The sequence below is a fragment of the Nostoc flagelliforme FACHB-838 genome (assembly GCF_014698065.1).
GTDB lineage: Bacteria > Cyanobacteriota > Cyanobacteriia > Cyanobacteriales > Nostocaceae > Nostoc > Nostoc flagelliforme_B.
In genome coordinates this window covers 1-110011 of sequence record NZ_JACJSI010000017.1, presented here as the reverse complement: position 1 = coordinate 110011, position 110011 = coordinate 1, and the positions used below count along the sequence as shown (strand labels likewise).

General features: G+C 41.2%; 91 protein-coding genes, 1 tRNA gene and 3 pseudogenes. 41 read left to right on the top strand and 54 right to left on the bottom strand.

The window, feature by feature from the left end; translation table 11 throughout:
* Positions 1–223: 223 nt before the first annotated feature.
* From H6G97_RS11770 to H6G97_RS11655, 24 genes and pseudogenes are all read right to left on the bottom strand, one after another.
* Positions 224–1526 (bottom strand): annotated as a pseudogene (locus H6G97_RS11770) (ATP-binding protein).
* A 405-nt stretch (positions 1527–1931) separates the two neighbouring features.
* Positions 1932–3053, bottom strand: coding sequence for a glycosyltransferase family 4 protein (locus H6G97_RS11765; RefSeq protein WP_190940787.1), 1122 nt, complete (start codon positions 3051–3053; stop codon positions 1932–1934).
* Between the two features lie 35 nt (positions 3054–3088).
* Positions 3089–4555, bottom strand: a complete 1467-nt coding sequence (locus tag H6G97_RS11760) for an O-antigen ligase domain-containing protein (RefSeq protein WP_190940786.1) — start codon at positions 4553–4555, stop codon at positions 3089–3091.
* A gap of 164 nt (positions 4556–4719) precedes the next feature.
* Positions 4720–5649 carry a glycosyltransferase family 2 protein gene (locus tag H6G97_RS11755; RefSeq protein ID WP_190940785.1) on the bottom strand — a complete coding sequence of 310 codons (930 nt, stop codon included), beginning with the start codon at positions 5647–5649 and terminating at the stop codon, positions 4720–4722.
* Positions 5567–6790 carry a glycosyltransferase family 4 protein gene (locus tag H6G97_RS11750; RefSeq protein ID WP_190940784.1) on the bottom strand — a complete coding sequence of 408 codons (1224 nt, stop codon included), beginning with the start codon at positions 6788–6790 and terminating at the stop codon, positions 5567–5569. The genes H6G97_RS11755 and H6G97_RS11750 overlap by 83 nt, the downstream gene beginning before the upstream one ends.
* A gap of 294 nt (positions 6791–7084) precedes the next feature.
* Positions 7085–8077 (bottom strand): glycosyltransferase family 2 protein, encoded by a 993-nt coding sequence (locus H6G97_RS11745; RefSeq protein ID WP_190940783.1) that lies wholly within the window; start codon positions 8075–8077, stop codon positions 7085–7087.
* 83 nt (positions 8078–8160) lie between these two features.
* Positions 8161–9348 (bottom strand): glycosyltransferase family 4 protein, encoded by a 1188-nt coding sequence (locus H6G97_RS11740; RefSeq protein WP_190940782.1) that lies wholly within the window; start codon positions 9346–9348, stop codon positions 8161–8163.
* Between the two features lie 68 nt (positions 9349–9416).
* Positions 9417–10256, bottom strand: a complete 840-nt coding sequence (locus tag H6G97_RS11735) for a hypothetical protein (RefSeq protein ID WP_190940781.1) — start codon at positions 10254–10256, stop codon at positions 9417–9419.
* 61 nt (positions 10257–10317) lie between these two features.
* A complete protein-coding gene (hepA, locus tag H6G97_RS11730) occupies positions 10318–12159 on the bottom strand; it encodes a heterocyst formation ABC transporter subunit HepA (protein WP_190940793.1) in 1842 nt (613 codons plus the stop codon).
* Between the two features lie 252 nt (positions 12160–12411).
* Positions 12412–13140, bottom strand: coding sequence for a heterocyst development glycosyltransferase HepC (gene hepC, locus H6G97_RS11725; protein WP_190940780.1), 729 nt, complete (start codon positions 13138–13140; stop codon positions 12412–12414).
* A gap of 725 nt (positions 13141–13865) precedes the next feature.
* The gene (locus H6G97_RS11720; protein WP_190940779.1) at positions 13866–16091 is read right to left on the bottom strand and encodes a polysaccharide biosynthesis tyrosine autokinase; all 2226 of its coding nucleotides are present in this window, start codon (positions 16089–16091) and stop codon (positions 13866–13868) included.
* Positions 16092–16198: 107 nt separating this feature from the next.
* On the bottom strand, positions 16199–17299 hold the full coding sequence (locus H6G97_RS11715; protein WP_190940778.1) for a glycosyltransferase: 1101 nt from the start codon (positions 17297–17299) through the stop codon (positions 16199–16201).
* Positions 17300–17645: 346 nt separating this feature from the next.
* Positions 17646–18959 carry an NAD(P)H-dependent oxidoreductase gene (locus H6G97_RS11710; protein WP_190940777.1) on the bottom strand — a complete coding sequence of 438 codons (1314 nt, stop codon included), beginning with the start codon at positions 18957–18959 and terminating at the stop codon, positions 17646–17648.
* Between the two features lie 110 nt (positions 18960–19069).
* A complete protein-coding gene (locus H6G97_RS11705) occupies positions 19070–19840 on the bottom strand; it encodes a glycosyltransferase (protein ID WP_338421665.1) in 771 nt (256 codons plus the stop codon).
* Between the two features lie 128 nt (positions 19841–19968).
* Entirely contained in the window at positions 19969–20472 is a 504-nt protein-coding gene (locus H6G97_RS11700) for a hypothetical protein (protein WP_190940775.1), read from the bottom strand.
* Positions 20473–20528: 56 nt separating this feature from the next.
* On the bottom strand, positions 20529–21077 hold the full coding sequence (gene rfbC, locus H6G97_RS11695; RefSeq protein WP_190940774.1) for a dTDP-4-dehydrorhamnose 3,5-epimerase: 549 nt from the start codon (positions 21075–21077) through the stop codon (positions 20529–20531).
* Between the two features lie 252 nt (positions 21078–21329).
* Entirely contained in the window at positions 21330–22181 is an 852-nt protein-coding gene (locus H6G97_RS11690) for a phytanoyl-CoA dioxygenase family protein (RefSeq protein WP_190940773.1), read from the bottom strand.
* 43 nt (positions 22182–22224) lie between these two features.
* The gene (locus tag H6G97_RS11685) at positions 22225–23232 is read right to left on the bottom strand and encodes a glycosyltransferase family 2 protein (protein ID WP_190940772.1); all 1008 of its coding nucleotides are present in this window, start codon (positions 23230–23232) and stop codon (positions 22225–22227) included.
* A gap of 373 nt (positions 23233–23605) precedes the next feature.
* Positions 23606–24634, bottom strand: coding sequence for an NAD-dependent epimerase/dehydratase family protein (locus H6G97_RS11680; protein ID WP_190940771.1), 1029 nt, complete (start codon positions 24632–24634; stop codon positions 23606–23608).
* A gap of 373 nt (positions 24635–25007) precedes the next feature.
* Positions 25008–26222 carry an L-2-hydroxyglutarate oxidase gene (gene lhgO / locus H6G97_RS11675; protein ID WP_190940770.1) on the bottom strand — a complete coding sequence of 405 codons (1215 nt, stop codon included), beginning with the start codon at positions 26220–26222 and terminating at the stop codon, positions 25008–25010.
* 101 nt (positions 26223–26323) lie between these two features.
* Complete coding sequence (rfbF, locus tag H6G97_RS11670; RefSeq protein WP_190940792.1) at positions 26324–27097, bottom strand: glucose-1-phosphate cytidylyltransferase; 774 nt, start codon at positions 27095–27097, stop codon at positions 26324–26326.
* Positions 27098–27422: 325 nt separating this feature from the next.
* A complete protein-coding gene (locus H6G97_RS11665; RefSeq protein ID WP_190940769.1) occupies positions 27423–29591 on the bottom strand; it encodes a tetratricopeptide repeat protein in 2169 nt (722 codons plus the stop codon).
* Between the two features lie 57 nt (positions 29592–29648).
* A complete protein-coding gene (locus H6G97_RS11660) occupies positions 29649–30431 on the bottom strand; it encodes a PP2C family serine/threonine-protein phosphatase (protein WP_190940768.1) in 783 nt (260 codons plus the stop codon).
* A 49-nt stretch (positions 30432–30480) separates the two neighbouring features.
* Positions 30481–31155: a vWA domain-containing protein gene (locus H6G97_RS11655; RefSeq protein WP_190940767.1), complete on the bottom strand. Its 675-nt coding sequence runs from the start codon at positions 31153–31155 to the stop codon at positions 30481–30483.
* A 751-nt stretch (positions 31156–31906) separates the two neighbouring features.
* On the opposite strand from H6G97_RS11655, the gene H6G97_RS11650 reads away from it, so the two are divergent.
* The gene (locus H6G97_RS11650; RefSeq protein WP_190940766.1) at positions 31907–33313 is read left to right on the top strand and encodes a response regulator; all 1407 of its coding nucleotides are present in this window, start codon (positions 31907–31909) and stop codon (positions 33311–33313) included.
* Positions 33314–33714: 401 nt separating this feature from the next.
* On the opposite strand, the gene H6G97_RS11645 is transcribed toward H6G97_RS11650, so the two are convergent.
* Both H6G97_RS11645 and H6G97_RS11640 read right to left on the bottom strand, forming a co-directional pair.
* Positions 33715–35079: a hypothetical protein gene (locus H6G97_RS11645; RefSeq protein ID WP_190940765.1), complete on the bottom strand. Its 1365-nt coding sequence runs from the start codon at positions 35077–35079 to the stop codon at positions 33715–33717.
* Positions 35080–35869: 790 nt separating this feature from the next.
* A complete protein-coding gene (locus H6G97_RS11640; RefSeq protein ID WP_190940764.1) occupies positions 35870–36835 on the bottom strand; it encodes a glycosyltransferase family 8 protein in 966 nt (321 codons plus the stop codon).
* 164 nt (positions 36836–36999) lie between these two features.
* Between H6G97_RS11640 and pheT the strand changes: the two genes are divergently transcribed.
* From pheT to H6G97_RS11620, 4 genes are all read left to right on the top strand, one after another.
* Positions 37000–39450: a phenylalanine--tRNA ligase subunit beta gene (pheT, locus tag H6G97_RS11635; protein ID WP_190940763.1), complete on the top strand. Its 2451-nt coding sequence runs from the start codon at positions 37000–37002 to the stop codon at positions 39448–39450.
* A 100-nt stretch (positions 39451–39550) separates the two neighbouring features.
* Entirely contained in the window at positions 39551–39820 is a 270-nt protein-coding gene (locus H6G97_RS11630; protein WP_190940762.1) for a YciI family protein, read from the top strand.
* A 27-nt stretch (positions 39821–39847) separates the two neighbouring features.
* Positions 39848–40243 carry a hypothetical protein gene (locus H6G97_RS11625; RefSeq protein ID WP_190940761.1) on the top strand — a complete coding sequence of 132 codons (396 nt, stop codon included), beginning with the start codon at positions 39848–39850 and terminating at the stop codon, positions 40241–40243.
* Between the two features lie 26 nt (positions 40244–40269).
* Positions 40270–41064, top strand: coding sequence for a Tab2/Atab2 family RNA-binding protein (locus H6G97_RS11620; protein WP_190940760.1), 795 nt, complete (start codon positions 40270–40272; stop codon positions 41062–41064).
* Between the two features lie 88 nt (positions 41065–41152).
* On the opposite strand, the gene H6G97_RS11615 is transcribed toward H6G97_RS11620, so the two are convergent.
* Together H6G97_RS11615 and H6G97_RS11610 are read right to left on the bottom strand one after the other, a co-directional pair.
* A complete protein-coding gene (locus tag H6G97_RS11615; RefSeq protein WP_242054899.1) occupies positions 41153–41485 on the bottom strand; it encodes a DNA cytosine methyltransferase in 333 nt (110 codons plus the stop codon).
* 83 nt (positions 41486–41568) lie between these two features.
* Positions 41569–41853, bottom strand: coding sequence for a DUF2470 domain-containing protein (locus tag H6G97_RS11610; RefSeq protein WP_190940759.1), 285 nt, complete (start codon positions 41851–41853; stop codon positions 41569–41571).
* A gap of 269 nt (positions 41854–42122) precedes the next feature.
* On the opposite strand from H6G97_RS11610, the gene H6G97_RS11605 reads away from it, so the two are divergent.
* Complete coding sequence (locus H6G97_RS11605; protein ID WP_190940758.1) at positions 42123–42878, top strand: metallophosphoesterase family protein; 756 nt, start codon at positions 42123–42125, stop codon at positions 42876–42878.
* A 56-nt stretch (positions 42879–42934) separates the two neighbouring features.
* Here H6G97_RS11605 and H6G97_RS11600 read toward each other — a convergent pair whose 3' ends face one another.
* Positions 42935–43798: a M48 family metallopeptidase gene (locus H6G97_RS11600; protein ID WP_190940757.1), complete on the bottom strand. Its 864-nt coding sequence runs from the start codon at positions 43796–43798 to the stop codon at positions 42935–42937.
* 392 nt (positions 43799–44190) lie between these two features.
* Here H6G97_RS11600 and H6G97_RS11595 point away from each other — a divergent pair, with 392 nt between their 5' ends.
* On the top strand, positions 44191–44727 hold the full coding sequence (locus H6G97_RS11595) for a DUF4330 domain-containing protein (protein WP_190940756.1): 537 nt from the start codon (positions 44191–44193) through the stop codon (positions 44725–44727).
* A gap of 171 nt (positions 44728–44898) precedes the next feature.
* On the opposite strand, the gene H6G97_RS11590 is transcribed toward H6G97_RS11595, so the two are convergent.
* A complete protein-coding gene (locus H6G97_RS11590) occupies positions 44899–45795 on the bottom strand; it encodes an alpha/beta fold hydrolase (protein WP_190940755.1) in 897 nt (298 codons plus the stop codon).
* Between the two features lie 410 nt (positions 45796–46205).
* Between H6G97_RS11590 and H6G97_RS11585 the strand changes: the two genes are divergently transcribed.
* Positions 46206–46790, top strand: a complete 585-nt coding sequence (locus H6G97_RS11585) for a hypothetical protein (RefSeq protein ID WP_190940754.1) — start codon at positions 46206–46208, stop codon at positions 46788–46790.
* Between the two features lie 182 nt (positions 46791–46972).
* Complete coding sequence (locus tag H6G97_RS11580) at positions 46973–47770, top strand: armadillo-type fold-containing protein (protein WP_190940753.1); 798 nt, start codon at positions 46973–46975, stop codon at positions 47768–47770.
* Positions 47771–47826: 56 nt separating this feature from the next.
* On the opposite strand, the gene ftsE is transcribed toward H6G97_RS11580, so the two are convergent.
* Both ftsE and H6G97_RS11570 read right to left on the bottom strand, forming a co-directional pair.
* Positions 47827–48573 carry a cell division ATP-binding protein FtsE gene (gene ftsE, locus H6G97_RS11575; protein WP_190940752.1) on the bottom strand — a complete coding sequence of 249 codons (747 nt, stop codon included), beginning with the start codon at positions 48571–48573 and terminating at the stop codon, positions 47827–47829.
* 254 nt (positions 48574–48827) lie between these two features.
* Positions 48828–49583, bottom strand: coding sequence for a WecB/TagA/CpsF family glycosyltransferase (locus tag H6G97_RS11570; RefSeq protein WP_190940751.1), 756 nt, complete (start codon positions 49581–49583; stop codon positions 48828–48830).
* Positions 49584–50007: 424 nt separating this feature from the next.
* Between H6G97_RS11570 and H6G97_RS11565 the strand changes: the two genes are divergently transcribed.
* The 3 genes from H6G97_RS11565 to H6G97_RS11555 all read left to right on the top strand — a co-directional run bounded on the left by H6G97_RS11565 (position 50008) and on the right by H6G97_RS11555 (position 52993).
* Entirely contained in the window at positions 50008–50727 is a 720-nt protein-coding gene (locus H6G97_RS11565; RefSeq protein WP_190940750.1) for a response regulator transcription factor, read from the top strand.
* Between the two features lie 163 nt (positions 50728–50890).
* Positions 50891–52564, top strand: coding sequence for a SpoIIE family protein phosphatase (locus tag H6G97_RS11560; protein ID WP_190940749.1), 1674 nt, complete (start codon positions 50891–50893; stop codon positions 52562–52564).
* Positions 52565–52567: 3 nt separating this feature from the next.
* Positions 52568–52993 carry an ATP-binding protein gene (locus tag H6G97_RS11555; protein ID WP_190940748.1) on the top strand — a complete coding sequence of 142 codons (426 nt, stop codon included), beginning with the start codon at positions 52568–52570 and terminating at the stop codon, positions 52991–52993.
* A 242-nt stretch (positions 52994–53235) separates the two neighbouring features.
* Here the strand turns inward: H6G97_RS11555 and H6G97_RS11550 are convergent, their stop codons facing one another.
* A complete protein-coding gene (locus tag H6G97_RS11550) occupies positions 53236–53667 on the bottom strand; it encodes a ketosteroid isomerase family protein (protein ID WP_190940747.1) in 432 nt (143 codons plus the stop codon).
* A 538-nt stretch (positions 53668–54205) separates the two neighbouring features.
* Here H6G97_RS11550 and queG point away from each other — a divergent pair.
* Both queG and H6G97_RS52390 read left to right on the top strand, forming a co-directional pair.
* Positions 54206–55179: pseudogene (gene queG, locus H6G97_RS52395) on the top strand (tRNA epoxyqueuosine(34) reductase QueG).
* Complete coding sequence (locus H6G97_RS52390; protein WP_242054901.1) at positions 55154–55789, top strand: HAD-IA family hydrolase; 636 nt, start codon at positions 55154–55156, stop codon at positions 55787–55789. Before queG ends, H6G97_RS52390 begins: the two are co-directional and overlap by 26 nt.
* 222 nt (positions 55790–56011) lie before the next feature.
* On the opposite strand, the gene H6G97_RS11540 is transcribed toward H6G97_RS52390, so the two are convergent.
* Complete coding sequence (locus H6G97_RS11540) at positions 56012–56386, bottom strand: hypothetical protein (protein WP_190940745.1); 375 nt, start codon at positions 56384–56386, stop codon at positions 56012–56014.
* A gap of 222 nt (positions 56387–56608) precedes the next feature.
* On the opposite strand from H6G97_RS11540, the gene H6G97_RS11535 reads away from it, so the two are divergent.
* Positions 56609–57139, top strand: a complete 531-nt coding sequence (locus tag H6G97_RS11535; protein ID WP_190940744.1) for an orange carotenoid protein N-terminal domain-containing protein — start codon at positions 56609–56611, stop codon at positions 57137–57139.
* Between the two features lie 84 nt (positions 57140–57223).
* Here H6G97_RS11535 and H6G97_RS11530 read toward each other — a convergent pair whose 3' ends face one another.
* From H6G97_RS11530 to H6G97_RS11520, 3 genes are all read right to left on the bottom strand, one after another.
* Positions 57224–57988, bottom strand: coding sequence for an ABC transporter ATP-binding protein (locus tag H6G97_RS11530; protein WP_199349350.1), 765 nt, complete (start codon positions 57986–57988; stop codon positions 57224–57226).
* Between the two features lie 116 nt (positions 57989–58104).
* Positions 58105–58611 (bottom strand): pentapeptide repeat-containing protein, encoded by a 507-nt coding sequence (locus H6G97_RS11525; protein WP_190940790.1) that lies wholly within the window; start codon positions 58609–58611, stop codon positions 58105–58107.
* Between the two features lie 70 nt (positions 58612–58681).
* Entirely contained in the window at positions 58682–60202 is a 1521-nt protein-coding gene (locus tag H6G97_RS11520; protein WP_190940743.1) for an LCP family glycopolymer transferase, read from the bottom strand.
* 115 nt (positions 60203–60317) lie between these two features.
* On the opposite strand from H6G97_RS11520, the gene H6G97_RS11515 reads away from it, so the two are divergent.
* From H6G97_RS11515 to H6G97_RS11500, 4 genes are all read left to right on the top strand, one after another.
* Positions 60318–61382 (top strand): mannose-1-phosphate guanylyltransferase, encoded by a 1065-nt coding sequence (locus tag H6G97_RS11515; protein ID WP_190940742.1) that lies wholly within the window; start codon positions 60318–60320, stop codon positions 61380–61382.
* Positions 61383–61580: 198 nt separating this feature from the next.
* Positions 61581–63227 (top strand): ABC1 kinase family protein, encoded by a 1647-nt coding sequence (locus H6G97_RS11510; protein ID WP_190940741.1) that lies wholly within the window; start codon positions 61581–61583, stop codon positions 63225–63227.
* Between the two features lie 307 nt (positions 63228–63534).
* Positions 63535–64518: an ABC transporter ATP-binding protein gene (locus H6G97_RS11505; protein ID WP_190940740.1), complete on the top strand. Its 984-nt coding sequence runs from the start codon at positions 63535–63537 to the stop codon at positions 64516–64518.
* Between the two features lie 70 nt (positions 64519–64588).
* Entirely contained in the window at positions 64589–65377 is a 789-nt protein-coding gene (locus H6G97_RS11500; RefSeq protein WP_190940739.1) for an ABC transporter permease, read from the top strand.
* Positions 65378–65712: 335 nt separating this feature from the next.
* Here the strand turns inward: H6G97_RS11500 and H6G97_RS11495 are convergent, their stop codons facing one another.
* From H6G97_RS11495 to H6G97_RS11485, 3 genes are all read right to left on the bottom strand, one after another.
* The gene (locus H6G97_RS11495) at positions 65713–66432 is read right to left on the bottom strand and encodes a Type 1 glutamine amidotransferase-like domain-containing protein (RefSeq protein ID WP_190940738.1); all 720 of its coding nucleotides are present in this window, start codon (positions 66430–66432) and stop codon (positions 65713–65715) included.
* A 37-nt stretch (positions 66433–66469) separates the two neighbouring features.
* Complete coding sequence (locus H6G97_RS11490; protein ID WP_422394179.1) at positions 66470–67153, bottom strand: lipoate--protein ligase family protein; 684 nt, start codon at positions 67151–67153, stop codon at positions 66470–66472.
* Positions 67154–67294: 141 nt separating this feature from the next.
* Positions 67295–67774: a YbjN domain-containing protein gene (locus H6G97_RS11485; protein ID WP_190940736.1), complete on the bottom strand. Its 480-nt coding sequence runs from the start codon at positions 67772–67774 to the stop codon at positions 67295–67297.
* Between the two features lie 103 nt (positions 67775–67877).
* On the opposite strand from H6G97_RS11485, the gene H6G97_RS11480 reads away from it, so the two are divergent.
* The gene (locus tag H6G97_RS11480; RefSeq protein ID WP_190940735.1) at positions 67878–68021 is read left to right on the top strand and encodes a hypothetical protein; all 144 of its coding nucleotides are present in this window, start codon (positions 67878–67880) and stop codon (positions 68019–68021) included.
* On the opposite strand, the gene H6G97_RS11475 is transcribed toward H6G97_RS11480, so the two are convergent.
* The 8 genes from H6G97_RS11475 to shc all read right to left on the bottom strand — a co-directional run bounded on the left by H6G97_RS11475 (position 67990) and on the right by shc (position 80070).
* Complete coding sequence (locus H6G97_RS11475; RefSeq protein WP_190940734.1) at positions 67990–68847, bottom strand: nitrate ABC transporter ATP-binding protein; 858 nt, start codon at positions 68845–68847, stop codon at positions 67990–67992. The genes H6G97_RS11480 and H6G97_RS11475 overlap by 32 nt on opposite strands.
* Positions 68848–69000: 153 nt before the next feature.
* Positions 69001–69219, bottom strand: coding sequence for a hypothetical protein (locus H6G97_RS11470; protein ID WP_147262611.1), 219 nt, complete (start codon positions 69217–69219; stop codon positions 69001–69003).
* A gap of 84 nt (positions 69220–69303) precedes the next feature.
* The gene (locus H6G97_RS11465; protein WP_190940789.1) at positions 69304–71310 is read right to left on the bottom strand and encodes a nitrate ABC transporter ATP-binding protein; all 2007 of its coding nucleotides are present in this window, start codon (positions 71308–71310) and stop codon (positions 69304–69306) included.
* A gap of 186 nt (positions 71311–71496) precedes the next feature.
* Complete coding sequence (ntrB, locus tag H6G97_RS11460) at positions 71497–72336, bottom strand: nitrate ABC transporter permease (protein ID WP_190940733.1); 840 nt, start codon at positions 72334–72336, stop codon at positions 71497–71499.
* Positions 72337–72400: 64 nt separating this feature from the next.
* Entirely contained in the window at positions 72401–73783 is a 1383-nt protein-coding gene (locus H6G97_RS11455; RefSeq protein ID WP_190940732.1) for a CmpA/NrtA family ABC transporter substrate-binding protein, read from the bottom strand.
* Positions 73784–74382: 599 nt separating this feature from the next.
* Positions 74383–75624, bottom strand: coding sequence for a bifunctional ornithine acetyltransferase/N-acetylglutamate synthase (gene argJ, locus H6G97_RS11450; RefSeq protein WP_190940731.1), 1242 nt, complete (start codon positions 75622–75624; stop codon positions 74383–74385).
* A 684-nt stretch (positions 75625–76308) separates the two neighbouring features.
* A complete protein-coding gene (gene gatB / locus H6G97_RS11445; RefSeq protein WP_190940730.1) occupies positions 76309–77784 on the bottom strand; it encodes an Asp-tRNA(Asn)/Glu-tRNA(Gln) amidotransferase subunit GatB in 1476 nt (491 codons plus the stop codon).
* 369 nt (positions 77785–78153) lie between these two features.
* The gene (gene shc / locus H6G97_RS11440) at positions 78154–80070 is read right to left on the bottom strand and encodes a squalene--hopene cyclase (protein ID WP_190940729.1); all 1917 of its coding nucleotides are present in this window, start codon (positions 80068–80070) and stop codon (positions 78154–78156) included.
* Positions 80071–80193: 123 nt separating this feature from the next.
* Here shc and H6G97_RS11435 point away from each other — a divergent pair, with 123 nt between their 5' ends.
* From H6G97_RS11435 to H6G97_RS11425, 3 genes are all read left to right on the top strand, one after another.
* A complete protein-coding gene (locus H6G97_RS11435; protein WP_190940728.1) occupies positions 80194–81453 on the top strand; it encodes a glycosyltransferase in 1260 nt (419 codons plus the stop codon).
* Positions 81454–81532: 79 nt separating this feature from the next.
* Positions 81533–81769 (top strand): hypothetical protein, encoded by a 237-nt coding sequence (locus tag H6G97_RS11430; RefSeq protein WP_190940727.1) that lies wholly within the window; start codon positions 81533–81535, stop codon positions 81767–81769.
* Positions 81766–82545, top strand: coding sequence for a nucleotidyl transferase AbiEii/AbiGii toxin family protein (locus tag H6G97_RS11425; RefSeq protein WP_190940726.1), 780 nt, complete (start codon positions 81766–81768; stop codon positions 82543–82545). The genes H6G97_RS11430 and H6G97_RS11425 overlap by 4 nt, the downstream gene beginning before the upstream one ends.
* A 35-nt stretch (positions 82546–82580) precedes the next feature.
* Here the strand turns inward: H6G97_RS11425 and H6G97_RS11420 are convergent, their stop codons facing one another.
* Complete coding sequence (locus H6G97_RS11420; RefSeq protein WP_190940725.1) at positions 82581–82931, bottom strand: ArsR/SmtB family transcription factor; 351 nt, start codon at positions 82929–82931, stop codon at positions 82581–82583.
* A gap of 81 nt (positions 82932–83012) precedes the next feature.
* Here H6G97_RS11420 and trxA point away from each other — a divergent pair, with 81 nt between their 5' ends.
* The 7 genes and pseudogenes from trxA to H6G97_RS11385 all read left to right on the top strand — a co-directional run.
* A complete protein-coding gene (gene trxA, locus H6G97_RS11415; RefSeq protein WP_012412473.1) occupies positions 83013–83336 on the top strand; it encodes a thioredoxin in 324 nt (107 codons plus the stop codon).
* 187 nt (positions 83337–83523) lie between these two features.
* Entirely contained in the window at positions 83524–83877 is a 354-nt protein-coding gene (locus tag H6G97_RS11410) for an SDR family NAD(P)-dependent oxidoreductase (protein ID WP_277883288.1), read from the top strand.
* A 220-nt stretch (positions 83878–84097) separates the two neighbouring features.
* Positions 84098–85210 (top strand): alkene reductase, encoded by a 1113-nt coding sequence (locus H6G97_RS11405; protein WP_190940724.1) that lies wholly within the window; start codon positions 84098–84100, stop codon positions 85208–85210.
* A 205-nt stretch (positions 85211–85415) separates the two neighbouring features.
* Positions 85416–86081 (top strand): nitroreductase family protein, encoded by a 666-nt coding sequence (locus tag H6G97_RS11400; protein WP_190940723.1) that lies wholly within the window; start codon positions 85416–85418, stop codon positions 86079–86081.
* A 287-nt stretch (positions 86082–86368) separates the two neighbouring features.
* A complete protein-coding gene (locus tag H6G97_RS11395; RefSeq protein WP_190940722.1) occupies positions 86369–87058 on the top strand; it encodes an SDR family NAD(P)-dependent oxidoreductase in 690 nt (229 codons plus the stop codon).
* 34 nt (positions 87059–87092) lie between these two features.
* Entirely contained in the window at positions 87093–87869 is a 777-nt protein-coding gene (locus H6G97_RS11390; protein WP_190940721.1) for a class I SAM-dependent methyltransferase, read from the top strand.
* 132 nt (positions 87870–88001) lie between these two features.
* Positions 88002–88691, top strand: a pseudogene (locus tag H6G97_RS11385) (glutathione binding-like protein); the annotation flags it as partial.
* A 295-nt stretch (positions 88692–88986) separates the two neighbouring features.
* Here the strand turns inward: H6G97_RS11385 and H6G97_RS11380 are convergent.
* Both H6G97_RS11380 and H6G97_RS11375 read right to left on the bottom strand, forming a co-directional pair.
* Positions 88987–90852 (bottom strand): protein kinase domain-containing protein, encoded by a 1866-nt coding sequence (locus H6G97_RS11380; RefSeq protein WP_190940720.1) that lies wholly within the window; start codon positions 90850–90852, stop codon positions 88987–88989.
* 271 nt (positions 90853–91123) lie between these two features.
* Positions 91124–91960: an alpha/beta fold hydrolase gene (locus H6G97_RS11375; protein WP_190940719.1), complete on the bottom strand. Its 837-nt coding sequence runs from the start codon at positions 91958–91960 to the stop codon at positions 91124–91126.
* A gap of 289 nt (positions 91961–92249) precedes the next feature.
* On the opposite strand from H6G97_RS11375, the gene H6G97_RS11370 reads away from it, so the two are divergent.
* The 3 genes from H6G97_RS11370 to H6G97_RS11360 all read left to right on the top strand — a co-directional run bounded on the left by H6G97_RS11370 (position 92250) and on the right by H6G97_RS11360 (position 98649).
* Entirely contained in the window at positions 92250–93782 is a 1533-nt protein-coding gene (locus tag H6G97_RS11370; protein WP_190940788.1) for a SagB/ThcOx family dehydrogenase, read from the top strand.
* Positions 93783–94592: 810 nt separating this feature from the next.
* Positions 94593–97118, top strand: coding sequence for a GAF domain-containing protein (locus tag H6G97_RS11365; protein WP_190940718.1), 2526 nt, complete (start codon positions 94593–94595; stop codon positions 97116–97118).
* 10 nt (positions 97119–97128) lie between these two features.
* Positions 97129–98649 (top strand): hybrid sensor histidine kinase/response regulator, encoded by a 1521-nt coding sequence (locus tag H6G97_RS11360; RefSeq protein ID WP_190940717.1) that lies wholly within the window; start codon positions 97129–97131, stop codon positions 98647–98649.
* Positions 98650–99174: 525 nt separating this feature from the next.
* Here H6G97_RS11360 and trhO read toward each other — a convergent pair.
* Positions 99175–100089: an oxygen-dependent tRNA uridine(34) hydroxylase TrhO gene (gene trhO, locus H6G97_RS11355; RefSeq protein ID WP_190940716.1), complete on the bottom strand. Its 915-nt coding sequence runs from the start codon at positions 100087–100089 to the stop codon at positions 99175–99177.
* A 71-nt stretch (positions 100090–100160) separates the two neighbouring features.
* Between trhO and H6G97_RS11350 the strand changes: the two genes are divergently transcribed.
* The 4 genes from H6G97_RS11350 to H6G97_RS11335 all read left to right on the top strand — a co-directional run bounded on the left by H6G97_RS11350 (position 100161) and on the right by H6G97_RS11335 (position 103803).
* Positions 100161–100233, top strand: a tRNA-Ala gene (locus H6G97_RS11350).
* A 386-nt stretch (positions 100234–100619) separates the two neighbouring features.
* A complete protein-coding gene (locus H6G97_RS11345; protein ID WP_190940715.1) occupies positions 100620–101066 on the top strand; it encodes a DUF2127 domain-containing protein in 447 nt (148 codons plus the stop codon).
* A gap of 134 nt (positions 101067–101200) precedes the next feature.
* On the top strand, positions 101201–102625 hold the full coding sequence (locus tag H6G97_RS11340; RefSeq protein WP_190940714.1) for a lysophospholipid acyltransferase family protein: 1425 nt from the start codon (positions 101201–101203) through the stop codon (positions 102623–102625).
* 164 nt (positions 102626–102789) lie between these two features.
* On the top strand, positions 102790–103803 hold the full coding sequence (locus H6G97_RS11335; RefSeq protein ID WP_190940713.1) for a 2-hydroxyacid dehydrogenase: 1014 nt from the start codon (positions 102790–102792) through the stop codon (positions 103801–103803).
* A 33-nt stretch (positions 103804–103836) separates the two neighbouring features.
* On the opposite strand, the gene H6G97_RS11330 is transcribed toward H6G97_RS11335, so the two are convergent.
* The gene (locus tag H6G97_RS11330) at positions 103837–104601 is read right to left on the bottom strand and encodes a DeoR/GlpR family DNA-binding transcription regulator (RefSeq protein ID WP_190940712.1); all 765 of its coding nucleotides are present in this window, start codon (positions 104599–104601) and stop codon (positions 103837–103839) included.
* A 249-nt stretch (positions 104602–104850) separates the two neighbouring features.
* Here H6G97_RS11330 and H6G97_RS11325 point away from each other — a divergent pair, with 249 nt between their 5' ends.
* The 4 genes from H6G97_RS11325 (at position 104851) to H6G97_RS11310 (ending at position 109622) form a co-directional block, all read left to right on the top strand.
* Positions 104851–106764, top strand: coding sequence for a transketolase C-terminal domain-containing protein (locus tag H6G97_RS11325; protein ID WP_190940711.1), 1914 nt, complete (start codon positions 104851–104853; stop codon positions 106762–106764).
* A gap of 213 nt (positions 106765–106977) precedes the next feature.
* Positions 106978–107415 (top strand): hypothetical protein, encoded by a 438-nt coding sequence (locus H6G97_RS11320; protein ID WP_190940710.1) that lies wholly within the window; start codon positions 106978–106980, stop codon positions 107413–107415.
* Between the two features lie 143 nt (positions 107416–107558).
* A complete protein-coding gene (locus H6G97_RS11315) occupies positions 107559–107948 on the top strand; it encodes a hypothetical protein (RefSeq protein WP_190940709.1) in 390 nt (129 codons plus the stop codon).
* Positions 107949–108329: 381 nt separating this feature from the next.
* Positions 108330–109622, top strand: coding sequence for a DNA methyltransferase (locus tag H6G97_RS11310; protein WP_190940708.1), 1293 nt, complete (start codon positions 108330–108332; stop codon positions 109620–109622).
* 171 nt (positions 109623–109793) lie between these two features.
* On the opposite strand, the gene H6G97_RS51800 is transcribed toward H6G97_RS11310, so the two are convergent.
* A partial coding sequence (locus tag H6G97_RS51800; protein ID WP_206759122.1) for a hypothetical protein occupies positions 109794–110011 on the bottom strand: 218 nt, incomplete at its 5' end.

The window sequence follows — 110011 nt, the reverse complement described above, 5'->3', positions numbered from 1 at the left end:
ATTTTTGTGAAGTATTCCTGAAATTTATTGGTAATCTCAAAGCTATCTATGAAGGGTGTAAAAGATGCTTTGGTTTTACTTTTCTTATTCTTAAATCCTGCTGGCATTACTCGAACCTTGGGGCTAGATGGATTAAATCTTACCCTAGCCTGGATAGTGGCACTTTGTTTCTAACTTGACTGCTGATCAGGTAAGTCCGCTTGTCAATAGGGTTTGAGACGCGCTAACCCTGACTATCCCGATATTCAAACACAAACCGACTGCGGATCAGTTTTTGATATCCCTGGTCATCACTCACCTTTTTCTTTTGTTTGACATGACGTAACAATTGCCACTCATCCTCAGAAATCGGCAACATGATTTCATTCCGCCGAGAACGAATCACTTGCTCTAAGGTTTCACGGGTTAGGGGAAGACTCATTTCTTCCATAATCCAAGTATTCAGCAGCCTCAGCACATCCCGCACATGACCACCGCTCATTTTACACAAACGCTCTAGGCTAGCAGCACTATCAAAAATTTCGGTAACTTTATTTAAACGCTCCTCTGGTGTCATGTCAGGAAAAGCTCTTGCTAGTACCATCTGCTGCATGAGTGACATTCCCTCTGTATGAACACTGCCATCAGCCCATTGTATAGGAACCATTGGTAACACTTTGGGGTCTTCTGGGAAACGCTGAGTCAGCATTCCGTAATCGTTGGAAAACTTCAAAGACAAGGGCATGGTGTAGATGAGATAACAATTCAGCTTCGTCAAAAACTCACCCTGGTCGACAAATAAATATTCTTGCTGCGGACGCCCCCAAGGTTTGACACGATTATCTATGCGGTCAAGATTATCGACAATTACCACTAGACCATTTTTACCCTGCTGTTTGAGTTTAGCGATCGCAGGTTCCAATAATTCTTGATTAATCGCTTCCAACAGCTTAGTTTTTTGCGGTGCTAAATACTGATTGAGTTTTTCTCGCAGGGTTGGGTCATTTTTCATCTTCGCGGTGATTTCACCAATGCCCATAGACAAAGAAAGCTTTTCTTTATCTGCGGATAAACCGACATCTCCAACCACCGGAACCTTTACTTTTGCCCCCGTCACCTCGGAGTTTAAGACCTTCCAAGCACCTTGCAGCAACTCATTAAACTTGTTGGGTTGACTCTAGAGTAATTTTATCCAGACTTTGACTTACACGACGAGCGATCGCTAGCAGCACATCAGCAATATCGACATCAGTGATTTCCAAATCGTCGCTGGACTCAAAATAGACGACATGAAAGCCTAATTTTTCCAGTTCTGCTTGTAACCTTAATAGTTCTGTCGATTTCCCACAACCAATATGCCCAGTAAATAAAGTGCAAGTGGGTTCATTCGGCTTAAAAAAAGTAATCTTCTGCTTCAGCTTGCCAAGAATATCCCCGCCTCGGACTGAGGAAAAATCTATGTAATACTTGCCATCAGAGCTACTGTTGACAAACAGAGTTCTGCTGGGATCGCTAGCCTGATAAAATTCCCGTAAATCTATGGACATAACCTGGTAGTGCAACTATCTCGTATTGTATTAACATATCCTTGTGCCAAAGGATAAAGTTATTTACATCTTTGCATCTAGATATTTCGGAAAATTTTTGCTTTTGCTCAAAGGATGGCAAATGGTTCATTACCTCACTTAGTGGCATTCGATATATTTTCAGCGTTATAGCGAAAATGCAAGGACACACACATAAGTAGATTGCAACTTGGTGAGGTACAGATAATCGTAGGGGCACAATATGTTGTGCCCCTACCCATGTACTTTATTTACCTGAAATACGCTGTAAGTAGAGACGTTGCAATACAACGTCTCTACATTAATCCTAATTATTTGTGAAGTTACACAAAATCAACTTTGGTGAGACAACTAGTTCTAAACAACCTCACAGATAATCGCTATAACTTAAGAAACACTTGGTATTGCAGAACGAATTGCATTAATCAAGTTTTGAGCATAGTTCTGCGTTGAAAAATCGAGGGCACGTTGCCTAGCAGCCATTCCTGCATTCTGAGCAAATTCTTGCTCGTCAAGATAGCGGAGAATTGCGATCGCTAATTTATCTGCATCGCCGTAAGGTGTTAATAATCCATTCATGCCATCGGTAATAATCTCTGTTGGGCCGCCTGCATCGCCAGCAATCACAGGTTTACCCAGGGCCATCGCCTCAATAATCACAATCCCAAAGGGTTCTTTATCTGATGCATGAACAAATACATCCATTGCCTGCACCCACTCTGGGATATTACGCTGTAGTCCAGCCATAATTACCTGCTCTTTCAAGCCTAAAGTGGCAATTTCTGTTTTTAAGAAGTCTTCGTATTCTGGTTCTAAATCGTGTTTACCGCCAACTACCAGACAATGGGCATCGGGATACTTCTGTAAAATTTTGGGCATTGCTTGTACCAGTACGTGCATACCTTTCCATCGTTGCAATCGTCCAACAATTCCAATCAACGGCCCATGTAAAGGTAAGCCCAGTTTCCGCCGTGCTTCTTCACAAGAAGGTAAAGCGTTAGGCTCGAATCGATCTAGTGCAACACCAGGATAAACTAAAGGTGTTGGTCTATGAGGCCAAATTTCTGCCTGTGCTTGCTTACCATCTTGCGAGAGGGTGATAATTGCCTGTGCTGGAATTAAAGTAGCGAGTCGCACCAACCAAGTTTTGTCACTAGGTACTTCTAGTTGATACCACACAGCAGGCAAGCCCGCCAGCATCGCCGCCAAACCTCCAGAGATATGTGTGATCCACATCCAATTGACAATTATATCTGCACGTTCGCGGCGAGCGATCGCAGCTATCTGAAAAACAGCGCCAATAAAACGGTGGATTTGGCGTAAGCGTCCGCTTTCCACAACTCGCGCATCAATACCAAGAGACTTTACTTCTTCGACCATCGGGCCGTGCTTTAAAAATATCACCAGCCACTCAACACCAGCATTACGTCCTTGCTGTAGCAAATCCCAAAGCATCATTTCACCACCGCCTCGTTGCTCGGCTAATGGCATTACAATAATTACTTTCATAATTTATATCAGTCCTATTTAAGTTGTAAGATTAATCAGATTCTCGACTTCTTAGAGAAGTTGTGGGTGTTGGAGGGTATTTGAGGATTGGTATAGTACTTATGCCCTGCCATAGCCATAGCTAAAAATCCCCAAAGAATCATGCCTGCTACGCTCAACATACCGCTACCGATAATTAATTGTGCAGCGGAACTAATGCCGATGGCACGGGCAGCACTGATAAAGCTATCGAAACGACCTTCACCATAGCCGCTAACGCTGATAATTAACAAGATTAATCCACCCATATAAAAGATGGCTCCAAACCAACCAAGGGTGAAAAACATATCTAAAATGCCACTATCAATTACCACGACTTCAATCTGACCAGTTTTTTCGTTGACTTTCCAAATATTTCCTAAGCCATTACCTAGACCATTAGAAAGAGCTAAACCCAGGTTTCTGTCATAACTTCCCGATCTATCTTTAAAGCTATTATCATCTTCAAGATTAGAAAAAGTTTCTAAACGGGCTGCGACAACGCCAGAAATTGGTTCGATAGTTGTTAATGGCACAACACAAATTGCCATAACCACAATTATGGTAATTAAGCGCATTTGAATTCTGGCTTTGACTGAACCTATAATCAAAATTATTCCAAATAACCAGCCCCCCCAATTAGTACGTGCTTGTGTCAACAAAAAGGACAAATAACCAACAGCTGAAGCAGGAAGAATTAAACTTGCTGAACTAGTAAATAACAATAGCAATCCAGCCTGCATGACAGAACCAAAGGGGCCGACTGAGTGCAATGTACTCCAGACGCGCATCTCGAAAGGTGCAGGGTTTCCCGAACTTGTGAATAATTTTGATTCTATAAGCCAGTATCTATCCCACTCAGGAGCTACCACAAATTGATATACGCCATAAGTTCCTAAAATTAACACACACCAGAGGAATGTTCGCTGAATATTCTGGCGATAACTGGGGTAATCTCGCCAGTTACTAAATAAGTGAAAAGCGAAGATAATCGGACTGAGCCAATCTAGTAAACCGCGTGCTACAGGGATCGGTTGGTTGTAAATCAGACCGACTAGAAAGCCATAGAACACTCCGATAAAAGCCAAAACAAACGGCAAACCCCCTTGGCGAGAGGCGCGGGGAAAGTGTCGTAAGAAGGTTGCTATGGTTATAAACACCACTAAGTAGGGTGCTATAAGCATTTGACGGGTAGCGTCCCAGCCGACTCGATAGTCAACTAAGCGAGTAGCTAAAGGTGTGAGAAACCAGATCCACCAGGTAAAGCTAATGTAGAGAATGGGATGCCGCAAGTATAAAAATATGGCTACTATTAAAGCTGTCACCGGGTAAATTAGGCGCAAGGCGGCAGTAGCACCAGCAAAATAGCAAACTACAGTTAGTAATATAAAGCCTGCGATCGCCATCCAACCCTGTAGCGATCGCTCTTCGGGAGAATAGTTTTCTTGTAAAAAACTATTGAAAAGTATCTGTCTAGAATTCATTCAATTTTCGATTTTGGATTTATCAATCTAACTAGTACTGCAAGGCGGAAGTCAAAAGTCAAAAAGCTGAGAAGACAGGCTTTGGAACTATTTGAAATAGTTGCTTTATTTACGCCATGTTGTACTAGAGATAACAAGAAATTGAATTCATTTTTAATTACGAATTACGAATTACGAATTACGAATTGTTTATATCCTTGCCAACGCCCACGCCACGATGCCAGCAACTTTTTCCCTGCCAACTGCCCTTGACTAGGTAAAAATCTCAGCCATTGTACTAAACCCAAACTATCGGATGTACCCACGAATACTGCCCAAAACAAAAATACAATCCGGCGAATAAATGGCAAATGTTCTAATAAAGCTAAGGTTTCATTATGGACTAAATTAATAAAGGCAATTTCATTAAAGTTATTTCGCTGATCTTCGTCAAAACGTTGTGCTGGATAATGATCTACAGCAACGTTAGGATCATAAATTATCTTCCAACCAGCCCGCTTTAATGCCAGAGTGAATGCCATTTCAAAATGTACCTGCGCTCCAGTACCACGCATCCGCTCATCAAAGCGCATTTGTCCGATTGCTTGGGTACGAAAACTCATGTTCACGCCCTTGAGAATATCAACTTCGCGGGGTTCTCCCACTCCCAGGTGATGGTTGCCAATCACTCGCCCAAACCACTGTAACCGCCCGACTAATGGACGAGACTCGTCTTCTAATTTGCTGCCGTGGTGTACCCAATCACGCCCACCAAGACCGCCAATGCAACTATCACAGATGAAGTGAGCGGCAATGCGCTCTAACCAATCCGAGTGAGGTGCGGCATCATCATCAGTAATAGAAACAATATCGCCTTCCACTACTGCAAGTCCGGCGTTGAGTGCTGCTACTACCCCAGGTTCTGCCACTTTCACGGTATGCAATGGCAAATTGTGCGTTGTGTATTGCGCCAAAAATTGCCAAGTTTCTGTATCCGTATCGCGGACAACCACTATCACCTGATCAACGGGTTTAGTTTGTTTTTGTAGCGCCAAAAGGCAGCGTGAGAGGTCTTGTGGACGGCGATAAGTTGGTATGAGAACGGTGTTCCGCATTCTTGCTTAACTCCTCGAATAAATCCACATAAGTTTTTGCCATAGTAGTCCAGCTATATTGTTCTGCCACAGAGCGAGCTGCTTTACCCATCTGTTGCATCAGGGCGGAATCGCTCACCAAAGACATCAACGCCACAGCTAAAGCATCGACATCATCTGAGTCAGGTAAGACGATGCCACATTCTGGTGTCACCAACTCTGCACCTCCGGTAGCTGTGGCAGTAATTACTGGCAATCCTGAAGAAAGTGCTTCTAACAATACGAGGGTGCAAGCTTCGTATCGGGAAGGAAAAACAAATAAATCTACTGATCGCATAATTTCCGAGATATCAAGTCGATATCCGATAAAATGCACACGTTCAGTTAACCCCAAAGAAGCCGCTAGTTGCGGGAAGGGACTACCTTCTACACGACCGACCACCGCCAGATGCAAATCGGGAACTTTTGCCAAGGCGTGTAAGACTGTATCTAAATTCTTTCTGCGTGTGCGGATGTCTCCAGCGAAGAGTGCTAGGGTGACGTTCTGCGGTAAACCTAATTTTTGGCGATGACTAGGTTGGGCTACGCCTACGCTTTCACGAGGGGCAAACTCTTCTAAGTCTACGCCATTGACAATTACCCGAATCCGAGAACGCGGTACACCAATGCTGACTAATTCCTGGGCTACTTTTTCCGATACAGCCACAACAACCTTAGCTCTTTGGAAAGCCTGTTTTTCCCAACGCGCATTAAAAGCCGTAAATAGCCACTGGTAAAAACCATACAAATCACGGCGGTTGCGGGAAATATGAACAGGCGATCGCAACCATGAACTGTGGACAAAATGTACAGCATTCACATCAGCCGCAGCCATGTTAATTGCTCCATTGACTTTAACTAAATCAATGCTAGAGCGATTTTTACGCAACCAATCTGCACTTTTTTGAGCAAACATTAAATTACGTATAAATTCTGTAGGATAGTTTTTAACTGGAATTGAAATCCAATTAACTTGACTATTTTTTTCCAGTTCTGGTGCAATTTCACTCGCCAACAATGTCAGTTCATGTCCATGACGAATTGCTTCTTGGACAGCTTCATAGTTTACCCGTCCCTGACCATCACCTTTTTTAATTTTATGAGTGACAATACAAAGTTTCATATCCTATTTTTCTTAATTAGATAAATTTATACAAAGGCACTAAATAAGAATCAAAAATCATCTTATTTCTATCGAGTAATACCAATTCACGAAAATCCTGATACATATAGATTTATCGTAGAGGCATGGCAAAGACAAGCCCTTACCAGCGTGTTTGTATCATTATTAAAGTTAAATGGTATAAGGCAGGAGGGATTGGGCAGTTTAAGATAGAGGAAAACTGCCCGATGTCTCTACAAGGCGCTGCGCGTAGCTTGCTTCTCCAAAGGAGTATGCGGACTAGCTGTTGCTCTATTATTTAGATGTTTTGATTAACTTACTTGCTAAAAAACGCGGAGTAAAACTAAGACCAAGTGCTGCCACAGTTCGGGGATTAAATTTTTGTTTATTTAACGCCTGCCAAAAATAGGGACGTGCTGCTGCTATTTGTTCACTTCGTAGTAAACCAATTCCCAAAGTGGTATTAGCTTCTAACCATTTCTGTTGAAAATAATGTTTAAACTCTTTTAGACGAGTATCTTCCATAAAGACTTGATAACAAAACATTTCGCTTTTCGCTTTGCGAATTTTTGCCTGTAAATCTCTACCACCACTGAGCATAGTATCAGTTTGTTCATGGGCACGATATTGCGTCAGTCTTTCGGGATGGTAGTAAGCACCATGACCAGATATACAGCAAAGGTAGGTTAAATATAAATCCCACATCCCGCCAACTTGTGAAGGAATACTATCCCAATCTACAAAATTGTTGCGAATCACACAAGCTGCCGCAGCTGGTATGCTTTTATCTATTAACCCAATTTTATAAAAAGGTTGATAAATTCCTTTTGCTAATTTATTCCGCTTGTAGGCGCGTGTATTTTGTTCAGTTCCAATATTATTAATTCTACCCTGAGCATCTATAATATATTGGTCACAAAAAGCGATAATTAAATCAGGATTTGCTTCTAGTGGTGGTATTAACTTTGCTAAAAAGTCTTCATTCCAAATATCATCGTCATGGAGACTAGCACAATACTTACCTCGCGCTATCTTGAAGCCATGCTGCTGATTAGCTAACATACCCACATTCTGCTGATGCCGCCAAAATCTGATGCGTGAATCGCCAAAAGATGCGACAAGGGCTTGAATATTTTCTGAACTACAATTATCAGAAACAATAATTTCAATATTCTGATAAGTTTGTTTAATAGCGCTAGCGATCGCTAGCTTGAGATACTCTGGTCTATTATAAGTAGGGATAATAACGCTGACTAAAGGTTGTTGGGATTCTTGAAGTAAAGACATATTTTTCTCTCTTAATTTTTTCTCATTAAAAGATGCACCATTTGATATTTTGGTCAAAGTTACTTTATGTAACTTGAAGAATGCTATATATATAGCTTTTTAGCTCTAGAAGGAGATTCAGCTATTGCTTTTGCATAAATTGCTCGGAGATTATTTACATGAGCAGACATTGTAAATTCCTTTATCAATAAAGCATGACCTTGTTCGCCCATGTATCGGCTTTTTTGATAATCTCCATATAATTCATTAATAGCATTAGCCAGCTTTTGGATATCATTACCTGGAACAAGAATACCCGTTTCTCCATCTTTTAAATGTTCGGGAATTCCTCCGACAGTGCTACCAATTACAGGTCGATAGTGAGCATAAGCTTCTAGAGTTACAAGACCTGCGGGTTCAGGCCAAACGCTGGGGAAAATGACAGCAAAACACTGTTGATAAAGTTTATTTATTTTTTCAGGATCGCACCAACCATGCCAAGTGATTCGGTTAATCAATCCAAGGGTGTTTGCTAACTTTTCTAAGCGGGGCCGTTCCCAGCCTTCGCCTGCGATATCAAGCTGAATATGCGGGTCTGTATGTATTAAGGTTTTGAGCAACCATTCTAAACCTTTATCAGAAACAATTCGTCCAGCGAACAAAATTCTATGATTTTGGTGGATTTGTAAACTTAGAGGTGCAGTTTCTGTTTCTGGTACAGAAATTCCACAGTGTAGTGTTACAGTTTGCTCAGAAGGTACACCATTTTGAATCAATTGTTGCCGTACATATTCGCTATTAGCAACAAAAGTAATTTTTATCTTTTTTAATACATCTAATAATTGATGAGTGTTTTGAAGTTCTCTAAGAGTTCTTAATGGTTTACGGCTACCGCATTTATCTACTAACTTACCCCAAGTACATCCTAAGTAAGAAAAGTTGCGATCGCAGATTGTCCGCGACCCTGCTAAATATTTTGTGCCACTAGGACAATACAATGAGTGATTATGAACGCTGAAGATGGCAGGACATTCGCCTGTAAGTTCTAATAGCAAATCTGGGCTGTGGATGTGTAGCAGTTGAAACTGGCTTTGGTCAACATTCTTAAGCGATTTTATCACGCGATCGCTAACATCAGGCGGTCGATGTTCAAACAGAGAAGCTAAATAAGTTTCCACACCTCCGCTCCCGCCTACCTCAAAATTTGAGCATTGATAAATCAGGTCTTCTTCAAAAGTATCCCTATGCAATAGTTCATTATTTCGCTTGGCATCATTGATTAAGTTAAGCATTAACCACCATTTTTTTACGTTATTACTAATTACATTCCTCATCTAAATAGAGGCTTGATTTTACCAACTTATATGCCAACGTTAAACCAGAATTTATGTCTCACATCATTCACATAATGCCTGAGAGCAATGTTTTTACTTTCAGATTTATCTGCATATATGAACTGATCTTCTACATTGAGAACATATTTTTTTGTGCATAAAGGCTCACCATGATTGTAGTGCATTGTCAAATGAACAATTGTTTGTTCAGTAAAATAAGTAGGAGCTTCTTGAAGATTTGCTAAACGTTCAATAGCAAAACTCCAGTCAAATTCATGCCTAAATAATATAAATCCGCCATTTACTGGATTTAATTTTTCCGAATCATCATAAATAATTCGCTCATCTAGTGACATAGAACAATCAGGTAGATAAAGAGAATATTTTTCGTCCGACTTACTCAAATTAATTAAGTCAATTCCGCCAGGGAAAAATAAAATATCGGAATCAGTGTAAATCGTAGTCCCGTTAATAGGAATTGACATTAATGCCAATAATTTTTTGCCCAGTGGATGCAGTTGGGCATAATCAAAAGCACATTGAGGTAAATCTGTTCTCAGGAAGTTTTGTAAAGGTATTACTTGAACGCAGCGATTGATCCGGCGGAGTAAATTACAACTAGAATCAGTGTAGCTGCCATCAGAAACTACGGTGAATGTATCTGGAATACCCACATGACGAATAAAAGAGCGAATACTTGCCACTTGTTCTGGCAAATCGCGTTCACATGAGAAAGCATAGACACTTATGGGAACTTGCCGAGTTTGTTTAATCGGGATGTTTACAATCTGAGAAACGGCTGCTTTATATAGAGAGCGATTAAACTTACCCTGAATTTTAGCAGCGTGATAGCCTAGATTTACCATTTACTTTTCCTTGTTAAAACTATAAGCGATTGACCAAGATAATGAATTCATAATTTACAAATTACGAATTGTTATATTGCATATTGTGATACTCCCAAAGCTTACCTTTGAGTTCTAGAAGCTCTTGATATTTACCTTGTTCTACTATCCGTCCATGTTCTAAAACTACAACTTTATCTGCTTTAGCAATAGTAGAAAGACGGTGAGCGATCGCAATTACTGTTTTTCCCACAGATAGTCTTTCTAATGAATCTTGAATTAATCGCTCAGATACAGAATCTAAGGCGCTAGTTGCTTCATCTAAAATCAAAATTTCTGGGTTCCTTAGCAAAGCACGCGCAATAGCAATTCGCTGTCTTTGTCCTCCAGATAACCTAACACCTCTATCTCCCAATTGGGTGTTAAAACCTTCAGGCATTTCCAAAATAAATTCCAGTGCATTCGCTAGTTTAGCTGCTTCTTGAATTTCCTCATTAGTGGCTTCTGGAGTACCATAAGCAATATTTTGCCAAACATCAGTATTGAAGATGAAAGTATCTTGACTGACGACAGCTATTTTACGCCGTAGGGAGTTAATTTCAAACTGTCGCACATCTATTTCATCAATGTAAAGATATCCATCTGTAGCATTATAAAATCGGGGAATTAAATCAGCAAGGGTTGTTTTACCAGCACCAGATGCTCCGACTAATGCTGTCATTTTTCCTTTTTCAATGGTTAAGGTAATATTATGCAGCACTAAGTTTTGATTGTCGTAGCCAAAATCTACAGATACTAAGTTTATTGATCTTTTTAAAGAATTAAACTTGATTGTGCCATTTTGAAAATAATCTTTTTCGTCACTTTTTAAAAGTTTTTTGACGTTATCTGCTGAACCATGTAAAGTACTAAGGAATGCTCTTGTGCCATTAATGTCTTGAACAAATGGAATAAAACGAAATAGTACAAAGAAAAATGTTAGTAAAGAAGCAACTTGTAGCGTTCCATTAGTAACTAGGCTAGTGAATGCCAAAATAATCATCCCAACCAATACCGTAGTAGCTACTCCTTCAGCAATTGGCTTGACAATTGTCCAAGTGAACACAACTTTTGTTGTAGTGCTTACTATTTTGTCGCTAGCTTTGTAGAAACGCTGGCGCTCAAATTCTTGAGTACCACAGGTGTGAACAGTGCGAATACCATTAATAAATTCTACGGCTGTTGATGTAAAATTAGCATTCGCAGTTGTCATGCCAAAACTCGATTCTCTGACTCTGGCATTTAGATTGGATAATCCTACACCTAAAAGGGTAAATAACAATGCTGAAATTAGTGTCAGTTGCCATGATATCAAAAACATTGATATTAAGTAGACAAGGGTTGTTAACCCTCTAGTCATTAAAAAGGCTCCGCTACTAAAACCTTGCCTAATTCTTTCAATCTCTGTAGTGATTGTGTTAATCAGTTCACCAGAACGAGTTGTAGAAAAATAACTTAGCGATAAAGATTGTAACTGTTCAAAAATTTGCTTACGTAAGCGATCGCCAAGATTTAGTTGAGATAGCTCAGTATAGACTTGAGAAAAATAATTGAAGGTAGCGCGTAACCAGGTACTCAATAAAATCAGTAAAGATACGCGGTAAAGACGATTAATTGCTGATGTTTTAGCTCCCAAAATCCAAATATCAAACCATTCTATTCCTGTTTGAACAGGTTGAGCGCTGGGGCTAGTCAAGCTTTGCAAGAATGAAAGTAAAAAACCAATACTCACACCCTCAAATGTTGCCGCCAAAATTGAAAATACCACAGCTAAAATTGCAATTTTGCGGAAGTGTTTGAATTCTCGCAATATCAAATAGTTCTCCTGCCACAAGCTAGTAGCTTTGAGCAGATTACTGAGTGGTTGAGGAAGCTGGAAATGCATGGATTTTATCATAATAGTTTGGCAAGGTAGATAAGCTGCTATAGAGCAATACGGTTTAGCTAAGGCTTAACTTTTATTTTTTAGCGAATTGCATACTTCTACGAAGAAGCAAATTACGCGTAGTGTCTCGTTAGAGAAGAATGCAAAGGAAGAAAGACTTAACTGAACTATATTGCTCTATGGATGCTACGTGAGCAATTTTGTTTTCGCTCAAGTGTGGTAGATGAAATCAACAATTACCACACAGATAAATTACAGTGTTTGGCTATCTAGATGTAACAGGTGAGACTGTGCCTCTACTTCCCATGAAGTTGTAATTTCTGGTCGTTGATTTAGCTGTATTGCATCTTCCAAAGTCCAACAATAAGATCCGGTCAAACTAATGTCACCTTGCAATACATTAAATAACTGGGGCAAATTATCAAGACCGTATTTATGCATCCAACGCCCTAATGGTGTAATGTTGTGCTTTGTCGTTGTGCAAAACTTAATTGCCCGAAAAAGTTTACCCCGTTCTCCAACACGCCAATCACGACAAAAGAGTGATCCTGGTGAGTAAACCCTCATTAATATAATCAATCCCAACATCACTGGACTTACTAACAGCAGCAATAGGAAAGCAGCAATCCAATCAATTAGTCGTTGCAAGTGTCTCCAGGGTTGGTTAGCCAGTTTATTGCCAGCGGGTATGCTGATGAATATTGGTTTTTGAGCTTCTTCACACGCATCTGCCCAAAACCTCAACAAAGGCTCACCCAATTTCGGATCTATGCTCACCAAAGTTACAGGAGAATGTTGTAAGCATTCTACTAGCGATCGCTTACTATCTAATGAAGGTAGATATGGTTGTTTAACTCGTCCAAGTGGCTTCACCAAAAGCTTACCCCGCCGCCACTGGAGTGTGCAGTACCCACGATTATCTTGGTGTTCCTGGGTTACATCATATAAACTTTGTAGAGTTGGAATTATTGAACTTGTCATAAGTCTTTGGGATTATACAGGAGTGAATTGTTGAGGAGTTATCAAAGGCTATCAATGCCAAAGACCCAAATCCAAATCTTGTTGTAACTCCAAAAAGGTGGAGAGATTCGTAATTCGTAATTCGTAATTATCTTTGATATCATGTATGCTTAATCCCTGATTATTTAAGCTGTCTGTGTTAGCTTAAATAATAAGTATTTAAACGAACATAATATTAAATGCAGTCTAAACCCCAGCCGGAAATAAAGCTAACTGTGGAGTTAGGGGTTTTAAACCATATACTTAATAATTGCGAACAACTTTACTATTAATATTCATGGGTAAATTATGATTTTCCGGGAACTACTGACAGTAGAGAAATGTAGAGGAAAATTACTCATGAACCTATATATACGTTGAATTACGCTGAGGTGTTCATTGTGTCGATAGATTTAATAAACCAGTCTACTCTTGTCTTGTAACCTTTTTGAAAGTGCTTTAATCTCTAGAATATAAGACTATGTAGAAATAGCGATCGCTCAAATAAATTCTTTATTTACTCTTTAAAGAGCCAGTAATTTCTCTGATAACCCATAAAGATAGCATAAATATACTGAATTTTTCCTGATGGCAACAAAATTAAATTTTGATTACAAACGCAAAATTCCCGACTTCTCTAAGAAGTCGGGGATTTACGCCCATTTAAAATGTCTAAAACCTTTACGAATTACGCAAAGCGTTACTAGCTACTTTTCTACAGCTTGACGTAGAGCTAACTGCTCTTGTTTGATATAAGGTACGTAATTACTGCTATTTGATACCCCATTAGCAACAACCCCAATCAGATTTAACTTACTTAACATAGCTGTCGCTTGAGTAAGTTGACTTCGCGTCACAATACCAATGCTTGCCACCATAACCACACTACGACAATATGATGCAGTAAGCATGGCATCCACCAAGCCGAGAACTGGGGGAGCATCTATGAGTACCAAATCATAGCTTTGCTCAAATGCTGCCATCAATTCCATCATCCGAGGGGAACTCAACAGATTAGCTGGGTCAGCAGGCTTGGGGCCAGCGGTCAAAATATCGATGTAGGCTGAACCTGAATATTGAAGGCTAATTTGGTTGGGTAAAGTTGCATCACTCGCCAATAGAGTTGAAAGCCCTTGCTCATTGGGAAGATTAAGTTGTTCGTGCAAGCTGGGATCGCGTAAGTTGGCATCAATCAGCAGTACCCTTTTGTGTAAACGGGCAGCACTCATTGCCAAACCCAACGCCAAAGCTGATTTACCCTCATCGGCTAAAGCCGAGGTAATCATCAAAGATTTTAAGTTAGTAACAGTATTTAAAAGTTCAATGTTTTTGTAAATCAGATCCAGCGATTCCCAACGCGGTGGAGATTGCAATACCTGAATTGTCCAGGGGGCGAGAACTTCTGGCTTACCAAAAGGCAACTTAATCATTGATTCTTTGGGTTTGGCTGGCGGTAACTTGGGGGTTGTTCCCAACAATGGCATGGCCATTTGCTTCTCTAATTCCGCAGTGGTGTGAACTGCATCATCAGTCGATTCCCGAATAAAGGCAGCAATGCCTCCTAACATTAATCCAACTACAGCACCTAACAGTAAGTTCTGCTGGAGATTGGGGCCTAATTGTGTGCCTTTTTGAGGATCTTCCACAACTTCCCAATTAAATCCACCCTTGGAAAGTTCTTGTCGTAATTGCTGTTCTGCTCTTAAAAGCTGCTCTAATCTTTCACGGCTAAATTGTAACTGCGGTAGCATCCGATTGTAATAAGCCAACAGAGGCGGGAAGCGTTTGATTTCAAAACGCAGTTCGTTTTCTTTCTGGGCCAAAGTTTGATCGCGAGCAGTCAAAGCAACTATATTGGTCTGTGTTTCCACTAACTGACCAGCTAGGCTGAGATCAATTTGGCCAAGTTGTCCTCGTTCGAGGAGAGCATCTCCCGAAGTGATTGCACCAGCAGATTTTTCGCCTAAAGTTCTTCCTACCTCTTGTTGCAATAACTCCTTCTGGCTTTGAAGCTGTTCTTTGAACTTTTGCACGCTTGGAGTTTCATCTGTAAAGCGTAAGCGTTCTTGTGCTAGCGCCAGTTCGCTTTTTTGGATTTCGTTCAGTAAGCCTTGATAGCGAGTAGACTGACTCAGACGAGAAGCCACTAGAGCATTTTGGGGAGAACGGTTAAGTTGTTCTTCCAAAGATTTTTGGCGTGCTAAAGCTTCCCCATACTGGGCACGAGTTGTCTGCCGTTCTTGGGCAATATTGTTCAAAGCTGTCTCAATCGCTTTAGCTTGTGACTCTGGATCAATTAAGTTCTGATTTCTGCGAAACCTTTGTAAATTTGTCTCAGCCGCGTTTACTTCTTCGCTGGCTTTACTTAACTGTTCTCTAATAATTTGCAGACCTTTTTGTAAACGCGACTTCTGTTGTTGTTTATTATATTCCACATAAACTTGTCGAATCGCGCCGAGAACTTTTTGAGTCTTTTCTGGATCTCCAGCAGTGTATTCAACTTGAAATATTTTAGTAGCGATATTATCTTCTTTACTTCTTAATTGAGTTAAGACCAAAGAAGTTTTAATTTCAGTTGAACTTATATCTGGATAATCAGACTGAAGTTTATCAACTGCTTTTTGAATAAGTCCTGAACTTTGCATCAAGTTAAGCTGGGTGGCTGTATCTATGACCACATTAGAGTCAGTAAATTGGTTATCTAAACCAGCACCTTCAGTCTTACCTTGATAGTTAGGCTCTACTAGCAGTTGCATGGAACTTTTATAAGTAGGTTTTGTCTTTAAAGTTACAATGCTAGCAATAGCAATAGAACTAATTAACACTGCTAAGAACCAAGGAAATCTCCGCACAAATACGGCAAACATTTGTCCGTAACTTGGTTCACTTTCAGAAACGGGAGTTATATGAGGATTTAGACTACTTTGAACCACTTTTATTATCCTTGTCTTCAAGACTTACGCTAAGAGATTCTCCGAAGAATACCTATTTTTTTACAAGCCATTAATAGGTATTCTTATAGTGGAAAGAGATTCAGGAATTAAATGAATAATTGATGCACACCACAAGCTTGGTTAATAATTTGCTCAACTTTACTAAAGAAGGCATTCTCTGAAAAGTTTGCTACTGCGTGATTACGGATGCGATCGTAATCCCAAGAAATGCCGTTGGCTTCTAGTAATGCAATTTGTAGAGATTCGGGTGTTTGTCTTTTGAAAAAGACTCCTGTTTGACCTGGGATTTGAGTATCTAATACTCCACCTGCTCCATAAGCGATGACTGGTGTGCCACTAGCATTAGCCTCTACTGGAACTAACCCATAGTCTTCTAAAGCTGCGACAATAATAGACTTGGCTTTAGAAAACAAGTCTTTGCGGGTTTTATCACTTACGTGTCCCAAGAACTCAATATTTTTTAATGCTTTGGATTTTAACCGTACTTGTTCTGGCCCATCACCAGATATTAATAACCGCCACCCTAACCAATTAAAAGCTTCGACTATTATATCAAGTCGCTTATAACTGATCATCCGGGCGGAGGCCAGATAATATTCATCTTTTGTATCTGAGAAAACAAATTTACTAGTATCAATTGGATAGTTCACCATCATTGCCTTTTTGCCATAAATACTTTCAATACGGCGGGCAACAACACTAGAGTTAGCAATGTAAAGATCAGGTTCCTGTGCATATTTCAGGTCTACCTTTCTCATTACTTGAAATACTTGTTCAATTATAGGAGCAAAATATCTATAGTCTCCGTACTCTCTTAAATAAGTTGCTGTATCCCATAAGAAACGGGTGACATTATGGCAAAAACAAATGTGGTAAGCATTGGGATTTTTTCGCACAGCTTTGGCGAAGCTGGTGCTACTGCTAATAATTAAATCGTAGTCTTGTAAATCCAAGGCACGAAAGGCGGGAAAATATAAAGGAGCCATTGAGCGAAAATATTTTGCTGCCCCTGGAATCTTTTGCAAGAAAGTTGTATTAACTATGCGATCGCCTAGATCAATAGTTTTTTGGGGATCGTACAAAGATGTGAAAATATCTGCTTCGGGATAGTGTTTACAAAGCAGTTCAAACACACGCTCTGCCCCACCTCGCTGGGTTAAATAATCATGGACTAGAGCAATTTTCATGAATTTGACCTAAAGTTTTGATCGGGTTTGTTTCAACGCTCCCCAGCAAGTTACTATCAACAACTTTAGTGTCCCGCAATATAACTTTCTATCCTCTTAACGAAATTATTGTTACAAATACGTTGGTAGGGGCTTCGGAGATTCCCCCAACCCACGCCACTTGCTTCACTTGGGGAGACCCAAGACCGCAGTGGCTCCCCTTAAAAAGGCTTGCTTTTTGTAATTTTCACCCCCTTAAAAAGGGGGTCGCCGCAGGCGGGGGGATCTTATCCGAAACGTATTAGGGGCGTACAGCTGTACACCCCTACAGCCAATTCATTTGTGGCAAATGTTTTTGGAACCGATATTATCCAACTGCTACTAAGATTTTTTCTGGAGCGAAATAAGTGTTTTGCTCGGCTCGTAGTTGGTCGCAAAGTCTGCCTTCGGGTAATTCTATATCCTCATAAGTGAGGACTTGATCCTTAGAAATATCTCGTTTGAGGCGGCACCCTTCAGCTAGACCGATTGGTAGAAGATTTTGCTGTTGGACGATATCGGAATTTTCACATTGTCCGTAGGTCATATAGTAGCCGATGCCATCTAAGGTTTCTCCCGCTTTTAGGTCGATTTTAGCAGTGGTGACAACATCTACTAACGGGCCTGCTAGGGGAGACATAACGGCATCACCGAATAGGACAGCACGCGCTACGGACAAAGGAACTTCAAAATGACAGAGGTGATAAGGAGTATAGAAGCTGTAAAGTGGGCCTTCGCCTAATTTATATAAGTTGAGATAGTGTTGTTGCTTGGGGTCGTCGTGAGTGGCAAATACATATACGCCTGGGCCTGGTTTTGCTCCAACTACATAATCGACAATGCCGCCTAGTTCTTTGAGTTGTTCAACATCATATAACTGGGTCATTTCATCGACATGACCGCTGAAGTCATATCCCAACATTCCCCGTTTGGCGACTTTCATGCCTGTGGCATTGGCAATGATCGCTTGCTCAAAGGAAATTTTGGTTCCGTCGGCGAAGCTAGCCACCATGTGGGGCTTTTGACCCCAACGTTTAGCAAATCCTTCCTGGGTGGTGGGATTGCGATAGGGGTCTTGGAGTCCTTTAATGTTACCGCACAATAAGGGAGTTAAACCAATGCTTTTTACAAAGCGGTAAAGGTTCATTTGTACCCCTGGCTGATCGCCATCACAAGCGCTGAGAATCACACCTGCTTTGTCGGCATACACTTTCAGGATGGGGCCAATGGTGCCGTCGAGTTCGGCATTCATCATGATCACATGCTTGCAATGAGCGATCGCTTCCATGACGATCTGAGCGCCAAATTCCACTGCACCTGTGACTTCGATTAATGCATCAATGCCCTCGGCCCGACACAGTAACTTAGCGTCTTCTGTGACTGCATACTTACCGTTAGCGATCGCATCTTCTAATTCGCTGACAGTTGCAACAACTTGAATATCTTCAATCCCTGCTTCAGAATAAGCTTGTTTGGCTGCATCAATCTTGCGATTAGAGATAGCAACTAACTCCATTCCTGGCACTGAATTGACAATTTGGTTGGCAATTCCTCGACCCATAAAACCAGCACCGATCATTCCCACTTTGATAGGATTTCCTGCTGCTGCACGGGCTTGTAAGGCGCGATCGATAATAATCATGAACTAAACTCCTTTTTGGAACTGTTGGTTGTGATACAAATTGTCTATAAACTTGCACTTAATGATTTGTTACAAATACATATTAAGTACATTTCCATAGTTAATTGGTGTTAGCGTAGGCGTAGCCCGCCGGAGGCATCGCTACTAACCAGTTGTTTGCTAGATGTCTGTTTTTTCTGGCTGTGGTTTTCGATAATTTGCTCTATAGTATTTCGGTAAACTTTAGCAAAGTTCTCTTTAGTATGATTTGCTCTTACATATTCCCACGCCTTCTGAGACATACTTTTCAGGTCTTCTACAGGCAAATTAGAAATTCTTCTAACTGCTGCTTGAATTTCTGCGATCAAAGAATTCTTTAATAGCACACCGTAATCCTCATGCACATCAACACTGGCTTCGTAATTGACTATGGGGATTAACCCTGTATGCATACAAGTTATAACGCTACCGGCTCCACCTTCTGCTGCTGAAACAAACACAGTACCAATACAATTATTGGTAACTTCCATAAACTCAGGACTGATAACATCAATCCAACCATAAGTATGGATATTTGGTGTTTCATAAAGCTCCTGACGAAAAGCTTTTTCAAACTCTGGTTCCTTACTAATTGGGCCACAAACTGTTAAATGAAAATCTGGCATTTGTGCAAAGGCTTCTAAAACTAAATCAAGCCCTTTATGAACAAACCCATGACTAGCAAACCATAAGAAATTTTTTCTGACGGCTTCAAAATCCTTTTGTTCTGGCCAAGGATAGACAGTAGGATTAGAAAGCGGCACACGATAAATTGGTTGGTTTGCGTATTTGAAAGTATTGATGGTAAATTCATTACCTAAAACTATGCCATAATCTGCATATTCAATTCCCAAATTCGGCACTTCATATCGCAATACGGTTCAGTTAAGAATAATTGTAGGTTGGGTTGAACTTTAGTGTTACCTAACAAAGGCTTGAAAACGTTGGATTTCCTTCCTCAACCCAACCTACATAATGTAGTTTTTTGGGCTTAACTGAACCGTATTGCTTCATATCGCTGTGGACAAAGAGTAATACCCCGCCGTTGTTGTAGTTCTAAATGTCTATTGCATTCAGCGGCATTACGAAACACCATATTAGCAATGTCAACGTGGAAAATTTTCACACAATCTTTATTGAGTTTTGGTGCTAGTTCTTGCATCCGATGACGGACATCAACGAAAAATGCGTAATCTTTTTCTGGAACAAATTCATCATTGTAGAACTGGATGGCATCAACGTTATAACCAAGATCCAAAAATGTTTGCACCATTTGCCAAACTTCCCAGTAGGAAGTATGGTCATGGGGTATGGACTGACCAGCTTTTAACAGGAATGGTTCAATCCGGTAAGAAAAAAGTACATTCCCCCTAGAAGGCTGCTTCGGCTTGAGTGAAACAACCTTTAAGCTTTTGATGTAATTAATGCGATTTACTACTTTTGTTAACAACGAATTGATAGAAGTAGTCAGATGGGATAGAGTATTATTTGGCATTTGATACCTCTTATAATTGTGAAGTTAAACAGAGAGTAGTTACAGGCTTGAAATAGCTATTTTCCTCCAACAGTCATCATTCTCAATAAAGGCCACTTTAAATCTTTATCGGAAATTTCAGTTACATCTAGAGGCCAATTGATGTCAAAGAATGGGTCATCATAGCGTAGACCTCTTTCATACCCTGGCGTGTAAAATTCACCCACTTGATATACAACCTCGGTTTCATCTGTGAGTGCTTGATAGCCATGAGCAAACATTTCTGGAACATACAAAGCACGGCGGTTTTCTGGAGTGAGTTCTACACCAATATATGATAGAAAAGAGGGAGATTCAGGACGCATATCAATAATTACGTCATAGATTGCGCCTTTAGTACAGCGAATTAATTTTGTTTCTGCGGCTGGCAGAATTTGATAGTGCATTCCCCGAATAGTGCCTTTTTTGTAGTTAAAAGACAGGTTACATTGAGCAACTGTTGGTTTTAAGCCGTGTGTTTCAAATTCTTGAGCGCAGAAAGACCGAGCGAAAAAACCACGGTGGTCTGGTTTTTCTTCTAAATCAATAATGAATGCGTCTTTAAGTGCGGTTTCAGTGAAAATCATTATGATTCCTTTGGAATGAATGTTTAGTAAAGAAAATACTTTAGTGTTTGCGCCACATAAGAAACTAATCACAGAGGCGCAGAGGGCGCAAAGATATGAGACTTTGAGAGATATTGTGCAATCCTAAACCTATAAATTTTGGCGTTGCTGAATTGACGCATGAACTCTTCTTTCTCTTCCTCTGTGTTCTCTGCGCCTCTGCGGTTAATTAAATTAGATACTCTTCTGACGAAAAGAGAGTAATCTACGCTTTTAAGTGGAAACTTGAACTGCATCAGATGCAGAACGTAACTCTGCTCTGGGATAAGTATCATCCCAGTACTGGGTACAGAGGTCTGGTCTTTCGGGGGGGTTGGCGGTGTAACACAAGAATAGTGCTGATCGGTCTTCTGTGCGGACTGTGCCGTGATGCAAAGTATTTTTCGTATCTACAAGAATGACAGTGCCTGCTGGGCCTGGGCAGGATTTCCAAGCTGATTTGGGGATGACTGGTTTTACTTGTTCATCATCGATACCCATATAGCCTGATTTATAAAGTTTGTAGTAAAGTTGAAAGTATTTCCAACTAAATAAGGGAGTTAAAGAGCGAGGAATGTATTCAAAAGGCCCAGTTTTTTCTTCTACATCATTCAAGTAAATAAAGATTTTGATAATCCGACGGTCTTCTGCATCGCTATGCCATAGCAGTGTCCCAAACTGATGTTTACTATTGAAATCTTTACGTAAATGTACGCCATGAAAAGCAATAGGAAGACCAATATAATTTTCGACAATATTGAGAAGTCTTTTCTCTATTCCCCAGGCATAGAATTCTGGCAAACCTGTAACTGTGGAAATTTGTGGCAACCTTTCGTCTAGATGATCATTGTTGGGATTTTCCGTCTGAGACAATTGATGGTAAGCAGCTTTGAGCAGTTCTGAGCTAGAGTTTAACTCTAAATCTGCCAGCGTTGTGACGTAAACACCATCTTTTTTGAGAGCATTTAGGATCTTGCGATCGCGTCCTTCCAATGCTGGCAGATTTTTGCTATGCTTCCAACGGGCTACGTAATATTCAAAGTCAGAAGATAGTGTAAATATTTTGCGTTTGATTGCACTCAACATGACGTATTTTCTTCTTTTTGATGTATGTTTATCAGAAATTTAGTTATGGCTTATAGCCTTGCACTCCTTGAGTAGATATTTCAGATGATTTTGTTAACCCAAACTCTTTAGAAACCATCGCATCAAAAGCACACAAGCTGACTAAAGCCAAAAATGGAACTACTATTCTGATAGCGGACATCGGCCATCTTCTTAAAGCACCCAAGAAAACTTTCAAGCTGACTTCCTTACCGTTCTGCAAAAGCATCCGCCTGCAAAAGTGCTTAGAATATCCATTCTGTTCCAATTTCAAAATCACTTCGGGTATGTGTTTGTATTGCATTAACAGCGCAGATTTTGGTTCTTTCTGCCAATAACTCACACCAACAACACATTCTAAATAAGTCTCTTTAGTAACAATTACACGACCATTAGCAGCACAATACCCGGCTAAATATGCTAAAGATATCCAGTTATTCTCAGCATCTTGCCAATTTTGGAGAGCGCGTTTCACTAAATCAGCGCGGTAGATTGTAGCAGTCAGAAAAATAACTGCACCAACACTTTTTGAGAAACAATGTTCAAATATAGCTTTACCATCACCATCACCATTTTCAGTATCTATATCAAACCAGCGATTACCAACAATTGTGGGTGGGTGAACTGGTTCACCGGTAATTTGGTTTCGACCAGAAAAGTTAAGGAATAATAGTGATAAATCCTCATGTTGCTTGAGTTTACTAATTACATAAGCAATAGCTATATCTTGAATCGGGTCATCATCACCGATTGTCCAAACATATTTTGTTGTTGTAGAATTTAGGCAATACATAATATTTTTGACAACGCCTAAATTTTGAGGGTTTTTATTGGACTTAAATGTAATATTGCTAAGTATTAATTGCCATTTTTGAATCACCTCCTGAGTTTTGTCTGTTGAACAATTATCAGAAACTAAAATTTCACAATCATGTTCAAAACCTTTAATTGCTTGAGCTAGCCATGCTAACTGTTTATCAAGTAACCCAGCACGATTAAATGTAGGAATGGCAATAGTCAGCAATTTATTCATATTAAGCTCAATTCTGTAGTTAAGAATAATTGGTAGTAGTAGTAGCTTCTTAGTTAATAAGTTGCTTTTTAGTCTATTTTTTTTGATGCGCTCGCATGATTATCAAGTAGATACGCCTTTTAGTTATTTTTCAACAATTATTAATTATTCAAATAATTAAATAATTAATAGCTTGTGCTTTGTTTCTTTAACTTTTTCTCCAAATGTAATGTAAATTTCTATACGATGCAGCCCGGCAGCAAATTTGTTTTTTTCAAAAACATTGATGCTATTAGTGTGTAATTTTAGCTTTTAATTGGTTCGTACTTTGCACTAGAACTACGAATATTTCCTCTAATTAAATTATTTCTTTACACACTAATAGCCAATCTAGCTACTTTTTGTTCCAGAAGAAATCTTTGTCAATTTGCTCGGTACGAATCAGATACTCTAGCTGTTTTAAACGGGTAAATCCTCTAAACAAGAATGTATCTTCAGCCATGTGTATTTGACTGAATAAATCAAATAACTGTTGGGCACCAAGTTGGGCATTCCAATCACACTTAAATCCGGGTAAGATTGTGTTGATTTTCTCGAAGGATACCCGATAGCTGCGGTTATCTGCGCCGTTGTCACCAAAGGACAATTTACAATCTGGGAAAACATCAGCAATAATTTCTGCAATTTCTCTAACGCGATAATTGTTTGCTGTATCTCCAACATTAAAAATTTGGTTATGTACAATGTCCCGTGGTGCTTCCAAGGTGCAGACTATTGCTTTGCAAATATCCAATGCGTGGACTAATGGCCGCCAAGGTGTACCATCACTAATCATTTTGATTTCTTTGCTAGTCCATGCCAACCCTGCTAAGTTGTTTAAAACAATATCAAAGCGCATTCTAGGGGAAGCACCAAAGGCTGTAGCATTCCGCATAAAGGTGGGAGAAAAGTCATCGTCAGCGAGTGGTCTGACATCTCTCTCTACAAGAGTTTTGCATTCTGCGTAGGCTGTTTGAGGGTTAATCGCAGATTCTTCTGTGACATCACCTGCGGTAGCAACACCATAGACACTGCACGAAGACATATATACGAAGCGACGCACACCCATAGTCTTAGCTAGATTAGCCAGACGAACTGAACCTACATGATTAATTTCATATGTAATATTAGGTGCTAATTGTCCAGCTGGGTCGTTGGAGAGTTCCGCCATGTGAACTATGGCTTCAATACCTTCCAAATCATCAGGGGTAATGTTGCGGATATCTTTGTTGAGGGTTTTGGGTGTCACTCCACTAGGGTTGTACAGCCAACCAACTTTATAGAAGCCGGTATCTAGACCAATAACTTCATGTCTCCGTTCGATTAACAGAGGCGGTAATAATGAACCAAGATAGCCTTCTGTTCCAGTTACTAATATTTTCATTGTGGTTAATTCCTTTGTATTGATGAGTTAAATTTTTCGTTTAGTAAGGACGCACAGATGTGTGCCCTATAGCGTGTCGCATCTAAAAGGGAAGTGCTATATTTTTCGCGTCTATGCAATAACTCGACCTCTCTCGGTGAGAAAGGCTTTGAATCTTACTCCTCAACGCTAATAGGCAAGGGGGTTAGGTCAGTCGGCTAACAGTCATTACATAGTTTGCCGACTAACTCATTGGGTAGCAGCGCTCTATAGCGATTCTTGAATTGATGCACTACACTTTTTACCCGTCCCTTGTATTTCCAGGCTGGTAAAGATGTCCACTATACAAGATTCATCCTTTTATTCAGCAGCCCGGAAGTAATAACTATGTTATCTATGCATTTACTGCACTATCTAGATGCGAGAGTTGGGGAATTTGAGTAACTAGTGCTTTGCCGATTTCTAGAGAAGATGTGGCAGCCGGTGAAGGAGCATTGCAAACATGAATGGAGTTTTGACCAGAAACAATCAAAAAGTCGTCTACAAGCTTGCCATCGTTCATTAAGGCTTGAGCGCGGACTCCTGCATGAGTGGGAACTAAATCTTCTGCTTGGACTTCGGGAATTAGTTTTTGCAAACTTCTGGTGAAGGCTGCTTTGCTAAAAGAACGAATGATTTCTTGGATGCCTTCATCAGCGTGTTTGGCTGCTAACTTCCAAAAACCAGGATAGGTGATGACTTCCAGAAAATCGCGTAAGTCAAAGTCGGTTTTTTTGTAACCTTCGCGTTTGAGCGACAGAACCGCGTTTGGCCCTGCATGGACGCTACCATCAATCATCCGGGTAAAGTGGACACCCAGGAATGGGAAATCTGGATTGGGTACTGGGTAAATTAATGTCTTGACCAGATAGCGTTTTTCTGGGGTGAGTTCGTAATATTCTCCCCGGAATGGGACAATTTTGGCTTGGGGTTCAACTTGACCTAGTTTGGCGGTGCGATCGCTATGCAATCCAGTACAATTAATTACAAAGCGGGTTTCAAAGTTACCCTTGTTTGTTTGCAGTACCTGATTTTTACCACTTGGAGAGATTTTCAGAACTTTTGTATTTAGGTGTAAATCCCCACCCTGCTGTTGAATTAGGTGGGCATATTTCAAACAAACTTGCTTGTAATTAACAATACCAGTAGAGAATACCCGAATTCCACCTACACACCTTACATGAGGTTCAATTTCTTTGACTTCTTCCGGGCTGATTCTCTGGACTTCTATGCCATTGTCTAAGCCGCGTTGGTAAAGATTTTCTAAGCGTGGTAGTTCTTGTGCTTCAGTTGCCACAATTACCTTACCACAAACTTCATGTTCAATATCATGCTCTTGACAGAACTCTACCATCGAGCGAGAACCATCACGACAAAATTTCGCTTTAAAACTTCCTGGCTTGTAGTAAATACCAGAATGAATTACCCCGCTATTATTGCCCGTTTGGTGAAATGCCCATTGGCCTTCTTTTTCTAGTACTAAAATACGGGCATTGGGATAGCGTTTTCCTAAAGCCAACGCTGTCGATAGTCCAACTATTCCCCCACCTATAATCGCAAAATCATACATTAGTATTATTGTACTTGAAATTACAGTAAATCTATAAAGTTATGGGGCATGGGGCATTGGTTATTCCCCTTATCCCCTACTGCTCCATCCCAACTTTCTTTCTACCAAACTTTCCAAGGAGCCTGATTGTTCTTCCATAGCCCCTCCAGATAGTTTTTATCACGTAAAGTATCCATTGGCTGCCAAAAACCATCATGTTTGAAAGCAGATAGCTGTTCCATATCAGCGAGCTTTTCTAATGGCTCTTGCTCCCATACGGTAGAGTCATCAGCGATTAAGTTGATTACTTCTGGTTCTAACACAAAATAACCGCCATTAATCCAAGCTCCATCACCTTCAGGTTTTTCCCGAAAGCTGGTGATTTTAGTTTGCTCATATCCTAAAGAAATAGCACCAAAACGTCCGGCTGGTTGAACAGCTGTGAGTGTTCCTAAGCTATTTTGTTGTTTATGAAACTTAACTAGCTCGGTGATATTAATATTACTTACACCATCACCATAAGTAAAGCAAAAAGTTTCATTACCAAGATGTTCGCTGATTCGTTTTAAACGTCCGCCTGTCATGGTATTATCACCCGTATTTACTAAGGTGACACGCCAGGGTTCAGCATACCCAGAATGCACATTCATCTGGTTAAATCTCATGTCAAAGGTGACATCTGACATGTGTAAAAAGTAGTTAGCAAAATACTCTTTAATTATGTAACCTTTGTAACCACAACAAATAATGAAGTCATTAATGCCGTGGGCTGAGTAAGTTTTCATAATGTGCCAGAGAATTGGCTTACCACCAATTTCAACCATCGGCTTAGGTCTGATACTAGTTTCTTCACTGAGGCGTGTACCAAGACCTCCAGCCAAAATCACCGCTTTCATGCAATTACCTCGGAGATTTGTAGGGATATGATTATTTGACTTTTTCGACATGAAGAGGATGCACTTGGAGGGAGAAAATTTATTTCTGATTTCTCTTTCTCCGTCAATAATCTAACTGTATTTTTCGGCATAATTATAAAGGAAAGATAAATTAAAATCTTTTCTATATAAAAGCTCTATGAATATCTATAAACATGAAAATAAATCACTTAATTAAATACAAATATCACCAATAAAATAACTAGGGTTAGCTGGAGCTAACCCTAGTCAGGCTTGATTTTCCAATCAAAACCAATAATATTTCAGTAACAAAAATTACTTGTTTCTAGTTAGTTTTTTCGGCATTACTTGAGCCTTGGAATAAAGGGTCACATTTGTTTTCTATGACTACACACATATTACTGAGTGCTTGCTGATAATTATCCATATCACCTTGCTCAAGAAATATTTTGGCCGATGCCTGTATATCTTCGATAGCTTTCGTCTGATTTTTGTTAGATTCACTACCGCCATATTGTGCCAGTTCATAGCGAACCATACCTCGTTTGAGATACACTTTTGCTAATCTGGGGCTTATGGTTAATGCTTGGTTAAAGTCAGCGATCGCTTGATTATATTCTTGCTCATAATTGCTGCTATATTGAGCAATTTGATAATAGACTACACCCCGCTGAAAGTAAGCTTCTGCTTTGGATATATTAAGTTTTATTGTGTGAGTAAAATCTGCGATCGCTTTTTTGTAATCTTGTTGAGATTCACCGCTATATTTAGCCATTTGGGTGCGAACAATCCCTCGTCTGAGATAAGCTTCAACTTCATTATCATCCAGAGCGATAGCCCGATTATAGTCTGCGATCGCTAGGTTATACTCTGTATCAGGATCGTTACTATATTCGGCTAGCATATAGCGAGCATTACCGCGATTTACAAGAGCTTTAATTTGATTGGGCTTGATTTTGAGAGCTTGACTATAATCTATAACTGCTCCTTCGTAGTCTTTTAGGTTATAGCGGGCATTGCCACGATTTACAATTGCTCTGGCGTGTGTAGGTTCTTGTTCAATTGCTTCACTAAAGCTAACAACTGCTTTGTCATAGTCTCGCTCTTGATAAGCAATGTAACCTTGCTGATAAGAATCAGCGAAGCTGAGTTTGTTATTTGTCTGGGGAGATTTCAATGCTTGTTGGGTGTAAGCATTTTGGGAAACCAACGGCTGAGTGAATTTAATCATTATGTCCGCATATCCCAACAAACCAAAACCCAGCAAACAACAAATAATCGGGTACAATCTTGACTTTTTGGCAGGTTTATAAGATGAACCACTGGGAGTAATTACTGGCTGCCAATAATTACTTAGCTGCGGTGATGTGGCTCGCTGTGGAAAACGTGGTGTCTGAGTATACTGTTTTTTTCGTTTGATTCGCGGTTGTAGATGTTCTTTAGCTTCTATGGCTCGATGTGATGGAAAGGGGTCGCGTCCGCCTAATCGCACGGTACGTTCACACCACGGACAGCTACGCATGTGGTTGTTGTAGCGATGCTGGGGATTTGTCGTGCAGGTAATCAGGGAATCTTCGGCTTCAGCTATTGCTGAGAGCCAAGTTTGGGCACTGGGGCGCAGCAGTGGGTTGGTGTGACCATCTTCAAAACAACGAATAAATAGTTCCTGTAAGCTGGGATGGAGAATTTCCCAAGGAGGCGCAATAGGTGTGGGTAAGTATGGTACATACCGCTTTTCGCTGTAAGTGAAATGACCCGATGCAATGCGTGCTTCGTAGGGTGGTGGCTCAATAGCACCTTGAAATATCCCCGAAAATGGATGGGTGCCTTCCATCAAGAGTTGAAATACTAGCACCGCTAACCCAAATAAATCGTGAGAGATTTCGCGATCGTGTTGGGCAAAAGTTTTATTCTGTAGTTCTGGTGGAGTAAACTCTGGTTTACCTACTGGGCAACGATAAACAACATTGCTGTTGGGGTCAAGTACTTGGAAAGAGTCTGTGTCTATCAAAGTCACCAGGGCGGTGTCACTGACTAGAATATTTGACTCGTTCACATCACCAATACAATATCCACTAGCGTGCAAAGCTGCAAAAGCTGCCGCTAGGTTACGAGCCGTGCGGAGCAGGTACTGATAGTTGAATAGGGGGCAGTGTTGACGACGGGTTCGGGGGTTATAAAAGTCGATGATTGGCCGCATCCCCTGAATGCGTGGCATTAAAAAGCCGAGGATGCTATTTTTGCCATCTGCTGCCCGTAATAAATCCTCTGGCCAAGCGATAGAAATATGCCCCAAACTAGCCGTAGGGTTTTCTGGTGGGTTGGCAAGCATCGCCTGGAGTTTATCAGCATGGGCAGTGGTTGGCTTGTGGTAAATCTTTGCCACCAAGTTGTTATCAGATGGCACTGCATAAACACAAGCTTCACCACCACGCCCCAAACTAACATTGAGGCTGAGAATTTCTTTTCTAGGGGAACAACGTAGTACCTGCATAATAAAATTACCGCTAACGGGAGTTATTGTAAGATGTGAAACCTGTAAATTTATTGCTCACGAGTCGTTGAATGCGGCTATAATGAGTGTCAAATCATCATCAGTGCGTTGCGTAATTCGCTCTGAGCGTAAAAATTTTACTAACTGCTCCTTGGCTACTGTCTTATCCTCGGTATTGGCTACAAATTCAAACAGCGGAAAAAAGAATGGTTTGTGTGGTTCGCCAACAACCATATTCAAAGCCAGCATTTGTAATCCGTCGGTGATGATGCCAACATTCTCTATGTCTGTACGCCATAATCTTATCTGCGCTGTATCTAAGGCAGTAGGCGAAGTTAAAAAAGTGGTTTCGTTGATGTATTCGCCGCTGTCGGGTATAGTAAGTGCCAGCAGATTGCCCATACGATCTTTTGCTACTGCCAAACCATCACCTATTTGCATCACAGCCACAACTTCTGGTGTGGCGACCATCACAATTAAGGTAGTTGCTAAATCTTGAGGCTGTTTGTCACAAGTAGCCGCCTCATCCTCCACAGCTTTTTTGGCGGCTAGTATGGCATCATTTAAGAGCGATCGCACATAATCATCATCATTCAAACTTTTTTGGGTTAGCCCAATGGTTGAAATGTTTTCTATTGCTGTCTCCACAGCAACCATCGCTCCCACTTTCCCAAGGCTAGCAGAACCCGCACCATCTGCTGCCGCTGCCACTAAAACATTATCTGACAATATTTGCCAGTGATGAGCATCCTGACATAATTGATTGTTTTTTAAGTGACCTGTACCACATACAGACGCAGCCACAATCCGCCATTGAGCAATCTGTTTTGATATGTTCATAGATTTTTTTTTAGCAGCCAGGTGTTTAACATCAAGCTGCGATTTTTAATTAAACAGTTCCCCAACCAATCGGCGGTAGTGCTACCTGTTCATCCACCTGGGAATGAGAAACAGCTGACATACTAGTTGATAACCAGACAAACATCTCGATAAAATTTAGTCCTTTGAGCTTTAAGGGAGTACGCACGGCTATTTGATTTAAACGCGTCATATTCGCATTTTCTACACCAACTGTAAAAAATGCTACACGTTTACTTGCTTCATCTCCCTGTAGGCGTTGGGCTGCTTGATCTACCACATGCTCTAACTCGCCTTGGGGTTCTCCATCGGTAATCATAAATACCCAAGGACGATAGTAAGCAATCCCATTGGCACGATACTGAGATTTCCGCTCTTGAATTATGTCCAAAGCTTTATGAATCCCTGCACCCATTGTAGTCAAGCCCTGTGCTGTCAAAATAGGCGGATTGAATTGATCGGCAGTCACAAAGTCTTGTACTACATTGATATTACTATCAAAAGTCACGATCGCCACTTCCACCCGTCTTGCGGCTAAAGAATTTTTGACTAATTCATCCTTTAAGCTTAGTAAACCTTGATTTAACGCCTCAATCGGATCTCCTTGCATCGACCCAGATGTGTCTAGTAAAAGTACACAAGGACAACGTGGTTCTGGGTTCTCAGCAAATTCTACTACTTCATCAAGTCTTAATGTATCGTGCATAACTTTTTGTGTTATGTTAAAGTCCAAAGCTTTATTTCCCTTGCTCAGAGTATATAATTTCAGTCGTTTAGGCGACTATAGAATATAGTATCTAGTGGTAGATGCTCTAATCTTTATTAAACAAATGATTTTCATGAAGTTCTCTACATATTTAAGAAGAACTTGAGTACAGCTTAGTTTAGCAAAAAAGAGTTTATCAAGACCCAGCATTACCTGTTGTAATGTATCTACCAAAAATTTATATCCATTAAACCTACAGTACAATAAATACGTAAACTTTCCTAGATAACTTTTTAAAGATTTTATGTAGAAGAATCGTTTCTTTATAGAACAGCAATTAACCATAATTAAGCTCATCAACTTTAGAAGTATACCAGTGTAACTGCGCGAATTCGGGATCAAATTTACTTCTTTAAGTGAGTGGGCATAAATAAACGTCATTATTAAGGTTTTCAGTAAAGAGTTGTCGGTAGCTGAGTAGAGCTTAGAAGTAAGCAGCACCTACTGTGAGTTCAGGCACAATCATTGTTTCTTTATTCCATACCCACCTACTTGTTTTTTGAGATAGATTAAGTAGAACACACTAAATGTAACAATTAAGTTACAAAAACAATATTTTTTAAAATATCTACATATTTTAAAAGAAATAACTTGTGCGTAGAAAAATATTACAAAAAAGAAAATACTTCATAGCTAATATTTTCAATCTACAAATGTTCGGTTGTTGATTCCGCAAAAAAACTTGAAGAATATGAATCACTCAGGTACATTCACCAAACTACGTCCTCTAAGTTTGCTAAGACAGTTATCCAATTGCTCCGATAGTACTTGTTTACAAGCATTGAGTAACTCAGCTTCTTGGACGATTTACTTAGAACAGGGCAAAATAACTTACGCTACCCATTCAGTGGAACCCTTTGATCGACTAGAACGACATTTACGCCGCCTCAGCCATCAAATTCCCCTCCTTAGCAGTGAGGTTCGTGTTCAAGTCAGGCTAATGTTTGAACCTGATTTACACAGTCAGTTAATCGAAGATGACAGTAATTCGATAAATTGCCCTCTTGAGTATCAGGCAATATCATGGCTTGTTAGTCAACAACATCTACATTCTACACAAGCAGCAGTGCTAGTTCAAGAATTAGTTAAAGAGGTGATTGAATCATTTTTACTCATCAAAGAAGGTACTTATGAATTAGAAGAAACACTTGATAGAATGCCAAAAATTTGCAGGCTAGATGTAGAAAAAATTTTAGAACATTGCCAACTAAGATTACAGAATTGGCAAACTTTTATTCCCCAGATTTCTTCTCCATATCAACGTCCCTATCTGTTAATTAAAAACAAACTTGAGAACCAAGATTTACCAGATATTCAACCAGATTTGGCTAATTGGATGAAGGGTTTTAGCCTGTGTCATCTGGCTGTAATTTTGAATCAAGATGAAATCCAACTGGCTCGCAATTTATACCCTTACATCCTTCAGGGTGCAATTATCTTGCATGAACCCGATCCACCTTATGATAAGTTACCAAGGATTTTTGAAGAGCCATATCTACGACGGGCTACGCCTACGCTTTTCTCGAAATTAATTCCCAAATTAGTTAACACTAAAGAAAAATTAAGTACCAACGTTAACTCTTACCCAGATATTTCTAAAGAGAATATAGCTCCTGTTCAGCAATTACCACAGATTTCTACTCCTTCTAAAGAAAAGTTTCAGGAACCAACAATATCAAATAACATAAATCCTGCTTCCCAAAGAGTAACGGCGGCTACTGTAACGGCACAAAAAGTCCACAAAATCGTTTCTGTAGATGATAGCCCGACAATTCTCAAAGAAATTAGCCATTTCTTAGAAAACGAAAATTTTTTTGTAGTAACTATCAACGATCCACTAAAAGCCGTTTTGTCAATTATAAGGCACAAACCAGACTTAATTTTGCTGGATTTAAATATGCTAGGAATTGATGGTTATGAGTTGTGTCGAATTATACGAAATAATTCTATGTTTCAACAGACTCCCATCATCTTTGTGACTGGTAGTAAAGGAATTGTAGACAAAGTAAAAGCGAAAATGGTTGCGGCATCTGGTTATTTGACTAAACCTTTTACTCGCGCCGAATTACTGAAAATAGTCTTTATGCATTTGACTTAAATTAGCCACAAAACCTAAAAATTTTGAGCTAGTGAGGAAATGAATACTAATCTAAAAGTTGACGAAAACTTAATTAAGGAGAGCTACTCAAACTTAATGGTCATCCAATTAGGATTAAAGACACGGCATTGCCGTGTCCCTACGAGTATCTACGTTCATCTGTGGCTAATTATTTTTTGCACTACATTTCAAAAAGTATACTTATTGGTTAATTACAGATTGAAAGTTTTGAAGCGCTAGAAGGTTTATTCTTGCGCTGCTCAATGAGAGCAATGTCAACTGCAAAGCTTAACCAAGAAGTATTGTATTCAAAATGTAATCAACTCAAGTTGGCAAAAAAGCCAATGCCACAATAGACAGGCTTACCAATGCAAAAACTGGCTTTTGTATGCTACAAAATTTTAGGCTATGGTAGAGAAATCATAATTTGGGTTGTTGTAGCCTGGATTTGACATGGCGGATGTTATCAGGTCAGAACTGCTGAGTAAACTCTTGACATCAGTTCCTATATCTTGGTTGGGTGTAGTGCTACCTAGCGACATCAGTTCGCCACCAACAGAGAAATTCCAGCCTTCATTACCAACGAGTGTTTTGTTATCACCACTGGCTTCAATCCGGTTTCCAAGGAGATTGCTGTTATTTACACTGGCAGTGTTGCCACTACCAAGGATGTCGTTGCTACTACCAGGTAGTGTATTGGCATTACCAAGGATGTCGTTGTTATTGCCTAAGTTCCAGTTACCGTTACCGTTGGTTGTATTCTCGTTACCAAAGCCCCAGTTGCCATTACCTTCGGTTTTGCCGCCATCACCGTAGTTCCAGTTACCGTTACCGTTGGTTGTGTTGCTACCACCAAAATTCCAGTTACCATTACCGTCGGTTGTGTTGTTACTACCATATAGCCAGTTACCGCTACCTTGGCCACTGTTACCGGTAGCATTTGCACCATCTAAGTTTTGAATATCAGATATCCAGTTGTCGCTCTTATAAGGTACAGGTAGACCATTGCCAGTTTCAGGTAGGTTGCTACCACTTTCCTCAGAGGGGGGAGTGTTGCCAAATGGTAAGTTACCAGGGAGGTTGCTGCTAGTGCCAGATGTGTTACCACCAGATGGGCCACCACCAGCAAAGGGGTTGCCGCTACCACCAGAAGCGTTACCGCTAGATGCGCCACCAGCAGAGGGGTTGCCGCCGCTACCAGCAGATGCGTTACCACCAGATGCGCCACCAGCAGAGAGGCTGCCACCGCTACCAGCAGATGCGTTACCGCCAGATGCGCCATCAGCAGAGGGGTTGCCGCCGCTACCAGCAGATGCGTTACCACCAGATGCGCCAGCAGCAGCAAAGGGGTTGCTACCACCACCTAATGCGCTGGTATCACCGCCAAGGACTCCGACCAGTTGATTGAACGGATTATTAGTATCAGTTAAAGCCCGCTCGTCGAGTGGTCGCTCGTAATTGTAGGCGTACTTTCCATCTTCGCTGATTGTGGATGAGTTACCACCACCAATGAAGGAAGCGAAGCCACCGCTACCACTAGCAGCGCCACCGGAGGCACCGCCACCGAAGCCACCGCCACCGAAGCCACCGCCACTAAAGCCACCGCCACCGGAGCCACTGTTACCGGAGCCACCGCTACCATCTAAACTGCTGCCATCGGTGGACTGCCATTTGCCATCACTGAAAGAAAAATTTCCGTTACCAGATAAATTGTTGCTAGTATCTTGTGATCCAGCAGTTTGATTGCTATTGTCAGAAGTTGCCATTAGAATTAAGTTCCTATTACTTAAACTGAAATCCCTCTATCAAAAGAAAGATCGACGACGTGAATGAAAGCATTATTTGACTTTCATCTTCAACAAACAACGCTAATAAAAACCGCAAGTACCACACTCAGTAAAAGTATATAAAATCAGGTTTGTATTTTAAATGAACAAAATTTAGATTAGATTGTCTATTCTTTCGATATTGTTCAGATAGATTTTAGATAAATTGCCCGATAATTACTATGGGCAATGCTTTAGAGGCAGTTTTAGCAGTAATTTTTCGGCTCAAATAGGGCGAATTTCTCTCTTTTAAGTACTACAATCCAATGCAATTACACTACAAAAAAGAGTGAAGTCTGATTTCTGTCGTCTATTGAGTAAGAAAATATTACTTGTGAGGTTTTATCTAGTTTTAAAGATTCAAGTTCTGCGATCGCTGATGCTGTTAACTTATTTATTTCTAGGATTTAAAAACTTGTGGCGAATAAGAAAACTAGTGTATTTAGTACGGCATGGCGTAAATAAGCAGATTATTGAAAAGCCATAAAGAGTTTATTCCATAAAACTTTTTATTTTTGACTTCCGCCTTGCGGTACTAGTTGGCTCAAACATATCTCTCAATTGACAGAAGCCAAGACACAAGGAAAAGTATAACCGTAGGGACACAGCAGTGCCGTGTCCCTACACTTTGTGACGTAATGTTGTACTGCATCTGAATTGTAAGCGCTATAGGCTTGCAACTCTTGAGTTTACTTACTTTTTTCGGTTGAAAGAGAGATTTAGTTTTTTATTATGCTTTTAACAGTGACTTAATTCGCTGCTTTGCCATATAATAAATGTTACTAAAAAACGCAATCTGTTTTTGCCTTTCTTTTTTTACAGCTTGTTCAGCAGACCAATTAGACCAAATTGAATTATCAAGGTATTGAAAAAATAAATCTTTGTAAGGATGGTTACAACTATTGTGCCAAGGCTTATCCCTAGTTGAAAAATGAATAATATCAGGATTATTAATTAGCTGATTGAATACATCTTCTGTAAACGGACTATCTTGCCAAGATGAATATTGAAACAAATATGGCATTTGATTCCATTTGGGTTCAAGTTGGCCCCATTTTCCTGCAAGAATAGCATTCAACCCATCTTGATCGTGCCAGCGCACATACTGTTTATTTATCCTCACATACTCAATTACTTTTTCAAAAATATTATCTTCCCGCCATTTTTTGAGATTCATTACTAAAACCCCGGAATTAAAGTATTTAGATTCTGAGGAAATGCCAAGATTTTGATAATTAATGAGTCCTCTTGGCGAAGATACATAAGGCGCTCCCATATCCTGTGTTGCCAAGAGATAACATTCTCCAATATCAATATTCCATAATTGCTCTATATTTCCTTGAACAATCACATCGCTATCAATGTAAATTGCCTTATTAAATTGCTTTGGTAACAGTTGAGGAATTAAAAGCCGATAGTAAGCAGCAATTGTAATAGTGGATGAAGTTTGTACGTTTTTGAAGTGCTGCTTTTTAGGCTTGAGCCAATTGATACTGACTTCCTCAGATTTTAAGTTTTTGATAATTCTATGTTTGTTGAGTTTACTAATTCCACCATCAATAATATATAGAAGCAACTTGTGCTCACTTTGGAAATTAGCAATAACTGAGCGGGTAGCCGATGCTATAGGCATAGAGTAGTTATCATCAGCAGCACAAACAAGAACAATTGATTTTTCGTTTGATAGGATTGTCATTATTGCATTTTTATATATTGTTTAGCATCAAAGATTGTTCTGTCAGTCTAACGTAGTAGGATTGTTCAAGTGAAAGGGTACGCCTTGCGGGATGAGTAGCCATCGATCGCTAGTAGTCACCCTAAAATAAAAACAAAAGACGATTCCTAAAACAAGCACACTCCATGCGTATTTCTCTAAATTGGCTGCGCGAACTAGTAGAGATAAAACTTAGTCCAGAAGAATTAGCCGAAACCCTGACAATGGCAGGGTTTGAGGTTGAAGATATTGAAGATCGCCGCACTTGGGCAAATGGCGTGGTTGTAGGGAAAGTGCTTGAGCGTCAACCTCATCCCAACGCCGATAAATTGAGTGTTTGCCAAGTGGATGTCGGTGCAGGTGAGACTTTAAATATTGTCTGTGGCGCTGCCAATGTGAAGGCAGATATCTATGTGCCAGTAGCAACTACAGGTACTTACTTACCCAACATCGATTTAAAAATTAAGCCTGCAAAATTGCGTGGTGTCCCATCTCAGGGCATGATTTGTTCTTTAAAAGAACTTGGTTTGCCCACCGATGTAGACGGAATTCATATTTTTACTCAGGAAAACTTACCCTTGGGTAGTGATGTGCGGCCGTTGTTGGGTCTAGATGATGTGATTCTAGACTTAACTGCAACTGCCAATCGCGCTGACGCTCTGAGTATGGTAGGCGTAGCAAGGGAAGTAGCAGCTTTAACTGGTGGAAAATTGAGTATTTCTGAACCTGCTGAAGTCTCCATTTCCAAAAGTACCGGAAATTTAACTTTAAAAATTGCCGATACCCAAGCTTGTCCTGCATACATTGGTACGGTAATTGAACAAGTTAAAATTGCCCCATCTCCCGAATGGTTGCAACAGCGTTTAAGGGCTGCTGGTGTACGTCCCATCAGTAATGTTGTGGATATTACTAACTACGTTTTGTTGGAATGGGGACAACCATTGCACGCCTTTGATTGCGATCGCCTAAAATCTGTTGCAAGTAGCGAAAATTTAACCATCGGCGTTCGTTTCGCCAATAATGGAGAATCCCTCAAAACCCTGGATGGACAAACTCGCACTCTATCAACCCAAAATTTGTTAATTACCGCTAACGAAAGATCCGTTGCACTGGCGGGAGTCATGGGTGGAGAAGAAACGGAAGTCTATGAAGGGACTCAAAGTCTAGTTTTAGAAGCAGCTTTATTTGATTCCGTGGCAATTCGCCGTTCTTCCCGCAGTGTTGGCTTAAGAAGTGAAGCTTCTGGCAGATATGAACGGGGAGTTAACCGAGCTGAATTGGAAATAGCTAATCGCCGCGCCTTATCCTTAATTAGCGAATTGGCTAGTGGAATTATAGTCCAGCAAGAAATTGCCGACACCCGCCCCGATCCTTCTACCTGGAGTCGTTCTATCGCCCTGCGTTTAGACCGCGTTAATCAAATACTAGGGCCGATAGATTTAGGAGAGGACACTGGTGAACTCCAAGAAAAAGATGTTGAGCGCATCCTGACTGCATTGGGATGTCAGTTAACTCCTTCAGGAGGAGATAGCACCCATCGACCCAGATGGTCAGTTTCTGTCCCACCCTATCGTTACCGCGACTTAGAGCGAGAAATTGATTTAATTGAAGAAATAGCTCGTCTCTATGGGTACAACAAATTCTGCGATACTTTACCAGAAAAAGCGGAAGCTGGTTATTTAACTTTAGACGAGGAACTGATTCGCAAGTTACGAGCTTTTTTGCGGGCTGAAGGATTGACAGAATTAATCCACTATTCTTTAGTCAAACCAGGAGAAGAAAGACAGATAGTACTGTCAAACCCATTATTTGCCGAATATTCAGCGCTGCGAAACGATTTGATATCTGGGTTGATTGATGCCTTTCAATACAATTTAGAGCAGGGTAATGGTGCCCTTAATGGCTTTGAAATCGGGCAAATTTTCTGGCGAGAAGAAGATGGTTTGCAAGAAACAGAAGCCCTGGCTGGGATTATGGGAGGCGATCGCACCGTTGGCAAATGGTCAAAAAGTGGCCGCGAAGAACCCATCACCTGGTTTGAAGCCAAAGGCATTTTAGAAAGTGTATTTCGGCAACTTGCCTTGCAGGTAGAATTTCAACCCGATCGCCGCGACGATCGCTTACATCCAGGACGTACCGCTTCCTTGTGGATTCGGGGTAACAGACTAGGTATTTTTGGGCAACTCCATCCCCAATTGCGACGAGAAAAAGGTTTACCAGATTCCGTTTATGTTTTCCAGTTGGATCTAGATGTGCTTTTAGGATCTCTGGGAGAAGATGAAGTTCTCGTTCCTACATTCCAGCCTTATTCTACCTATCCAGCTAGCGATCGCGACATCGCCTTTTTCGCACCCGTGAAAATCTCAGTTTCCGAAATTGAAAAGGTAATTACCAAAGCGGGTAAAGATTTGCTCGAATCTGTGGAATTATTTGATGAATATCGGGGTGAAAATGTCCCCGAAGGACAACGGAGTTTAGCATTCCGCTTAATTTATCGGGCTAGCGATCGCACTCTAACTGAGGCTGAAGTTGAACCAGTACACAATAAAGTCCGCGAAGCCTTGGTGGAAAAATTCGGCGTGAACTTGAGAAGTTAGGAGTAAAGAAGGGGAAAGGTTACAGGGTACAGCAAAGAAAAACTATCCCCTGTACCCTGTACCCTGTAAACTAAGATTTTAAATTTTTAATTGATTAACCATGCCTAAATATATTCTTTCGGGAACTTACTGCGAAGACGTTCTTGAAAAACGTGTCCCCCACCGTCAAGCTCATTTAGACGGATTAGCAAAACAGAAAGAATCCGGTGTGCTAATTACTATAGGCCCCACCAAAGATGTCACAAAAGTTTTTGGGATTTACGAAGCTGAAGACGAAGCTACTGTGCGCCAGCTGATTGAAAATGACCCCTACTGGAAAAATGGCATCTGGACTGAATATTCTGTCAAAGAATGGATTCAGGCTTTCTAAATTGGTGTTGGGTATGGGGAGATGAGCATGAACGTTGAGCCTTTGAACTCGGAAGTTGAGCCTCTGAGCATGAACGTTGAGCCTTTGAACTCGGAAGGTGAGCTTCTGAACATGAACGTTGAGCCTTTGAACTCGGAAGTTGAGCTTCTGAACATGAACGTTGAGCTTTTGAACTCGGAAGTTGAGCCTCTGAGCATGAATGTTAAGCCTTTGAACTCGGAAGTTGAACCTTTGAGCTTGAATGTTAACCCTTTGAACTCGGAAGTTGAACCTCTGAGCTTGAAACTTTCAGTTTTAACTTTCCCCCATCTCCCACGCTACGGGAAGCTAAAGCTACATCACCTCCAGTTTTTTTCTTCTCTACGAGACGCTGCACGTAGCTTGCTTCCCTGTAAGAGTACAATTTTGAATTTTGAATTTTGAATTGATTTCTCCCCACTCCCCACACTATGAAAATTTGGCAGGTTGATTTTTATCGTCGTCCCTCACAAGATGCATCTGGACAAGTTTTATGGGATTTGTTGATTTGTGATGCAACTCGTAGCTTTAAGTATGAAGCTACCTGTCTCCAGTCAGCAGCAAATTCTAATTGGGTTGCTACTCAACTTGAGCTAGCTGCTGGTGAAAAATTGCCAGATGTAATCCAGGTATTTCGTCCGCAGTCACTAAGTTTAATTGAAGCGGCTGGACGTAATTTAAGTATAAATGTCGAGCCTACCCGCCATACTTTGGCGTTAAAGCAGTGGTTACAAGAAAAGCAATATCCCTCAACACTGGATAAACCACCCCCAGCACCATTGCCAGAAAACCTCTGGGGAGAACAATGGCGTTTTGCAAGTTTAGCTGCTAGTGATGTAGAAACGACATTTAGCGATCGCCCCATTCCCATTTTGCACATCCCAGAACATCTCAAACCGATCAATTTAGGTTTAGCATCAACAGTCCCTGTTCCTGGTGTAGTAATTTATGGTGGACGGCAATCGATGCGCCTAGCACGGTGGTTGCAACAAGCCCGTTCTGTGGCATTAAACTACATTTCTGGCGCACCGGATGGCTTAATATTAGAAGCTGGTTTAGTGGATAGATGGATTGTTGCCACTTTTGAAGATCCAGAAGTTACAACAGCAGGCCAAACATTTGAACAAGGCAAAAAGCATTGCCGAGGATTGCATTTTTTGTTAGTTCAACCCGATGATTCTGGGATGACTTATAGCGGCTTTTGGTTGTTGCAGGCAGAAAATTGATATTAATCTGTCAAAAATATTTTTCCGTTTAATTTCTACGGCTAAAGAAATAGACTAAAGCGATGTCTGACTGCAAGGCACTATATGTCTAGGCTTTACTGTAATTTGAGTATATTTGTTGAGTAAAATAGAAGGCTTTCATGATCGCTTCCTGAGCCACAGCTTTGACTAAATTAATACTCACTAGTAAAAATTCATGTTCTGGTAGTTTATCAATTAATCGAATATCACCTAAAGCTGTATGACCAAAGTTTTTTTCATAAACTAATTGACCATCTGTATTAATTTCGCTGCTTAAAACGCATTCACTTTCTATATTTAAAGAATGAGCCGTCTGTTCAAAGGCTAATCTAATTCCCCCTATTCCTGAAAATAAATCAACAAACCGAATTTCCTCCGTAGAGATTACAGCAATATTCAAATGCGTGGAATAAAAATTATTGTAGGGGCACAATATATTGTGCCCCTACGTGTATGGTCTATTCAATTTAAAATCTCTGTAAGTTACTTAGCCTTTATCCGCGCCTGCTTCACCATCGCAATCAAAGTTTGATGAGCATCTTCCGCATCTGCTAAAACATGATCAAACTGAATGCGAACTGGTACAACTTCCCCATTCACTTGCGCTGTTAAATTCATACCCTGTGCATCAATTGACAGCATTTCGGCTGCGCTCGCATCTGTTACACCGCCAAAAGCTTTAACGTAAAGAGTTACAGCATCAGCATGATCATCATTCATGTGTTTGCAGATGCGCGAACTAATTTCAGTAGAAAAATCTTTAGACATTGTGAAGTTGAAAGTGATTGATATGGCAAGAGCCTAAATTCTTAGCTAGATATTTTAAATTAGCAAAAAAAGCTGGTCTTATGCCATCGTTATTATAAGTGATATGTGAAAAACAACTGCTCTTGTATATATTTGATAAGTTAAGTTTATTACTTATACAACAATTAAATTAAGATAAACATTATCCAGTATTTTTACCTTCTATTGCGGAACGCAGACAGCTTAAACTGTAGCAGAAGTATTAGCCAAACTATTGCAGCTAAGAGACAATGAGCGAAACTAGCCCCAGACGAATTGTAATTGGGGATGTGCATGGACACTACGAAGGTTTAATGACATTGTTGGAGGCGATCGCCCCCACGTCAGAGGATCAAGTTTATTTTCTGGGAGACTTAATCGATCGCGGGCCTCATAGTGCACAAGTAGTTAATTTTGTCAAGCGAAATAACTACCCGTGTTTGCTGGGAAATCATGAGCAGATGTTATTAAACATTCTGACCAATGAAAGGACTTCTTCTTCGACGATGCAAGCATGGCTGTATGGTGGAGGGCAAGCTACAGTGGCTAGTTACCAAGAGGCTCCAATTCCTGATGACCATCTGGATTGGTTAAAAAATTTGCCTACATACCTTGACTTGGGGGATATTTGGTTAACTCATGCTGGTGTTGACCCTTCCAGATTGGTGGCAGAACAAACTGCTGACCAACTGTGCTGGATACGAGAGGAATTTCACAGCATTGAAAAACCCTACTTTCCAGATAAGCAAATTATCATCGGTCATACTATTACCTTTACCCTGCCGGGTGTTTCTCCTGGAAAACTAGCACGGGGACAGGGATGGCTAGACATAGATACTGGTGCTTATCATCCCCGGAGTGGATGGTTGACTGGACTCGATGTCACAAATAACTTGGTTTATCAAGTTAATATCTTTAAAAACTATATCCGTACCCTGCCTTTAGAAGAGGTTGTAATTACCATTGATCCAGCCAAAATCAAGCTTGATCGTCGCAATAGGAATTGAGCAATATTTGAGATGAGAGGGACTAGGAGACCAGGAGAGAACTATAGTCAATATCCTCAAGACTTGGCTAATGGTCGAATATTAGCTCTATAACTAGCATTATCTAAACCATATTTTCCATTACTAGGTTGAGATTTAATTGCGCGTCTGAGGGCATCAATGCGATCGCTAGTTCCAGGGTGCGTACTCAAAAATGTTGGAGTAGAACCACCTTTTTTCAGCAGCTTTTGCATAAAAGAAACCATTCCAGACTGGGCATAACCAGCGCGTGTCAAAGTTCTTAACCCTCTTTGATCGGCATCAAACTCATCTTGACGACTGCGAGGACGATTCAAGGCAAGTTCTACACCAATGCCCACAGCCGTATTGCGATCTAAACCTGTTGCTGTTGCTAAACCACTAGCGATCGCTCTTTGCCGCATCTGTTTAACCAAGTGTTTACCGCCAATGTGACCAATTTCATGAGCGATGACACTTGCTAGTTCCGCTTCATTGTCGGCAGTTTTCAGCAAACCCGTGTGGACATATACATAACCTCCTAAAGTAGCAAAAGCATTAATAGCATCATCTTCAACTACTTGGAAGGTAAAGGGAAGATTGGGGCGATCGCTATTAGCTGCTAAACGCCGACCGATTTGTTCTACATAGCTATTAACCTCAGAATTCCGGTAAAGTCGGATTTTACTTCCCAGTATTTCCTGATTAATCTGCTTGCCAATATCAGTTTCCTGGCGATCGGATATATTAGAAAGCTGAAGTACCTGGACTCCCTGCAATATAAGAGGCAAGAAGTCTAAAGTTCTTCCAGGCAAGGGTGTACTCAGGCAAAGACTCAGCGCGACTACAACCGAAATTAGAGGATAAAACCAGCGACGCCGCCACATACGGTAATTTGTAACAAAACCTTTCCAGTTGAACATAATACGCTTTGAAGATTATTTTGGGAGAACATAAAATAATGGGATAAACTATGAGACGGATTTAGAGTATTCTAAGTTGCATTCTTAACTCCAGCCCAAAGGAGTGTTATACACATAATCCTGACGCCAATCTACCGAACTGTGGGGGGCTAGTGGTTCCCTCTAAAGATAGGCTTAAACACTAAATTTTACTTTCTAGGTGCGTCAGTCTTAACAGGTGAAAGTTTGAGGGTTAGCGGCCGTACCTTAGAACTTACTAACTCGTGATACACTGTCGCATAACCACAACTCCCGGATGCTTTGAGTTATTACCAAATAAGGGAAATTGCCGTTCCCATTGAAAACCTTCTTCCTACAATCAATTACTTCGCTATTACCTCGGAAAATTTTTTATGGCTGTTTTAGATTCAAAAGGTCGTTTGTTCGGCAAAATCAACCTTCTAGATTTAGGTGCTGCGCTAGTAACTCTGCTAGTTATATTTGTCATCTTGTCTACCTTCTTATCTAGCTTGGGTCTAGCCCAAATCGGTGATAAAATAGTACCCATAGAAGTAGACTTAGTAGTTCGTGGTTTGAATGTACGCGATCCTGAGCAATTATTTAACAACGGCTTAAAAAAAGGCGGGGAAACTAAGGTGATTATCCGCAATCAACCATACGGGGGGCCGATTGAAATTAAATCTGTCCAACTGCTACCTAGAACAGTCAATGTTTTCCAACCAGACGGCACTGTTAAAGAATTACCAGATCCAAAAACCAATAATTTTAGTACAGATTTGCTTATAACTTTAGATGGCAAAGCCAAAAGCACTGAAAGCGGGCCAGTTCTAGGTAGCAGTAAAGTAAAAATTGGGATGCCATTTGAGTTAGAAGGCTTTAACTATAACTTCAATGCAACTGTCATTGATATCAGATTGAAAGATAAATAGTATTCTGACTTTTGTTGATAATTTTTTCTATCACAATCCTATTTGATTCGTGAGAATTGCCAACCGTAGATCACCGACAACTTCGTAAAAGTTGTCGGTTATCTTATTTTTCACGAATTATTCAGGATTGCTATATAGTCCCCCAGAACCACAGTGGCAGTTTTGCTCATATTAATTAAGCAAAGGCAAAAATTTGCGAATTAATCCAATTGTCACTGCTGGCAATTCCAACTGTGGTGTTAACCCGACATCTTCCAACTGTTGAAAAAATTGGATTGCTTGGGGATTGATTTCGGCAAGGCGGCGACCAATTGAGGGCCCTGTAAATTCTGACTTTTGTCCCCAAATAATGGCAGTGGGAGTGGTCAACTCTTGAATGTAAAGGGATAAATCAAAGCATAAATCTCCACGTACAAAGGACAGTGCTGCATATTCAGCATTTGGTTGTTGGGCGGATTGTAGATAAGCATCTACAATTTCCTCGTACACTCGATTGGATTTAGCAAATTGCCGTTGTTCTAAGAAGCCGCGAATACCACCGCTAGTAGCAACTCCAGTGCTGTAAAGTAAACGATCAACGATGGGAACGCTAACTAACTGGGCAAAAAAACTACGTGAGTAGTCTTCGCCAAAGTCGGAAAGTCCGGCGGGGGTGGTAAGAATTAAAGACTTGAATAAATCAGGGTGATCTGCTGCTACCCGAATTGTAAATGCTGCGGTTAAAGAAGAAGCGATCGCAGTTACTGGCCCGGTACAAGTTTGCTCGAAAAACTCCCGAATACTGGTTAAATAATCCTCAATATTATAACTCCGTGCTGGATGCTCAGACCTACCCCAACCGATCAAATCTGGCGCAATCACCCGATATTCAGCGGCAAAAGCCGGATAAACTTTCGACCACTCATAAGCAGAAGACCCGCCACCAAAGCCATGTAGAAACACCAAAGTTTCCCGATCATCTTTAGTTGTCAAATCATCCTGCCAAGGTGTCCCAGTGGCAGTATAGTATACTATCCTACCTAGTGAACTATTTATGGAGCGTTGTTCAAATCCTAGTGGTTGAAGCATAAGTATTTTTTATTACTTTTGTGTTTACGTGTTTAGTTCCAACTTCCTACTCATTGTTATTATCAGCGAACCAATCATTATCAGACTTCTCACTACCGTCAGATTAAGTAGATGTAAAATGCTTGGATTACTTGTAAAGATTTGGTGATTTTTTTTCATCATAAAAAGTAACTTAAGGTTGAAATTACTATTTTATAAGGGTTTATCATAGTAGCGAGTAGCACTCTAGGATGAATACAGCATAAATTTTTATGGTAATCTATCAGAAAAATCATCAATAATTTTAAGGGTCAAAAATAGTTAAAATACCCATTTTAATAAGCTATTAATTCTACTTGTAGTATGTAGAAAAACAGTGTTTTTCGTATAAATAAAATTTTATTATTTAAGTAATGATAAGGCGGGATGTCATGGTAAAGCAGGCCACTCTTCAATCAAATAAACTATCAACGATTGAAGACGCTAAATTTGCGTTTGACAAGCTTAATATACAACATGAAATTACAGCTTCAGCTTGGCGGGGTCAGGTAGAGCCAGCTATTGAAGCTGCCAGAGTGACTGCACCTACTTGTATTTGTTTAGACTTAGAAGACTTAAAGTGTTTTGAACCAGTAGAGCGCCAGTATGAACGCTGGGGAGTAATTTTTCACAATTCTCTAGCAATACAGCCATCAAATCCAGCATTTCCAGCCTATTCAGGGCTAACAGTTTTGATGGGAGCGCCCAAAAGCGGATTTTTAGAAGCTACTTTCTTGCATCCGGTTAATTCGGTTAGCGCCTTTGTCACTAGTTCGCAACGGCTAGTGCTTTCGGCTTATGATCGCGATCGGCAACTGCTTGCTCAAACTGCACTACCAGGCTCTAATCTTGCCAACTCAGATTCGGCAATTTCTCCCAATACCTTATTATCTATAAATGTGAATGACATCTACAGCGTTACCTTCTGTGCTTTTGATGGTCAATTCACCCTTGATAACTTTCGTTTTTGTTTTTAATTAGGACTTACGTACAAGATGCCCTTGCTCTGAGCGATTGAAAATGGTATCTTAATTTGCGCCTGTAATAGTCTACTATCCGTCCATAAAAGCGGGCATATTGTGGTTTGAGCCTTCATTCTTTCTTTATCCATAGTAAAACTTATACAATAGGTAATTTCGTAAGTAAGTAGGTAAACACTGTGGCACAGGCTTCGTCTTCTTGGCAGCAATTGATCAACCAAATCCCCAGCTGGAACTGGTCGCTTCCAAAAATCAAGACAAAGGGAGCCATAAAGCAGCAAACATTTAAGCGCTTCTCTGGGCCTGGGGGCTTTCTTGGGTTCCTGACAATCGTCGTTGCCATGTTGTTGTGGAACTGGAAACTGCTATTGGCTCTCTTAATTGGCATTGGAGTAATGGTATTGGTTTACTCAATGCAGGAGTGGGACTGGCAATTGCGTTGGTCTAAAATACATAAGTCTTTAAATAGTTCAAATCGTCGATTAGCCTTAGCAGTCGTCAGTGGTGGTCTTGCTACTGTCAGCACTTACATGGCAGCGGCAATTTGGGTTGACTCTCGCAGTCACTGGATTGCTGCTGGTGCTATTGTGCAAGGCGTGGGAACACTGTTAACTTTAATTTTATTGGTGTGGCAAATTGTCAACTTCTATGAAAATCGAGAAGAAGACCATCTGGATCGGTTGTTGGTGAATTTAACAGAAAAAGATCCATTGAAGCGGTTGATTGCCCTACGTCAACTAACTAAATTGATCAGCCGTCAGCGAGTTGATTCTTCAGTGCAGCAAGATGTTGTGGAATGCTTGCAACTCCTACTCAGTCGAGAAAAAGAAGTTGTGGTTCGAGAGGCAGCTTTTAAGAGTTTACAAGCCTGCGATGACCTCCAGTCGGTCAAAGACCATCGCCCACAAGTTTTATCACCCAAAACAGCTGCAACTTTCACACCCGTATCAGCAAAAGTCAAACACCACGTTTATTAGTCCTTTGTCCTTTGTCCTTTGCAAATGACCAATGACCAATAACTAATGACAATTAACTATTTTCGAGACAACCGTCCATTGCAAACTTGCACTACCGGATGATTACACCGCCGCACCAATTGTTCATCGTGGGTGGTAACAATTACTGTAGCCCCAAAGGAATTTAACTTTCGAAGAATCTGGATCACTTGCCAAGAATTATCTGGATCGAGATTTCCAGTCGGCTCATCTGCCAACAGCAAGGGTGGCGTACCAACGATCGCACGGGCAATACTCACGCGCTGTTGCTCTCCCCCAGAGAGTTGATCTGGAAAGCAGTCAGCTTTATTCAGCAAACCTACCAACTTCAAGGTTGGTTCTAAACGTCGTTGAATTTCTTTACGGGTATACCCTTGAGCTTGCAAGACAAAAGTGACATTTTCTGCCACTGTTCGTTGAGTAATTAATTTGTAGTCTTGAAACACAATACCAATTTGTCGCCGCAATAATGACAAGCGATCGCCCCGTAAACCCGCTACATTACATTCATCAACAATTACTTCTCCCTGTGTCGGCGACTCCTGGCCATACAGCAGTTTCAAGAGCGTTGATTTACCAGAACCACTTGGCCCCGTGATAAACAAAAATTCTCCCTTTTTTACCTCAAGGTTCGCATTCAACAAAGCGTGAGTGCCGTTAGTGTAAGTCTTGGTTACAGATTGCAATTTCACCTTTGCAGTAGTATTGCCACCATGCTGTTGAGTTTCACAGTTCTCTTTATGAAGGGATTTGTCTTTCTTAACTTGAGTTGTTAATACTGGCATTGTTAAATTTTCCTCATACCCACAACCAAACTGTTTGGTAGCTCAGATGTGACATTCCTCTCAAAAATAAGGATTCCCAGGTTTCGCCTGGGAATTTAAATTCAACAAAGAAAATTTAAAACTTTTTGAAGATTTTAATACTAGCTAAGTAATAACACTCAGAATTCAGCATTGGACACAGGGACACTCTTACATGGAGATAGTATTTGATCCTTTCTTTGCGTCACCATGTTTCCTATCCCCATGCCCTACTCTTAACTAATTGCACCCCTTGCTGTTAAACGATAAACAAAAGCTTTCACCGCAAAGGCTGGCAAAGCCAACATCCGCCGCCAGCGCCAAGGTTCTTGATAAAGGCGATACAACCATTCCAAATTATTATTTCCTAACCAGGCAGGAGCGCGAGTTTTAGTTCCCGACCAAATATCAAAACTGCCACCAACGCCAATCCAAATTGCTTGAGGACACAAATGGCGGTTTTCGGCAATCCATAACTCTTGACGTGGCACTCCCAAACCGACAAAAATCACTTGTGGCTGCAATTGAACAAGAGTTTGTCGCAATTGTGCTTCTTCTTCTGGAGAATGGTAGCCTGAGTGAGTGCCTACTATATTCAAATCTGGAATTTGCTGCTGCCAAAAATCCGCCGTTTTTGCGGCGACTCCAGGCGCTCCTCCATAAAAAAATATCTTTGCTCCTATCTTCTGCTGCCCAAGTTCTTGCAAAAGTTTTTCTGCTAATTCAATCCCCGGAAAACGCTGCACTTTTTGCCATAACAGCCACCGTAAATACAAAACCACCCCGGCTCCATCTGGAATTACGAGTTCAGCATTTTTAATGACCTGAGCTAATAATTGATTTTGCTCTGCCTGCATAGTCATTTCTGCATTAAGCGTTACTACATGAGTTCCTCTGCCTGCGTGCAGGCATTCTAGCAACCAGCCTGGATAGTTAGCCATCACATGAACTGGTATTCCCAACACTGAAAATGCTTGATTGCCGTTAGACATAGCCTATTCTTGAGTAATCCTCACACCAGATTTTGCATGAATGTTAAGTTTATCAAATTTTTTATATTAGAACTTCTACAGGAGAGATAGCCCATTGCCCTGCAACAATAGAAAGCATAATTAAACTAATTAGAGATATGAGTGAAAAAGAATGTAGAGATATAGCAGTGCTACGTCCTACAAGGATTTCAAGTAACACATAATTAATTTCACCAGATGTCTATTAGTTTTGGGCGCTTGTACTTGGGCTGAACCAGCCCAACTTATATTGTTAAAGTGTAATATTCACTCGGTATAAAACGCTCAACTCGCAACTCTGGTTCCGGGAACAAAAGCCTCCACTATACTACTTGCAGTTAGTGTAGGAGTATGTAACGAAACTCGACTTTATGGTTATAGGTAGTGTCACGGGCTGAAGTTGGCTATGAGTAAAATTCGTATCGCTTTAATTGAAGATCATGACCTAACTCGTGTAGGTATTCGGACAGCACTACAGCAAAAGGATGAAATTGAAGTTGTAGGTGAAGCTGCCAATGCTGTTGAGGGACTAAAAATGTTAAAAATGGTACGACCAGATATTGCCATTGTAGATATTGGTTTACCAGATAAAGATGGCATTGAGTTAACGCGGGAGGTAAAATCTACTACTAATGGACAGCAGCTACTTACAAAAGTGTTAATTCTGACGCTGCGGGATAACAAAGAAGCGGTATTGGCAGCTTTTGCCGCTGGTGCAGACTCTTACTGTATGAAAGATATCAAATTTGATAATTTGCTGGAAGCAGTGCGAGTAACTTACAATGGCAACGCCTGGATCGATCCGGCGATCGCTCGAATTGTATTACAACAAGCACAACAAAATCCCCAAAAGTTGGAATCGGCTTTTGCCGATAACAAGACTATTTCCCCTAACCCTGATTTTATTGAGAATCTGGAAGGAATCCAGCCTTACACACTGACAGAAAGGGAGTTAGAAGTGTTACAGTTGATTGTCGAAGGTTGTAGTAATGCAGTAATTGCGGAAAGGCTTTACATCACTGTTGGGACTGTTAAAACTCACGTTCGCAATATTTTGAATAAGCTATGTGCCGATGACCGTACCCAAGCAGCAGTCCGTGCCTTGCGTTCTGGGTTAGTTGGATAAAGTTAATTTGGGTGTGGATCATTGAGGATGATCAAGGGAAACTTACAACTTTGAGAAAGTTATTTTTTCAAAGTGAATAGCAACTCTAATTTTCTGTTATCTATCAGGTGGGATAAACATCATGCTATCTCGCCATTCAAATATGTGAAAACAAAAGTCAAATATGGCTGAGATCGGGGCGGACAAACTTAAGCTCATGGTGGTAGATGATGAGCCAGATAACTTAGACTTACTCTACCGCACTTTTAGGCGAGATTTTCAAGTATATAAAGCCAATCATGCATTGGGTGCTATGGAAATCTTGGATCAATTTGGCGAAATGGCAGTAATTATTTCTGACCAAAGAATGCCAGAAATGAATGGGACTGAATTTTTTAGTCGCACCGTAGAACGCTTTCCAGACACGATTAGGATTTTGTTAACTGGTTTTACTGATGTCGAAGATTTGGTAGATGCGATTAACTCTGGTCAGGTATTCAAGTATATTACCAAACCTTGGAATCCAGAACGGCTGAGAGGCTTAGTTGAGCAAGCTACTGATACATATCGCTTAGTTAAGAAGCGCACCCAAGAGTTGCGTCGGGCCCTACGGCGAGAATCTTTGTTTAATGCGGTAACAACAGCAATTCGAGAATCTTTAGACTACGATAGTATGCTACAAAAAATTGTCGCAACTATTGGAGAAACATTTGAAGCTACCAGTTGTTTACTCAGACCAGTAGAGAGCGATCGCCTCATACAAGACCAGTTTGTTTACCACGATCCTAAATCTACTGTATTAGATTGCTTCTTCGATCCCAGTGTTTTAATTGAAAAAGTCCTGGAAACCCGTCATTATCAACTCGCTCAAGATGTATATAACGGTAATCCTTGCCACAACTTAGTTGTGCCACTTAGCTACCATCAACATTTGTTGGCTGTGCTAGCTCTCCACCAATGGGGAAGCGATCGCCCTTGGCAAGACGAAGATATCCAACTGATTGCAGGTGTTGCTGAACAAGCAGCCTTAGCGCTATCTCAAGCAAAACTCTACCAGCGCCTCCAAGAAAAGCAACAGCAGATTCACACTGAATTAGAGGTAGCTCGTCAAATTCAATACAACTTGCTACGCCAAAGTTTACCTGACATCAAAGGTGTGAAGGTACAAGCCTGCTGCTATCCGGCGCGGGAAGTAGGAGGAGATTTTTTTGAAGTATTTGTTCATCCCAAAGGCGATTTATGGTTAGCAGTTGGTGACGTTTCTGGCAAGGGTGTCCCCGCTGCGTTATTTATGGCTAGTATTATTTCCGTTTTGCGCCGAGAATTATCTCAAGAAACACCAGCCGAGCCGAATGTGGTTATGCAAAACCTCAACCGCGCTCTGAGCGAAGATTTAATTAGTAATAACTATTTTATTACCCTTGTATTAGCTTGTTATACGCCTAGCACTAAGGAACTAGTCTATACTAATGCCGGTCATATTTATCCACTATTATGGTCACGCTGCTCGGCTTTAGCCGACAATCCCAATTATCTCAAAGTCCGCAGCGTTCCTTTGGGAATCTTACCTAAGTGGCAGGCAGAGTCTGGTCGCTTGGTTCTCGCTGCTGGAGACACATTGTTGCTAGCCAGCGATGGAATTACAGAAGCAATGGTATCAAATAATCCTGATTCAACGGTCAAAACAGTAGCTGCTGTTGAGCCAGTGAACCGTTTTATGCTGAATCAAGATGGTCTTTGGCAACTCTTACAACAAGAGGAGCAACCACTTTCGCTTAACCATTTATTAGCTCGCATCCAGGCAGATAATCACGTTCAAGAAGATGATCAAACTATACTTTCGCTGGAGATTTTATAAGTAATGAAAAGTGAGCTTCATGTACCAAGCGACTTGAATTTTCTTAATATTGTTGAAAACTGGTTGCTGGGATGTTTGAAAATCCAGCTAGGAGAATCTGTAGACTGGTCGCGGCAATCAAGTCGTTTAAGACTGGCTTTAGTGGAAGCTTACTCAAATGCAGTTCGTCATGCCCACAAGGATAAACCAAATTTACCAATTTTACTGCGTTTGGAAGTCAAAGACCGGGATTTGGCCCTAGAAGTTTGGGACTACGGCGAAGGCTTTGATATGTCTAAATACTACGCTCCAAACCCTATGGAAAAACAAGAAGGTGGTTATGGCTGGCTAATTATGAATCGTCTCATGGATAAAGTAGATTACAAGTTACAGGTTAATGGTGCAAACTGTCTTAAGTTAGAAGCTACTTTACCTGAGTTAGTCCAATAAACAAAAGTTGCTATTTTTAAGTCATGTTATTTATGAACAAGAATTCAGGAGTTAAAATCAAGCTCTTAGTTTTGTATCACTGGGTGAGAGCGTAGCGGTAGCGAGTCAGAGAACGTCTGAATATTTGTTTAAAACTTTGCCCTTTTTAGGCAAAATAGTATTAAATATTCTTCCTTATTAAAACTCATGAAATCCCCTAAATTTATTTATGGGGATTTTTCCTGACTCCTAAAAGTTATTTGTTAGTCTTCACGACGTAAAGAAAGCAACTCTTTGGGAGAAGCTAAAAGTTTGATTTTAGTATATAAAATTTTCCCTTGTTGATTGAGGATAAATAACCACAAAACATTCACATTACACCAGGAAGTTTGGGCTTTGCCTGTTACCTGGATTTGGATCGTAGCGTTTTCTAAAGTCTCGACTATTCCTGTGTTGGGGTAAGCTTTAATGTTTTGACCTTCTTGTTTTAAATAGGCTGCGATCGCATCTGTCCCCACAAGATCAGATTCAAATGGTGGACGCATCACACCGTCTACCCCAAACAAGGCAGCAGTCGCCTCGAATTCTCCTGCATTTAAGGTTTCAAAATAACGTACTACACTTGGTTCTGTAATTCCCTCAATCTGGAATTCTTCTTTAAACTGTGGTGGAGACACAAATTCAGCAGAGGTCATAAAATTACCTATATTATGCTAGCTGAATACTAATTTCAGTACAAAAATAGGTAAAAAGAAAGCTGCTGTTGAGATAGATTGTTACGTACTGATAAATCTTCCTCACGATGGAAGTATTAAGCTGCATAGCACCTTAAAGCCTATTTATAAAGTCAGGTGTATTACGGCTGTGTAGGAATTTGAAGGTTTGAGAAAGTCTAATTTAGCCGTAACGCACCATATTTTCCAGTGCGTTAAAGCAGCGCATAACGCACCTGACAATTTAAGGTTTACTTTATAAATAACGCCATGTGCTTTACTCTCAAACCTAACCCCTAACCTCCAACCCCTTCCCTACCAGGGAAGGGGAGCAAGAATCAAAGCCTCTCTCCGTTTCGGGGAGAAGTTTGGAGAGGGGTTTTAAGAATAAGTTGCACATCGCGTTAAATAGTCTCTTAAAACAGGCTATCTATAGGGTAAGTAACAAATTTTAAATAAAGTATTGACTAGATAATGTATAATTGTAGCGCCTTTATTTAGGCGAAATCCCAATAAAAAAATGAATCAGCATTTCGTAACAAGCAGCAATGTGGTGAAAGAAAAAGCCAGCGAGTTGGGTTTTCACAAAGTTGGAATTACTGCTGTAGATAGGTTAAATGCCACAGAAGCGCAGAGGTTACAAGCATGGATTGAACTGGGTTATCACGCCGATATGAAATGGATGGCTAACCCGAAACGTCAGGATATCCGCTTAGTGATGCCAGAAGTGCGATCGCTAGTATGTGTGGCGCTGAATTACTACACACCACATCAACGTCCTGAAAGTGAGGAATACGCCAAAATTTCCCGTTATGGTTGGGGAAGAGATTATCACAAGGTGATGCATAAAAAACTCAAGCAGCTATCTATGTGGCTAGAATCACTTGATACTGGCGTAAGAGCTATTTATTATGCAGACACTGGCCCAGTCCAAGATAAAGTGTTGGCTCAACTTGCCGGAATTGGTTGGATTGCCAAGAATGGTAATGTGATTACACGCGAATTTGGCTCTTGGGTATTTTTAGGAGAAGTGTTGACTAATTTAGAATTAGAGAGCGATCGCCCGCATACAGAACACTGCGGTAGCTGTACTCGTTGTCTTCAGGCTTGTCCTACAGGTGCAATTACGCAGCCTTTTGTTGTTGATGCTAATCGCTGCATTGCTTATCATACCATTGAAAATCGGGCTGAGAAATTACCAGAGACAATCACGCCTCATTTGCAAGGCTGGGTTGCTGGTTGCGACATTTGCCAAGATGTTTGTCCTTGGAATCAACGTTTTGCTCAAACAACTGATATTACAGAATTTCAGCCTTATCCTGAGAATATTGCTCCCAACCTGTTAGAATTAGCCAAAATCTCAGATCAGGAGTGGGATAAACGATTTCCAGCATCTGCCTTGCGGCGGATTAAGCCAGAAATGTTACGACGCAACGCCCTAGCTAATCTTGACGCATCCAGACAAAGAATGACCCCAAAAGTAATTATTTTTGATTTTGATGGCACAATTGCTGATACAGTAGATGCCCTTGTAAGTATTGCTAATCGTCTAGCTATAGACTTTGGTTATAGACACATAAGCCCAGAGCAGTTAGCCCTTCTCAAGAACTTAACATCTAGGGAAATCATTAAGTATTCAGGAGTTTCTCTATTTAAGATACCTTTTTTAGTTAAAAAAGTTAAAGGAGAATTAAAAAACAAAATTCCAGAATTAAAGCCAATTCCGGGAATTAAGGAAGCATTAATAGAATTGCAAAATCAAGGATATAAACTGGGTATTATCACTTCTAACTCTAAAGAAAATGTTACACAATTTCTGAAAATTAACGAACTAAATCATCTATTCGATTTTATCTACTCAGGAATTACAATTTTTGGTAAAACAACGATAATTAATAATGTACTGAGGCAAAAACAACTCAAACCTCAAGAAGTTATTTATGTTGGAGATGAAACCAGAGATATAGAAGCATCAAAGAAAGCAAATATCCAAGTGATTGCAGTGACTTGGGGCTTTAACTCATCGGAAGTACTAGCCAAGCAAAATCCAGATTATTTAATTCAGCAACCTAGCGAACTACTAGAAGTAATGAATAGTCGTTAATCAATTAATAGAAATCTGGTGAAATTAAATATACTCATCCAGAAACCTTGTAGAGAAGTAGCAGAGCTATTGGGTAAATTATGGCATTCTTGAAGAAGAATTTAGCCATTTTGAATACAGGAGTCAGAATCAACGCCGAGTGAAGTCGAAGCGTTGATTCTGAGCGTAGCGTCTCCTAGAGAAGGGTCAAGACAGTGGGGGATTCATGTTGGGTTAGGAAAATTACTTTTTGGGTTGACCCTTTTCCAAAGCTTGTTTTACTAGTTCATCACTGACATTAGTTACACCCTCAGTCTTAGAATTCCCAACTTCTTTTGCTAACTCTAGATAATCATCAGGATTACCAGTTGATTGTGCTTGAGTTTTTGTCTCTTGTGGCTTAGAGACTTGATATTTAGGTGCAGTGGCTGCTTCGGCTGCTGCTGCTCCTTCACTTGTGCGATCAACATCGCTGACACTGAATTGCTGTGCTGTTGCATAATCAGCATCAAAATCGACATTTGGCGCTTTTTCGTCACCACTAGCTATGCTTTCGGCAGCTAATTGTGCATCATGGGTGGGAGCTTCATTTAAATTGGGCTTTACTTCATCGGGCATAATTAAAACCTTAAGTAAATTTTTTATTGCTTACTTGAGCAATCTTAGCAAAGCGATTCACCACTTTCTTGCTTCTTAAGGAGTGACTTTACCTCTATTAAAAGGTAGATAATAGCTGCAATTTCTAATTAATTTAAATCATTCTATTGATACTAGAATCAGGTTCTCAAACTCTGGTACGACTTAGTTTGGCCTGTTAAATTCCCTTGGAGATAAATAATAATGACTGCAAGTTATGACAAAACTATTTCTCAAGCCCAAAGCAATGAAACTCAAAATTTGGTGGATGCGTTTAACGCCTTAGATACCGATGCCAAATTAGCTTGGTTCTATTTAGTTTATAAAAAAATGGGTGATTCTATCACGCCAGCTGCTCCTGCTGCGGCCGAACCAGAGTTAGCACCACTTCTGCTAAGAGACTATTTTGAGTTATCAGATGAGCAACAACTGGATATTATGCGGGATATAGTTAACCGCAAAGATACAGAATATTCTCGCGCTTATGGGGCGATCAAAGAAAACAACCAGTTGTTAGTTTGGTATGCTTGGGCGGTAGCTATGGGAGATAAGGTGGTTGATGTACCAGCTAGCTACGAGCCAACTAAGGCAATTAATGATCTGGTTTCCCAGATTGAAGGATTAGATTTTGACGAGCAAATTTCGGTGTTTCGGACAATAGCTGGTGAAGTGGGTTACACCGATGTTAAGCCGATTGAGACGCAAGCAGAAACTGGAAAAACGTCAAGTTTGTAATTGGAACTGGCGACTTTTTCGCGGTTACACAAATAAAGTCCGCCTAACCTTGGTCTTCCCGCAGGGTAGGTGGACTTTAATAACTTATGAGAGAGCTAACTGACTCAAATTGGATGGTGTGAGATTGGAGTGTACCACTTGACCATCACGGAACCAAACGATGCGCTGGGTTTGACGAGCAACTTCTGGTTCATGAGTTACCATAACAACGGTAATTCCACTGTCATTAAGTTGACCAAAAATATCTAAGACTTCTTGGGTTGTGCGCGAATCAAGCGCGCCTGTGGGTTCATCGGCTAGTAATACTACGGGATCATTGACGATCGCCCGGGCGATCGCTACTCTTTGTTGTTGTCCACCAGATAGTTGAGTTGGTTTGTTATTGAGGCGATTGGCTAAACCTACTCGTGTCAGTGCAACTGTTGCGCGATCGCTTCTTTCTTTTGGACTCACGCTAGCATACACCATTGGCAGCATCACATTTTCTAATGCTGTTAGTTGGGGCAATAAATGGAATTGTTGAAAGACAAACCCCAGCTTTTTATTACGGATGTGTGCCAAATTTGTGTCATTCATTTGGGCTACATCGAGATTATCTAGATAATAGTGTCCAGAAGTCGGGCGATCTAGACAGCCGATAATATTCATGGCTGTAGATTTACCAGAACCAGAAGGCCCCATAATTGAACAATATTCGCCCTCGTGGATAGTCAAATTCACATCGTTCAGCGCTCGAACTTCAGTTTCGCCACTGCCATATATTTTAAAAATATTCTCCAAACGAATAATTGTTGATTTCGGGATGGGATTGGGAATTGGAGAATCGGTAATTGAAATAGTATTTGCCATAAGTATTTAGTTGTTAATTGGTAGAAAGGCGATGATTGCGATCGCCATAACACTCCTTACGTGATGTGCAACTTTCTTTCAAACCTTAAGAATAAGTTGCATATTGCGTTACCTTACTATCGACAACCCAAACTATCTCGCGTTGCCATACCCGTAACCGGATTTACCCCATCAGCTCTTTCACACAATAGTGACACTTGATAGCGATCAATCAAAGCGTCTGTAAAATCAGCACCTGTAATTTCGGCATCATAAAAACGGCTGCGGGTCAAAGTTGCTTCTGTAAGAATTGCATTTCTCAGGTTAGCACCATCCATAGTCACACGATCTACTAAAGCGCCACTCAAGTTTGCGCCTTCCAGGTTTGCCTTTAATAAAACTCCTTTAGTCAAAATTGCGTTGGTTAAATTCGCCCCTTGGAAATTCGTCCCCCGCATTTCTGCGGCTACAAAAGTCACACCTGCCAAATCAGCATGAGAAAAGTCACGATTTTCTAAATTTATATTGTTGTAGTTTATTGTGTTTATTTGAGCAAAAGCCGGTTTGGGGTTAAGTATTATCCACCCAAATGCTAGTATCAAAATCACAATTAAACCCAAAAAACGCAGTAAAATCTTTTTCATAACTTTATTATTTGTCATTAGTCCTTTGTCCTCTGTTAGTTAACAATGACTAATGACTAATGACTCTTACTTATTTCCAATCTTTACCAATGCGAATTGTCAGATCAGATTCTAAATCACCAATTGCCGCTACCTCAATTTGACCCAAGCCTAAGACTTTTTGCAAATCAACTCCAACTCGTCGGTTGCCTTTTTGAACAACAATCTGAGTTTGACGTTGGGTATCTGGCCAATCAGGCACTTTGTAAATATTAGTAAAGCCTTTCTGTTTCAGATAAGCAATAACTTTTTCAGTTAGCTGAGGTTGATTGGAAGCATTTTGAATAGCAATTTTGAGGTTAGGAACCTGACGCATATCTGGCTTTAAACCAGGTACATTTACTCCAACATAATCATTCAACAGGCTCTGTTGTCCAGTCATATTCAGCCAATAGCTATCAGGGTCTTTGCTAAAACGGCTAAAGGTACCAGGCAACACGGTCATTTGGAAATTATCCCGATCTAGGTTGAGGCCGAAGTTTACCAACGCCATCATTTCTTCCATCTTCAGGTTGGTATCAAAGTATTTTCGCATCAAGCGAGTTAATTGAGGCAACCTGGGTAAGACAGTAGGACTATTTAAGCGTTGCAGTAGGGCTGCTATGAGTGCTTGCTGACGCTGCACTCTCGGCAAATCTCCCAAACCTGGTTCGCGGAATCGGACAAACTGTTCTGCTTGTTCGCCGTTGAGGGTTTGCCAGCCACTGACTAAATTAATCGACAATCGACTGCTAGAGTCTTTATATGCCATTGATTGGGGAACAAAGACCTCAACTCCGCCTAACTGATCGACTAACTGCCGTAAGCCACTGGTGGAAATGCGGATATAACGATCGATTGGGGCATTGTTTAAGGTACGACTAACTACCCGTGCTGCCAAAACTGGGCCGCCTTGGGCATTGGCATCAGATACCTTAGTTAACCCCTTTTCTCCCTTTTCGGGGATAGCGATCATCGTATCTCTGGGAATCGAAAGCACTCGTACAGATTTTTCACTAGGGTTAAGCCGTACCAGCAGCATGGAATCACTTTTTCCAGCAAAGCTTTCTGGTGAACCATCAACGGTACCACTGACTGGTTCAATCCCCATAATTAAAATATTCATCGGTCGTGAAAGCTGGTACTGGGAGAGTTTGCTCCATAACTCCCCTGGTAATGGTATTTTTACGTCGTCTTTACCAGTAGTTCCTAAATCTTCATCTGTTCGATCTAGATTGCTCCACAAAGGAGTCCACAGCGCTAACGTTGATACTAGCAACCCAGATAATATAACGCCGATGACAACCGTCATGATCCACAACAGCCATCGAGGCATGGTCAAGCCCAGTCTCTCATAAAGCTGATTGGGAATTGCGCCTACTGATTCGACGACACTACGGTTTGGATTCGCTGGCTGGTTTAGTTCGACATCCTCCTCCTCTGAGTCGGCTACTACTGGTGCAGGCGTTACTTGATTTTCTGTCCGTTGAAGTTGCTGCGATCGCACCTCAGTTTCAAATTCTACTTGCTGAGATCCAAGCGGATTTTCCGACCATTCGACTTGTTTTATCACAATTATTTCCCCACTCAACCACTCCCTAAAAGTATGTTAATCCAAGCTACAAATATTGCCAGTGGAAAAGCTCACTGTAAACTTGTAATGTTCTTCGGTAGGCGTGTATGACAACATGAATACTTTATTGTTCCCCGTAATCCTTGCTGGTGGTAAAGGTGAACGTTTTTGGCCTCTGAGCCGCAAAGACCGACCTAAGCAATTTTTAAGTCTTGATGGTAGCTCTAGAAGTTTATTACAAGCAACCGCCGATCGATTGATTGAACTCGGTGGCGGGTGGGATTCCTTGTGGGTAATTACTTCTAGTCAGATAGCTGAAGGGGTAAGACAACAATTACCTGATCTACCAGTTGAAAACTTACTGATTGAGTCGGAAGGCAGAGACACAGCCGCAGCCGTTGCTTGGACAAGTTTAAAAATTAAACAGCGCTATGGAGAAGACGCTATTATTGGCTTTTTCCCTGCTGACCACTGGATCGCGAACCAAGAGGCGTTTGCACACACATTAAGCGCGGCTACGCAACTAGCAGCAAGCACAGCAGCGATCGTTACACTGGGGATCAAGCCTACTTTTCCATCAACCGGTTACGGTTACATTGAACAAGGTGAAAAAATAGGTAGCTTTAATGAGTTGCCAGCTTATCACGTTAACCGTTTTACTGAAAAGCCCGACCGGGAAACGGCAGAGACTTTTTTATCCACGGCACGTTTTAGCTGGAATAGTGGAATGTTCGTTTTTCGGGCAGGGGTTGTTCTCAAGGAACTACATACCCATGCGCCAGAAATTATCGAACCTTTAGAACAACATGGCCCTGATATCTATCCCCAGTTGCCTAAGAAGAGTATAGACTATGCGTTAATGGAAAAGACAACTCTAGCATACGTTTTGCCAGTTGATTTTGGTTGGGATGATTTAGGAGATTGGAATGCGATCGAACGCTTACTCAAAACAGAAGAGAATCCCAATGTGGAACTGGCTACGCATGTAGGGTTAGATACGCAGGGTGCAATTATTTACGCCTCAAATCCAGAGGATGTAGTTGTTACAATTGGTTTAGAGGACGTGGTGATTGTGCGCGATCGCAATGTCACCCTCGTTGTTAAAAAAGAACGTACCCAGGAAATCAAGCAGATCCTCAAAATTCTCCAAAGCGATTCCCGATTTACCAACCTGCTATAAAAGTTAAAACCCTTGGTAGAGGCGAAAAAGCCTATTTTCCTATTATAACTTGACTGTCGAAAAGCAGAGCATTTGAAAGAGGCAAAGGGGTAGGGAGCAGGGAGCAGAGGGGAAAGAGCTAATTTTTTATTCCCCCCCTTGCCCCCTGCCCCCTGCCCCCTGCCCCCATTCCTTACTCCCCACTCCCCACTCTCAAAAATGTTCCTCACCCAAACTGTTCCCCGTCAACGAGAAATTCTTGAAGTATTCCTTCGCAATGGCTGGGACTATATGCGAAGGTTACTTACTGGTGGCAAAGCTGATGAACCCCAGCTACCTACACCTGCGGTTTTAAAAAATATCCTGGTAGACTTGGGGCCGGTTTACGTCAAGCTTGGCCAGCTAATGTCTACACGTCCAGATTTACTGAACGCTGCCTATATTGAGGAACTATCAACCCTACAAGACGAAGTACCACCAGTTCCTTGGTCAGAGATAGAAATAATCCTCCGTAAAGAATTAAAACGTCCACTAGCAGAAACCTTCAGCACAGTTAACCCGATCCCAGTAGCAGCCGGATCAATTGCTCAGACACATCGAGCTACATTAGCAGACGGTCGAGAAGTTGCTCTGAAAGTGCAACGTCCGGGAATTGATCTGACCATTGCCCAAGATATTGCTTTAATTCAAGGTATTGCCGATTTAGTGGCGCGGACTGAGTTTGGGCAAACTTATGAAATTAAATCCATCGCCGAAGAATTTACTAAAGCTCTAGAAGCCGAGTTAGATTTTACACGGGAAGCGGGTTTTACAGACCAGCTGCGGCGCAACTTATCTAAAAGTCGCTGGTATGATCCCACGCAAATAGTGGTTGCGGAAATTAACTGGGAATTAACCACAGAGAAATTACTGGTGATGGAATGGCTGGATGGAGTGCCGTTCCTGGCGGCGGATTTGGATAGTGACCCCAACGTTAAAGATCCTGCCCTCAAGCGTAAAGAAATAACTACTTTGTTATTTCGGGTATTTTTCCAGCAGCTATATATTGATGGCTTTTTTCACGCCGATCCCCATCCAGGAAACTTGTTTTATCTCAAGGATGGTCGTGTCGCCCTCTTAGACTGTGGCATGGTGGGAAGACTTGATCCCCGTACACAGCAGATATTAACAGAGATGTTGTTAGCGATCGTTGATTTAGATGCTCAAAGGTGCGCTCAATTAACTTTGCAGTTATCAGATTCTGCTCAACCAGTAATTTTGTCGCGGTTAGAAAATGATTACGATCGCATGTTGCGAAAGTATCACAATGTCAGCCTCACGCAAATCAACTTCAGTCAGATAATTTATGAAGTTTTACAAGTTGCCCGCAACAATAAAATTAGATTACCTAGCAATATGGGTTTGTATGCGAAAACCCTAGCGAATTTAGAGGGTGTGGCGCGGACATTCAACCCAGAACTTAACTTTTTTGATGAAGTTAAACCATTAATTACAGACTTGTTTCGTCGGCAATTACTGGGCGATAATCCAGTGCGATCGCTATTACGAACAGCCTTAGATATTAAAAGTCTCTCTCTCCAATCCCCCCGCCAAATTGAACTGTTACTAGATCGAGTTACCTCGGAAACCTTACAGTGGAATCTATCGCTGCGGGGGTTAGATGGTGTGCGGCGCACTATGGACGATGCAGCGAACCGACTATCTTTTAGTATATTAGTGGGTTCACTGATTATGGGTGCAGCAATTATTTCCACCAGAGCGCAGACAACACAGTTATCTTTTTTAAGTACTACCCTGTTTGCAGTCGCTAGTTTATTGGGTTTGTGGTTAATTGTTAGTACATTGCGATCGGGACGTTTACGGTAAAACCATTTTAGATTTTGGATTTTTGATTGAAGAAAAATCTAAAACCTAAAAATAATAAAAGGTTTCGAGTAAGCGACTCTAGCCCTTAAAATATGGCTAGAGCCGCTTATTATGAGCCAATTTAATTAATCTTGCATTATAAAACACATAATTTAATTTATTCTTAACCACTCACTTATACCAATTCTCCCTAATCTTGCACTTAATAATTACTCCTTATCTCTTGGTGTCCTTGGCAATTCGTTTAATAATTAATTGCATCTTCATAGCGAATTAGTATTCAATCTGTGGTTCTAATATAAAAAATATGTCAATCATCATTGCTGAAAATCTGAGTAAATCTTATCCAGTAACAGTTAAAAATCCAGGTATTAAAGGTACAATAACCCACTTTTTTCGCCGTACCTACCGCTCAATTAAAGCAGTTCAGGATGTTTCCTTTGAAATTGCCCCTGGTGAAATAGTTGGGTTTTTAGGCCCAAATGGTGCTGGTAAAACTACCACACTTAAAATGCTCACAGGGTTGATTCACCCCTCTAGCGGTACTGTCAAAGTAGCTGGACAAATTCCGTTTCAGCGTCAAGAAGCATTTTTGCAAAAAATTACCTTGGTAATGGGGCAAAAGCAGCAGCTAATTTGGGACTTACCAGCACTCGATTCTTTAAGAATTAATGCCGCTGTATACAACATCTCTGATAAAGAGTTCCAGCGGCGGGTAGGAGAATTAACAGAGATGCTTTCCCTAGAAGGCAAACTTACCCAACCAGTGCGGAAGCTATCTTTGGGTGAGCGAATGAAGGCGGAATTGTTGGCAGCACTTTTACATCGTCCTCATGTATTGTTTTTAGATGAACCGACGCTGGGATTGGATGTAAATGCTCAAGCAGCAGTGCGCGAGTTCTTGCGTGACTACAATCAGCGTTATCAGGCTACAGTGCTGTTGACGAGTCATTACATGGCTGACATCACAGCTTTGTGTCAACGGGTACTGTTGATTCATGAGGGAAGGCTGATGTATGACGGCAGCTTAGATGGACTGCTGGAACGTTTTGCTCCCTACCGAGAAGTCTACATAGAGTTAGCTCAACCTCTACCAATAGAAAAACTCATGACTTATGGTGATGTCAAACTCTTAGAAGGGCGAGCAGTGCGTTTTATGGTATCACGAGAGGCACTCACCCGCACCGTATCCCAGATTTTAGCGGATTTAGAGGTAATTGACTTAACAGTTACCGAGCCGCCCGTGGAAGAGGTAATTGGACGAGTTTTTCAGGCAGGTGTTGTGGAGTAGAGACGCGATTAATCGCATCTCTACAAGAGTGGAGACTTCTGGGTAATCATTTGTAGTAGGAAGTGAATAAATGAAGCAAATAATCAGAAAAGCCTTAACTTTGCTGTCAGTATACTACGCCTATATGGTTGAGTATCGGGCAGAACTAATCTTATGGGTTTTGGCTGGGTCTTTACCGATTATCCTCATGGGTGTCTGGATACAGGCAGCACAAGGAGGACAATTTGGGTTATCACCTGTGGATTTTGCCCGTTACTTTATCACGGTTTTTATTGTTAGACAAATCACAGTTGTTTGGGTAATTTGGGACTTTGAAAAGGAAGTCGTGGAAGGCAAGCTATCGCCCAAGTTACTACAACCGCTCGATCCAGTATGGCATCACGTTGCATCCCATATTTCTGAAAGATTTGCTCGTTTAACCTTTGCTTTTTTATTAGTAGGATTATTTTTTATTCTTTATCCCCAGGCTTTTTGGGTACCAAGTTTAGATAGATTTTTGCTATTTATATTAGCGATAGGGCTAGCTTTTACTTTGCGGTTTACGATTCAGTATACTTTTGCTATGTTTGCTTTTTGGACAGAACGGGCTAGCGCTTTAGAAAATTTCTGGTTGTTATTTTATCTATTTTTATCTGGTTTGATAGCACCTTTAGAGGTCTTTCCAGAACCTGTGCAAAAAATAGTCATGTTTACCCCTTTTCCCTATTTGATTGATTTTCCTGCGAGTCTTTTGGTAGGGCTACCCGTGGATATAGGACGGGGATTTTGGTCAATCGTGGGTTGGATATTAATATTTTTGGGTGTGAATCGCTTTCTTTGGCGTGCAGGTTTAAAGCGGTATTCTGGGATGGGAGCTTAAATAATCTAACAATAACTTTACTACAGAGGGACTTATCTCTTCATACTCTTTTTTTGGACTTTAATAATTATTTAATTACCTTACGACTTGTAAAGAAATATAAACTCAAATTAAATTGGTGGTGCAGTTTTGAAAGTGTCACTCAGTACACTCGCCTTTTGATTGAAGCAGTGATAGTATCTAATTGTGTGAGGAGCAAGTTAAAAATAAAAAGCGTCTGGGGTGGAAACACGGCAACACTCCCAGGCGCTTTTTAATTAGTATGCAGAAAAAAGTCCTTGCAGATTCGCTGAAGTTTTTCAGATAATTACTCAGGATTTTAGGGGTGAAAATTATTAGCTATTTCCTAAGTATATAGGTTCTAAAATCGTTTCTTTAACCGTTTCATCTACTTTTTCTAAACTATAGGCTTTGGGTTGCGGACGTGAACTCACAACTTTTTCCAATCGCTCTCCAACAAAATGGAGAGCAACCCCATCGTCTACAGCATATCCAGAGCTAATAAGCCCTTCTGATAAAAGTTGATGGTAAGCAGGTTTTCTTCTTGGCTCACCGTCGTAGTGAGGACAGTTACTACCTTTTAGAAAGCCAAGACACTGTAATACAGTCAGCTTCCCAGGAATAGAGTCTGTCACTCCCTCTTCAAACCAACAAATAGAGCCTGCACTTAAACCAGAAAGAATAACGCCACTTTCCCAAGCTTCTCTCAAAATATTGTCAAGTCCCCACTCTTTCCAAAGAGCGATTAAGTTTTTAGTGTTTCCACCTCCTACATAAATAATGTCCTGCTCAAGAACAAAAGACCTAAAATCCGATGTAGGTGGGTTAAACAAGGACAAATGAGATGGCTGACATAGAAGCGGGACAAAAGCTGAGTAGAATCTAACAACATATTTGTCAGAATCACCACTTGCTGTAGGGATAAAACAAATCTTCGGTTTTTTCTTTTTGCACAATCCCAGGATATATCGATCCAGCAGAGGGTTTTCAGGTTCCATTGAAAAGCCTCCACCGCCCATTGCAATGATTTGTTTAGGAACTGAATTTGTGTTCATTTTTAAACCCTGTTCTATTTCTATCGCATCAAATGTGTTAAGAACCAGCCTCAGAAATCGGTTTCGCCAAAATTTCTTTCCACTCAGATTGCGATAGGGGTTGCACTTCTATCTGCATATCAAAGCAATTACTAGCTGCGGTAACTAAAGCTGCAATAATCTTTTCCACAGTCACGCTTTGATGCAGTTGTATAGTCGTAAAAGATTCTGTACCAAATACTTGAGTAAACAGTTCAGCATCAGGTTGCAAACGGATTGAACCATGTTGCAGAATTACCCCGCCACGTCGCAATTGAGCACTACCAATGAGTTTGCCACCATCTGGCAAAACTAAATCTGCACTAGTTGCTGTGCCAAAACAGTTAGGGTTGTGGATGTAACCTCGTCCAGCCGTACCGTAATGTAATTCTACGCCGAGCGATCGCCACCCTTGAATCAAAAACTCACAAATTGTTTCATATACCCGGAGACGACTACCGGTAAGCCCAGATGTGACTATAGCGTAAGTTAAATCACCTTGGTGTAGCACCGCCCGTCCACCAGTAGGACGCTGCACCAAATCTAGTTTTTGCCCTTGCCAAATCAAATTTTGCCAATATTCAGGGTATTGGCGTTGATGATAGCCGAGAGAAATGGCAGGTGGCGACCAAGTATAAAAGCGCAGAGTTGGCGGATGGTTTCTTGAATAGTGCTGTTCTAGTAACCATCGGTCAATTGCCATCTGCACATTGCCAGTCGCCTCTAGCAAAGGAATTAGTCGCCATTTAGAATTCAATAGTTAGGAGTTGGGAGTAAGGAGTGGGGAGTTAAGAGTTAAAAAGTTTATACAACTTATAACTCCTAACTAAAGCGAAGCGATTAGTCAAGTCGCACCAAATTCAGTTTGTAAAGCTTCATCGTTATTATCAGCGATCGTTGCCACAACGGTAATGATCCGAGACACTTCGCCGGGAGATAACTCCGCTAAGGTGCGTGTGGATATCACAACTACTCGGTTTTCAATAATACCGAAACGCGCTTCAAAAGTACTAGAGCAGTTTAACTCCAAAAGATACCGCATCAACTTAGGTTCATCTTTGGCAGGTAAATTTAGCACCGCAGACCAAACCGTTATGGTGTCTTCATCGGTTGTCCCGTTGAGTTGGACAAATACTTGCACACTTCCGTACTTAAATTTCCAAAGATAACCACCTTCTGGAGTGTGGCTAACCATCGCACTATCATCTTGTTCTAAAGAATCGATGACATTTTCAATTACCTCAACATGGTTAATGCTTGTCGTCTCGGCGATGAGCTGATCAATGGATTCGTTACTAGTTAGGGTTTCTGGGTAGCTTGCCATACAGATTTATTCTCAACATACTCGCTGTTTTCTCTACACATACTTTATAACTTGTGGAGGCAATTAGTTTTCAAATGCCTAAAGTCTGAGATGCGTCTTGGCTATGTCAGAAAAATTAGCTGCAAACTCTCAACGCATTCCTCCCGCCACCATTTGTGTGGGATGGTGGCGGGAGGAACAAAGAATTATTCTGGAAAAGTCAATGACGATCGCACTTAACCTACATCATCATGGGCAAAGCGGTTAAAGAGAAAGTCTAAGGCATAGTTACGCAGTTGATAGTATTGTGGATCTTCCATGATGCGGCTGCGATCGCGGGGACGAGAAAAAGGAATTTCCATGACTTCACCAATTTTCGCATGGGGCCCATTGGTCATCATTACCAATTTGTCTGCTAAAAATAGTGCTTCGTCGATGTCGTGGGTAATCATCAGCACTGTACAACGGTTATCGCCCCAAATTTTTAGCAATTCTTCTTGTAACTCTTCTTTGGTGATGGCATCCAGCGCCCCAAAAGGTTCATCTAAAATTAAGACTTTCGGACGAATCGCCAAAGCACGGGCGATAGAAACCCGTTGTCTCATACCGCCGGACATTTGCATTGGTTTCTTTTCCATTGCATCAGCTAGTCCTACCATTGCTAAATGATCGCGGACGATCGCTCTTTTTTCAGCTTGTGGTTTGTTGGGATAAACGGCGTTAACAGCTAAGTAGATGTTTTCAAAAGCAGTTCGCCAAGGTAGCAAGGCATAGTTTTGGAAGACAACCATCCTGTCTGGGCCTGGCTTGGTAATGGGTTCTCCTTCGAGTAACACTTGCCCGGAGGTGGGAAAGTTAAAACCGGATACCATATTTAGTAGTGTCGATTTGCCACAGCCAGAGTGACCGATGACGCAAATAAACTCGCCCTGTTCAACGTTGAGATTAACGCCGTCGAGTACGGTGAAGGGGCCTTTCTTTGTGGGATAGACTTTGGTAACGTCTTTAATTTCTAGGAAAGGTCTACGGCTGGTGGTTGCAGCAACGAATGGTTTTCCTAGTGTGTTTGTAGCTGTTGAGTTGCGGTTTTGCATGGCGTTTGAGGATTAAGAAGCTTAATATAGGCGGTGTGCAAATGAATATTCTGACCTCTCTCCAAACCTCTCCCCTTCTAGGGGAGAGGCTTTGAATTTTCCCCTTTCCCTTGTAGGGAAGGGGGTAGGGGGTTAGGTGTTTTGCTGGTTTTTTCAGATGATGTAAAAAGTCAGATCATTAACGGAGATAAAAGGTGGATTCATCCAGTTCAGATACTCGTTGACGGAGATAAAAGGTGGATTCATCCAGTTCAAATACTCGTTGACGGAGATAAAAGGTGGATTCATCCAGTTCAGATACTCGTTGACGGAGATAAAAGGTGGATTCATCCAGTTCAGATACTCGTTGACGGAGATAAAAGGTGGATTCATCCAGTTCAAATACTCGTTAACGGGGATAAAAGGTTCGCGCGTGATGTGCTACTTCTCCTGCTCCCCCTTTCTCTCACGATTCTTTTATGACGCGAGTCTCCTTCTCGGTGCATCAAGAACAACTTCCGCGACTGAAAAATCACGTTTAATTTTCAAGTTGTTGAGATAAGCGATCGGATCATCGGCGTTAAAGGGAGTACCATCGAACAGTTGGATCGGTTGGCGAATATAGCTAATATCCAAACCTAATTCTCGTGCTGCGGTGCTGAAAACACGAACTTGACAAACCCGTTCAACAACTTCTACCCAATTTCTGGGGAAGGGAGTATCACCCCAACGCGCCAATTGACTCATAATCCAAATTTGTTCGGTGCGACTGGGGCGGTTGATCGCAGACTCAGAATAAAACTGGTGATGGGCATAGTCTCGCAATGGATGGTCTAAGTCACAGGTGAGACTATCTGGATCTTCGAGTTGAATGTATTCTAAATCAGTGCTAACGTAATCTCGCCCGGCTAAAATTTGCCGAATTTCTTGGGTATTTTCGGGATTTGCACAATACACGCAAGCTTCTAACAAAGCTTTGGTTAAGGCAATATGCGTATTTGGATAATTTTCTGCCCAATCTTCCCGCACACCAAGAACTTTACCGGGGTGTCCCAACCAAACTTCTAAGTCGGTAGCGATGGTAAAGCCGACATTTTCCACAGCAGCGCGGTAATTCCAAGGTTCGCCGACGCAGTAACCATCAATGCTTCCAGTTTTTAAGTCGGCTACCATCTGCGCTGGGGGAATGGTTTTCATATCCACATCGCTATCGGGGTCAATTCCACCAGCAGCTAGCCAGTAACGCAGCAGCAGGTTGTGCATCGATGCGGCATGCACTACTGCCATTGTGTGCCGTTGTTCGCGGGTGCGAAGCAGGTATCTTTTGAAATCTGATAATGTTTGTATGCCTTCGTCGTAAAAGTGTTTTGCCAAGGTGATGGCGTTACCGTTGCGAGTCATCGTGAGGGCAGTGACAACGGGCAGAGGTTGGTTATTATGTCCTCCCAAAGTTAACCACATCGGCATCCCTGAAGGCATTTGCGCCGCATCTAAGTAACCACCACTGATGCCATCTTCTATACCCCGCCAGCTACTTTCCCGCACGAGGTTAACTTCATCTAAACCATGTTTGAGAAAGAAGCCTTTTTCTTTAGCAACTGCTAAGGGGGCGCAAGCTGTCAGAGGTAAAAAGCCAATTTCTAGGTTAACTTTTTCTAATCCATGACGGGCAACGTCGGCAGTTTTCCGCGCCCGAATTTTCTTGATGCGTTTCTGCTGATTGAGGAAGTAAATCATCTCACTCCGCAAGCTGTAGTAGCTAGGATGTTCTACTACTTCCATCCGCTTACGGGGTCTAGGAATATCCACTTCTAAAATGTCACCAATTTTTGATTCGGGGCCGTTGGTTAACATCACGATTCTGTCAGATAACAGCACCGCTTCATCTACATCATGTGTCACCATCACGGCGGTAACTTGATTTTCTTCGCAAATTTGCATGAGTTGTTCTTGCAAATTGCCGCGTGTGAGTGCATCTAATGCGCCAAAGGGTTCATCTAGCAGCAGTAATTTGGGACGAATCGCTAAGGCGCGGGCGATCGCAACTCGCTGCTTTTGTCCACCTGATAACATTCCTGGTTGTTTATCAGCGTGGGGACGCAAACCCACCATATTTATATGTTTTTCGATAATAGCGTTGCGTTCGGCTGCGGGTAAACCTTTCATTACCGAGTCCACGGCGAGGGCAATATTTTCTCTTACCGTCCGCCAAGGTAATAGCGAATAATTTTGGAACACCACCATCCTGTCTGGGCCGGGTTTGGTGATTTTTTGTCCTTCGAGAGTGACAAGACCTTCAGTAGGCAAATCCAAACCCGCAATCATATTTAATAGAGTGGATTTGCCGCAACCGGAGTGACCAATCAAAGAAACGAATTCTCCTTTTTTAATTTGGAGGTCGATTCCTTTGAGGGCGATATATTTACCACCACCAGTTAATTCAAAAACTTTGTCAATTTGATCAACAGCTACAAACATACTTATTTGTCCTTTGTCATTAGTCTTTTTTTAAGCATCCTAGCCTTTGAAGATCCCCCCAACCCCCTTTAAGGGGGGCTTTTAGAGTTCCTTTCCCCCCCTTTTTAAGGGGGGTTAGGGGGGATCTTCGAGTTTGAAAACAGTCCCTAGTCCTTAGTTTTTTGTAAATGACTAATGACTAATAATTAATGACTATTTCTGTTCTGCTGGTAAAATCTTGTTTTGCAGCCAACCCATCGCTTTATCTAGGAGCAACCCAACAACACCGATGTAAACTAGAGCCAAAATTACTTCGCTGACGTTGTTATTTTGATAAGCATCCCAGATAAAGAAGCCGATGCCGACAATACCGGACATGACAATTTCGGCGGCGATAATCGCTAACCAAGCTAAACCGATTGCAATTCTCAATCCGGTAAAGATGTAGGGTAATGCCGCAGGAATCAAAATATTAGTGAAATATTCTTTGCGGCTAAGTTGGAGAACTTTGGCAACGTTGTTGTAATCTTGGGGAATTTGGGTAACGCCGACAGCAGTGTTAATTAAGATGGGCCAAATGGCGGTGATGAAAATTACGAATAATGCGGCGGGTTCGTTTTGTCGTAAAGCTGCTAAAGAAATTGGAACCCAAGCTAGAGGTGGTACAGTCCGCAGTAGTTGAAAGATGGGGTCTAAAGCTTTAGACATGGTTTTATTAACCCCAATCAAAATGCCTAAGCCAATACCAACGATCGCAGCTAGGGTATAACTGATAGCAACTCGTTGCAAACTGGCGAGAATCTGCCAAAATAGACCTTTATCAATACCACCTCGGTCATAAAATGGCCAGAAAATCAGAACCCAAGTGTCTTGGATAACCTGTATAGGCCCTGGTAATGTGGCTCCTGGAGTCCAAGCGAAGAGTTGCCAGAGAATCAGGAAAATGGCGATCGCGATCGTTGGTGGTATCAAGTCAGGAAACTGCTTTTTCAGGCTGGATATAAAACCATTACTCAATTTAGGGCTTGCAGGGCGTTTTTGAGCTATTGTCATGATGCTGTATTCTCCTCAAAATTTACTTTTTATTTGTTATTTGTCAGTTACCAATGACCAATGACTAAATACTGGCCTTCTTGATTTTCAAACTCTTCAAATATTCTTCTGGCTTTTCGGGGTCAAATTTGATGCCATCAAAAAACTCTTCTACACCACGGGATGTATTTGTGGGAATATCAGCAGCAGCAATTCCAGCTTCTTTAGCAGCTTCTTTCCAAATATCTTCGCGGTTGACTTTGTTGATCAGTTCTTTCGCCTTAGCAGCATTATTGTCTAGATAATCTTTTGGTAAAAATCCCCAACGAACATTTTCTGTTATGAACCATAAATCATGACTCTTATATGGATAAGAAACACTACCTTTTTCATCTTTCCAGTAGTAAGCAGCCATTGATTTATCATCAATTTGGCGACCATCACCCATGTCATATTTGCCTTGGTATGGATCTGCCAGTATTTCTGGTGAAGGAAGATTGAAATAATTCCGTCCAGCCAGAATTTGAGCCGCTTCTTTGCGGTTGTCAAAATTATCTAACCACTGTTGGGCTTCCATAATTCCTTTTAAAATTGCTTTGGTAGCCTTGGGATTTTTATCAACCCAGTCGCCTCTCATGGCAAGATATTCTTCAGGATGATTTTTCCAAATCTCTGCGGTTAATGCTGCTACGTAGCCGATTTTGTCTTGAACCAGGCGATAAGGCCAAGGGTCGCCTGTACTAAAGGCATCCATTGTTCCTGTTTTCATATTGGCCACAGTTTGCGCCGCAGGTACTGTGAGCAACTTGACATCTGCGTCTGGATCTAAGCCGCCTGCTGCTAACCAGTAGCGAATCCACAAATCTTGGTTGACATGGGGAAAGGTAAATGCAGCAGTGAAGGGTGTTGAGGATTTTAATTCTGTGAATAGGGACTTAGCGCTGGCGAGTTGTAAATTAATACCTTTGCCTTGGTGCTTGCTGGCGATCGCAATTCCATTTCCATGTGTATTTAATTGACATAAGACATACATGGGAATTTTTTGATTGCCTTTGGTAATTAAACCTTCTGAAATTAAATGTGGCATTGGCATCTGCCATTGACCGCCATCTATACCACCACCGGCAGAACCAATTTCTACGTTGTCTCTTGCTGAACCCCAAGAAGCTTGCTTGGAAAGGTCAACATTAGTCATGCCATACTTTGTAAAAAAGCCTTTTTCTTTAGCAATAATTATTGGAGCCGCTTCTACAATAGGAATATATCCCAGCTTAACTGTAGTAGTTTCTGGTGTTTGTTCAGGGCTAATATTAGCAACCGTTTGAGCAGTAGCCTGTGGTTGAGTGCTTCCACCAGTCACGTTTTCAGGAGGATTACCCAAACAGCCTTTGAGGAATACAGCACTCGCCGATGCTCCAGCTGTGAAAATGAATTTGCGGCGAGAAATTTGATTAAAAAATTCTGTCATTAATATCTCCTAAAAACGTAAATGTTATTTTTTATAGCTATGACAATTTAGACAAGAAAAACGTTGTGTTTTTTGCGCTAGTAATGATTAAGCTATATTTGACAAAGCAACCGCAGCCATTCCATCAATGACGCTGCTACCTATATAAAAACTCGGTTAATTTATTTGCTCTGCTCTGGTGTGATGCAGAGGTGTTATTTACCTTGTTGAAATTAGTTTACAGCCTTTGAAGTCGAATTGGTTAACTCGAAGCCTAGATTTATTAAACAAATATTAGATTGGATGTATAAGGAAAAGTTTATCTATTTTACTTAGGTATAGAAATAATTTTTAATATATCAACTCTTATTTATGAAGACTATTATGTTTACTTGATGATTCCCTATTTTTACTTCTTTTGTAACTTAATCTTTAGTAGTAATTTGTTATATATAAGTTTTTATTTATAATGACTATCATGTTGACATTATGATTTAGGGGCGTACAGCTAGCTGTACGCCCCTAAATCATAATGTATTTGTATCAACCGGAAAGTGAAACGGCATTATACCTGTAAATGAGATTTTAATGTCTCAACTTAGTAAACCGTTGTGAGTAGTTTAAGTAGTGTATTCGGCGTTAATCTTCACGTAGTCGTAACTCAAATCACAACCCCAAGCTTTACCTGAACCATGACCATTGCCAACGTTAACGGAAATTAACACCGTATCTTCTTGGAGATAAGCACCCACCGATGCTTTTTTCAAATAAGCACTCGCAGCTGCACGCTCAAATTGGAGAGGTTGCCCATTTTCTAACATTAAGAAATTCCCTAGCTTAATTTGCAGGTTTTCTTGCTCAAAGGGTACACCTGCACGCCCTGCGGCGGCGGCGATGCGTCCCCAATTTGGATCGCGTCCAAAGATTGCAGATTTAACTAAGGATGAACCGGCGATGGTTTTGGCTATTTGTCGGGCTGAAATTTCATCATGAGCGCCAGTCACTTCCACTTCAATTAGACAGGTTGCGCCTTCACCATCACGAGCGATCGCTTTGGCTAAATGCTGACAAACTGCTGTTAACATCGCCTCTAATTTCTCTGCTTCTGCGCCCCATTCTGTAATTGCTGGGGTGCGAGATTGACCATTTGCTAAGGCGATTAAGCTGTCGTTGGTGCTGGTATCGCCATCCACGGTAATGGAATTAAAGCTTCTATCTGCTGCCCTTGCTAACATTTGCTGCCAAAGGGCTGGCGAAACTATAGCATCACAAGTAACAAATGCCAGCATGGTTGCCATATTGGGGTGAATCATGCCTGAACCCTTGGCAATGCCGCCAATTCGTACCGGGCGATCGCCTATACTTGTCTCTAGGGCAATGGATTTTGTTACCAAGTCTGTAGTGATAATCGCCCCGGCGGCGGCATCTGAGCCTGTTTGTGATAGCGCTGCTACTACCTTGGGAATTCCACTTCGCAAAGCATCCATCTTAATTCTTTGACCAATCACACCAGTGGAAGCCAATAATACAGATTCAGACGAGATGTTTAGGGCTTGGGCTATTGCCATAGCAGATTCTAAGGTATCAAGATAGCCTTGAGTTCCTGTAGCGGCGTTTGCTTGTCCAGCGTTGCAGAGGATGGCACGAGCGCTATGTTTGGCTTGCAAGCGTTGGCGACAATATTCTACGCAGGCAGCTTTGACTTGGCTGGTGGTGAATACACCAGCTGCGATCGCTTCCACCTCTGAGAATATCAAAGCTAAATCTGGCAACCCCGAAGGTTTCAATCCTGCGGTAATTCCCGCCGCCTGATACCCCCTTGGTGCTGTGATACCACCTGTTATTTCTTGCCAATCTGCCATTATTCTTCCTTACAACTATCAGGTTGGATAGGTCAATCTGTACTTTAGAAAAGTGCTTTGAAAAAGTGCTGAGTTAGGAGTTAGAAGTTAAGAGTTATTAGTTTTCCCTTGTTTCCCCCACTCCCCACTTTCTTTTATTGTGAGTTTATTTGCTGATGGCAATAATAATGCACCTGTTGGCCATTAGCATCATTGTTTTTATTTTTCTTATGAAAAAAGCAAAAAAAGAGAGCCACTTGGGTCGCTCTTCAAATTATTACAGTGCATTTACTGACTACAATCAATATTTTATAATCTAAGAGTTAATACTTATTTATTGAAATTATTTTTAATAATATTATGAACTTATATGTAAATACCACAAAAATCAAATAAATAAAGAGAGCTACTTAGGCAGCTCTCCAGATCATCAGGGTGCATCTACTTACCACATCATATCATTTTATGTATGCGGGTTGTCACCAGTTTGTATATGAAGATTTTGTGAAGAATCACCGGGAAATTACTTAGTTGAGCATTAGGAATTGGGAATTGGGGAAAGACTTACTGCAATTCCCCTTTGCATCCCTCACTCAGCAAACTTGACTTGACAGACTACTAGTACCGCAGAGCGTAAATCAAGCTACTACTTTAAAACTTGCAAAAGCCTTGATATACAAAACTTTTGACTTTTGCCTTGCGGTACTAGGCGTTCAGTTTCTTCTCTACCAATTCGTTAGTCAACTTAGGATCAGCACGTTTGCCTGTCTTTTTCAAAACTTGTCCAACAAAGAAGCCTTTGAGATTGGTGTTACCGTTGCGATACTTTTCTAGTTCTTTGACATTGGCGGCTATGACTTCATCAACGATGGGTTCCAGTACACTAGGATCGGTGATTAACTCAAGACCTGCAAAGGCCTTCTCAGGAGAAATACCACTGAGCAAATCTGGCAACTTTTCTTTAGCTTGAGCATTACTAATTTTGCCCGTTTCGATGCGAGTGATGATATCTGCTAAATTGGTGGGAGTCAGGGCGATTTCATTAATAGTGAGTTTTTGCTTATTGAGGTGTGCGGCAATATCTTGAGTAATCCAGTTGGCAGCAGCTTTGGCATTTGCTCCAGATGCGATCGCAGTTTCAAAATATTCCGCTATTGAACGATCTTCTGTCAACACTCGCGTATCGTAAGCCGAAAGCCCCAATTCACTTTCATAATGATGGCGTTTGTGGGCTGGTAATTCTGGTAGTTCGCTACGCCATTGCTCTAATTGTTGATTTGACACCTCAATTGGTGCTAAATCTGGTTCGGGGAAGTAACGGTAATCGCTAGAACCTTCTTTCACTCGCATACTACTTGTGCGTTGAGCGCCTTCTTCCCACAGTCGAGTTTCTTGGATAATGCGATCGCCTGCTTCGATGGCTGCAATTTGACGTTCAATTTCGTAGTCAATCGCCCGTTGGATGGCGCTGAAGGAGTTCATGTTTTTAATTTCTACCTTGGTGCCAAATTCCTCTCGTCCCACAGGACGCACAGAAATATTGACATCGCAGCGCAGAGATCCTTCTTGCATATTGCCGTCACTCACGCCGAGATACCGGACAATTCGGCGCAATTCTTCGGCATATTCAGCAGCTTCTATTCCAGAACGCAAATCAGGTTCGGAGACAATTTCTACTAACGGGATACCTGCGCGATTGTAGTCTACCAGAGAATAGGAAGAACCGGAGAGGCGATCGCTACCTGCGTGTACCAATTTTCCAGCATCTTCTTCCATGTGCAAACGCGTAATACCAATGCGTTTACGAATAGGATTTCCCTCAGCATCTACCAACTCAATTTCTAACCAACCATGTTCTGCGATCGGTAGATCGTATTGAGAAATTTGGTAATTTTTGGGTAAATCTGGATAAAAATACTGTTTACGGTCAAATTTGCTATATTTAGCGATTTGACAATTTAGTGCCAAACCAGTCTTGACGGCGTATTCTAATACTTTTTCATTGAGTACAGGTAAGACCCCAGGTAAACCCATACAAACCGGGTCAATGTTAGTATTGGGGTCAGCACCGAATGCCGTAGAGCTATTAGAGAAAATCTTGGTGTTGGTACTCAGTTGACAATGGGTTTCTAAACCAATAATCGCTTCATACTCAGTTTTTACGGTCGTAGCAGTGGTCATAATATCAATAAATTGGGCATAATCCTTGTAGTGCTACTATTGTAGCGGCGTATTGAGTTGCCCTGAAGACGGTTATTTGGGTGAGCAATGCTTACCCTGTTGAGCTTTATAAAAAAGGTGCAAACCCAAAGTTTAAGAGATTTTGGATTTATGTCACCCAGAAAAAGTATTAGTATAGCAGGACGTTAGTTTGGCATAATATTCGGGTTCCGTTAAATACTTAATAATATCTGTAGATTGGGTTGAAGAATGAAACCCGACATTTGATCCTTGTTCATGTTAGATTTCACTGCCGTATCCTACGGGGATCTTGCTACAACCCAACCTACATTGATAGATTTTATTATCAGAATTGAAGAAATCTATCTCTCAAAGCTTTTTAATTGCTGCTTGATAACGACCTAGAGCGATTAAAGGAAAGTATTGTTGATACAGATGATACTTCAGATAAAAATGGCAAGGAAAGCCAGTACCTGTAAAGTCTCCCTCAAACCAAGTACCATCGGATTGTTGAGTTTCCACCAGATAGTTTATTCCTCGTTCAATCACCTCAAGAGCTAATTTACCAGTAGCTTCACCTGCTGCTATCAACCCAATTAAAGCCCAAGCAGTTTGAGATGCAGTACTATTTCCCTTTCCTTTAAGGCTGGGATCGTCGTAGCTGCGGCAAGTCTCACCCCAACCACCGTCTGAGTTTTGACATCCGACTAACCAAGCTGCTCCTCTTTCTATACTGAGTTTATGCCTTTGAGGGTCAATTAACGCCAAGGCTGACAAGACGCCACTGGTGCCGTAGATATAATTTACACCCCAACGGCCAAACCAACAGCCTTCGGTTTCTTGTTCGCGCAGAAGATAAGTAAGCGATCGCTCCAAGTTATCACTATCAATTGACAAATCACAAGCACCCAGCATTTCTAATACTCTAGCCGTAACATCTGCGGTGTTTGGATCAATCATCGCTTTCAAGTCACCATAAGGGATGGAGTTAAGCCAATCTTGATCGTTATCCAAATCAAAGGCAGCCCACCCACCTGGTTTACATTGCATAGATGCAATCCAGTTTAACGCACGAGCGATCGCAGCCTGTTTGATTTTTTCATTCGGAAGTTTCGCCAAATGTAGTGCCATCACCACCACAGCCGAGTCGTCTACATCGGGATAAAAGCGATTGTCAAACTCAAACGCCCAAGCTCCTGGTTTTCCCTGACGATTTTTGACAGCCCAATCTCCGTAATCTAAAATTTGTTTTTGCAACAACCATTCTCCAGCTTGCACTACGGCGGGATGATCTGGTGTAAAGCCAGATTCTATCAAAGCACGCATCACCCAAGCTGTATCCCAAACGGGTGAAACACAAGGCTGTATCCGGTAGCTATTGTCTGTTTCAATGGCAAAGTTATCAATTGCTTGCAAACCTCGTTCCACAATGGGATCGCTTCGGTCATAATCCAGACACCGCAAAGCTAGCATTGAATTCAGCATTGCCGGAATAATGCCGCCCCAGTCGCCTGTAGCCTCTTGGCGCTCTAAAATCCATTTTTCGGCGGCTTTAATGCCTTCTTGACGAAAGGGTACTAAATTTAGACTTTCTGCCAACTTGAACCCCTGATCGAGGGTGAGGAATAAATCTGTCCAATCGCCACTTTCAGGTAATTCCCACCGGACTCGCTCAACACCTTCAGCGTATAGCTCATCTAGGTTGATCGCTGAGTCGGTGAGAAAAACAGGTTTGCGATCGCACACAATCAGCAATGGTACTGTGCTGGAACGTGCCCAACTAGACATTTCGTAGATATTAACTGGAAAAGCTTTCGGCAATAACATTATCCAAGGCGGTAGTGAGGGAATACCGCGCCAGTTGTAGCAGCCAATCAAGGCTAGGTGCAACTTGGTAAAAATCCGAGTTTTGCTAATACCACCCCGTTGGAGAATAAAGGCTTGTGCCCGAATCATTGCCGGATCGGTTGCTGGTACACCTAGCAGCCTCAGCGCCATATAAGCTTCAACCGAGGTGCTAAGTTCTCCGCCATCACCGTAGTAAAGTTCCCAACCGCCATGCTGCCGTTGCTCTTGACGCAGGTAGGCTTCGACTTTGTGTAAAGGTCTTGTTTGGTCTGTTCCCCAAATCTTATGCAGGAGAACGACTTCAGCAGTGATAGTGACATTAGATTCTAACTCTGCCCACCAGTAACCTGCCGGATTTTTAATTGAAAGCAGATATTCTTGGCTGGCTGCGATCGCTGTTGCGACTTGATTGACTTTTACCCTGTCTTGTGTTTGCATCAAATACTATCTAACCTCAACACTCAACGCTAGTTATGAACACCGCACTACAGTAAAAAAAACTTTTTCCTCTATCAGTAGACATAGTATTGTGTCTGAGTCACTGAAAATTTGCAATAGGTCATGGGTGTAATTGTATTAGGATTGATGCTTTTATCCTTGACAATTTGGTTAGGATTATTGAGTTTTTGGGGACAGTTTTGGCGGACAGACGAGCAATTAGAGCTTAGAGAAACTCAGCTACAATCGTTACCTGTAGTTTGTGCGGTCGTTCCAGCCCGTAACGAAGCCCAATTGTTACCAACCACCTTGCGATCGCTCCTACTCCAAGATTATCCTGGATCTTTCAACGTGTTTTTGGTAGATGATCGCAGCACAGACCAGACAGCAAATTTTGCCGAAGGAGTTGCACACGCTGTAGGTAAACCCCAGCAATTGCATATTATCTCAGGCGAACCACTGCCCCCCGGTTGGTCAGGCAAACTTTGGGCAGTTGAGCAAGGTATAAACAGCGCTAGTAAATTTGCACCTGACTATTTTTTGCTCACAGACGCAGATATCGAACACGATCCTGGTAATCTCCGCCGACTCGTTGCGAAAGCTGTGCAGGAAGATTTAGACTTGGTTTCTGTAATGGTGCGGCTTAGGTGTGAAAGCTTTTGGGAAAAACTTTTGATTCCAGCTTTCGTCTTTTTCTTCCAGAAACTTTATCCTTTTCGCTGGGTGAATAATCCCAATAATCCCACAGCAGCCGCCGCTGGGGGATCTATTCTGATTAGCCGAGAAGCTTTAGAACGAATCGGAGGTATTCAAGTCATTCGCCAAGCTTTAATCGATGATTGCGCCCTAGCTCAGGCTGTTAAGAGGAGTGGGGAAGTGGGGAGCAGGGAGCAGGGAGCAGGGAGCAAGGGAGAAGAGTTTTCCCCTCTGCCCCCCGCACCCTGCCCCTCTGCCTCCCCCGGCCGTATCTGGCTAGGATTGAGTACCTTAACTCGGAGTCTGCGTCCCTATGACTCGCTGGCGACGATTTGGGATATGGTTGCTCGTACTGCCTATACCCAACTGAATTATTCTCCATTAATACTATTGGGAACTTTGGTAGGAATGCCTCTAATTTATCTAGTTCCACCTGTATGTGTAATTCTGGGTGCAGTTTGGGGCAATTGGGCGATCGCACTTACAGGTTTATTAGGATGGATTTTAATGACTTTGGCTTACTACCCGACAATCCGCTTTTATAAATGTTCTCCCTGGTTAGCCTTTAGCTTACCTGCGATCGCTTTTCTTTATACCCTGATGACTCTAGACTCAGCACTACGTCACTGGCAAGGACGCGGCGGCGCTTGGAAAGGCAGAGTTTATCCCAACCCAGATAATTTATAGTTGGGATAAAATTTAATTTTAAAATCAGTAGTGTTAATCTAAAATTAGAGTAAGCCAAAAGTGGTTGATTAAAATTATTATGACAACCGCAACATCAACAAATAATCCTGTTATTGTCCCCAAAAAGCTACCTTTTCTGGAGTCAATTTGCTGGCAGACGGCCGATGTATATCGGTTTACTTCAGAAGAAATGCTGAGTCGCTATGAGCGTGGCTGGCAGTATCACAATCTATTTAATAATCTTGAAGGTGAAGAACTCAATTTTCTTCAGGAACTCGCCAGACGCTATAAATCCTGGTTGCAAGTTTGTTTATGACCTTCAGGTTAGAACACCATAATCAAATTCTCACAGTTCTTGAATCCTTAGATTCGGACATACTTAGGAAGGGTTCTGCTTACTTCGGTGGCGGAACCCTTCTTGCATTTGAGTTTGAAGAATATCGCTGGAGTAAGGACGTTGATTTTATCGCTTCCGTTGGTACAGAAGGCTATAAATACCTGCGGACAGTGGTATTTGAGGGTGGGCATGAAGCATTATTTCGGGATTTAAGTAAAATCCAAGTTGGACGTAGCACAACTGACCAATATGGAATTCGGATGATCGTTTTTGTGGATGATGTGCCGATTAAAACGGAAATTATTGCCGAAACTCGTTTTCAACTAGACCCACCAAGATATCCAAAGTGGTTACTCGTTCCTTGCTTAAGCCTTAATGACTGTTTTACCTCTAAGCTGCTGTCCAACTCTGACCGTTACGCAGATGACAGCGTTGAGGCAAGAGATTTAATCGATCTAGCAATTCTCAGGCTGCAATCTCCAATCCCTCAAGCATCAATTGAGAAGGCTGAAAAAGCCTATCAGGTTATGCGCCCTTTGAAAAGAGCGATCGAACTCTTTCAGGGAAGACCAGATTACAGGGAGAAATGCTTTCTCAGCCTGCAAGTTGATCAAGCTCAGATACCCAAAATTATCGACGGTATTGATTTACTATCTACAGATTTGGGTTTATCTCAGACTCTAAGGCTTTTTCGAGAACAACATGATATCTTTGCTGATTTAGAAATACAGAAAGAAACACTAGAAGATTCTTAAACAGGTAGCGATCGCCCCATTCCCCATTCCCATTCCTAATTCCTTGAAGCTGTTTGTTTAGTACTCGCAGGACTAACAGGCAATGGTTGAGCCGCTTTCAATATCGCATCCAGTAACCCTGGAAATAGCACCTCTAAATCTTCACGCCGCAGGATATTAATGTGCTGTGTCCCTTCTTTACGTGTAAAGACTATCCCAGACTCCCGCAAAATCTTAAAGTGATTGGACATAGTAGACTTAGCGATCGCAAAATCAAAACTGGCACAGCATTGTTCCCCCTCAGTAGCCAACCGCCGCACAATCTCTAGCCGGACTGGATCGCCCAATGCATATAACACGCCCGGTAAAGAAATATTTTTTCTATCTGGATGATAAAGAAATCTCATAGTTGCATTATCTCATCAGGTGGCATATATTTTTATTATTCGATATTATCGAATTATAGAATTAATTAGGAAGGCAATTTTATGTCATCCATTACAAATGTCACAGAAGCCACATTCAAGCAAGAAGTCTTGGAAAGTGAAATTCCGGTATTAGTGGACTTTTGGGCCCCGTGGTGTGGCCCTTGCCGGATGGTGGGCCCAGTCGTCGATGAAGTTGCTGCTGAATACGAAGGACAGGTGAAATTTGTGAAGTTGAACACAGATCAAAATCCTACTGTCGCCAGCCATTATGGAATTCGCAGCATTCCCACACTGATGGTTTTTAAGGGAGGTCGCCAGGTTGATACTGTCGTAGGGGCAGTCCCAAAAACTACCTTGAATAAGACCTTAGCACAGCATCTTTAATTTAAGGGGAGTGGGGATTAGGGATTAGGGGGTAGAGAGTAGGGGAGCAGGGAGCAGGGGGAAAATTCCTCTCCTCTGCACCCTTCCCCTTTCCCTCTTGTGCCCAATTACTAATGCCCCATTTTCCACTCCCTACTCCCAATTTCTGACTCGTAAATTCTGTTTCAACTAACGGGAAAAGAGCGAAATGGACTTGAAATTGCATGGTAAATCCGCGCTGGTGAGTGGCTCAACCGCAGGTATTGGTTTGGTGATCGCTGTTGGGTTAGCCCAAGAGGGTGCATTAGTGATTCTCAACGGTCGTTCTGAAGAACGAGTAAATCAAGCGATCGCTAAAATTAAGCATTTTACACCCGATGCGAAAGTTTCTGGTGTTATTGCTGACACAGGTACTGCATTAGGGGTAGAGAAACTCTTTCAAGAAGTTCCTCACGTTGATATCCTGATAAACAATTTATTTCCCAGTTGGGGCAGGAACGTGGCATTAGCCCAACGGAAGTTGAGGCTGAGTTTTTTTAGAATGTGCGTCCAAGTTCCTTAATCAAACGCTCTACAACTAATGAATAATTAGCAGCGATCGTAGTTTACCTTTCTAGCCCTGTAGCTTCAGCAACTAATGGTGCAGCTTTGCGGGTAGATGGTGGCGTTATTCGGTCGATTAGTCTAGTTAATGTGCTTTGTGCGGGGATTAGGAACAAGGAGAAATAACCAATGACCAATGCCCAATGACTAATGACTAAAATAATTTGGAGATATAACCAATGACTACTGATATCAACTTATTCTCTGCTTACCAATTAGGGAATTTAGAACTACCTAACCGGATAGTAATGGCACCCTTAACTCGAAATAGGGCAGGTCAAGGAAATGTACCACACCAATTGAATGCCACCTATTACGTTCAACGTGCTTCCGCCGGACTGATTATTGCCGAAGCAACACAGGTAACTCCTGAAGGACAGGGCTATCCCGCTACACCAGGAATTCATTCACCAGAACAGGTGGAAGGATGGAAGTTAGTAACCGATGCCGTACATCAGCACGGAGGGAGAATTTTTCTACAACTATGGCATGTAGGCAGGATTTCCCATCCTGATTTACAACCAAATGGAGCTTTACCAGTGGCACCTTCTGCCATTGCTCCTAAAGGTGAAGCTTCAACTTATGAGGGGCCAAAACCTTATGTTACTCCCCGCGCTTTAGAAACTTCAGAAATACCACAAATAGTAGAACACTATCGTCAGGGAGCAGCAAATGCTCTAGCAGCTGGGTTTGATGGGGTAGAAATTCACTCAGCTAATGGTTATTTAATAGATCAGTTTCTCCGCGATCGCACCAATCAACGTACAGATAAATATGGCGGTTCCATTGAGAATCGCGCCCGATTACTGTTAGAAGTGACAGAGGCGGTAACTAGTGTGTGGGATTCTAACAGAGTAGGGGTACGTTTATCTCCCAGTGGGACTTTTAACGATATAGGTGATTCCAATCCCCTGGAGACATTCGGTTATGCGGCTCAAGCGTTGAACCAGTTTAATTTGGCATATCTGCATATTTATGAAGCAACAGAAGCAGACATCCGACATGGCGGAATAATTGTACCCACTAGTCATATACGCGATCGCTTTACAGGTACACTCATCGTCAATGGTGGTTATACTCGTGAAAAAGGCGATGCTGTACTGGCAAGCAAAGCAGCAGATTTAGTTGCCTTTGGCACATTATTTATATCAAACCCCGATTTACCCCGACGCTTGGCTTTAAATGCACCACTAAATGAAGCAGATCAAGCAACCTTTTATGGTGGCGGTGAAGAAGGTTATACAGATTATCCATTTTGGTCGGCTGCTAATGAACCGGTAGCTAAGGCGTAATTCGTAATTCGTAATTATGCTCTCAGGATTGTTCCCTTGCGTGTACCGTAGGCAAGTAGTTTGTTCTGAAACAAGGAATAATTTTTATTTTTGTTTTTTGAATAAATAAATTTGCTTGTATCGTAATTGCGTTAGCGCAGTGGTAGCGAGTGTGTAAACGTCATTACGAATTTTTTGGTCATAACTCAACTATCAGGAGAATTTCATGAGTTCCATCACCCAAACCCAACCTTTAGATGTACCAAGTGCGATCGCTCAACGCCGTTCAATCAAAACTTTCAAAACAGACCCCATTGCCCCAGAACTACTCAAGCAACTGGTAGAGTTAACTGTGGCAGCGCCCAGCAGCTATAATATCCAAGACTGGCAAATTATTTTTGTGCAAGATGAGGCGCAAAAGGCAGCATTGTCAGCCGCATCGTGGAATCAACAGCAAATTGTTCAAGCACCTGTAACCTTCGTCTTTGCCGCCGATCCTAACGCAGGCGAACAAAACTTGACCCCAATTCTAGAGCGGGGACTTGAAACTGGGGCATGGAATGAAGGCACGGTAAACTACTTTAAAACCGCTATCCCGCAATTTCAGGCTGGGCTAGGTGAGAAGCGACGCGAATATGCGATCAAAGATGCCATTATTGCCGCTACTCATTTGGTGTTAGCAGCAGAAAGCCTGGGGCTATCCACTTGTTTTATGAACGGTTGGATTGAGGATCAGGTGAAGCAAGTGATTGGGGCTGGGGATAATCCAGATTTAGCGATCGCTGTTGTTGTTCCTGTTGGCTATGCAGCCGAACCACGCTTAAATCCAGGTCGTTTACCATTCTCTTCTAATGTCTCTGTGGATAGAATTGGCAATCCTTATGCAGGCTAGTTCTCTCTAATTTGGGAATGGGGTATCAACACTTTTCGGATAAACCCAATAATCTCTCTTTTGGTCTGGGAAAAGGTTAAAGGGCAAAGGGGGAAAGGTAAATTTAAACCCTTTCCCTTTCCCCTTTCTCGTTTAACCGAAAAGTATTGAATGGGGTATTGGGCATGGTTATTCTCCCCTGCCCCCTTGCCTCTTTTGACGCTCAATTCTTAATCTTTGAATGTTTTAATCGAATGGCATTAATAAAAGCTCTAAGCTAGGCAGAATAGGCACTACAGGTTGAAAATATGTCAACAACAGCTTTAATTGTCGGTGCAGGTAGTGGGTTGAGCGCTTCTTTAGCTCGTCTATTTGCCAAAGAAGGATTCACCGTAGCTTTAGCGGCTCGTCAAATTGAAAAACTCACTCAATTGAGCAGTGAAATTGGCGCAGTTAGTTTCGCCGCTGATGCCTCAAAGCCAGATGAAGTAGAGCAGTTATTTGTTGATATTGATAATAAAGTTGGTTCCCCGAATATTGTCATTTACAATCCTAGCTTTCGGGTGCGGGGATCTCTTGTTGATTTAAACCCTGCTGAAGTAGCAAAAACCCTAGATGTAACTGCTTATGGAGGCTTTCTCGTTGCCCAAGCTGCTACCAAAAGGTTTTTGCAACTTGGTGGCGGTGCTATATTTTTTACTGGAGCCTCAGCGAGTGTTAAGGGTTATGCTCAGTCTGCCCCTTTTGCAATGGGTAAATTTGCACTACGCGGTTTGGCTCAGAGTATTGCCAGAGAATTAGCACCAAAGAATATTCATGTGGCGCATTTCGTAATTGATGGTGCAATTCGCTCTACAGACCGCCAAGATCCAGTAGATAATCCTGATAGTACCCTTGACCCGGATGCCATCGCTCAAACTTATCTCAGTATTCTCCGCCAACCCCGCAGTGCTTGGACTTATGAAGTAGAACTACGTCCCTGGGTAGAGAACTTCTAGCCTCGACTATTGTTACAAGAATGGTTTTGTAGGTATGAAAATCGATTTTGGTGCAACTGCTGCTGATTATGCAAAACACCGTGCTGGTTTTCCCAGTTCATTATTTAACAAACTGTCTGAATATGGTATAGGTTTACCAGGGCAGAATATTGTTGACCTCGGCACAGGAACAGGAACGCTAGCGCGGGGCTTTGCTGATAGAGGTGCTTATGTAATTGGCATAGATCCATCAGCCTCACTTTTAGAACAAGCGAGGCAGTTAAGCGAATCTGCCCAACTGAAAGTAGATTATCGGGTCGCAACTGCCGAGAATACCGAGTTACCAGACGCAAGTGCTGATGTGGTGACAGCGGGGCAGTGTTGGCATTGGTTTGACCGTTTGCGTGTTGTCCAAGAAATTACTCGGATATTGAGAAAAAATGGCTCGCTTGCGATCGCACATTTTGATTGGATACCCTTAAAAGGTAATGTAGTTGACGCAACAGAACAACTGATCAAAGCTCATAATCCAGCGTGGAATATGGGCGGCGGTAATGGCTTGTATCCCCTGTGGTTACAAGACATTGGCGAAGGAGGATTTCGAGAAATTCGTACATTTTCTTATGATGTATTTGTGTCTTACACACACGAAGACTGGCGGGGACGAATTCGTGCTAGTGCTGGCGTGGGAGCCAGCTTGACACCCGAAGAGGTTGAAGTATTTGACCAAGAATTGGCGACATTACTCGAAACGAAATATCCTACACCAATTCTTCAGGTTCACCATCGAGTTTGGGCTGCGATCGCAAAATCACCGCAATCTAATTCTTAATTCATAATTAACAGGTGTCAAATAAAGCCTGGATTAGTTGATTATCAGTTATATGAATAGCAGAGATGTCTGTAACGCACTATTAAACTACAAAAAAATTGCACAATTTTAGGAGAAATAACCATGATTTAACTTTATTATTGGACAACTCCAAACGGTCACAAGATTACGATTTTATTGGAAGAAATTGGCTTACCTTATACCATAATTCCTGTGAATATTGGGGCTGGAGATCAATTTAAACCAGAATTTTTGAAAGTTTCTCCTAACAATCGTATCCCAGCGATCGTTGACCACAAACCAGCAGATGGAGGTGCGCCAATTTCTATATTTGAGTCTGGTGCAATTTTGCTATATTTGGCAGAAAAAACTGGAAAATTAATCCCCCAAGATTTACGCCAACGCACTCAAGTTTTAGAATGGTTGTTCTGGCAAATGGCAGGACTCGGGCCAATGGCGGGACAAAATCATCACTTTAGTACTTATGCTCCCGAAAAGATTGAATATGCCATTAACCGCTATGTGAATGAGACGGGACGCTTATATGGAGTACTAAATAAGCAACTAGCAGATAGAGAATTTGTGGCTGGCGATTATTCCATCGCCGATATTGCTGCTTATCCCTGGATCGTGCCCCATGAACGCCAAAGTCAAAATCTAGAGGATTTTCCTCATGTTAAACGCTGGTTTGAGGCAATCAAAGCCCGTCCAGCAACAATTCGCGCTTACGAGAAAGCCGAAGCATTGAAAACTGAAGCGCTCGATCCAGATAAGTCACGAAATTTGTTATTTAACCAATCGGCGAAAACTATTCAGCCTTGAGCCTTTAGAATTGTCTTGTCACTGTGGCGATCGCTAAGTTATACCAATTTGAAAAAAGAATGCGACAGATGGGTAGGGGCACAACAATGTTGTACCCTTACAAATAATTGATGTGTCGCAAACATTATTTGAATTGGTATTAGCTCTAATATAGCGGTTCTCGTTTATGCAAGGTATACCCGTAGGGAACATGCCGTGCCCCTACTTCTCTTTTTCTATACAGCTTCATATTAAATTGGTATAAAGTGGCGATATCTACAATGAGCTATGCCTATGCACTGATGTACCAAAGATTTTACAGATTGCTCGGTATCGTCTTAAACTTCTGTGCTGACCCCAAAGAATAATCTTCTAATTTAAAATCAGCAAAAGGCTTCTTTTCTAACCTATCCCGTAGCGCCTCATCGAGAATCACGCCTGATGATTCTTTTTTAACCCCAATTATTATAATACTTCTCTGATATGTAGTGATATCCTGAGTTTCTTTACACTCACTTCGCTGAAATTGACCCAAATTTAATAGGCGATAACCTTTAACGCTTGGTGTATTAATAAATAATTTTTTCACTAAAACTTGTATTTGCTTAGAACGTTCTAAAGCCACACGCTCTTGAACTGGTGTATCACCTTTACACGAAGCTGTGCCTACAGAAATAATTTCCCTAGGAGCTTCCATTATCTTCTTTATGCTTCCTTGTTCTAAGTTTAAATTTAAAAGGTTAAGGCTAATAATTTCATCATTATATTTAATTTGAAAATTGCTACCTAAAAGCCATTTATATTCTACTGATAAGACCGCTATATTAAACTCAGCTACCCTTCCCTGACTATCTCTACCTGCTTTATAATCAAAATAATCGACATTACCTTTTTTTTCGGGATATTGTCTATAATTTGATATTTCCGAAAAATCAGATTTTTGCGTTGCTAAAGTAACTATACTAAGTAATCCTAAAGCTAGTAACATAACTGCAAAAAATGCTAATAGGGGTACTTTTTCTGGTTGCTTATGTGTAGGTATTGAAGGAGATAAGAGGACTAAATCATCCGAGGTCGAATCCCCGGATGATTTAGCAGCCCTGAACTCTTTTTCACTGGAGGTCTTAAGCCCTTGCTCCTTCTGGTCGGAGGAGGCAGAAGGCAGTATTTCTCCTGACTGCGCCGATAGATTGTTATTAATAGGTACAGATAAATGTTCAATTTGAGAATTTTCGAGTGTATTAGTATTTTTAAGATTGATTTCTGTAAATTGAGTTTCAATTTCTTCTAGGGAATGCAAAATTTCCTGAGTATTGGCAGGGCGTTTTTCTATATCTGATGCTGTTAGCTTATCAATTAAATTCAACAGTAAGGGTGAAATATGAATGGCATGATTTTGCCAGTGCAACAAATTGTGCTGGACATCATACATTTCCAAAGGATGGTAGCCCGTCAGCAAAAATACAAAGGTGCGTCCCAAAGCAAAGAAATCTGATTGCGGTGCTGCTTGACCATTCATTTGTTCTGGGGCGCTGTAACCAGATGACATAAGTGCTGTCATCTGGTCGCTGTTGTTGAGTTGGTCTTGATAGGTTTGGGTAATTTCAGTGGCAGTGCCAAAATCAATTAGTACTAAATTTCCCCAACCCTTCTCAAAGGGGAATTTAATCATGATGTTAGATGGCTTGATATCTCGATGTAGATATTTTTTACCATGCACTACATCTAAAATTTCTATCAATTGTCTTAACCAGTCTATGGCTTGTTCTTGAGATATGGGGCAATTTTGCTGCTTTAGCCACTGTTCTAAGTTGTAGCCAGCAATTTTTTCCATTGCAATGCAATGCAACACTAAACCATTTCGGGTTTGATACTGGAAGTAACTATCTTCTTTGGGAATGCCGGGATGGTTGAGTTGTTCCAACACAGTTACTTCTTGCTGAAATAGTTCTACTGCTTTGGCATCGCCAGATAGATCCTCTTTAAGTATCTTGAGAATTTTGGGGGTATTTTGTTCGTATGCCTCATAAACTTTACTAAACCCTGTTTTGTCACTCAACAGGCACGCCACCCGATAACGCCCTAGCAATTCCAGATGGGAACCACAACTTTGACAAAAGCGGTTTTGATGATTATTCGGGTGATTTGGTTTAGAGCAAACGGGATTGATACAAAGGCTCATGAGTGGGGAATCTGGGGGAGTGGGGAGTGGGGAGATGAGAAAGATGGGGGAAAGGGAAAGGGTTAAAGGGGAAAAACCTTATATATTGAGCCTTACACTCCTTTTCCCCTTACCCTTTTGCCTTTAACCAAGCAGTATTGGGGGAGATGCTGCGCCAACGGGAAAGTTCAGTACAAGTGACCAATGCCTCATGCCCAATCCCCCTAAACATCGCTCCTATTAATTCTTCATGTTGCTGTATGATAATCCCGTCCAATAATCATGAGATTTTCTATCTGTCTTCTGCCAAAAAAGCTGCCACTGTTTGGTTAAATGCCTCTGGTTGTGTCAAAAATGGCCAATGATTGCCGGGAACTTGGCAGATGCGTAAGTTTTTAAGATAGGTTTTGTAGGGTTGGATTTGCCAATTTTGGCGGTTGAGTCCTTGTTTTGGCTGGACGAATAGGGCAGGGGTGTCAATGGGAATTGTAAAACCGGGCACTTCCATGACTGCCTCAAAAATCCCGTCGCGGGCGGCTATGGTAAATTTGCTGCCCCAACTGCCATCGGGTTTTTGTTCTATCCCTGCATGAAAGACTTGCTGCTGCAAAGAACTCCATCCTTGATACTGCTTTAATTGCCGTGCTTGTTGTTCGGCTTCTTCATAACTTGTAAAGGGGCCCATACTTTTAAGAAAAGGCAAGAAGCGATACAATGCCGGAAAAGTTACTCTGAGAAGACTGGGCATTTTCCAGATGAAAATCGGATCGACCAGAATTATACTCCGCAAACGCTTTGGGTTTTGTCTTGCCCAGATAGCGGCTAATTTTCCTGTCCACGAGTGACTTATAATGTGAGCAAAAGTCCATCCAAGATGATCCATGAGTGCTTCAAGGTCTGCGATCGCACTCTCAAAGCTATACTCTATCTCTGGTTTACTACTTTGGCCATGTCCGCGCATATCCGGTGCAATTATGTGGTAGTCTGCCGCCAAGTAATCTCCTAAACTAGACCACACCAGAGCATGGTCGCCTAAGCCATGTAACAGCAGTAAAGGTTCTTGACCTTGATTCCACTCTAAATAAGAAAGTTGGATATCAGACTTTGATAAAGTTTGACGTACAGGCATTATTGCACATCCATCTGTAGATAGTTTTTTTGCGTTTATATGGTACTGCGGAAGGTGGGGGGCAGGGGGCAGGAGGCAGGGGGCAGGGGGCAGGGGGAGCAGAGGAGAATAACCATGCTCAATCCCCAATTTCCAATCTTCAATCTCCAATCCCCAATCTTCAATCTCCAATCCAACTGTTACCAATTACCACTTTGTGACTCTGAGGATTGTACCAATTGACACGAAATAATGAGGCTAATGAATGCCAAGATCAAGAAAAGGATGCCCCAAGGATATTAAAAGTACTATGCCAGAATTACACCAATCGATTGCCCAGCACTATCACGAACGGACTAAATACAACCCTGAGACTCTAGCCTCTAAAAGTCAGCAGTTAGACTGGGCTAAACAGCCAGTGCCCTTTAAAGAATACAAAATTGGCTCTACTTTTGATCTCAAACCCTATATCCAAGAAAAACCAGAGGCTTATGCTAATAACCCGGATGCTCAATGGTGGCAAAGACTTTCACGGCTGTTGTTTCGCAGCTATGGATTGACGGCAAAAATGCCTTCTATGGGTAGTGCGGTGTATTTACGTGCTGCTCCCAGTGCAGGCGGATTATACCCTGCTGAGGTTTATGTGGTTTCCCGTGGTACGTCGTTATTACCGCCGGGTTTGTATAACTACCAGTGTCGAACTCATTCTCTCATGCATTATTGGGAAAGTGATGTTTGGCAAAGCCTCCAAGCAGCTTGTTTCTGGCATCCTTCTTTAGAAAATACCCAATTGGCAATTATTGTTACTGCGGTATTCTATCGTTCTGCCTGGCGTTATGAAGATCGGGCTTACCGTCGAATTTTTCTGGATACGGGACACCTGTTGGGTAATATCGAGTTAGCTGGTGCGATTACTGACTATCGCCCCCACTTAATTGGCGGCTTTGTAGATGAATCGGTTAACGATCTGCTTTATGTTGATCCGCAACAAGAAGGTGCGATCGCTGTCTTACCTCTGGCAGACTTGTTAGATGTCAATCAAAATTTGCCATTGGGATGTACTGCTTTACCTTCCGCTACCGAAACCAATTATCCTCAAATCCCCGATGGTGAACTGCTGACATATTTCCATCAACACACCCAAATCCAATCGGGTATAACTGGCAATCTGAATCTACCAGTTATTAAACAAGAAAAATCTTTGGAGGATAAATACAATTTTCCTTTCTGTTTAAAGATTCCCACCACTACTGCACCTATAGAGTGGGGGCAAAAACTGTTAGAACTGGAAATCACTATGTACAAGCGGCGCTCTACCCGCGCCTATAGTGGTGATGATTTAAGCTTCGAGGAATTGAAAAGTTTACTCGATTTTACTTACCAACCGCAAAATTACATTGACCAAAGTTTAGATATTTCTCCAGACTATTTTGATCTGAATTTAATAGAAACATTCATTGCTGTTTGCGGAGTTAAAGGATTGGAAGCGGGTTGTTATTATTACGCACCTAAAGCGCAAGAATTACGCCAAATTCGGTTTAAAAACTTTCGCCGAGAGCTACATTTTCTCTGTTTGGGACAAGAATTAGGGCGAGATGCAGCAGCGGTGTTGTTTCATACAGCCGATTTGAAAGCTGCGATCGCACAGTATGGCGATCGCGTTTACCGTTATTTACACATGGATGCAGGTCATTTGGGACAGCGCCTGAATTTAGCCGCAATGCATCTCAATGTAGGCGTTAGTGGCATCGGTGGATTCTTTGATGACCAAGTGAATGAAGTTTTAGGTATCCCTACTGATGAGGCTGTTCTATATATTACTACATTGGGACATCCAAGATAAAATATAGTACTGACAACTGCACATCATATAAAATCCACAAAGATTTTTAACTTCTTATCTACAAGACGTTATGTGTAGCTTGCTATTGCATAGGAGTATAAACTCTTTGCGGTTTTTTAACCTCAAATATTGCCAGCAAATTTACGCTGTCAATATTTTTATCTAAACAATTGTACAATACTACCACTATTACTTAAATTTTGCCGTCACAAAAAAATATCAACCTTTTTTTTGGGATTAGATGTGGTTTTATCTCGTAATACAAGCTAAAGTATTTTTGTAGTGATATCTCCACTGTAAACTCCAGTTAGGATTTGTTGATCTTTGCTTTTCCCCATCTTCTTGCTTCTTTTATGACTTATAGGTAAGTGAAGTCTTTTACTAAACTTATTTGTCGATGAGGTTGCAAAAAGTGCCCATAGTTTGCTAATAATACTGATGGTGAATATTATTTTTTTTTAACCCACCCTTTTAACACCCCCAAGTACCTATTCAAGTGGAGTAAATTATTCCTACAAAAAATAAATAGCTGAAGAATCTCGTAGAGTAAAACATTAGTTCATTTCAGCATAGACTTTAGCCAATTCTTGGTAAAACTGTACAAAATCAGCTTTCGCACGACAAGTTGCTTGAGCAAGTCTTTTGTGCAATTTCACAGGTAATGAGTATTAAATAATTTAATATCGTATTACAAGTATGAAGGAAAAGACAATTTTATTTAATTTTGCAGATTTTATATAAACTTAGTTATTTTCAGGTGTAATTTGCTGAAATTTGGTATTTAACAAAGTTTTTGTCACACAATTACTAATGCTATTTTCTCATAATGAAAATCAACGTCTAGAAGTGCTTAATCAGTATCAAATTTTAGATACACCACCAGAAGAAGTTTTTGATGAACTAGCTCAACTAACTGCTAATTTTTGTGAAGCACCAATTGCTCTCATTAGCCTAGTTGATGGAAAAAGAGAATGGTTCAAGTCAAAAATTGGAGTAACTATATCGGAAGTTCCTCGATGCAGTTTTTTTGGTAGTTATACTATCTTGCAAAGTCAAATATTAATTATCCCTGATACTTTGCAAGATGAACGATTTGCGACAAATCCCTTGGTAACATCAAATCAATATTTCCGTTTTTATGCGGGAGTTCCTCTAATTACTTCAAGTGGCTTTGCATTAGGTAGTCTTTGTATAATTGATTTTACACCGCGAAACTTGAGTATTAAAGAGCAAGTAGCATTACAACAGTTGGCTCAACAAGTAATTAGGCATCTAGAGTTACATCGGGCAAAACTTATTGATGATAGCCAAAAAAATTTTAATCTATTTTTCTCTAAAAATCCGAACCCAATGTGGGTATATAACCAAAATAATCTGCAATTTTTAGATGTAAATGAAGCTGCTGTTATCCACTACGGCTACTCACGAAAAGAGTTCTTGCAAATGCGAATAACTGACATTCGCCCTCCAGAAGATATCCCTATCTTCATGGACTCTTTAGGGCAAAAGCCCTCTAACTTAGACTTTGCTGGACAATGGCAACATCGGCGAAAAGACGGACAGATTATTGATGTTGAAATTTTCACAAATCCAATAGAATATGGCAGTTATAACGCTCAGTTGGTTAATATAAGAGATATTACAGAACAAAAACAAATAGAAAAAACTCTTCAAGAAAGTGAAGCCAGATTTCGAGTTATTTCTGAAACTATTTCTGTTCCGTTTATTATTTCGCGTGTGTCTGATGGGCTGATTTTATACGCTAATCCAGAGTTGCTTCAAACATTTCAATTTTCTTTAGAGGATTTAGTTAATCACAAAAATTTATTAGATTTATATCATAATCTGGCAGATTTAGAAGCATTATTAAAACTTCTTGATCATCAGGGATTTATTCATAACTATGAACTTCAATTAAAAAGAGCAGATGGAACTTATTTTTGGGCGATCGCTTCACTGCAATATTTAAATTTCAACAATGAATCAGCAATCTTGACAGTTTTTTATGATATTGATGACCGAAAAAATGCGGAAACACAACTCCAAGAGCAAAATGAGTTGTTACATAGTCAAATTATCGGTATTGGACAAGACATTACAGAACGTAAGCAAACTGAACTAGCTCTAAAAGCCCAAGCCGAGCGTGAGCAATTGATGCGAACCGTTGCTCAAGGGATTCGCCAATCTTTGAATCTCCAAGATATTCTGAATGCAACAGTTCAAGAAGTACGAGATTTACTTGGGGTTGATCGAGTTATAGTTTATCAGTTTGACTCAGAGATGATCGGCACAATTAGGGCAGAATCGGTGGAACCTGGATGGACAGTTTCTTTGAATGCCCAGATTCATGATAAATGTTTTCAAGCAGGCGCAGGAGTGGAGTATTATCAAGGACGCAAACGAGCGATCGCTAATATTTATGAAGCCGGGCTAACTGATTGTCATATTCGCTTGTTAGAACAGTTTGAGGTTCAAGCAAATTTAGTAGTGCCCATTTTACTAGAAGTAAACTCTCAAAACCCTGGTTCTCACCTTTGGGGTTTACTGATTGCTCACCAATGCTCTGATTTTCGTGAGTGGGAAGAAAATCAGTTAGATTTGCTCGATCATCTGACAGTCCAATTAGCGATCGCAATTCAACAAGCTAGTATCTTAGAGCAAGCTCAAGCTGAACTTGTTCAAAGACAAAAAGCTCAAGTGAAATTAAAAGCTGCCTTAGCTGAAAAAGAAGTTCTCTTAAAAGAAGTTCATCATCGAGTCAAAAATAATTTGCAAATTGTCTCCAGCTTATTGCAACTTCAGTCTCAAACACTCAAAGATCCAGAAGCAATCAAAGTCCTTCGAGAAAGTCAAAACCGAATTGAGTCAATATCTCTAATTCATAAAAATTTGTATACTTCTGCTAATATTGGACAAATTGATGTTGCTGCATATATTCAAAATCTGGCTACAAGCTTGCTAATTTCTTATCAACTATGTCCAGAAAAAATCAGTTTAGAAACTGATATAAATCCATTGAGATTGAATGTTGACCAAGCTATTGCCTGTGGGTTAGTTATTAACGAATTAATCTCTAATGCTCTCAAACACGCTTTTCCCAACCAACAAGAAGGTATAATCAGCATTATTTTACATAATAGTGGTAATAGGATCGAACTGATTATCCAAGACAATGGGATCGGTTTACCAGATAATTTGGATTGGAGAAATACTGATTCTTTGGGTCTGTCGTTAGTACATGATTTGGTTACAGAACAACTAGAAGGCAATATTACTCTAGAGCGCAATCATGGAACAATATTCAAAATCGAATTCACGCAGTTAACTTTGCATTAGTAAATATCAAATGGGCCAAGCTAGAATTTTAGTCGTTGAAGATGAAGTGATTGTGGCTAGAACTATTGCTAGCCAACTTAGTCAACTAGGATATATTGTTACGGGTACAGCTTCATCTGGAAATGCTGCCATCGCTAAGGCATTGGAAACTCAACCAGAATTAATATTAATGGATATTATTCTTAAAGGTGAAATGGACGGTATTACTACTGCCAGTAAGATTCATGACCAGTTAGATATACCTATAATTTATTTAACCGCTTATGGTGATGAGCATACTTTAGAAAGAGCAAAAATTACCCAACCTTTCGGATATGTTGTTAAACCATTTACTACAAAAGATTTAAAAATAGCGATCGAAATTGCGATTTTAAAACACCAGCTAGAAAGTGAACTACGGGAGAGTCGAGATCAGTTAGCAACCCTTTTCAACTCAATGAGTGATGCTGTAATTGCTACTAATGAGCAGGGAGCAGTGACATTCATGAATCCCGCTGCTGAGGCACTGACTGGCTGGCAACAAAAAGATGCTTTAGGACATGAAGCGACGAAGATTTTTCATATTGTCAATGAAGTTACAGAGGCTACATTAGAAAATCCTGTGACAAAAGTGCTGCGAGAGCAACAGGTTGTTTATTTAGGAGAATCCACATCTCTAATTACAAAAAGCGGTAAAAGAATTCCAATTGGCGATAGTGCTTCACCATTGAAGCGAAGACCTGACCAAATAAATGGTGTAGTAGTTGTTTTCTGGGATCTTAGCGAACGGCAGCAAACAAAATTGCTAGAGCAAGCATTGGAGAAGGAGCAAGAAGTTAACCGTCTCAAGTCCCTATTTATCTCTACTGTATCTCATGAGTTCCGTAATCCTCTGACTGTTGTTCAAACAGCAGTAGAACTCATAGAAATGCAAGGAGCAAATTTGATAGATGCAAAAAGAGCCATCTATTTAAAGCGAATTCAAGGTGCTGTACAATCTATGGAAAAACTCATGGAAGAAGTGCTGTTTATGGGCCGAGCAGAGGCGGAAAAACTTATATACAACCCTGCTCCCCTTACCTTAAAGCAATTCTGTCTAGAGTTAATAGAAGATTTTTCGATTGCTGAAAGTAGTCTGTGTGAAATTATTTTTACCTGTCACCATGAGAACACATTCGCTGTGATGGATGAAGAACTCTTACGTTATATGTTTGGGAATCTACTCTCAAACGCTGTTAAATATTCTCCAAGAGGTGGTGATATTCAGTTTAATTTAATATACGACCAAATTGAGAAAGTAGCAATTTTTAATATTCAAGATCAAGGTATTGGTATTCCCGAAGCAGATCAAGCTAGACTTTTTGAATCATTTTACAGAGCTTCAAATGCCCAATCAATCCAGGGTACCGGATTGGGGTTAGTAATAGTTAAAAGGTGCGTTGATGCTCACAGAGGTCAAATAAGTGTCACAAGTGAAGTTGGAATCGGTACTACATTTACAGTAATTTTACCCTTAAATTCAGAATTAGCCTTGACTGAAGCTGATGAATAATGACATTTGAAACTCGTTTTTGTCCTTAACAAAACAGAATTCAGGAGTATATCATGTCCGATTAATCAAATTGAATAAAAAATGTTCGTAGAAAAGACTTCAGTTCCTACTACAAACTGTTTATGATGGATGATTTGGCGAAAATAATATCAAAAGCAGAATTCGGAATTAAATTCTGTGTGACTGATACCAATTCACGAAAACCTTGATATATATAAATTTATCGTAGGGGTATGGCATTGCCATGCCCTTACTAACGTATTTATATCATTATTAAAGTGAAATAGTATGATATCATGTTCGGCAAATCACTTATAATATGTCATTGCGAATGCAACGAAGTGGAATGAAGCAATCGCAAAGGTTTGGAATTGCCGCGCTACGCTCGCAATGACATAAGTATTAAGTCGAACATGATATGAGGGGTAAATCAAGAATGAAACACCATACCAAAATTTTCAATTTGGTGCAAAACAATTAGTGGCGGGTCTAAATCTCCACAATATATTGATTTTGAATTCTTGTTTAACTCACATCCCGACTTTTGTTAACAACTTGGGTTTGGTAGTGACGCCATTTTTCTTGTTGACGCACTCTTTTTTCCTCGGTAAGGCTATCAAAACAATAGGCACAAGAGATACCTTGCTCATACTTTGGAGATACCTTATCTTCTTCAGAAATTGGTCGCCCACAACAGAAACACCGCTCACAATTCCCTTCCTCCAACCCATGACTAACGGCTACCCGCTCGTCAAAAACAAAACATTCCCCTTCCCATAAACTTTCTTGTGCTGGAACTTCCTGCAAATACTTGAGAATGCCACCTTTGAGATGATAAACTTCTGAAAATCCTTGGGCAAGCATGAAGGATGAAGCTTTTTCACAGCGAATGCCGCCTGTACAAAACAAAGCAACCTTTTTGTGTTTAGTTGGGTCAAGATGCTTTAGCACATAATCGGGGAACTCGCGGAATGATTCAGTTTGGGGATTTTCCGCTCCTTGGAAAGTACCGATATTCACCTCATAATCATTACGGGTGTCAATCACGGTCACTTCTGGATCAGAAATTAAATTATTCCATTCCTGGGGACTGACATAGATGCCAACTTGTTCATTTGGGTCAATTTCAGGCAACCCCAAAGTAACAATTTCTTCCTTTAACCGTACCTTCATCCGCTCAAAGGGCGGGGTTTCGGTATAGGATTCTTTGTATTCTAAGTCTGCTAAACGGGGGTCAGAATGTAGAAACCAGAGAACAGAGTCAATCGCCTGACGCGAACCCGCAATTGTACCGTTAATGCCTTCTTGTGCCAACAAAATTGTCCCCTTAACACCTTGCGCTTGGCAGTAAGACAGCAGAGGATCTCGTTTCTCGGCAAAATCTGGCAATTTGACAAATTTATACAGTGCTGCCACAACTTGGATATTTTTTGGCTTCATCCTTTTGGTAATGGAACAATATAAGTTAGAATAACAAGGGCAATCAAAGTTACCTACTATTTTAATTTTATGGGGGTTTAGCTCAGTTGGTAGAGCGCCTGCTTTGCAAGCAGGATGTCAGCGGTTCGAGTCCGCTAACCTCCATTGAGTGTAAGGAATTTGCAAAAAATAAATTATCTCAAATTATTTGTAGATTTGCAGCAGTGCAAGGTCTTCCGCCCCTACATTTGCGGAACGTCCCGTAGAAAATTGTTTCTTACCCGTTTGGGTAAAGTTATGAAGCTGTCAGCAATAGACATTGGGTGAAAAAAAGACGTAAATACGTCTCTACAAGGGTTATGCATAACGCACATCTAATTTCACCAGATATTTAATATAGTGATTTTGATTTGAATGAGTAGGGGCGCACAGATGTGCGCTTTTGACTTGTATGAACAAAGGGGAAAATAAGGCAATTCAATATTGCTACAATAAGTGTCTTAATTAGCATCTCCAGAGCCAGTTAATTTTTGTAGAATTTAGGGGGCTGTTTGAAAAAGCGTCCATTAGGGTTAGTGGCAATTGTTCTCTATAAATCTTTTACCGCTTTTCTACTTCTGGTTACTTCAATTGCTTTATTATGGACATTAAAAAATTATCAAACTCTAGAGGCTTTTTCAGAAAATTATGTTTTAAAAGGTAAATCAATAATCATTGATTGGCTTTTAAACAAAGTTATTAACTTAAATCCTAAAACTCTGGCATTTAGCGGCATTGGAGCCGGAATATATGCTATTGTTACCATTATTGAAGCCATTGGTTTATGGTACGAAAAGCGTTGGGCACATCTTTTAGTATTGGGACTTGTCGGTATCAGTATTCCACTAGAGATTTATGAATTAATTGAGGGAATATCTGCTATAAAAACATTTATTTTTTTGTTGAACTTAGCAGTGTTTGGCTATTTATTCCGAAATTTTCCTAAACATCCAAACTAATTTTTAATTCGCTACTTAAGTTCTATCGTTAGATAAGTAAAACTGAGCGATGTTTGACAACAAGAGGCTGCGGGTTTACGCAAAAGCAAGACTCCACGTTGTACAATCGCTACAAATACAATCTGGAGAGCGACTTGCCTAGATCGATTCAGTCCACTCAACCACCACTAAAATTTATTCCCCAACGGTTGAACCCGCTGGTACTCCAGATTGTTCGGTGGTTACTGCCGATCGCACTACGATTTCGCACTCGCCCTTGGCTACAGGCTGGTATTGTCAAGGTTGAAGCGAAGAATGTTGAGGTATTAGCTGAACTTTATCAACAATTCCAGTCTGGAAAAATTCGCTTTCTATTGGCATTTCGCCACCCAGAGGTGGAAGATCCCCTTTGTATGCTGTATTTGCTTTCCCGCATTGTGCCACAGATTGCTCGTCAGGAAGGTATTACATTACAATCTCTTGTTCATAGCTATTTTCTTTATGACCGGGGTATGACGGTTTGGGCTGGAAAGTGGCTGGGTTGGTTGTTTTCACGGATAGGAGGGGTACCAGTTCGTCGGGGTAAGCGAATAGATCGGCAAGCAATCCAAACTGCACGGGACTTGTTTGCTAATGGCGAATTACCGATCGCAGTGGCACCAGAAGGCGGTACTAATGGTCATAGTGGTATTGTTAGCCCCTTAGAACCTGGTGTTGCTCAACTAGGATTTTGGTGTGTAGAAGACTTACAAAAAGCTAACCGGACTGAGACTGTAATTATTGTGCCGATCGCCATCCAGTATCGCTACGTTGAGCCACCTTGGTCTAAACTGGATTGGCTGTTGACTAAGTTGGAAGCTGATAGTGGCTTGGAAGTTAAGGAAATCGATTTGGGCGATGCCTGGGTTGGGTTACGCCGCGAAGAGATTTACTATCAACGCCTCTGTCACTTAGTTGAATATCTTATTACTGAGATGGAAGAGTTTTATCGTCGCTTCTATCATCAGGACATCCCAAAAACCATTTCAATTCATGAATCTGCTAGTCATAATCAGGTATTAATTGCTCGACTCCATCGGTTACTAGATAAGTCTTTACAAGTTAGTGAGCAATATTTTGGCGTTCAAGCGCAGGGTAGTTTTATCGATCGCTGTCGGCGCTTAGAAGAAGCTGGTTGGAATTACATTTATCGGGAAGATTTGCCAGACATCAATGGTTTACCACCCTTCAAACGCGGTTTGGCAGACTGGATTGCCCAAGAAGCAGACTTGCGAATGCGACACATGCGGATAGTGGAAAGTTTTGTTGCAGTCACAGCTACTTATATTCAGGAACAACCGACAGCAGAACGGTTTGCAGAAACAGCGTTGCTTATATTCGATATGCTTTCTCGAATTCAGGATACAACACTTCCGGGACGACCTCGGTTAGGTTTGCGACAGACACAAATCACCGTGGGGGAGCCAATTTCAGTTACAGAACGCTCTCAAAATTGTCAGGGCGATCGCTTGGCGGCTAGAGAAGCTGTGAGCGATTTGACAAGAGATTTGCAGCTTGCTTTGGAGAAAATGATTGGTTGATTACCCTGAATTATAAATTTTTGCTTTAGCTCTCGAATCGCTTGCACAAATACTCATCCTAATGCTGACAGATGCCTCAGCTACGCTCGTCCTAGACATCGTTTCTCTCAACGTCAAGATATTATGTACTCGAACACCGTACAGCATACATTCTGAGGTTTTGCATGAAAGTAGCAGTTTTCGGTACAAAAGCCTACGATCGCAAGTTTTTATCAACCGTAAATTCTCCCACCCAACACGAGTTAGTGTTTTTTGAACCCCGTTTAAATCGGGATACAGCTATCCTTGCTGCCGGATTTCCCGCAGTTTGTGTATTTGTGCATGATCAGGTTGATGCCCCAACTTTAGAAATTCTCGCCTCACGGGGAACTCGCCTGGTTGCCCTTCGCTGTGCAGGGTTTAACAATGTAGACTTACAAGCCGCAGCAGACTTAGGAATTACCGTTGTCCGTGTTCCCGCCTATTCACCTTATGGGGTAGCAGAACACGCTGTCGGATTGATTTTGAGTCTAAATCGCAAAATTCATCGTGCCTACAACCGTGTTCGAGAAGGCAATTTTTCTTTAGATGGACTGTTGGGATTCAATTTACATGAGCGCACAGTGGGGATTATCGGTACTGGCAAAATCGGTCTGATTTTAGGACAGATTATGAAGGGGTTTGGCTGTCAGCTACTCGCCTATGACGTTTATCGCAATCCCGAATTGGAGGCGCTAGGTGGAAAGTATGTAGAACTACCTGAGCTATTTGCCAACTCTGATATTATCTCCCTGCATTGTCCCCTGATTCCCGAAACGCATCACTTGATTGACAGTAAGGCTATAGAACAGATTAAGCCAGGTGTAATGCTAATTAATACTAGTCGAGGAGCGTTGATTGATACCCAAGCAGTGATTGAGGGATTGAAGTCTGGTAAAATTGGCTATCTTGGTGTGGATGTCTACGAACAAGAATCAGAATTGTTTTTTGAGGATTTGTCTGGCGAAATTATTCAAGATGATATTTTTCAGCGTCTGACAACGTTCCCTAATGTACTCATTACCGGGCATCAAGCCTTTTTTACAGCAGAAGCTCTCCATAATATTGCAGAAACAACTTTTGCTAATATTACCGATGTTGAACAGGGTCGTACTTGTGCAAATGAAATTCGCGCTCAACTGCCAGCTAATATAAGCTAACGGTTGGCGATCGCTAAAAAAGCCTTAGCCAATTCAAGCCGACTCATCACGGATGCTCGTCAAACCTAAAGCCTTGTAAGAAGTTAGCATCCGATCGGATACAGTCGGTGCTGTCACCAGGTAAGTCAGTGCATGAATCGACTGCACAACATAAGGAGCAGCAGTATCTAACTTCTCTTCTGTGACTAATCCAACTACCTCCGCCGCTCCAGCAATCATCGCGCGTTTGACATGGGCTTCATCCAAATTCGGTACACTAATCCCAAATTCTGGATGTAGACTACACACTCCCAACATGCACAAATCTGCACGAATCAACCGTAATGCTTCAACTGTAGTAATACCAACGTTTACCAAGGCTTTTTTGTAGAGTTGTCCGCCCAACATTACAACCTCAATCTGGGGATGTTCTGCTAAGGCGATCGCAATTGGAGGGCTATTAGTAACAATTGTCGCTTGCAAATCTAAGGGCAAATGACGCGCTACTTGGAGAGTTGTTGTACCTCCATCTAAAATCACCACCTGCCCTGTACAGACTAATTTTGCCGCTGCACGAGCGATCGCTTCTTTTTCTTTCGGTGCTTGCTTTTGGCGATCGGCATAACTAGCAAGAGCAGGAGAAGCCAGAAGTGCCCCCCCATGAACGCGCTGCAAACACCCTAATTCAGCCAGTTCCCGCAGATCCCGACGAATCGTATCCTCAGAAACCTTGAGAACAGCACTGAGTTCCGATGACAGCACCTTTTTGTCACGACGCAGAATTTCCAAGATAAATTGTCGTCGCTCCGCAGTTAGCATAATTTATTTTCCTGAAATTGCATATTTGATCTTGAAATTGCGCGTTTGTGAGTTTATACTCATAGGTATGCAGGTTTTTGCATATTTCTGAGCGTCTTTAAATAAATTCAAGCATATTCGTGCAAGTAAGATTTAACAATCTTAGCTGCATTTTTCATTACTTTTCACAGCCTACTTTGTTGATCAAAAGGGGTTAGATTACTATTGCCTCTGCCTAATTTAAATCGGTTTAAATCCCAGGAATAATTTATGACTGTTACTAAAACTCAATTTCCCATTGATTTGAGTGCTTATAAACCTCTAACTCTCAATCCGGAGAATCCAACTCTTACCCAAGAGCAACGAGAAAGCCTAAAAGCAAATATTCAACTCTGCCGTGACGCGATCGTCTTTTTTACAGCCACCGGAGCTGCTAGAGGGGTAGGCGGTCATACTGGTGGCCCTTATGACACAGTACCAGAAGTTATTATACTTGATGCCTTGTTTCGGGCAGCATCGGATCAATTTGTGCCGATTTTCTTTGATGAAGCCGGACATCGAGTTGCAACTCAGTATTTAATGGCAGCTTTACATGGTGACTTACCAAGTGAGCAACTACTACACTATCGTGAAGCACACTCCCACTTACCGGGACACCCTGAACTAGGGCTAACTCCTGGTGTCAAGTTTAGTTCTGGACGATTAGGGCATGTGTGGCCTTATGTCAATGGTGTAGCGATCGCTAATCCAGGCAAAGCTGTTTTTTGTCTTGGTTCCGATGGTTCCCAGCAGGAAGGCAATGACGCTGAAGCTGCTCGCTTGGCTGTCGCTCAACATCTTAATGTCAAACTAATCATTGATGATAATGATGTGACAATTGCCGGACATCCTTCCAAATATTTACCCGGTTTTACCGTTGCCAAAACCTTAGAAGGGCATGGGTTGAAGATACTCGAAGGAGATGGAGAAGACTTAGACGACTTATACCGTCGGATTTGCGAAGCTGTAACTACTCCTGGGCCAATTGCCGTCATCAATAAACGCCCGATGTGTCCTGGCATTAAAGGGTTAGAAGGTTCTACCCACGGTCATGATGTGATTTCGGTAGAGTTAGCAATTCAATATCTCGAATCACGCCAACAAACTGCTGCTGTCGAATACATCAAGAATATTCAAAAACCAAAGCAAACCTACACATTTCTTGGCTCCAGTAATAAATGGGATGCTAACCGCAATGTGTTCGGTGATGCAGTAGTTGGTGTCTTAAGTAGCATTAGTGAAGCAGAGCGCAAAGAAAAAGTCAGAGTCATCGATAGCGACCTTGAAGGCTCCTGCGGTTTGAAAAAGATTCACGATGCATACCCAGAAATTTTTATCTCCTCTGGCATTATGGAGCGGGGAAACTTTTCTGCTGCTGCTGGATTTGGCATGGAGGCAGGAAAACAAGGGATTTTCGCAACCTTTAGCGCCTTCTTGGAAATGTGTATCTCCGAGATTACGATGGCGCGGCTGAACTACTCCAATGTACTTTGCCACTTTTCTCATGCAGGTATCGATGACATGGCAGATAACACCTGCCACTTCGGTTTAAATAGTATGTTCGCTGACAATGGCTTAGATGATGGCTACGAAACACGTCTTTACTTTCCATCTGATGTCAATCAAATGAAAGCTTGTGTAGAAGCTGTGTTCTTTGATCCGGGACTGCGATTTATTTTCTCCACCCGTTCTAAAGTACCATTAATTCTTGACAACAACGGTCATGACTTTTTTGGTAGTGATTATAAATTTGTTCCTGGTAAAGATGAGGTAATTCGAGAAGGAACCCAAGGCTACATCATCAGCTTTGGTGAAGCTCTATATCGTGCCGTTGATGCTGTAGAGCGTCTCAAGCAAGAAGGGTTAGACGTAGGTTTGATTAATAAACCAACCCTAAACGTTATTGACGAAGAGATGATGGCAAAAATTGGTAATGCTCCTTTTGCTCTTGTAGTGGAATCCTTTAACCGTCGAACTGGATTGGGTAGCCGTTTCGGTAGTTGGTTATTAGAACGTGGGTTTACTCCCAAATACGCGCATCTTGGCACTCATAAAGAAGGTTGCGGCGGTTTATGGGAGCAATTTCCGCACCAAGGCATTGATCCAGTGAGTATTATAAATAAGGTGAAGGATTTAGTTAAATAAATCCCCTTCTATGCTTTTCATCCCCGACTTATAGCAGTTCTCGCACAGGTTAGGTACAGAAAAAATAATTAGCCACAGGGCGCACAATTGTGCGCCCCTACATGTGTACCTTATTTAAATGAGAAGCGTTATAAAAGACGTTGAATCCTAAAAGCCCAAAAAGTTTTTAATATTAAACTTCGGGGTTTTCAACCAACATTTTTATAAATTATAATGATAGAAATTCTCCTGCTAAATTCTTTATTATTAGTTTCTCAAGCACCAACTCCCGATAAAGAATTTTTAGATTTAAAAAATCAATTAGAAAAATTTGGATTTCAGGTAATAATTCAACTACCACCAAAACGAGGTGCTTATGGTTTATTACAAGAATCTACCAAAAAGATTTGGATTAATCCAGTCGTTTTTGAGCTACAAATTGGTACTCAGACCATAATTCACGAAGCGGTTCATGCTGCACAAGTATGCGCGGGGAAAGGAAAAATAAAAACTTTAGGGTTAAATATTCAGCCTATTAATTATGCCCGACCATTTTTTATGCGCTATACCGATATTCACAGGCAAGATTTAGAAAGAGAAGCTTATGCAGTCCAAACTCAACCAAACAGTTTTGATCTGGCTATATCTCTTCTCCAGCAACACTGTAAATAATCTACAGATTCAAGAAATTCACTTTAGCCCAGCATCCCATTAAAGCTTGTAGTAAAAATAATTCTTTAACGATTTATAACAATAATATCTTTAGCAACTTAAGATTAGCGATACACTGAGGAAAATTCCTTGAGGAAGCGTTGATGGCTAGGTTAAACGGGGTTACAAGTGAAACGTCTGTAGAGGAATTGCCTACAGTTTCAGACAAAGATACACTAACAATTGAAGATTCGCCTGAGCCAGTGGAGGAGGCGCAGGATATTGACGACATATTGAACTCACTAAAAACTTTACTGAGTACTCTAGAAAAGCTCCAAAAAGTCCGGCAAGAAGTGGGCGACATCAAACCGTTGATTGGACGGATGCTTGATGGAGAACTGGTTGCTGCTGAAGAACTTGAGCAACTCAAGGCAGGTGTTAGCAGTCTTTCTCGCCTTGTTCGTGCTTATAATGACCATCAAGTAGCATTGGCTAAAGCACAACCGGCTAGAAATTTGCTAGATCAAGTGTTGAAAGAGCGTAAAGCAAATTAAGTTGGGATTGGGGATTGGGGAAGAAATTCTTTCGAGATTTGGTTGGAGTCCCAATCCTTAATTTAAGAAGCGATCGCTTATTTTTATGAAATGCGATCGCCTCTCTATTACTTCAAATCGCAGCTTATTCACGTTGACAATCAAAATCACTAAACAAGCATCAGGTATCACGTGACTTAACGTAAGAAAATGACAGTCTGCATCAGACCGAGCCAAAGCTAGACGTTTGGCAAGTATTCCACCTGCGGGATTTGTATCAATGCATAGAATAGGAACTAGTGCAAGCAGTTAAAAACTTGATAGCAACTCAACAAACAAAACCTTAACCTCAATTTTTAAGGGACTTATACTATAGAATATTAAAGAATAATAAATGTCCAGATGAATCAAGAATTAGAGCTTTCATTTAATAATTTTTCTTCTAACATTTCTAAATCCTTTGACAGTTCATCTACATTCATCAATAACATGAAATTGCCAGTTCATCGATGGTTTAGATTTAGTGCAGGTTTCTCTGCCCAATGGGTCGAAAGTATAATTACCCAATTCAACGAGCAAGGAGAAACTACTGTCTTAGATCCATTCGCTGGTTCTGGTACAACCTTACTTGCATCTGAAAGGCTAGGAGTTCAATGTTTTGGAATTGAGGCTCATCCTTTTGTTGTGCGTATAGCAAGAGCTAAACTTTTATATCAAACTGACTCTGATGCCTATCTTAAACATATAAAAACGGTTAGACAATATGCCGAAAATATACAACCGTGTATAGGTACATACCCGAAGCTGATTCATGAATGCTTTAGTATATCTTCACTTGAATCTCTAGATAGATTGCGCCAAGCTTGGGAAAAACTCTCGGATGATTCATCTGAATCTCAGTTAGTTTGGTTAACAATTGTATCAATTCTTCGCCATGTTTCTCATGCCGGAACAGCACCTTGGCAATACATTTTACCGAATAAAAAGAAACAATCTTTCTTAGAGCCAATGTCTGCTTTTGATCTAATGGCAGAGAATATGGCTACAGATATGAGAATTGCGGGAAAAACAGCAGCTTCTAGTTCGACACTCATTCAATCTGATGCTCGGACTTGTCAGGGTATACCTGATAATTTTACCAACTTGGTAATTACCTCACCGCCGTATGCTAACAACTATGATTATGCCGATGCTACACGTCTCGAAATGTGTTTTATGAAAGAAATTTCCGGTTGGAGTGATTTGCAAACTACGGTGAGGCAATACTTAATTCGTTCATGTTCACAGCACGTCACAAATAAGAATGTAAACATCGATGAAGTTCTAGCATCTCATGAATTATACCCAATCAGAGCTAGTATTATCGAAAGCTGCCACCAATTGTCCCAGGAACGAAATTTACATGGAGGTAAAAAGAATTATCATTTAATGATTGCCTGTTATTTTTTTGATATGGCTAAAGTTTGGATAGCACTTCGCAGAGTATGTAAAAGTCCTGCAATAGTTTGCTTTGTGATTGGCGATTCTGCTCCCTATGGTATTTATATCCCGGTAATTGAATGGATGGGTTTATTAGCACAAGCAGCTGGATTTGAATCTTTTAAGTTTGAAAAAATTCGTGACCGTAATGTCAAATGGAAAAATCGCAAGCACACAGTTCCTCTTTGCGAAGGTTGTTTGTGGGTTTACGGATAGGCTAATCACAACACAAATTATTTTGCACACCTGTGATGGCAGAGTCGTTGTCACATAAATGGGGTCAGATTTTAGGGAATCTCATCCAAGAATTTATTTGTGAGACACTTCAGCAAGTAGCTGATGAGCATGGTTTTTACTTGGACTATCAGAGGAAGCGCAAGGCACGAATTAGTAAAAAGGTATCATGGCAGGATCGCTACGGTAACTATCATGACCTTGACTATGTACTGGAACGGGGAGGCACAGAAGACACTCTCGGTCTTCCGGTGGCATCAATACGGTTCGGTTAAGCCCAAAATCAGGTAAGGTGAGGGTTATTCCCTGAATGCACTGATGTTGAATGCAACTCAAAGAATTCTCACTGATCTCACCTGTAGTCGAATCAG

Coding starts and splice junctions, on each gene's coding strand:
- hepC (WP_190940780.1), bottom strand. CDS start 13,140: ATGACAAGTTCAATAATTCCAACTCTACAAAGTTTATATGATGTAACC.
- H6G97_RS11540 (WP_190940745.1), bottom strand. CDS start 56,386: ATGCCCGATGAAGTAAAGCCCAATTTAAATGAAGCTCCCACCCATGAT.
- H6G97_RS11745 (WP_190940783.1), bottom strand. CDS start 8,077: ATGTCTTTACTTCAAGAATCCCAACAACCTTTAGTCAGCGTTATTATC.
- H6G97_RS11765 (WP_190940787.1), bottom strand. CDS start 3,053: ATGAAAGTAATTATTGTAATGCCATTAGCCGAGCAACGAGGCGGTGGT.
- H6G97_RS11400 (WP_190940723.1), top strand. CDS start 85,416: ATGAGTTCCATCACCCAAACCCAACCTTTAGATGTACCAAGTGCGATC.
- H6G97_RS11535 (WP_190940744.1), top strand. CDS start 56,609: ATGACTGCAAGTTATGACAAAACTATTTCTCAAGCCCAAAGCAATGAA.
- H6G97_RS11490 (WP_422394179.1), bottom strand. CDS start 67,153: ATGGCAATTGACCGATGGTTACTAGAACAGCACTATTCAAGAAACCAT.
- H6G97_RS11605 (WP_190940758.1), top strand. CDS start 42,123: ATGAGCGAAACTAGCCCCAGACGAATTGTAATTGGGGATGTGCATGGA.
- H6G97_RS11485 (WP_190940736.1), bottom strand. CDS start 67,774: ATGGCAAGCTACCCAGAAACCCTAACTAGTAACGAATCCATTGATCAG.
- H6G97_RS11595 (WP_190940756.1), top strand. CDS start 44,191: ATGGCTGTTTTAGATTCAAAAGGTCGTTTGTTCGGCAAAATCAACCTT.
- H6G97_RS11330 (WP_190940712.1), bottom strand. CDS start 104,601: ATGCTAACTGCGGAGCGACGACAATTTATCTTGGAAATTCTGCGTCGT.
- H6G97_RS11315 (WP_190940709.1), top strand. CDS start 107,559: ATGGCTAGGTTAAACGGGGTTACAAGTGAAACGTCTGTAGAGGAATTG.
- H6G97_RS11370 (WP_190940788.1), top strand. CDS start 92,250: ATGCCAGAATTACACCAATCGATTGCCCAGCACTATCACGAACGGACT.
- H6G97_RS11525 (WP_190940790.1), bottom strand. CDS start 58,611: ATGAAAAAGATTTTACTGCGTTTTTTGGGTTTAATTGTGATTTTGATA.
- H6G97_RS11735 (WP_190940781.1), bottom strand. CDS start 10,256: ATGGTAAATCTAGGCTATCACGCTGCTAAAATTCAGGGTAAGTTTAAT.
- H6G97_RS11380 (WP_190940720.1), bottom strand. CDS start 90,852: ATGAGCCTTTGTATCAATCCCGTTTGCTCTAAACCAAATCACCCGAAT.
- H6G97_RS11750 (WP_190940784.1), bottom strand. CDS start 6,790: ATGAAACTTTGTATTGTCACTCATAAAATTAAAAAAGGTGATGGTCAG.
- H6G97_RS11680 (WP_190940771.1), bottom strand. CDS start 24,634: ATGAAAATATTAGTAACTGGAACAGAAGGCTATCTTGGTTCATTATTA.
- H6G97_RS11405 (WP_190940724.1), top strand. CDS start 84,098: ATGACTACTGATATCAACTTATTCTCTGCTTACCAATTAGGGAATTTA.
- H6G97_RS11470 (WP_147262611.1), bottom strand. CDS start 69,219: ATGAATCCACCTTTTATCTCCGTCAACGAGTATCTGAACTGGATGAAT.
- trxA (WP_012412473.1), top strand. CDS start 83,013: ATGTCATCCATTACAAATGTCACAGAAGCCACATTCAAGCAAGAAGTC.
- H6G97_RS11425 (WP_190940726.1), top strand. CDS start 81,766: ATGACCTTCAGGTTAGAACACCATAATCAAATTCTCACAGTTCTTGAA.
- H6G97_RS11700 (WP_190940775.1), bottom strand. CDS start 20,472: ATGCCAAATAATACTCTATCCCATCTGACTACTTCTATCAATTCGTTG.
- lhgO (WP_190940770.1), bottom strand. CDS start 26,222: ATGTATGATTTTGCGATTATAGGTGGGGGAATAGTTGGACTATCGACA.
- H6G97_RS11375 (WP_190940719.1), bottom strand. CDS start 91,960: ATGCCTGTACGTCAAACTTTATCAAAGTCTGATATCCAACTTTCTTAT.
- ftsE (WP_190940752.1), bottom strand. CDS start 48,573: ATGCCAGTATTAACAACTCAAGTTAAGAAAGACAAATCCCTTCATAAA.
- H6G97_RS11585 (WP_190940754.1), top strand. CDS start 46,206: ATGGTAAAGCAGGCCACTCTTCAATCAAATAAACTATCAACGATTGAA.
- gatB (WP_190940730.1), bottom strand. CDS start 77,784: ATGACCACTGCTACGACCGTAAAAACTGAGTATGAAGCGATTATTGGT.
- H6G97_RS11560 (WP_190940749.1), top strand. CDS start 50,891: ATGGCTGAGATCGGGGCGGACAAACTTAAGCTCATGGTGGTAGATGAT.
- H6G97_RS11430 (WP_190940727.1), top strand. CDS start 81,533: ATGACAACCGCAACATCAACAAATAATCCTGTTATTGTCCCCAAAAAG.
- H6G97_RS11410 (WP_277883288.1), top strand. CDS start 83,524: ATGGACTTGAAATTGCATGGTAAATCCGCGCTGGTGAGTGGCTCAACC.
- H6G97_RS11565 (WP_190940750.1), top strand. CDS start 50,008: ATGAGTAAAATTCGTATCGCTTTAATTGAAGATCATGACCTAACTCGT.
- H6G97_RS11600 (WP_190940757.1), bottom strand. CDS start 43,798: ATGTTCAACTGGAAAGGTTTTGTTACAAATTACCGTATGTGGCGGCGT.
- H6G97_RS11655 (WP_190940767.1), bottom strand. CDS start 31,155: ATGCACGATACATTAAGACTTGATGAAGTAGTAGAATTTGCTGAGAAC.
- H6G97_RS11625 (WP_190940761.1), top strand. CDS start 39,848: ATGAACGTTGAGCCTTTGAACTCGGAAGTTGAGCCTCTGAGCATGAAC.
- H6G97_RS11480 (WP_190940735.1), top strand. CDS start 67,878: ATGTCAGAAAAATTAGCTGCAAACTCTCAACGCATTCCTCCCGCCACC.
- H6G97_RS11715 (WP_190940778.1), bottom strand. CDS start 17,299: ATGAAAATTGCTCTAGTCCATGATTATTTAACCCAGCGAGGTGGGGCA.
- H6G97_RS11390 (WP_190940721.1), top strand. CDS start 87,093: ATGAAAATCGATTTTGGTGCAACTGCTGCTGATTATGCAAAACACCGT.
- H6G97_RS11505 (WP_190940740.1), top strand. CDS start 63,535: ATGTCAATCATCATTGCTGAAAATCTGAGTAAATCTTATCCAGTAACA.
- H6G97_RS11665 (WP_190940769.1), bottom strand. CDS start 29,591: ATGCAGGTACTACGTTGTTCCCCTAGAAAAGAAATTCTCAGCCTCAAT.
- H6G97_RS11550 (WP_190940747.1), bottom strand. CDS start 53,667: ATGACCTCTGCTGAATTTGTGTCTCCACCACAGTTTAAAGAAGAATTC.
- H6G97_RS11620 (WP_190940760.1), top strand. CDS start 40,270: ATGAAAATTTGGCAGGTTGATTTTTATCGTCGTCCCTCACAAGATGCA.
- H6G97_RS11650 (WP_190940766.1), top strand. CDS start 31,907: ATGAATCACTCAGGTACATTCACCAAACTACGTCCTCTAAGTTTGCTA.
- H6G97_RS11630 (WP_190940762.1), top strand. CDS start 39,551: ATGCCTAAATATATTCTTTCGGGAACTTACTGCGAAGACGTTCTTGAA.
- hepA (WP_190940793.1), bottom strand. CDS start 12,159: ATGCATTTCCAGCTTCCTCAACCACTCAGTAATCTGCTCAAAGCTACT.
- H6G97_RS11320 (WP_190940710.1), top strand. CDS start 106,978: ATGATAGAAATTCTCCTGCTAAATTCTTTATTATTAGTTTCTCAAGCA.
- trhO (WP_190940716.1), bottom strand. CDS start 100,089: ATGAAGCCAAAAAATATCCAAGTTGTGGCAGCACTGTATAAATTTGTC.
- argJ (WP_190940731.1), bottom strand. CDS start 75,624: ATGGCAGATTGGCAAGAAATAACAGGTGGTATCACAGCACCAAGGGGG.
- H6G97_RS11710 (WP_190940777.1), bottom strand. CDS start 18,959: ATGATTATTATCGATCGCGCCTTACAAGCCCGTGCAGCAGCAGGAAAT.
- H6G97_RS11610 (WP_190940759.1), bottom strand. CDS start 41,853: ATGTCTAAAGATTTTTCTACTGAAATTAGTTCGCGCATCTGCAAACAC.
- H6G97_RS11500 (WP_190940739.1), top strand. CDS start 64,589: ATGAAGCAAATAATCAGAAAAGCCTTAACTTTGCTGTCAGTATACTAC.
- H6G97_RS11475 (WP_190940734.1), bottom strand. CDS start 68,847: ATGCAAAACCGCAACTCAACAGCTACAAACACACTAGGAAAACCATTC.
- H6G97_RS11760 (WP_190940786.1), bottom strand. CDS start 4,555: ATGAATTCTAGACAGATACTTTTCAATAGTTTTTTACAAGAAAACTAT.
- H6G97_RS11590 (WP_190940755.1), bottom strand. CDS start 45,795: ATGCTTCAACCACTAGGATTTGAACAACGCTCCATAAATAGTTCACTA.
- H6G97_RS11495 (WP_190940738.1), bottom strand. CDS start 66,432: ATGAACACAAATTCAGTTCCTAAACAAATCATTGCAATGGGCGGTGGA.
- H6G97_RS11360 (WP_190940717.1), top strand. CDS start 97,129: ATGGGCCAAGCTAGAATTTTAGTCGTTGAAGATGAAGTGATTGTGGCT.
- H6G97_RS11685 (WP_190940772.1), bottom strand. CDS start 23,232: ATGAATAAATTGCTGACTATTGCCATTCCTACATTTAATCGTGCTGGG.
- H6G97_RS11530 (WP_199349350.1), bottom strand. CDS start 57,988: ATGGCAAATACTATTTCAATTACCGATTCTCCAATTCCCAATCCCATC.
- H6G97_RS11690 (WP_190940773.1), bottom strand. CDS start 22,181: ATGTTGAGTGCAATCAAACGCAAAATATTTACACTATCTTCTGACTTT.
- ntrB (WP_190940733.1), bottom strand. CDS start 72,336: ATGACAATAGCTCAAAAACGCCCTGCAAGCCCTAAATTGAGTAATGGT.
- H6G97_RS11365 (WP_190940718.1), top strand. CDS start 94,593: ATGCTATTTTCTCATAATGAAAATCAACGTCTAGAAGTGCTTAATCAG.
- H6G97_RS11755 (WP_190940785.1), bottom strand. CDS start 5,649: ATGCGGAACACCGTTCTCATACCAACTTATCGCCGTCCACAAGACCTC.
- H6G97_RS11310 (WP_190940708.1), top strand. CDS start 108,330: ATGAATCAAGAATTAGAGCTTTCATTTAATAATTTTTCTTCTAACATT.
- H6G97_RS11645 (WP_190940765.1), bottom strand. CDS start 35,079: ATGGCAACTTCTGACAATAGCAATCAAACTGCTGGATCACAAGATACT.
- shc (WP_190940729.1), bottom strand. CDS start 80,070: ATGCAAACACAAGACAGGGTAAAAGTCAATCAAGTCGCAACAGCGATC.
- H6G97_RS11420 (WP_190940725.1), bottom strand. CDS start 82,931: ATGAGATTTCTTTATCATCCAGATAGAAAAAATATTTCTTTACCGGGC.
- rfbC (WP_190940774.1), bottom strand. CDS start 21,077: ATGATTTTCACTGAAACCGCACTTAAAGACGCATTCATTATTGATTTA.
- H6G97_RS11395 (WP_190940722.1), top strand. CDS start 86,369: ATGTCAACAACAGCTTTAATTGTCGGTGCAGGTAGTGGGTTGAGCGCT.
- H6G97_RS11455 (WP_190940732.1), bottom strand. CDS start 73,783: ATGACAGAATTTTTTAATCAAATTTCTCGCCGCAAATTCATTTTCACA.
- H6G97_RS11325 (WP_190940711.1), top strand. CDS start 104,851: ATGACTGTTACTAAAACTCAATTTCCCATTGATTTGAGTGCTTATAAA.
- H6G97_RS11660 (WP_190940768.1), bottom strand. CDS start 30,431: ATGAACATATCAAAACAGATTGCTCAATGGCGGATTGTGGCTGCGTCT.
- H6G97_RS11335 (WP_190940713.1), top strand. CDS start 102,790: ATGAAAGTAGCAGTTTTCGGTACAAAAGCCTACGATCGCAAGTTTTTA.
- H6G97_RS11515 (WP_190940742.1), top strand. CDS start 60,318: ATGAATACTTTATTGTTCCCCGTAATCCTTGCTGGTGGTAAAGGTGAA.
- H6G97_RS11640 (WP_190940764.1), bottom strand. CDS start 36,835: ATGACAATCCTATCAAACGAAAAATCAATTGTTCTTGTTTGTGCTGCT.
- pheT (WP_190940763.1), top strand. CDS start 37,000: ATGCGTATTTCTCTAAATTGGCTGCGCGAACTAGTAGAGATAAAACTT.
- H6G97_RS11435 (WP_190940728.1), top strand. CDS start 80,194: ATGGGTGTAATTGTATTAGGATTGATGCTTTTATCCTTGACAATTTGG.
- H6G97_RS11570 (WP_190940751.1), bottom strand. CDS start 49,583: ATGTCTAACGGCAATCAAGCATTTTCAGTGTTGGGAATACCAGTTCAT.
- H6G97_RS11740 (WP_190940782.1), bottom strand. CDS start 9,348: ATGCTTAACTTAATCAATGATGCCAAGCGAAATAATGAACTATTGCAT.
- H6G97_RS11555 (WP_190940748.1), top strand. CDS start 52,568: ATGAAAAGTGAGCTTCATGTACCAAGCGACTTGAATTTTCTTAATATT.
- rfbF (WP_190940792.1), bottom strand. CDS start 27,097: ATGAAAGCGGTGATTTTGGCTGGAGGTCTTGGTACACGCCTCAGTGAA.
- H6G97_RS11510 (WP_190940741.1), top strand. CDS start 61,581: ATGTTCCTCACCCAAACTGTTCCCCGTCAACGAGAAATTCTTGAAGTA.
- H6G97_RS52390 (WP_242054901.1), top strand. CDS start 55,154: ATGACCCCAAAAGTAATTATTTTTGATTTTGATGGCACAATTGCTGAT.